At 57.4% G+C, this 112,743-nt stretch carries 113 protein-coding genes, 2 tRNA genes and 1 pseudogene (2 of these 116 running past the window's edge); 59 read left to right on the top strand and 57 right to left on the bottom strand.

Annotation, left to right across the window (positions count from 1 at the left end):
• The 8 genes from HII27_RS02595 to flgB form a co-directional block, all read right to left on the bottom strand.
• Positions 1-318 carry the 5' portion of a flagellar basal body P-ring protein FlgI gene (locus HII27_RS02595; RefSeq protein WP_185666422.1) on the bottom strand. Its footprint begins 780 nt before the window's first position, so only the first 318 of its 1,098 coding nucleotides appear in the window; it begins with the start codon at positions 316-318; its stop codon lies beyond the left edge, outside the window.
• A gap of 11 nt (positions 319-329) precedes the next feature.
• Positions 330-1,028, bottom strand: a complete 699-nt coding sequence (gene flgH / locus HII27_RS02600; protein WP_185666423.1) for a flagellar basal body L-ring protein FlgH — start codon at positions 1,026-1,028, stop codon at positions 330-332.
• Between the two features lie 125 nt (positions 1,029-1,153).
• Positions 1,154-1,936, bottom strand: coding sequence for a flagellar basal-body rod protein FlgG (gene flgG / locus HII27_RS02605; protein ID WP_185666424.1), 783 nt, complete (start codon positions 1,934-1,936; stop codon positions 1,154-1,156).
• A gap of 8 nt (positions 1,937-1,944) precedes the next feature.
• The gene (locus HII27_RS02610) at positions 1,945-2,700 is read right to left on the bottom strand and encodes a flagellar basal body rod protein FlgF (protein WP_185666425.1); all 756 of its coding nucleotides are present in this window, start codon (positions 2,698-2,700) and stop codon (positions 1,945-1,947) included.
• A 20-nt stretch (positions 2,701-2,720) separates the two neighbouring features.
• The gene (gene flgE / locus HII27_RS02615) at positions 2,721-4,001 is read right to left on the bottom strand and encodes a flagellar hook protein FlgE (protein ID WP_185666426.1); all 1,281 of its coding nucleotides are present in this window, start codon (positions 3,999-4,001) and stop codon (positions 2,721-2,723) included.
• 27 nt (positions 4,002-4,028) lie between these two features.
• Positions 4,029-4,727 (bottom strand): flagellar hook assembly protein FlgD, encoded by a 699-nt coding sequence (gene flgD, locus HII27_RS02620; protein WP_185666427.1) that lies wholly within the window; start codon positions 4,725-4,727, stop codon positions 4,029-4,031.
• A gap of 12 nt (positions 4,728-4,739) precedes the next feature.
• Positions 4,740-5,144: a flagellar basal body rod protein FlgC gene (flgC, locus tag HII27_RS02625; protein WP_163448115.1), complete on the bottom strand. Its 405-nt coding sequence runs from the start codon at positions 5,142-5,144 to the stop codon at positions 4,740-4,742.
• A gap of 3 nt (positions 5,145-5,147) precedes the next feature.
• On the bottom strand, positions 5,148-5,561 hold the full coding sequence (flgB, locus tag HII27_RS02630; protein WP_185666428.1) for a flagellar basal body rod protein FlgB: 414 nt from the start codon (positions 5,559-5,561) through the stop codon (positions 5,148-5,150).
• Positions 5,562-5,717: 156 nt separating this feature from the next.
• On the opposite strand from flgB, the gene flgA reads away from it, so the two are divergent.
• The 3 genes from flgA to flgN all read left to right on the top strand — a co-directional run bounded on the left by flgA (position 5,718) and on the right by flgN (position 7,198).
• On the top strand, positions 5,718-6,377 hold the full coding sequence (gene flgA / locus HII27_RS02635; protein WP_185666429.1) for a flagellar basal body P-ring formation chaperone FlgA: 660 nt from the start codon (positions 5,718-5,720) through the stop codon (positions 6,375-6,377).
• Between the two features lie 95 nt (positions 6,378-6,472).
• Positions 6,473-6,766, top strand: a complete 294-nt coding sequence (gene flgM / locus HII27_RS02640) for a flagellar biosynthesis anti-sigma factor FlgM (protein ID WP_035896484.1) — start codon at positions 6,473-6,475, stop codon at positions 6,764-6,766.
• A 3-nt stretch (positions 6,767-6,769) separates the two neighbouring features.
• Positions 6,770-7,198 carry a flagella biosynthesis chaperone FlgN gene (gene flgN, locus HII27_RS02645; protein WP_185666430.1) on the top strand — a complete coding sequence of 143 codons (429 nt, stop codon included), beginning with the start codon at positions 6,770-6,772 and terminating at the stop codon, positions 7,196-7,198.
• Positions 7,199-7,242: 44 nt separating this feature from the next.
• Here flgN and murJ read toward each other — a convergent pair whose 3' ends face one another.
• The 4 genes from murJ to rimJ all read right to left on the bottom strand — a co-directional run bounded on the left by murJ (position 7,243) and on the right by rimJ (position 11,096).
• Positions 7,243-8,778 (bottom strand): murein biosynthesis integral membrane protein MurJ, encoded by a 1,536-nt coding sequence (gene murJ / locus HII27_RS02650; protein WP_185666431.1) that lies wholly within the window; start codon positions 8,776-8,778, stop codon positions 7,243-7,245.
• A gap of 143 nt (positions 8,779-8,921) precedes the next feature.
• Positions 8,922-9,836: a Gfo/Idh/MocA family protein gene (locus HII27_RS02655; RefSeq protein WP_185666741.1), complete on the bottom strand. Its 915-nt coding sequence runs from the start codon at positions 9,834-9,836 to the stop codon at positions 8,922-8,924.
• A gap of 14 nt (positions 9,837-9,850) precedes the next feature.
• Positions 9,851-10,501 carry a YceH family protein gene (locus HII27_RS02660; RefSeq protein WP_185666432.1) on the bottom strand — a complete coding sequence of 217 codons (651 nt, stop codon included), beginning with the start codon at positions 10,499-10,501 and terminating at the stop codon, positions 9,851-9,853.
• Positions 10,502-10,511: 10 nt separating this feature from the next.
• Positions 10,512-11,096, bottom strand: coding sequence for a ribosomal protein S5-alanine N-acetyltransferase (gene rimJ, locus HII27_RS02665; RefSeq protein ID WP_035896479.1), 585 nt, complete (start codon positions 11,094-11,096; stop codon positions 10,512-10,514).
• Positions 11,097-11,448: 352 nt separating this feature from the next.
• Between rimJ and tatA the strand changes: the two genes are divergently transcribed.
• From tatA to HII27_RS02700, 7 genes are all read left to right on the top strand, one after another.
• A complete protein-coding gene (tatA, locus tag HII27_RS02670) occupies positions 11,449-11,676 on the top strand; it encodes a Sec-independent protein translocase subunit TatA (RefSeq protein WP_185666742.1) in 228 nt (75 codons plus the stop codon).
• 185 nt (positions 11,677-11,861) lie between these two features.
• Positions 11,862-12,422 (top strand): lipoprotein, encoded by a 561-nt coding sequence (locus HII27_RS02675; RefSeq protein ID WP_035896888.1) that lies wholly within the window; start codon positions 11,862-11,864, stop codon positions 12,420-12,422.
• 157 nt (positions 12,423-12,579) lie between these two features.
• Complete coding sequence (gene pyrC, locus HII27_RS02680; RefSeq protein WP_185666433.1) at positions 12,580-13,626, top strand: dihydroorotase; 1,047 nt, start codon at positions 12,580-12,582, stop codon at positions 13,624-13,626.
• A 71-nt stretch (positions 13,627-13,697) separates the two neighbouring features.
• Complete coding sequence (dinI, locus tag HII27_RS02685; protein ID WP_035896890.1) at positions 13,698-13,943, top strand: DNA damage-inducible protein I; 246 nt, start codon at positions 13,698-13,700, stop codon at positions 13,941-13,943.
• 281 nt (positions 13,944-14,224) lie between these two features.
• Positions 14,225-14,479: a biofilm formation regulator BssS gene (gene bssS, locus HII27_RS02690; RefSeq protein WP_035896892.1), complete on the top strand. Its 255-nt coding sequence runs from the start codon at positions 14,225-14,227 to the stop codon at positions 14,477-14,479.
• Between the two features lie 137 nt (positions 14,480-14,616).
• A complete protein-coding gene (solA, locus tag HII27_RS02695; RefSeq protein ID WP_185666434.1) occupies positions 14,617-15,735 on the top strand; it encodes an N-methyl-L-tryptophan oxidase in 1,119 nt (372 codons plus the stop codon).
• Positions 15,736-15,790: 55 nt separating this feature from the next.
• On the top strand, positions 15,791-15,904 hold the full coding sequence (locus HII27_RS02700; RefSeq protein ID WP_185666435.1) for a DUF2770 family protein: 114 nt from the start codon (positions 15,791-15,793) through the stop codon (positions 15,902-15,904).
• Here HII27_RS02700 and trhO read toward each other — a convergent pair.
• Positions 15,901-16,962: an oxygen-dependent tRNA uridine(34) hydroxylase TrhO gene (gene trhO, locus HII27_RS02705; RefSeq protein ID WP_185666436.1), complete on the bottom strand. Its 1,062-nt coding sequence runs from the start codon at positions 16,960-16,962 to the stop codon at positions 15,901-15,903. The two genes, HII27_RS02700 and trhO, sit on opposite strands and share 4 nt — an antisense overlap.
• 223 nt (positions 16,963-17,185) lie before the next feature.
• On the opposite strand from trhO, the gene HII27_RS02710 reads away from it, so the two are divergent.
• The 3 genes from HII27_RS02710 (at position 17,186) to HII27_RS02720 (ending at position 19,943) form a co-directional block, all read left to right on the top strand.
• Positions 17,186-18,106, top strand: coding sequence for a Kdo(2)-lipid IV(A) acyltransferase (locus HII27_RS02710; protein ID WP_185666437.1), 921 nt, complete (start codon positions 17,186-17,188; stop codon positions 18,104-18,106).
• Between the two features lie 139 nt (positions 18,107-18,245).
• Positions 18,246-19,463 (top strand): multidrug efflux MFS transporter MdtG, encoded by a 1,218-nt coding sequence (mdtG, locus tag HII27_RS02715; RefSeq protein WP_185666438.1) that lies wholly within the window; start codon positions 18,246-18,248, stop codon positions 19,461-19,463.
• A gap of 105 nt (positions 19,464-19,568) precedes the next feature.
• Positions 19,569-19,943, top strand: a complete 375-nt coding sequence (locus HII27_RS02720; RefSeq protein ID WP_185666439.1) for a MysB family protein — start codon at positions 19,569-19,571, stop codon at positions 19,941-19,943.
• Here HII27_RS02720 and HII27_RS02725 read toward each other — a convergent pair whose 3' ends face one another.
• From HII27_RS02725 to mdoG, 3 genes are all read right to left on the bottom strand, one after another.
• On the bottom strand, positions 19,944-20,165 hold the full coding sequence (locus HII27_RS02725) for a YceK/YidQ family lipoprotein (protein WP_191091979.1): 222 nt from the start codon (positions 20,163-20,165) through the stop codon (positions 19,944-19,946).
• 174 nt (positions 20,166-20,339) lie between these two features.
• Positions 20,340-22,868: a glucans biosynthesis glucosyltransferase MdoH gene (mdoH, locus tag HII27_RS02730; protein ID WP_185666440.1), complete on the bottom strand. Its 2,529-nt coding sequence runs from the start codon at positions 22,866-22,868 to the stop codon at positions 20,340-20,342.
• Positions 22,861-24,414: a glucans biosynthesis protein MdoG gene (gene mdoG, locus HII27_RS02735; protein ID WP_185666441.1), complete on the bottom strand. Its 1,554-nt coding sequence runs from the start codon at positions 24,412-24,414 to the stop codon at positions 22,861-22,863. Before mdoG ends, mdoH begins: the two co-directional genes overlap by 8 nt.
• Positions 24,415-24,668: 254 nt before the next feature.
• Between mdoG and mdoC the strand changes: the two genes are divergently transcribed.
• On the top strand, positions 24,669-25,829 hold the full coding sequence (gene mdoC / locus HII27_RS02740; RefSeq protein WP_185666442.1) for a glucans biosynthesis protein MdoC: 1,161 nt from the start codon (positions 24,669-24,671) through the stop codon (positions 25,827-25,829).
• Here the strand turns inward: mdoC and ymdB are convergent.
• The 3 genes from ymdB to HII27_RS02755 all read right to left on the bottom strand — a co-directional run bounded on the left by ymdB (position 25,826) and on the right by HII27_RS02755 (position 27,332).
• Entirely contained in the window at positions 25,826-26,383 is a 558-nt protein-coding gene (gene ymdB, locus HII27_RS02745; RefSeq protein ID WP_185666443.1) for an O-acetyl-ADP-ribose deacetylase, read from the bottom strand. The genes mdoC and ymdB overlap by 4 nt on opposite strands.
• A gap of 71 nt (positions 26,384-26,454) precedes the next feature.
• Positions 26,455-26,766, bottom strand: coding sequence for a hypothetical protein (locus HII27_RS02750; RefSeq protein WP_185666444.1), 312 nt, complete (start codon positions 26,764-26,766; stop codon positions 26,455-26,457).
• A 305-nt stretch (positions 26,767-27,071) separates the two neighbouring features.
• On the bottom strand, positions 27,072-27,332 hold the full coding sequence (locus tag HII27_RS02755; protein WP_185666445.1) for a hypothetical protein: 261 nt from the start codon (positions 27,330-27,332) through the stop codon (positions 27,072-27,074).
• Between HII27_RS02755 and HII27_RS02760 the strand changes: the two genes are divergently transcribed.
• Both HII27_RS02760 and csgD read left to right on the top strand, forming a co-directional pair.
• Positions 27,313-28,386: a hypothetical protein gene (locus HII27_RS02760; protein ID WP_185666446.1), complete on the top strand. Its 1,074-nt coding sequence runs from the start codon at positions 27,313-27,315 to the stop codon at positions 28,384-28,386. The genes HII27_RS02755 and HII27_RS02760 overlap by 20 nt on opposite strands.
• 1,014 nt (positions 28,387-29,400) lie before the next feature.
• Entirely contained in the window at positions 29,401-30,051 is a 651-nt protein-coding gene (gene csgD / locus HII27_RS02765; RefSeq protein WP_370631763.1) for a biofilm master transcriptional regulator CsgD, read from the top strand.
• 73 nt (positions 30,052-30,124) lie between these two features.
• Here the strand turns inward: csgD and HII27_RS02770 are convergent, their stop codons facing one another.
• The 4 genes from HII27_RS02770 to ghrA form a co-directional block, all read right to left on the bottom strand.
• Positions 30,125-30,607, bottom strand: coding sequence for a DUF1097 domain-containing protein (locus HII27_RS02770; RefSeq protein ID WP_185666744.1), 483 nt, complete (start codon positions 30,605-30,607; stop codon positions 30,125-30,127).
• Between the two features lie 96 nt (positions 30,608-30,703).
• On the bottom strand, positions 30,704-31,258 hold the full coding sequence (locus tag HII27_RS02775; protein WP_185666448.1) for a TorD/DmsD family molecular chaperone: 555 nt from the start codon (positions 31,256-31,258) through the stop codon (positions 30,704-30,706).
• A 19-nt stretch (positions 31,259-31,277) separates the two neighbouring features.
• Positions 31,278-32,015 carry a phosphatase gene (locus tag HII27_RS02780; protein WP_185666449.1) on the bottom strand — a complete coding sequence of 246 codons (738 nt, stop codon included), beginning with the start codon at positions 32,013-32,015 and terminating at the stop codon, positions 31,278-31,280.
• Positions 32,016-32,081: 66 nt separating this feature from the next.
• Positions 32,082-33,020 carry a glyoxylate/hydroxypyruvate reductase GhrA gene (gene ghrA / locus HII27_RS02785; RefSeq protein WP_185666450.1) on the bottom strand — a complete coding sequence of 313 codons (939 nt, stop codon included), beginning with the start codon at positions 33,018-33,020 and terminating at the stop codon, positions 32,082-32,084.
• Between the two features lie 259 nt (positions 33,021-33,279).
• Between ghrA and HII27_RS02790 the strand changes: the two genes are divergently transcribed.
• Positions 33,280-33,367, top strand: a tRNA-Ser gene (locus HII27_RS02790).
• A 134-nt stretch (positions 33,368-33,501) separates the two neighbouring features.
• On the opposite strand, the gene HII27_RS02795 is transcribed toward HII27_RS02790, so the two are convergent.
• From HII27_RS02795 to HII27_RS02805, 3 genes are all read right to left on the bottom strand, one after another.
• Complete coding sequence (locus HII27_RS02795; protein ID WP_185666451.1) at positions 33,502-34,929, bottom strand: glycosyltransferase family 39 protein; 1,428 nt, start codon at positions 34,927-34,929, stop codon at positions 33,502-33,504.
• Between the two features lie 236 nt (positions 34,930-35,165).
• The gene (locus tag HII27_RS02800; protein WP_223883133.1) at positions 35,166-35,999 is read right to left on the bottom strand and encodes an arylamine N-acetyltransferase family protein; all 834 of its coding nucleotides are present in this window, start codon (positions 35,997-35,999) and stop codon (positions 35,166-35,168) included.
• An 87-nt stretch (positions 36,000-36,086) separates the two neighbouring features.
• Positions 36,087-36,998, bottom strand: coding sequence for a LysR family transcriptional regulator (locus HII27_RS02805; RefSeq protein WP_185666452.1), 912 nt, complete (start codon positions 36,996-36,998; stop codon positions 36,087-36,089).
• A 108-nt stretch (positions 36,999-37,106) separates the two neighbouring features.
• Here HII27_RS02805 and HII27_RS02810 point away from each other — a divergent pair, with 108 nt between their 5' ends.
• The 3 genes from HII27_RS02810 (at position 37,107) to HII27_RS02820 (ending at position 38,897) form a co-directional block, all read left to right on the top strand.
• Positions 37,107-37,967, top strand: coding sequence for a pirin family protein (locus HII27_RS02810; RefSeq protein ID WP_185666453.1), 861 nt, complete (start codon positions 37,107-37,109; stop codon positions 37,965-37,967).
• A gap of 19 nt (positions 37,968-37,986) precedes the next feature.
• On the top strand, positions 37,987-38,664 hold the full coding sequence (locus HII27_RS02815; RefSeq protein WP_185666454.1) for an isochorismatase family protein: 678 nt from the start codon (positions 37,987-37,989) through the stop codon (positions 38,662-38,664).
• 145 nt (positions 38,665-38,809) lie between these two features.
• Positions 38,810-38,897: transfer RNA gene (locus HII27_RS02820), tRNA-Ser, on the top strand.
• Positions 38,898-39,059: 162 nt separating this feature from the next.
• Here the strand turns inward: HII27_RS02820 and HII27_RS02825 are convergent.
• The 9 genes from HII27_RS02825 to putP all read right to left on the bottom strand — a co-directional run bounded on the left by HII27_RS02825 (position 39,060) and on the right by putP (position 49,651).
• Entirely contained in the window at positions 39,060-40,055 is a 996-nt protein-coding gene (locus tag HII27_RS02825) for a methionine ABC transporter ATP-binding protein (RefSeq protein WP_185666455.1), read from the bottom strand.
• Between the two features lie 11 nt (positions 40,056-40,066).
• Positions 40,067-40,840 (bottom strand): MetQ/NlpA family ABC transporter substrate-binding protein, encoded by a 774-nt coding sequence (locus HII27_RS02830; protein ID WP_185666746.1) that lies wholly within the window; start codon positions 40,838-40,840, stop codon positions 40,067-40,069.
• A 21-nt stretch (positions 40,841-40,861) separates the two neighbouring features.
• Entirely contained in the window at positions 40,862-41,527 is a 666-nt protein-coding gene (locus tag HII27_RS02835; protein ID WP_185666456.1) for a methionine ABC transporter permease, read from the bottom strand.
• A gap of 9 nt (positions 41,528-41,536) precedes the next feature.
• On the bottom strand, positions 41,537-42,760 hold the full coding sequence (locus tag HII27_RS02840) for an SfnB family sulfur acquisition oxidoreductase (protein WP_185666457.1): 1,224 nt from the start codon (positions 42,758-42,760) through the stop codon (positions 41,537-41,539).
• Positions 42,761-43,045: 285 nt separating this feature from the next.
• Positions 43,046-43,837, bottom strand: coding sequence for a phosphate starvation-inducible protein PhoH (phoH, locus tag HII27_RS02845; protein ID WP_185666458.1), 792 nt, complete (start codon positions 43,835-43,837; stop codon positions 43,046-43,048).
• Between the two features lie 738 nt (positions 43,838-44,575).
• Positions 44,576-45,850 (bottom strand): iron uptake transporter deferrochelatase/peroxidase subunit, encoded by a 1,275-nt coding sequence (gene efeB / locus HII27_RS02850; RefSeq protein WP_185666459.1) that lies wholly within the window; start codon positions 45,848-45,850, stop codon positions 44,576-44,578.
• 5 nt (positions 45,851-45,855) lie between these two features.
• A complete protein-coding gene (gene efeO, locus HII27_RS02855; RefSeq protein WP_185666460.1) occupies positions 45,856-46,983 on the bottom strand; it encodes an iron uptake system protein EfeO in 1,128 nt (375 codons plus the stop codon).
• A gap of 49 nt (positions 46,984-47,032) precedes the next feature.
• Positions 47,033-47,866 carry an iron uptake transporter permease EfeU gene (efeU, locus tag HII27_RS02860; RefSeq protein ID WP_185666461.1) on the bottom strand — a complete coding sequence of 278 codons (834 nt, stop codon included), beginning with the start codon at positions 47,864-47,866 and terminating at the stop codon, positions 47,033-47,035.
• A gap of 264 nt (positions 47,867-48,130) precedes the next feature.
• The gene (gene putP / locus HII27_RS02865) at positions 48,131-49,651 is read right to left on the bottom strand and encodes a sodium/proline symporter PutP (RefSeq protein ID WP_185666462.1); all 1,521 of its coding nucleotides are present in this window, start codon (positions 49,649-49,651) and stop codon (positions 48,131-48,133) included.
• Between the two features lie 409 nt (positions 49,652-50,060).
• On the opposite strand from putP, the gene putA reads away from it, so the two are divergent.
• On the top strand, positions 50,061-54,023 hold the full coding sequence (gene putA, locus HII27_RS02870) for a trifunctional transcriptional regulator/proline dehydrogenase/L-glutamate gamma-semialdehyde dehydrogenase (protein WP_185666463.1): 3,963 nt from the start codon (positions 50,061-50,063) through the stop codon (positions 54,021-54,023).
• A gap of 93 nt (positions 54,024-54,116) precedes the next feature.
• On the opposite strand, the gene HII27_RS02875 is transcribed toward putA, so the two are convergent.
• The gene (locus HII27_RS02875) at positions 54,117-55,466 is read right to left on the bottom strand and encodes an MATE family efflux transporter (RefSeq protein WP_223883135.1); all 1,350 of its coding nucleotides are present in this window, start codon (positions 55,464-55,466) and stop codon (positions 54,117-54,119) included.
• Between the two features lie 180 nt (positions 55,467-55,646).
• Here HII27_RS02875 and HII27_RS02880 point away from each other — a divergent pair, with 180 nt between their 5' ends.
• Positions 55,647-56,042 carry a lysozyme inhibitor LprI family protein gene (locus tag HII27_RS02880; protein ID WP_185666464.1) on the top strand — a complete coding sequence of 132 codons (396 nt, stop codon included), beginning with the start codon at positions 55,647-55,649 and terminating at the stop codon, positions 56,040-56,042.
• Here HII27_RS02880 and rutR read toward each other — a convergent pair.
• Entirely contained in the window at positions 56,039-56,677 is a 639-nt protein-coding gene (gene rutR, locus HII27_RS02885; RefSeq protein WP_185666465.1) for an HTH-type transcriptional regulator RutR, read from the bottom strand. The genes HII27_RS02880 and rutR overlap by 4 nt on opposite strands.
• Positions 56,678-56,790: 113 nt before the next feature.
• Entirely contained in the window at positions 56,791-56,967 is a 177-nt protein-coding gene (locus HII27_RS02890; protein ID WP_185666466.1) for a con-10 family general stress protein, read from the bottom strand.
• 369 nt (positions 56,968-57,336) lie between these two features.
• Between HII27_RS02890 and wrbA the strand changes: the two genes are divergently transcribed.
• Positions 57,337-57,942 carry an NAD(P)H:quinone oxidoreductase gene (gene wrbA, locus HII27_RS02895; protein ID WP_035896674.1) on the top strand — a complete coding sequence of 202 codons (606 nt, stop codon included), beginning with the start codon at positions 57,337-57,339 and terminating at the stop codon, positions 57,940-57,942.
• A 20-nt stretch (positions 57,943-57,962) separates the two neighbouring features.
• Positions 57,963-58,190 carry a YccJ family protein gene (locus tag HII27_RS02900; protein WP_185666467.1) on the top strand — a complete coding sequence of 76 codons (228 nt, stop codon included), beginning with the start codon at positions 57,963-57,965 and terminating at the stop codon, positions 58,188-58,190.
• A gap of 95 nt (positions 58,191-58,285) precedes the next feature.
• Here the strand turns inward: HII27_RS02900 and HII27_RS02905 are convergent, their stop codons facing one another.
• Genes HII27_RS02905 through HII27_RS02920 form a run of 4 tightly spaced genes read right to left on the bottom strand, consistent with a single transcriptional unit; the run spans position 58,286 to position 61,391 of the window.
• On the bottom strand, positions 58,286-58,969 hold the full coding sequence (locus tag HII27_RS02905) for an amino acid ABC transporter permease (RefSeq protein WP_185666468.1): 684 nt from the start codon (positions 58,967-58,969) through the stop codon (positions 58,286-58,288).
• The gene (locus tag HII27_RS02910; protein ID WP_185666469.1) at positions 58,959-59,744 is read right to left on the bottom strand and encodes an amino acid ABC transporter permease; all 786 of its coding nucleotides are present in this window, start codon (positions 59,742-59,744) and stop codon (positions 58,959-58,961) included. The genes HII27_RS02905 and HII27_RS02910 overlap by 11 nt, the downstream gene beginning before the upstream one ends.
• On the bottom strand, positions 59,744-60,562 hold the full coding sequence (locus HII27_RS02915; protein ID WP_185666470.1) for an amino acid ABC transporter ATP-binding protein: 819 nt from the start codon (positions 60,560-60,562) through the stop codon (positions 59,744-59,746). The genes HII27_RS02910 and HII27_RS02915 overlap by 1 nt, the downstream gene beginning before the upstream one ends.
• A gap of 1 nt (position 60,563) precedes the next feature.
• On the bottom strand, positions 60,564-61,391 hold the full coding sequence (locus tag HII27_RS02920) for an ABC transporter substrate-binding protein (RefSeq protein ID WP_223883136.1): 828 nt from the start codon (positions 61,389-61,391) through the stop codon (positions 60,564-60,566).
• A 425-nt stretch (positions 61,392-61,816) separates the two neighbouring features.
• Between HII27_RS02920 and HII27_RS02925 the strand changes: the two genes are divergently transcribed.
• Positions 61,817-62,227 (top strand): Spy/CpxP family protein refolding chaperone, encoded by a 411-nt coding sequence (locus HII27_RS02925; RefSeq protein WP_185666471.1) that lies wholly within the window; start codon positions 61,817-61,819, stop codon positions 62,225-62,227.
• A 5-nt stretch (positions 62,228-62,232) separates the two neighbouring features.
• Positions 62,233-62,484 (top strand): late histone H1, encoded by a 252-nt coding sequence (locus HII27_RS02930; RefSeq protein WP_185666472.1) that lies wholly within the window; start codon positions 62,233-62,235, stop codon positions 62,482-62,484.
• Positions 62,485-62,567: 83 nt separating this feature from the next.
• Here the strand turns inward: HII27_RS02930 and HII27_RS02935 are convergent, their stop codons facing one another.
• Together HII27_RS02935 and HII27_RS02940 are read right to left on the bottom strand one after the other, a co-directional pair.
• Positions 62,568-62,909 carry a HigA family addiction module antitoxin gene (locus HII27_RS02935; protein ID WP_185666473.1) on the bottom strand — a complete coding sequence of 114 codons (342 nt, stop codon included), beginning with the start codon at positions 62,907-62,909 and terminating at the stop codon, positions 62,568-62,570.
• A gap of 66 nt (positions 62,910-62,975) precedes the next feature.
• Positions 62,976-63,281, bottom strand: a complete 306-nt coding sequence (locus tag HII27_RS02940; RefSeq protein ID WP_185666474.1) for a type II toxin-antitoxin system RelE/ParE family toxin — start codon at positions 63,279-63,281, stop codon at positions 62,976-62,978.
• Positions 63,282-63,547: 266 nt separating this feature from the next.
• On the opposite strand from HII27_RS02940, the gene HII27_RS02945 reads away from it, so the two are divergent.
• From HII27_RS02945 to HII27_RS02955, 3 genes are read left to right on the top strand one after another with little or no spacing between them, the layout of a single operon-like run.
• Positions 63,548-64,126 (top strand): TetR/AcrR family transcriptional regulator, encoded by a 579-nt coding sequence (locus HII27_RS02945; RefSeq protein ID WP_185666475.1) that lies wholly within the window; start codon positions 63,548-63,550, stop codon positions 64,124-64,126.
• Between the two features lie 21 nt (positions 64,127-64,147).
• Positions 64,148-64,948: a winged helix-turn-helix domain-containing protein gene (locus tag HII27_RS02950; RefSeq protein WP_185666476.1), complete on the top strand. Its 801-nt coding sequence runs from the start codon at positions 64,148-64,150 to the stop codon at positions 64,946-64,948.
• Entirely contained in the window at positions 64,948-65,466 is a 519-nt protein-coding gene (locus HII27_RS02955) for a FidL-like protein (RefSeq protein WP_185666477.1), read from the top strand. Before HII27_RS02950 ends, HII27_RS02955 begins: the two co-directional genes overlap by 1 nt.
• On the opposite strand, the gene HII27_RS02960 is transcribed toward HII27_RS02955, so the two are convergent.
• Positions 65,463-65,891, bottom strand: a complete 429-nt coding sequence (locus HII27_RS02960; protein WP_185666478.1) for a FosA family fosfomycin resistance glutathione transferase — start codon at positions 65,889-65,891, stop codon at positions 65,463-65,465. The two genes, HII27_RS02955 and HII27_RS02960, sit on opposite strands and share 4 nt — an antisense overlap.
• 464 nt (positions 65,892-66,355) lie before the next feature.
• Between HII27_RS02960 and HII27_RS02965 the strand changes: the two genes are divergently transcribed.
• The 13 genes from HII27_RS02965 to HII27_RS03025 are packed head-to-tail and all read left to right on the top strand — an operon-like array spanning position 66,356 to position 77,286.
• Positions 66,356-66,634, top strand: coding sequence for a BMC domain-containing protein (locus HII27_RS02965; RefSeq protein WP_001540796.1), 279 nt, complete (start codon positions 66,356-66,358; stop codon positions 66,632-66,634).
• A 16-nt stretch (positions 66,635-66,650) separates the two neighbouring features.
• Positions 66,651-66,935: a BMC domain-containing protein gene (locus HII27_RS02970; RefSeq protein WP_115074640.1), complete on the top strand. Its 285-nt coding sequence runs from the start codon at positions 66,651-66,653 to the stop codon at positions 66,933-66,935.
• 14 nt (positions 66,936-66,949) lie between these two features.
• Positions 66,950-67,228, top strand: coding sequence for a BMC domain-containing protein (locus HII27_RS02975; protein WP_015585230.1), 279 nt, complete (start codon positions 66,950-66,952; stop codon positions 67,226-67,228).
• A 53-nt stretch (positions 67,229-67,281) separates the two neighbouring features.
• The gene (locus tag HII27_RS02980) at positions 67,282-68,880 is read left to right on the top strand and encodes an acetaldehyde dehydrogenase (acetylating) (RefSeq protein ID WP_185666479.1); all 1,599 of its coding nucleotides are present in this window, start codon (positions 67,282-67,284) and stop codon (positions 68,878-68,880) included.
• A 26-nt stretch (positions 68,881-68,906) separates the two neighbouring features.
• Complete coding sequence (locus HII27_RS02985) at positions 68,907-69,164, top strand: EutN/CcmL family microcompartment protein (RefSeq protein WP_185666480.1); 258 nt, start codon at positions 68,907-68,909, stop codon at positions 69,162-69,164.
• A gap of 15 nt (positions 69,165-69,179) precedes the next feature.
• On the top strand, positions 69,180-70,337 hold the full coding sequence (locus HII27_RS02990) for a 1-propanol dehydrogenase PduQ (RefSeq protein ID WP_185666481.1): 1,158 nt from the start codon (positions 69,180-69,182) through the stop codon (positions 70,335-70,337).
• A gap of 22 nt (positions 70,338-70,359) precedes the next feature.
• Positions 70,360-73,746, top strand: a complete 3,387-nt coding sequence (gene cutC, locus HII27_RS02995) for a choline trimethylamine-lyase (RefSeq protein ID WP_185666482.1) — start codon at positions 70,360-70,362, stop codon at positions 73,744-73,746.
• 54 nt (positions 73,747-73,800) lie between these two features.
• Positions 73,801-74,748: a choline TMA-lyase-activating enzyme gene (gene cutD / locus HII27_RS03000; RefSeq protein ID WP_185666749.1), complete on the top strand. Its 948-nt coding sequence runs from the start codon at positions 73,801-73,803 to the stop codon at positions 74,746-74,748.
• Positions 74,749-74,759: 11 nt separating this feature from the next.
• Positions 74,760-75,200 carry a BMC domain-containing protein gene (locus HII27_RS03005; RefSeq protein ID WP_185666483.1) on the top strand — a complete coding sequence of 147 codons (441 nt, stop codon included), beginning with the start codon at positions 74,760-74,762 and terminating at the stop codon, positions 75,198-75,200.
• Positions 75,197-75,817, top strand: coding sequence for a phosphate propanoyltransferase (locus tag HII27_RS03010; RefSeq protein WP_185666484.1), 621 nt, complete (start codon positions 75,197-75,199; stop codon positions 75,815-75,817). Before HII27_RS03005 ends, HII27_RS03010 begins: the two co-directional genes overlap by 4 nt.
• 11 nt (positions 75,818-75,828) lie before the next feature.
• Positions 75,829-76,491 carry a hypothetical protein gene (locus HII27_RS03015; protein WP_185666485.1) on the top strand — a complete coding sequence of 221 codons (663 nt, stop codon included), beginning with the start codon at positions 75,829-75,831 and terminating at the stop codon, positions 76,489-76,491.
• A gap of 34 nt (positions 76,492-76,525) precedes the next feature.
• Positions 76,526-76,939: a DMT family transporter gene (locus HII27_RS03020; RefSeq protein WP_185666486.1), complete on the top strand. Its 414-nt coding sequence runs from the start codon at positions 76,526-76,528 to the stop codon at positions 76,937-76,939.
• A 17-nt stretch (positions 76,940-76,956) separates the two neighbouring features.
• Entirely contained in the window at positions 76,957-77,286 is a 330-nt protein-coding gene (locus HII27_RS03025) for a DMT family transporter (protein WP_185666487.1), read from the top strand.
• Positions 77,287-77,380: 94 nt separating this feature from the next.
• Here HII27_RS03025 and HII27_RS03030 read toward each other — a convergent pair whose 3' ends face one another.
• The 4 genes from HII27_RS03030 to speFL all read right to left on the bottom strand — a co-directional run bounded on the left by HII27_RS03030 (position 77,381) and on the right by speFL (position 81,716).
• Positions 77,381-77,710, bottom strand: coding sequence for a hypothetical protein (locus tag HII27_RS03030; RefSeq protein WP_185666488.1), 330 nt, complete (start codon positions 77,708-77,710; stop codon positions 77,381-77,383).
• Between the two features lie 13 nt (positions 77,711-77,723).
• On the bottom strand, positions 77,724-79,037 hold the full coding sequence (potE, locus tag HII27_RS03035; protein WP_185666489.1) for a putrescine-ornithine antiporter: 1,314 nt from the start codon (positions 79,035-79,037) through the stop codon (positions 77,724-77,726).
• A gap of 115 nt (positions 79,038-79,152) precedes the next feature.
• Positions 79,153-81,321: an ornithine decarboxylase SpeF gene (gene speF, locus HII27_RS03040; protein ID WP_185666750.1), complete on the bottom strand. Its 2,169-nt coding sequence runs from the start codon at positions 81,319-81,321 to the stop codon at positions 79,153-79,155.
• A 290-nt stretch (positions 81,322-81,611) separates the two neighbouring features.
• Entirely contained in the window at positions 81,612-81,716 is a 105-nt protein-coding gene (gene speFL, locus HII27_RS03045) for a leader peptide SpeFL (RefSeq protein WP_185666490.1), read from the bottom strand.
• Between the two features lie 543 nt (positions 81,717-82,259).
• Between speFL and HII27_RS03050 the strand changes: the two genes are divergently transcribed.
• Entirely contained in the window at positions 82,260-83,855 is a 1,596-nt protein-coding gene (locus HII27_RS03050) for an EAL domain-containing protein (protein WP_185666491.1), read from the top strand.
• A 13-nt stretch (positions 83,856-83,868) separates the two neighbouring features.
• Here the strand turns inward: HII27_RS03050 and HII27_RS03055 are convergent, their stop codons facing one another.
• Positions 83,869-85,227, bottom strand: coding sequence for an LLM class flavin-dependent oxidoreductase (locus HII27_RS03055; RefSeq protein WP_185666492.1), 1,359 nt, complete (start codon positions 85,225-85,227; stop codon positions 83,869-83,871).
• A 234-nt stretch (positions 85,228-85,461) separates the two neighbouring features.
• On the opposite strand from HII27_RS03055, the gene HII27_RS03060 reads away from it, so the two are divergent.
• From HII27_RS03060 to HII27_RS03115, 12 genes are read left to right on the top strand one after another with little or no spacing between them, the layout of a single operon-like run.
• Positions 85,462-87,084: an ABC transporter substrate-binding protein gene (locus tag HII27_RS03060; RefSeq protein ID WP_185666493.1), complete on the top strand. Its 1,623-nt coding sequence runs from the start codon at positions 85,462-85,464 to the stop codon at positions 87,082-87,084.
• Positions 87,081-88,034, top strand: coding sequence for an ABC transporter permease (locus HII27_RS03065; RefSeq protein WP_185666494.1), 954 nt, complete (start codon positions 87,081-87,083; stop codon positions 88,032-88,034). The genes HII27_RS03060 and HII27_RS03065 overlap by 4 nt, the downstream gene beginning before the upstream one ends.
• Before the next feature lie 2 nt (positions 88,035-88,036).
• A complete protein-coding gene (locus HII27_RS03070; RefSeq protein WP_185666495.1) occupies positions 88,037-88,873 on the top strand; it encodes an ABC transporter permease in 837 nt (278 codons plus the stop codon).
• A 12-nt stretch (positions 88,874-88,885) separates the two neighbouring features.
• Positions 88,886-90,526 carry a dipeptide ABC transporter ATP-binding protein gene (locus tag HII27_RS03075; RefSeq protein WP_185666496.1) on the top strand — a complete coding sequence of 547 codons (1,641 nt, stop codon included), beginning with the start codon at positions 88,886-88,888 and terminating at the stop codon, positions 90,524-90,526.
• A gap of 22 nt (positions 90,527-90,548) precedes the next feature.
• Entirely contained in the window at positions 90,549-91,955 is a 1,407-nt protein-coding gene (locus tag HII27_RS03080; RefSeq protein WP_185666497.1) for an LLM class flavin-dependent oxidoreductase, read from the top strand.
• Positions 91,952-93,094 carry an LLM class flavin-dependent oxidoreductase gene (locus HII27_RS03085; RefSeq protein ID WP_185666498.1) on the top strand — a complete coding sequence of 381 codons (1,143 nt, stop codon included), beginning with the start codon at positions 91,952-91,954 and terminating at the stop codon, positions 93,092-93,094. The genes HII27_RS03080 and HII27_RS03085 overlap by 4 nt, the downstream gene beginning before the upstream one ends.
• A gap of 43 nt (positions 93,095-93,137) precedes the next feature.
• Positions 93,138-94,358, top strand: coding sequence for an acyl-CoA dehydrogenase family protein (locus HII27_RS03090; protein ID WP_185666499.1), 1,221 nt, complete (start codon positions 93,138-93,140; stop codon positions 94,356-94,358).
• A gap of 10 nt (positions 94,359-94,368) precedes the next feature.
• A complete protein-coding gene (locus HII27_RS03095; RefSeq protein ID WP_185666500.1) occupies positions 94,369-95,577 on the top strand; it encodes a GNAT family N-acetyltransferase in 1,209 nt (402 codons plus the stop codon).
• An 18-nt stretch (positions 95,578-95,595) separates the two neighbouring features.
• Positions 95,596-97,350 (top strand): ABC transporter substrate-binding protein, encoded by a 1,755-nt coding sequence (locus HII27_RS03100; protein WP_223883137.1) that lies wholly within the window; start codon positions 95,596-95,598, stop codon positions 97,348-97,350.
• A gap of 10 nt (positions 97,351-97,360) precedes the next feature.
• Positions 97,361-99,001, top strand: a complete 1,641-nt coding sequence (locus tag HII27_RS03105) for a dipeptide ABC transporter ATP-binding protein (protein ID WP_185666501.1) — start codon at positions 97,361-97,363, stop codon at positions 98,999-99,001.
• Complete coding sequence (locus HII27_RS03110; protein WP_185666502.1) at positions 98,979-99,914, top strand: ABC transporter permease; 936 nt, start codon at positions 98,979-98,981, stop codon at positions 99,912-99,914. The genes HII27_RS03105 and HII27_RS03110 overlap by 23 nt, the downstream gene beginning before the upstream one ends.
• Positions 99,911-100,906: an ABC transporter permease gene (locus HII27_RS03115; protein ID WP_185666503.1), complete on the top strand. Its 996-nt coding sequence runs from the start codon at positions 99,911-99,913 to the stop codon at positions 100,904-100,906. The genes HII27_RS03110 and HII27_RS03115 overlap by 4 nt, the downstream gene beginning before the upstream one ends.
• Before the next feature lie 18 nt (positions 100,907-100,924).
• On the opposite strand, the gene HII27_RS03120 is transcribed toward HII27_RS03115, so the two are convergent.
• On the bottom strand, positions 100,925-101,536 hold the full coding sequence (locus HII27_RS03120; RefSeq protein WP_185666504.1) for a class I SAM-dependent DNA methyltransferase: 612 nt from the start codon (positions 101,534-101,536) through the stop codon (positions 100,925-100,927).
• A 158-nt stretch (positions 101,537-101,694) separates the two neighbouring features.
• On the opposite strand from HII27_RS03120, the gene HII27_RS03125 reads away from it, so the two are divergent.
• Complete coding sequence (locus HII27_RS03125) at positions 101,695-102,510, top strand: SDR family NAD(P)-dependent oxidoreductase (protein ID WP_185666505.1); 816 nt, start codon at positions 101,695-101,697, stop codon at positions 102,508-102,510.
• 3 nt (positions 102,511-102,513) lie between these two features.
• Here HII27_RS03125 and HII27_RS03130 read toward each other — a convergent pair whose 3' ends face one another.
• The 4 genes from HII27_RS03130 to HII27_RS03145 form a co-directional block, all read right to left on the bottom strand.
• A complete protein-coding gene (locus HII27_RS03130) occupies positions 102,514-103,413 on the bottom strand; it encodes a helix-turn-helix domain-containing protein (RefSeq protein ID WP_185666506.1) in 900 nt (299 codons plus the stop codon).
• 106 nt (positions 103,414-103,519) lie between these two features.
• Positions 103,520-103,852, bottom strand: a complete 333-nt coding sequence (locus HII27_RS03135) for an NIPSNAP family protein (RefSeq protein ID WP_185666507.1) — start codon at positions 103,850-103,852, stop codon at positions 103,520-103,522.
• Positions 103,849-104,967 carry an NADH:flavin oxidoreductase/NADH oxidase gene (locus HII27_RS03140; protein ID WP_185666508.1) on the bottom strand — a complete coding sequence of 373 codons (1,119 nt, stop codon included), beginning with the start codon at positions 104,965-104,967 and terminating at the stop codon, positions 103,849-103,851. The genes HII27_RS03135 and HII27_RS03140 overlap by 4 nt, the downstream gene beginning before the upstream one ends.
• Before the next feature lie 14 nt (positions 104,968-104,981).
• Positions 104,982-106,718, bottom strand: a complete 1,737-nt coding sequence (locus HII27_RS03145) for an FAD-dependent oxidoreductase (RefSeq protein ID WP_185666509.1) — start codon at positions 106,716-106,718, stop codon at positions 104,982-104,984.
• 310 nt (positions 106,719-107,028) lie between these two features.
• On the opposite strand from HII27_RS03145, the gene HII27_RS03150 reads away from it, so the two are divergent.
• A complete protein-coding gene (locus HII27_RS03150; protein ID WP_185666510.1) occupies positions 107,029-107,946 on the top strand; it encodes a helix-turn-helix domain-containing protein in 918 nt (305 codons plus the stop codon).
• Here HII27_RS03150 and HII27_RS27075 read toward each other — a convergent pair.
• A complete protein-coding gene (locus tag HII27_RS27075; protein ID WP_317983833.1) occupies positions 107,943-109,700 on the bottom strand; it encodes a cytochrome P450 in 1,758 nt (585 codons plus the stop codon). The two genes, HII27_RS03150 and HII27_RS27075, sit on opposite strands and share 4 nt — an antisense overlap.
• 6 nt (positions 109,701-109,706) lie before the next feature.
• Positions 109,707-110,717 (bottom strand): annotated as a pseudogene (gene benC / locus HII27_RS27080) (benzoate 1,2-dioxygenase electron transfer component BenC); the annotation flags it as partial.
• Between the two features lie 486 nt (positions 110,718-111,203).
• Between benC and HII27_RS03160 the strand changes: the two are divergent.
• Complete coding sequence (locus HII27_RS03160) at positions 111,204-112,205, top strand: FecCD family ABC transporter permease (protein ID WP_370631761.1); 1,002 nt, start codon at positions 111,204-111,206, stop codon at positions 112,203-112,205.
• Positions 112,205-112,743: the 5' portion of an ABC transporter ATP-binding protein gene (locus HII27_RS03165; RefSeq protein ID WP_185666513.1), read on the top strand. The gene runs 232 nt beyond the window's last position; the window shows 539 of its 771 coding nt (coding positions 1-539); it begins with the start codon at positions 112,205-112,207; its stop codon lies beyond the right edge, outside the window. Before HII27_RS03160 ends, HII27_RS03165 begins: the two co-directional genes overlap by 1 nt.

Here is a 112,743-nt window from a genome sequence, read left to right on the forward strand (position 1 = left end):
CACCACGTCGATGTTCTGCCCCTGACGGCCGAATGCCGGAAGCTGCGCGGTGACCATCACCGCCGCCACGTTTTTCAGCTGCATATTGGTGCCCGCTGGCACGGTGATACCCAACTGAGAGAGCATGTTGTTCAAGCTCTGGGTGGTAAACGGCGTTTGCGTCGTCTGGTCACCCGTGCCATCAAGCCCTACCACCAGGCCATAGCCAATCAGCGAGTTTTCCCTCACCCCCTGCACGCTGGTAAGGTCGCGGATGCGTTCGGCATGCGCGAGGCTGGTCATCAGCACCAGCGTCAGGGTTAGCAGAGTTTTAAACATGGTTCACCTCGTTACATCGGCGATAAGTTAAGGAAGAAACGCTGCAGCCAGCCCATATTCTGCGCTTCGTTGATATAGCCGTTGCCGACATATTCGATGCGCGCATCCGCCACTTGAGTGGACGGTACGGTGTTACTGCCGCTGATGGTGCGCGGGTTAACTACCCCGGAGAAGCGGATAAATTCGGTGCCCTGGTTGATGGCAATCTGTTTTTCGCCCACCACATGCAGGTTACCGTTGACCAGCACCTGATCGACGGTCACCGTCAGCGTGCCGCTAAAGGTGTTGCTGGCGTTCGCGCCGCCCTTGCCGTTAAAGGTGTTGCCACCGGAGGCGTCCACATCGGCGCGCGCATTGCCAAACAGGCCCTGCAGGTAGCGCGGTACGGTGTCGAAGCCGAAATTCGTTTTGCCATCGCGGCTGGCGTTCGCCGACGAGCTTTTGCTCGCGCTTACGTTTTCCTGCAGCACGATAGTCAGCGTATCGCCGATATTGCGCGGACGGCGGTCTTCAAACAGCGGTTGATAGCCGTAGTTAATCGGCTGCGCGGTCTGGAAAATAGAACCATTCACCACCGGAACCGGGCCGGGAATGGGCTGAGCGGTCGTCGCCCCTTCCACCAGCGGCTTGGACGGCACGAGGGCGCACCCTGCCACGCTGAGTGCGACAACGGTTAAAAGCGGATAACGAAACGCTGCTGATTTTTGCATTGCTTTCTTCTTCTGAATCTCAATGTTATCCCGGGAGATCCCGGAGTCGCTTCGCTCGTCCGGGCTACACGCACTGTCGTAGTCCGGACGAGCGAAGCGACTCCGGGGAAATACCCGGCTACGCCTTACAGCTGCGTCAGTTTTTGCAGCATCTGGTCGGTCGTCGATACCGCTTTACTGTTGATTTCGTACGCGCGCTGCACCTGAATCATGTTGACCAACTCTTCCGCCACGTTGACGTTAGAGGTTTCGACATAGCCCTGATACAGCAGACCCGCACCGTTCAGACCCGGCGTGGTGTCGTTTGGCGCCCCGGAGGCCTGGGTTTCGATGTACAGGTTTTCACCAATACTCTCGAGCCCGGTGTCGTTCATAAAGGTCGACAGGTTCAGCTGCCCCACCTGCACCGGGTTCGTCTGCCCCTGCTGGGTCACGCTGACGATACCGTCACGACCGATGGTGATGCTGATGGCGTTCGCCGGAATGGTGATCGCCGGTTGTACCTGATAGCCGCTGGCGGTCACCAACTGACCGTTCTGGTCAACCTGGAACGAGCCGTCACGGGTATAGGCCGAGGAGCCGTCTGGCAGCAGGATCTGGAAGAACCCGTCGCCTTTGATCGCCACGTCTTTACTATTGTTGGTTTGCGACAAATTCCCCTGGCTGTGCAGACGTTCGGTCGCCACGGGACGAACCCCGGTACCGATCTGCAGGCCTGACGGCAGCGTCGTTTGTTCGGATGACTGTGCACCCGGCTGGCGAACGGTTTGATAGAGCAAGTCTTCAAATACCGCGCGCTGGCGCTTAAAACCATTGGTACTGACGTTCGCTAGGTTGTTGGCGATAACGTCCATATTGGTTTGCTGCGCGTCGAGACCGGTTTTCGCGATCCATAATGAACTGATCATAGTTTTCCTTAGCTCATTGACAGCAACTGGTTAGCTTTCTGCGTGTTTTCATCCACGCTGCTGATAACCTTCATCTGCATTTCAAAGCGGCGCGAGCTGGCTATCATGTCCGCCATTGCCGCCACGGGTTTTACGTTGCTGCCTTCCAGCACGCCGGACTGCAGGCGCAGCGTTGGGTCAGCCTGTAAGGTTGGCCCACGCGTCGCCACCGCCGACGGCGTGAGGTGGAACAGTCCATCATCGCCGCGCGCCACTTCCGTTGCCGTGGCTTTGACGACCTTCAGCTTACCGACCGGGGAAACCGTGTTTGGCGGATCCCCCGGCGTCAGTGCGGAAATGGTGCCGTCCGAAGCGATAGTCACCTGCGAACCTTCCGGCACGCTCAGCGGCCCGGTCTCACCGATCACCGGGTTGCCCTGAATCGTGAGCTGCCCGGTGGAGCTGACCTGGATATTGCCGTTACGGGTATAGCCTTCGCTCCCGTCCGCCGACTGCACTGCCAGCCAGCCGTCCTGCTGAATCGCCACGTCCAGCGGACGCGCGGTATAGTCCAGCTGGCCTGGGGTCATATCCGCGCCCGGCGTGGTGGCAGCCACCAGAGTACGCGTCTCAACGGACGGCCCCACGACCGGCACCGCACGCATGGCGGTGAGCTGGGCACGAAAGCCCGGCGTTGATGTATTGGCAAGGTTGCTCGCCGTGACCGCCTGCTGCTGCATGGTCTGGCTGGCCGCGCCCATTGCCGTATATATCGCGTGATCCATGAGGTCACCCTATTAGACGATTAACGCAGGTTAACCAGCGTGTTGAGGATCTGATCCTGGGTTTTGATGGTCTGGGCGTTAGACTGATAGTTACGCTGCGCCACGATCATATTCACCAGCTCTTTACTCAGGTCGACGTTGGAAGCTTCCAGCGCGCCGTTGGTCAGCGAGCCAAAGTTACCGGTACCCGCCGTACCCAGCAGTGCGACGCCAGAAGACTGGGTCGCAGACCAGACGTTATCGCCTTCAGATTGCAGCCCACCGGTGTTGGAGAAGTTAGCGAGCACAATCTGCCCCAGCAGTTGGCTTTGACGGTTGGAGTAGTTACCCACCACCGAGCCATCATCGTTGACCTGATAGCTCACCAGGCTGCCCGGCGCATAGCCGTTCTGCGTGGTGGCAACAACGTCGCTGGAGCCAGTGTTTTGCTGCATGGAGTTGAGGAAGCTGAGGTTGAAGGTTCCCGCTACTGAGCCATTCAGTGGGTCTATTTGAATAGCGATTTCTGGGGTAGGATTGCTCCCCGTTGTCACCAGAGACCAACCACTCGGATCCGTTGCATCCTCTTTGTAGTTCGTCACCGTATCCAGCGTCCCGTTAGTGGTGAACGCCATCTGCGCCGCCTTCACCGGTTTGGCGGTACTAACGCTGGTATCCTGCGTCCAGACATCCCACTTACCCTGATCGCTGGTCTTCACGTAGTACACGTTCAAATCGTGCGAGTTACCCAGGCTGTCATAAACGGTGACAGTACCCTTTTTGTTATAGGTGTCCGGATTGCTTGGGTCGAACGTTACGGTTGAAGGAATCGCCGCATCCGTCGAGTTCAGGTTCATCTGCATGGTGCCGGTGGTCGACGCTTTTGCCGACATCAGCGTGTTCGGAATCGACAGCGCCACCGGGTTTGCCCCCTGCTGGATGGTCGGCGGCGTGCCGCTTGCCGGGTAGCCCGTCAGGTTCAGCCCCTGCGAGTTCACCAGGTTGCGGTTCTCGTCGAGTGAGAACTGACCGTTACGGCTGTAGTACACCGCGCCGTTGGTATCGACCAGACGGAAGAAGCCGTTCTGGCTAATCGCCACGTCAAGCGCGCGGCCGGTACTGGTGGTGGTGCCGTCGGTAAAGTCCTGGGTGATCCCCGCCACTTTAACGCCCAGCCCGACTTTGGAACCCGCGAACATATCGGCAAACGAGGCCGACCCGGATTTAAACCCGTAGGTGGCGGAGTTGGCGATGTTGTTGCCGATAACATCGAGGTTGGTGGCAGCCGCGTTTAAACCGCTGACCGCTTGTGAAAAGGCCATAACGTCTCTCCTGAAATTGTTAAAGGCTTAGATAATCTGGCGAACCTGGTCCATCGTGGTGGTGCCGTAGGTTCCCAAATCCAGTTTGTTGCCGTCTTTGCCCAAGGTAACGCCCTGTACCAGCGCAAACTGCAGCGGTTGAACTACCAACTGCGTGGTGCCCTGACTGGCTGCAAAGCTGATGTTGTAAGCACCGTCCGGTGCCGCCGTGCCATCGTCCAGCTTGCCGTCCCAGGTAAAGGTATGAACGCCCGCGGTCTGCGCGCCCATATTCAATGTCCGGATCACTTTGCCGTTACCATCGGTGATGGTCGCGGTGACCTTATCGGCCGCCTGCGTCAGCTCAATGCCGAATGGCGTGGTGTCCACGCTCTCGTTTTCGCTGCCCGCACTTTTCCCCGCCAGAATGGTGCTGCCGGGGATCATCACGCCGTGGCCGACCAGCGAACTGGCCTGCAACGACTGGCTGCTGTCAATCTGTCCGGAGATGGAACCGAGCGTGGTATTGAGTTTCTCAATACCACTCAGGGTGCTGATCTGCGCCAGCTGTGAGGTTAATTCGTTGTTTTGCAGCGGGTTGGTCGGATCCTGGTTTTTCAGCTGAGCCACCAGCAGCGTCAGAAAGCTGCTCTGCAGGTCAGATGAACTGTTGGTCCCGGTGCTGCTCAGCGCCGAAGAGGCGGAGCTGCTGCTGGAGGTATCATTAATATTGGATACGACAGACATCGGTTATCTCCCTTATTGTCCAAGCGTCAACGTTTTCAGCATCATGCTTTTGACGGTGTTCAGTACTTCGACGTTGGCCTGATAGCTGCGCGATGCCGACATGGTGTTTACCATCTCGCCAACCACGTCCACGTTAGGCATGCGAACGTACCCTTTGGCATCCGCCAGCGGGTTACCCGGCTGATAGACCAGCTTGTCAGGCTCCTGACTTTCCACCACGTCGGCCACTTTTACGCCGCCGGTCGCCGCGCCCATCGGCGCATCCACCTGAAACACCACCTGCTTGGCGCGATAAGGCTGACCATCCGGCCCGGCGACGCTGTCGGCGTTGGCGAGGTTACTGGCCGCGACGTTGAGACGTTTGGACTGCGCGGTCAGCGCCGACCCGGCGACGTCGAAGATATTGAGTAATGCCATGGATTAGTTCCCCTGCAGGACACTCATCATGCCCTTGATTTGTCCGCCCAGAACCGTAAGGCCGGTCTGGTACTGGAGGCTGTTATCGGCGAACTGCGTGCGTTCCCGGTCCATATCGACGGTGTTGCCATCCATCGCAGGCTGGTCGGGAATGCGGTACAGCAGATCGGTCTCTGGCGTAGAGAGCGTCTGGGCGGGAATATGACGTTCGGAGGTCAGCGTCAGCGATACGCCGCTGCTTTCCGGCCGCCCGCGCGCCATCACTTTTTTGAGTTCACTGGCAAAATCAATATCGCGCGCCTGAAACCCGGGGGTATCCGCATTCGCGATATTGGCCGCCAGAATTTCCTGACGTTCGGCGCGCAGGTTGAGCGCTTCTTGCTGAAAACGTAAGGCGGCGTCGAGTTTGTCGAGCATGTCTCCTCCGCTAATGACAAAGTTTCAGCCGACAGCTTAAATCTCCTTACGCGCGCGTCATCGCCGGAATAAACGCAATATGCGTCGCTATTTATTGCGTTGATGTCGCGACAAGATGGGTAAAATGCATGCATTCTTTACTCACTGGAGCGTTCCATGCGTCAGCTCATTGCCCCTCTCACCGCTGCGGCACTGGTCTTTAGCCCATTGGCTCTGGCAGCCGATCTCCAGGCACAGCTCACCGATTTTTTCACCCAGCGTCTGACCGGTTTTAGCAATGAGGTCAGCGTGAAGCTGCGCAACACGCAAAACCTTCAGCTCGCCTGCGACGCACCTGCGCTCAGTACGCCGGGCAATTCGCGACTGTGGGGAAATCTGACGGTGGTGGCACAGTGCGGGAACGCTAAACAGTATTTACAGGTCAACGTGCAGGCCATTGGCGACTATGTGGTTGCCGCCGCGCCTATCGTGCGCGGTACACCCATTGCGGCGCAGAACGTCACGTTAAAGCGCGGGAGACTCGATCAGCTGCCGCCGCGGACCATGCTCAACCTTTCACAGGCGCAGGATGCCGTGAGCCTGCGCGACGTCGCCATCGGCCAGCCGCTGCAGCTGTCGATGGTGCGCCAGTCGTGGCGCGTCAAGGCCGGACAGAAGGTGATGGTAATTGCCCAGGGTGAAGGTTTTAGTATCAATGGTGAAGGTCAGGCATTGAACAACGCCGCCGTCACGCAGAACGCACGGGTGCGCATGCCGTCAGGTCAGGTTGTGAGCGGTCAGGTCGATACTGATGGGAATATTCTGATTAATCTATAAACGTTATAAAGAATATGTGTCGCTTGCCGATAGATAATTAACATTTAAGAGAGTCGGCGCCTGCGCCATACAAGAGCCTCAATGAGGAAAGAACCATGAGCATCGATCGTACATCTTCTCTGAAAGCGGTGACCAGCGTCCAGCAACGCGAAACCCCTGAGACCAGCGCCCCGAAAGTGCGTGCGGAAAAAACGGCGACGGCGACCAGCGCCAGCGTCACGTTAAGTAACGCCCAGACGGCGTTAACCCGCTCCTCTGCCGGCGATATTAATATGGCGCGCGTTGAAGAGTTGAAAACGGCTATTCGCAACGGCGAGTTAAAAATGGACACCGGCAAAATCGCCGACGCGCTGATCCAGGACACACAAGATTATCTGCAGAGTAAATAAGAGATGAGCGGTTTGTCAGCCATACTGGACCAAATGACCAGCATCCTGAACTCGCTGAAAGCGGTGATGGATGCTGAACAACTGCAGCTCTCCGCAGGCAGCGTTAACGGCCTGCAGCTTGCCAGCATCACCGAAGAGAAAAGCTCTCTGCTGGCAACGTTAGACTATCTGGAGAAGCAGCGTCGCGTCGAACAGGACGCCCAGCGTGAAACGCGCGAAGCGTATAGCGACCGCTGGCAGGTGATTACCGAGACCACGCAGCAACTGCATCGTCTTAATCAGCATAACGGCTGGCTGCTGGAAGGACAGATCCTTCGTAACCAGCAGGCGATTGATGTACTTAAGCCTTTCCAGGAAACCGGACTTTACGGCAAGGATGGTCAGGCAGCGGGTGCCCCGGTGGCGCGCAGCGCGAAGAGATATTCCGTCTGAATTGCGGCGGGGCCACAGAATGTGCCCCGCGCAGTGCCTTTCTATTACGCCGTACGGCGTGCAAACTCTTTAATTTTAAAGCCCAGAATCGCCAGGGTAGCGAAATAGGCGACGATTCCGGCAACCACGACGCCAACCAGGCGCAACAGACGGTAAGGCATCGTGCCCTGTGACCATTCAGGCATGACGTGCATCAAGCCAACCAGAGCTGCCGACATCACCAGCACCGAAATGACCAGACGGACTAAGAATCCTGCCCAGCCCGGCTGTGGGGTAAAGATTTTTTGTTTGCGTAGCTGCCAGTAGAGCAGCGCCGCGTTCAGACAGGCCGCCAGACCAATCGACAGCGATAGCCCCGCATGCTTCAACGGGCCGATAAATGCCAGGTTCATTACCTGAGTCATAATCAGCGTAACGATAGCAATTTTAACCGGCGTTTTGATGTCCTGACGGGAATAAAAGCCCGGCGCCAGAACTTTAACGATGATTAGTCCCATCAAGCCCACGGAGTAGGCCACCAGTGCACGCTGAGTCATGGCGGCATCAAAGGCGGTAAATTTACCGTACTGGAACAGCGCCACGGTCAGCGGCTTCGCCAGAATGCCCAACGCTACGGCGCTCGGCAGCGCCAGCAGGAAGCACAGGCGCAGACCCCAGTCCATCAGACGGCAGTACTCATCATGGTTGCCGCTGGCAAAGCTTTTCGACAACGACGGCAGCAGGATAGTCCCCAGCGCCACGCCCAGCACGCCGGACGGAAACTCCATCAGACGGTCGGCATAGTACATCCACGAGACGGAGCCTGAGGCAAGGAAGGAGGCGAAAATGGTATTGATGATAAGCGAAATCTGGCTTACAGAGACGCCCAGGATAGCCGGCCCCATCTGTTTCACCACGCGTACCGCACCGGCATCTTTAAAGTTGATGCGCGGCAGCACCAGCATGCCGATTTTTTTCAGGTGCGGCAGCTGATAGGCCAGTTGCAGCACGCCGCCGACGGTCACCGCCCATGCCAGCGCCAGAACCGGCGGGTGGAAGTGCGGCGCGGCGAACAATGCAAAGCCAATCATACTGACGTTGAGGAACGTCGGCGCAAACGCCGGCACCGAGAAGCGGTTCCAGGTGTTGAGAATGGCCCCGACCAGCGAGGCCAGCGAAATCAGCAGAATATAAGGGAAGGTAATGCGCAGCAGTTGGGTAGTCAGCGCAAATTTATCCGCCGTGTCAGCAAAGCCCGGTGCGGTGATAGTGATCACCCACGGTGCCGCCAGCATCCCCACCACGGTCACCAGCGCGAGCGCGAGCGTCAGCAGGCCCGAGACATAAGAGACAAATACCCGAGTCGCGTCTTCGCCCTGCTTGCTTTTGTATTCGGCCAGAATCGGTACGAACGCCTGCGAGAACGCGCCTTCGGCAAAGATACGGCGCAGCAGGTTTGGCAGCTTAAAGGCCACAAAAAAGGCATCGGTCGCCATTCCGGCGCCAAACACCCTCGCTACGATCGCGTCACGCGCAAATCCCAGTACGCGCGAAAACATAGTCATCGAGCTGACGGCAGCCAGCGATTTTAATAGATTCATTAACTTGTGATTCCACAACCCGGATCAAAGCGCCCGATGGATGAGCGCTAAAAAAGTGGCGTTAGTCTACCGGGTTCGGGATGAATTGCTACTGCCAGATGTTACAGCAGGTTAGTGGCCTACAGCGCTAACCCGGAATAAACCTACTCGCGGATCGCCTCACGCCACAACCCTTCCACCATTCGCTGCGCCGCTATCGCCTGTTCCCCTGCCGTTTCAGGAACCGTCTGATTCTGAACGCACTGAATAAAATGATGCGCACAGCCGGTAAACCCGCGCTGCTCAAGCGTGGTCTGCCAGCCCGGAATCGGCCGGGTTACAATGCCGGACCCGCGCTCTTCACGCCACTCGCGCATATCCGACACCTCAAACAGCCCGCCGTCGGCCACCGCCTGCACCCACTCGCGTTGGCTGCCCGCCCGGCGGTGCATGCTGGTGGTGATTTGCAGCCCCGGCTGGCTGAAATGGTGCTCGGCATAAAACATATGCCCTTCGTCAGTGGTTTGCAGTACTCCATCGCGCAGCGTCGCCTTACCGTCCGCCAGCCACAGCGCGGTATCGACCACGTGCAGATAATCATCGAGCAGCGTAAAGCGCAGGTCATGCGGGCCAACGCTGTCGGCACGGTGTTTATCCATCCGTAACGACGACATCTCTCCGGCACGCTTTTTGAGCTCGCGGTAAAGCGGCGCAAAGCGGCGGTTGAAGCCGACCATTAACGTCAGGTTTTTCCGTGCTGCCAGCGCCACCAGCCGCTCCGCATCGTCAAGCTTATCGGCCAGCGGTTTATCCACGCAGACGTGGACGCCAGCATTCAGCAACTCACTCACCACCGCGTAGTGTGAGGCCGTCGAGCTGTGCACGAAGACCGCATCGCACTGGGCGGCTAATGCAGTCAATGAGTCGGCATAAGGCAGGCGATAGGTTTCGCACACTTTCAGCGCTTTCTCTTTACCCGGTGACCACGCAGCCTGCAGCGTCCAGTCCGTGGCGGCGCTTAATACCGGCAGCCAGGCTTTCTGCGCAATACCGCCAAGCCCCACCACACCAATGCGAATCTTCGCCATAAGACTTACTCCCCGAGGTGCGCCAGCAGTGAATCCAGACGCTGTTTAAGTTCGGCAACTTCCCCTTCGAGCATCTCGACGCGGGCCAGCAGGCTATCGTCCGCCGCTGGCGCATCGCTCTGGGCGGCTACCGCCTGAAGATCAACCTCACCGCTGAACAGATGCATATAGCGGCTTTCCCGCTTACCCGGTTCTCGCGGCAGACGCACCACAAACGGGCCATCTTCGCGATTCGCCAGACGTTCCAGCGTATTCTCGACTTCTGCCATATCAGTAAATTCATGCATGCGCTGCGCGCGACCGCGCAGTTCGCCCGGCGTCTGGGCACCGCGCAGCAAGAGCGTGGTCACCAGCGCCACTTCCGCCGTCGACAGCTTCAGATCGCCAAATTCAGAGTTGCAGAAGCGCTGTTCGTACTTGGTGACACGATTACCAAAACCGCTCACCGTACGCAGATAGTGACGTTTTACCAGCGTATCCAGCTGATCCTGCACTTCCGCTTCGCTGAGCGTCATCACCGGCTCGCGGTTAGTTTTTTGATTACAGGCCGTGACCACGCCGTTTATCGAGAGCGGATATTGCTCCGGCGTCGTGACCTGCTTTTCCAGCAAACAGCCAATGACGCGGGCTTCCAGCGGGCTCAGTTGATATTTCATTCGGGTCTCCTTATCGACCAGCAGTCCATTGTGGGGTGGTCAACGCCGTCAGCACGTGATCGCGCCATTCGCCGTCAATCAGTAGATAGTCTTTCGCGTAGCCTTCTTTTTCAAAGCCCAGTCGCGCCAGCAGGTCGCCGCTGCGCTTATTATGCGGCATGTAGTTGGCCATAATGCGGTGAATATGTTGAGTGCGTTGCATATAGCGAATCGCGCTGGTCAGCGCTTCATACATCATCCCCTGCCCCTGCCATTTCTGGCCGATGGAGTAGCCGAGATAACAGGCATGAAACGAGCCACGCACCACGTTGGAAAAGTTCGCCACGCCGATAATCTCTTTCTCTTCCGGGTCAAGCAGCGCGAAATAGAACGCCGTTCCCTGCTTATGAAACTCATTAATCATCGACAAACGCGCCTGCCAGCCGGAAGGATAGCAATGACTGTCGTCACGAATCGGTTCCCAGGGCTTTAAAAATTGCCGATTCTCGGCGTAATAGTCGGCCAGACGCCAGGCGTCCCGGTCGTGAATCAGACGCACCACCAACCGGTCGGTGGTCAACCGAACTTTCGGCACATTACTGCGATAGCCAAACATCTCACTACTCCTGTACCCAACGTATACCCTGGTCGTCTCACTCTACCTGCCCACGGCGGTCAATGAAAACAACAATCTGTCATGATGCATTGTGATAAAAAAGCCCTATCGCTGGCAATACATGAAAAAGTGAGATAGTCCGGCAAAATGAAGATGTTACCGCGCCTCTCTCTTTATCACGAGTCGTGACATTACGCGCCCTCATGCATAAAGACGAACGGTGCGAAATCAATGCCATTAAGAGACAAATAAATTAATCTTGGGTTTGCGAAAATTCGCATCCCAAATACTCAGGCGACCGGTTCATTACGCCGACGGTTATTCTCTCGATTTTTTCTATTAAGGTGTCATGATGGGCGAAATTAGCGTCACCAAACTGTTAGTCATTGTCGTTCTGGTTGTGCTGTTATTCGGTACCAAAAAACTTGCCTCTTTGGGCTCTGATTTTGGTGCGGCGCTGAAAGGGTTCAAAAAAGCGATGAACGATGACAATCATGCTGAAAATGATGCCGATTTTCTCAGTGAGAAAACCACGCAGGGCAATGCTGAGGACACTGACGCCAAACAAAAACGGGCCTGATATTGCACCGTATACAGGCCGTTGAATGGAACTACAGGTAAACGTTCCGTCGTAAAAGCCGCCCATGGCGTGGCCCACAGCGCCTTCGCCACGGCACTTTCAGCATTTTCCGCTGTCAGAGTTCTACTAACAGGGTATGCTGCTTTATGTCAGGATGCACCGAACGCTTTACCTTGAGGAACCTCATGAAAAAATTGTTTGTTATTGCCGCACTGATCGTTAGCGGCCTGGTGGTTGGCTGTAATCAACTCACGCAATATTCCGTTAGCGAGCAGGAGATTAACCAGGCGTTACAGAAGCGGAATAATTTCTCGAAAGATATTGGCGTACCCGGCGTAGCCGATGCCCATATCGTCCTGAGCAACCTCTCCAGCGCAATTGGTCGTGAAGAGCCGAACAAAGTGACGCTGAGCGGCGATGCCAAACTGGATATGAACTCCCTCTTTGGCAGCCAGAAAGCGAATATCGCCCTGACGCTGAAAGCGCTGCCGGTGTTCAACAAAGAACAAGGCGCCATATACCTTCAGGAGATGGAGATCCAGGATGCGAAAGTCACGCCGGAGAAGATGCAGACGGTGGTACAGACGCTGATCCCTTACCTCAACCAGTCGCTGCGCACGTACTTTAATAAGCAACCGGCCTACGTGCTGAAAGAAGATGCCAGCCAGGGTGAAGCATTGGCGAAGAAATTTGCCAAGGGTATTGAGGTGAAACCGGGCGAAATCATTATCCCGTTCACGGACTAATTTCCCGGCACGCCCCCTTTTAAACCCTCTCCCCTCAAGGAGAGGGTTTTCTTCTTTCGCAAACAAATTTCACAGAAAAGGATGCAAAGGAAAACGTTTCCGCTTATCCTTAGTGCCCGGCAAAAAATGACTGATTTCCCACCAGCCGGAGCCTCAAATGACCGCATTACCGCAAGTTCTGAAAATTCGCCGCCCAGACGACTGGCATATCCATCTTCGCGATGGCGAGATGCTAAAAACGGTTGTCCCGTATACCAGTGAACTGTATGGCCGCGCAATTATCATGCCGAACCTGGTTCCGCCAATTACCACCGTAGATGCGGCTATCGCCTACCGCCAGCGCATTCTTGACGCTGTTCCAGCCGGGCATAACTTCACGCCGCTGATGACCTGCTACTTAACCGACACCCTCGATCCGAACGAACTGGAGCGCGGTTTTAACGAAGGCGTATTCACCGCAGCCAAACTGTACCCGGCGAATGCCACTACCAACTCCAGCCACGGCGTCACCAGCACCGATGCGATTATGCCGGTGCTTGAACGCATGGAAAAACTGGGAATGCCGCTGCTGGTGCACGGTGAAGTCACCCACGCGGAAATTGATATTTTTGACCGCGAAGCACGCTTTATCGACACCGTAATGGAACCACTGCGCCAGCGCCTGCCGGGCCTGAAGGTCGTCTTCGAGCACATCACTACCAAAGATGCGGCCGAGTACGTGCGCGACGGCAACGAACTGATTGCCGCCACCATTACCCCTCAGCACCTGATGTTCAACCGTAACCATATGCTGGTAGGCGGCGTACGCCCTCATCTTTACTGCCTGCCAATTCTTAAGCGCAATATCCACCAGCAGGCGCTGCGTGAACTGGTTGCCAGCGGCTTTACTCGCGCCTTCCTCGGCACCGATTCTGCGCCGCACGCCCGCCATCGCAAAGAGGCTAGCTGCGGCTGTGCCGGCTGTTTCAACGCCCCAACGGCGCTGGGAAGCTACGCTACCGTGTTTGAAGAGATGAACGCGCTGCAGCACTTTGAAGCCTTCTGCTCTTTGAACGGCCCGCGCTTCTACGGCCTACCGGTAAACGAGGATTTTGTCGAACTGGTGCGCGAAGAAAGTCAGGTTGCCGAAACCATCGCGCTCAGCGACGATACGCTGGTGCCGTTCCTGGCTGGTGAAACGCTGCGCTGGACGGTGAAAAAATAATTTCGCGCCCCCTGTTGTAAAAGCCGCAAGGTGACTGTATAAATATACAGTATATTACACAGGGGGCAATTATGCGTATTGAAGTTACCGTTGCAAAAACCACTGCACTGCCTGCAGGTGCGCTAGACGCGCTGGCAGGCGAACTTTCCCGCCGTATTAACGACCAATTCCCGGACAGCGGAGGCACCGTCAGCGTGCGCTACGCGGCCAACAACAACCTCTCCGTCATCGGCGGCATTAAAGAAGATAAAGACCGCATCAGCGAGATCCTCCAGGAAACCTGGGAGAGCGCGGACGACTGGTTCATCACCGATTAAGATTTGCTCCCTCATTGTGTTTTTGCCGGGTCGCCCCGGCTTTTTTTCGTTCTTTTCTGCTTGTTATTTTCTCATTTATCCCCATCTTTTAGATTAACCGCAAAAACAATGAACAATATGGTTGTTTATTGCGCGAACGACCGGTCTATTCAGGAATTTATGTTGCTTTTGATTTCAATTCTCGAGTATTTATTGAATTGTTGTATACTGATAAAGCTTCACAAAAAATTGCATTGAACCTCGAGAGTTGTTGCCTTTTAACACATGAAGAAGGGGTTATGATGGAAAAGAATAATGAAGTCATCCAGACCCATCCCCTCGTTGGATGGGACATCAGCACCGTTGATAGCTACGATGCCATGATGTTGCGCCTGCACTACCAAGACCCCAATCAATCGAGCAATAAAGAAGCTGAAGTTGGCCAGACCCTGTGGCTAACCACCGATGTCGCACGTCAGTTTATTTCCATACTGGAAGCCGGGATTGCCAAGATTGAGTCTGGCGATTACCAGGTCAATGAGTATCGCAGGCATTAACGCTGATACTTTCGTCGTATTAACGACCAACAGGCACCTACGGGTGCCTTAATTATTTTCACCCTTGTATAACAACTGTCGGTTAATTACTCTACCAGTCTCTGGCTTCGCGCTTTATCATCGTGTCGGGAATCACTATGGAATACGATCTTATTATTATTGGTAGCGGCTCCGTCGGCGCTGCGGCAGGTTATTACGCCCGTAAAGCGGGTTTAAATGTATTGATGACCGATGCCCATATGCCACCGCACCAGCAAGGAAGTCATCACGGCGATACCCGTCTGATGCGCCATGCCTATGGTGAAGGTGAGAAATACGTCCCGCTGGTTCTTCGCGCCCAGGCGCTATGGGACGAGCTAGCCGCAACCAGCGGCGAAGCACTGTTTGAACAAAGCGGCGTCGTTAACCTTGGCCCCGCTGACTCCACCTTTCTGAACACCGTCGCCCAGAGTGCTGAACAGTTCTCTCTGGCAGTTGAACATCTTGATGCCGCGGCGGTCATGTCCCGTTGGCCCGAAATTCGCGTCCCCGCAGACTACCGTGCCATCTTTGAGCCAGGCTCAGGGGTACTGAAAAGCGAACTGGCGGTGAAAACGCTGATTGCCATGGCAAAAGAAGCCGGCTGCGCGCAGCTTTTCAACTGCCCGGTTACCGCTATTCATAGCGATACGAACGGCGTAACCATTGAGACCTCCGAGGGAAGCTGGCGCGGCAAAAAACTGTTGCTGACGGCGGGAACCTGGGTCAAACAGCTTTACCCTGACCTGCCTATCCAGCCAGTGCGCAAAGTATTTGCCTGGTTCCAGGCAGATGGCCGCTACAGCCGCAAAAACAACTTCCCGGCGTTTACCGGCGAGCTGCCGAACGGCGACCAGTTCTACGGTTTCCCGGCGGTGGAGAACGAGCTGAAAATCGGTAAACACAACGGCGGCCAGGTCATCAACATCCCGGAAGAGCGTAAAGCGTTTGGCAGCGTCGCCACCGACGGTTCCGAAGCGTTCAGCTTCCTGCGGCAGATCCTGCCGGGCATTGGCGGCTGCCTGTACGGCGCGGCCTGTACCTATGACAACACGCCGGATGAAGATTTTATTATCGACACCCTGCCCGGCCAGCCCGATGTGCTGTTTATCGGTGGCCTGAGCGGCCACGGCTTTAAGTTCGCCACCGTTCTGGGGGAAATTGCCGCGCAGTTCGCGCAGCAGAAAACGCCGGAGTACGATTTATCGCCGTTTTCGCTGTCCCGCTTTAACGGCTAACGAAAGCCTTAAAAAAACGGCCCCGAATCATCGGGGCCGTTATATCGAGAATACTATGCGTCGCCTGTTCTACTTTCTGCTCAACAACGTCCGCGAACATCTGATGCTGTATCTGATGCTCTGGCTGCTGTTAGCGCTGCTCGACATCGCCTGGCTCTACTTCAATTAATCGTTCTGGGTCTGCGGATCCGGGATGCCTAAACGGGTATTCAGGCGACCGCGCGATTTATTAAAGATTTTATTGCCGTTTTCGCGCCCGGCACGACGCAGACGTTGCTCTTCTTCAGGAAGTTTGTGCTCTTCCTGGCAGCTTTCGCTACAGCAGCCTTCGTATTTTTCTGCACAGGTCGAGCACTGAATAAACAGCAGGTGGCAGCCATCGTTCAGACAGTTGGTGTGGCTGTCGCACGGTGTACCGCACTGATGGCAGTGGGCAATGATATCGTCGGAAATTCGTTCGCCCATGCGTTCGTCAAAGACGAAGTTCTTACCCACAAAGCGTACCGGTAAACCCTGTTCACGAGCGCGACGAGCGTACTCAATGATGCCGCCTTCGATATGCCAGACCTGATTAAAGCCGTTGTGCTTCATCCAGGCACTGGCTTTTTCACAGCGAATGCCGCCGGTGCAGTACATGACAATTTTCTTGTCTTTATGCTCCTGCATCATCTCAACCGCTTTCGGCAACTGCTCGCGGAAAGTGTCGGCCGGGATCTCCATCGCCTGTTCAAAATGTCCTACTTCGTACTCGTAGTGGTTACGCATATCGATAAACAGCGCGTCGGGGTCATCGAGCATGGCGTTCACTTCCGCCGCTTTCAGGTACTCACCCACGTTGCTGGCATCAAACGTCGGATCGTCGATCCCATCGGCCACGATACGCTCACGAACCTTCATGCGCAGCACCCAGAACGATTTCCCGTCATCATCAAGCGCAATGTTCAGACGCAGATCTTTCAGCGCCGGGTCAAAGCGGTTCAGGCAGTCACGCAGTGCTTCAACCTGGCTCTCTGGTACGCTAATCTGCGCGTTGATCCCCTCGCGGGCCAGGTAAACGCGACCAAAGACATTGAGCGCCGAGAGCGCGACGTACAGCGCATCACGCGTCGCTTTTGGGTCAACAATAGTGAAGTACTTATAGAATGAGATGGTGGTGCGTGGCTCAGTTTCTGCCAGCATCTTCGCTTTCAGCGTCTCATTCGAAATGCGGTTATGTAACACTGGCATGGTGTTCTTATCCTGCAAAATAGAATGGATGGGAATAATCGGGGCGCATGATATAGCAATCATCGTTAATTTACATCCCCACATTTTGCGCTACATTCTCTTCACCATTACTAATGCTCTGCAAAATAGTTGTATGAATAGACAACAGTCGTGACGCGGTCGTTTTGGCTGACGGAAAAATAGTGCGACAATAGAGCCAGTTGCTCGTAATAACAGGAAAGACATGACCCAGTTACCTAAATTCACCACAGCGTTGCTGCACCCCCGCTACTGGCCGTCCTGGCTGGGTGTTGGCGTGCTCTGGTTAGTTGTTCAACTGCCGTATCCGGTTATTTATCGCCTCGGGAACGCTATCGGCCGTCTGGCCCTGCTGTTGATGAAGCGCCGAGCGCAAATTGCATACCGCAATCTTGAGCTCTGCTTCCCGGAAAAGAGCGAAGCTGAACGTCATCAGATGGTGGTTAAGAATTTTGAGTCGGTAGGGATGGGCGTGATGGAGACCGGGATCGCCTGGTTCTGGCCGACTAAGCGCATCAACCGCTGGATGGATGCCAGCGGCCTTGAGCATATCCGCGCCGTGCAGGATTCCGGCCGCGGCGTTTTGCTGATCGGTATTCACTTCCTGACGCTGGAAATGGGCGCCCGTATGTTCGGCATTCATAACCCTGGGATTGGCGTCTATCGGCCCAACGATAATCCGGTCATCGACTGGCTGCAAACCTGGGGCCGCATGCGGTCAAACAAAGATATGATTGACCGTAAAGACCTGAAAGGCATGGTCCGCGCGCTGAAGAACGGCGAAATTATCTGGTATGCGCCGGACCACGACTACGGCCCGCGCGCCAGCGTCTTTGCACCGCTGTTCGCCGTGAAGGATGCCGCCACGACATCCGGCACCTGGATGCTGGCAAAAATGTCAAAAGCGTGCGTGGTTCCCTTTGTGCCGCGCCGTAAACCGAACGGCAAAGGCTACGAACTGATTATTCTCGAACCGGAATGCGACCCGCCGCTGGAGAATGCCGAAGTCACCGCCGCATGGATGAACACCATCGTCGAAAAATGCATCATGATGGCCCCAGAGCAATACATGTGGCTGCATCGGCGCTTTAAAACGCGCCCGGAAGGAGCACCTTCCCTGTACTAACGTTATACGCGCAGCTCCGGCTGCGCGTTTTTGTTTTAGCTTTAAAAGCGGACCACATTGCAGTGATATGAACACAGGAGCATAATTAGCAGGCTTATAAATACACTCTCTTTTGGCGACATTTCGCCTGCGGAACCCTATGCAACCCTCAGATGCCCCCATTAACTGGAAGCGTAACCTCGCTGTCGTTTGGCTCGGCTGTTTTTTAACCGGCGCAGCATTCAGCCTGGTCATGCCTTTCCTGCCGCTTTACGTTGAAGCGCTCGGCGTGACCGGCCACAGCTCGCTGAATATGTGGTCTGGCCTGGTCTTCAGTATCACCTTCCTGTTCTCTGCCATCGCGTCACCGCTATGGGGCGGCCTGGCCGACCGCAAAGGGCGTAAAATCATGCTGCTGCGCTCGGCGCTGGGTATGGCTATCGTCATGTTGTTAATGGGGCTGGCGCAGAATATCTGGCAGTTTCTGATTCTGCGCGCACTGCTGGGGCTTCTGGGGGGATTTATTCCTAACGCCAACGCGCTGATTGCCACCCAAATTCCGCGTCACAAGAGCGGTTGGGCGCTGGGCACGCTGTCGACTGGTGCCGTGAGCGGCGCGCTGCTGGGGCCGCTGGCCGGCGGTTTTCTTGCCGATAACTACGGCCTGCGTCCGGTGTTCTTTATGACCGCCGCGGTGCTGTTTGTCTGCTTCGTGATGACGCTGTTCTTCATCCGCGAGCAGTTCACGCCGGTATCGAAAAAAGAGATGCTGCACGTCAAAGAGGTGTTTGGCTCGCTGAAAAACCGCGAACTGGTGCTGAGCCTGTTCGTCACCACGCTGATTATCCAGGTCGCCACCGGCTCTATCGCCCCGATTCTGACACTTTACGTACGTGACCTTGCAGGGAATATCAGCAATATTGCCTTTGTCAGCGGCATGATAGCCTCGGTGCCCGGCGTGGCGGCGCTAATTTGCGCGCCGCGTTTAGGTAAGCTCGGCGACCGTATTGGCCCGGAAAAGATTCTTATCGTGGCGCTGGTGGTCTCCGTGCTGCTGCTGATCCCGATGTCGTTTGTGCAGAACCCGCTGCAGCTCGGTATCCTGCGCTTCCTGCTGGGTGCGGCTGACGGCGCGCTGCTACCTGCGGTGCAAACGCTGCTGGTCTATAACTCCAGCAACCAGATTGCCGGGCGAATTTTCAGCTATAACCAGTCGTTCCGCGATATTGGTAACGTCACCGGGCCGCTGATTGGTGCCGCCGTGTCGGCAAACTACGGCTTCCGCGCGGTCTTCTGCGTAACCGCCGCCGTCGTGCTGTTCAACGCCATTTATACCGGTTTTAGCCTGCGTCGCAGCCCCGTCCCTTCCCGTTCTTAAACACATCATCCGGCGGTTTGCGTTAAATCAAATCGCCGGACGTGTACAACTCAAAAGTTAAGCTATTATTTCCCTGAATACCTCACCACATTGCAGGGAGTTGAGATGACTTTATACGCCACGCTCGAAGAAGCTATTGATGCGGCACGTGAAACGTTCCTCGCCGATAACCCCGGACTTGAGGAAGATGAAGCGGACGTAGAGCAGTTCAATATGCAAAAGTACATACTACAGGATGGTGACATCATGTGGCAGGCCGAGTTCTTCGCCGAAGAAGATGAAGAAGGCGAGTGTGTGCCGATGCTCAGCGGTGAGGCGGCACAAAGCGTGTTTGACGGTGATTTTGACGAGATTGAGTTACGTCAGGAATGGCTGGAAGAAAATACGCTGCACGAATGGGATGAAGGCGAGTATCAGCTTGAGCCCTCGCAGGATACCGAAGAGGGCCAGACTGCCGCCGATGAGTGGGACGAGCGTTAATTATTCGTAAGGACCATGGCTTGCGTCAATCGGCAGCAGCAGCGTGTCGAAGACCAGCGAGAACGGCAGGTCGAGAATGGTGACGTAGCGCCAGGCAGAGTCGCGTAGATCCCACTTCACACCCGAATAGTACTGATTCCCGTGGCCCTGGCCCGGGATCGTCCGGCTGATAATGCTGCCGCATCCGGTAAGCATTATCGCCATGGCGGCGACCAGTATCATTCTTATCACGTCGTTTACCTCATTAAACAGACAAAAAAATACCGGCTTGATGGCCGGTATTTCCTTACGGCAAATATTGGTGCTGGAATTTCCCCGGAGTCGGTGCTTCGCACCTCGTCCGGGCTACAGGTTACGTAGCCCGACCAAGCGAAGCGCCGCCGGGGAAGCACTCCACTATTTGGTTTTCAGCGCCAGCGGATTTAGCTGCAGCTTATCGTATTCAGCCACCCACGAAGAATATTTCTCCGGTGCGGCCCAAACACGGTAATGCAAACGAGACAGCGTGACCGGGTCGCTCAACAGCACCAGACGACGATCGCGGTTAAGTTTGTCCGGCGTTTCGTTCAGCGCCTGCTCGACGTGACGATCGCGGGCAATCTCCAGCACGTGGCTCGCACGGTGACGCGCGGTAGCCATTGCCGTTGCCAGAGCATTCAACGATGGGTTAAATACCGCATGCATAAAGCCATCGTCCAGCACGCGAGCGCGGTTCTGCTCCAGATACGTTTCGGTATCGGCCAGCACCTTCGGCGTGTTGTACTCTTCCGGGATCAGGAACAGCTTCCAGCGCTTGGTGCGCAGGCCGTTAGTTGAGCGGCTGGAGACCACCGAAACGAACGGTGACAGGATCAGCGAGAAGACGATCGGCGCCAGCCAGAACAGGAAGCGCAGATCCAGCCATGCCATACCGACCGCCCACACCAGACCCAACAGCAGCTGAGAACCATGGCGCATAAAGGCTTCGCTCCACGGCGTGGAGTCATCGTCACGCTGCGGCGAGTTCCATACCACTTCCCAGCCCAGGAACGCACTGACCACGAAAACGGTGTGGAACAGCATGCGAACCGGTGCCAGCAGTACGGAGAACAGTACTTCCAGCAGCAGGGAGAGCGTTACGCGAACAAAACCGCCGTACTCTTTCGACCCTTTGCACCACACCAGAATGATGCTCAGCAGTTTCGGCAGGAACAGCAGCACCATCGTCGAGGCGAACAACGCAATCGCGAGCTCAGGTCGCCACTGTGGCCAGACCGGGAACAGCTGACGCGGCTGCAGGAAGTACTGCGGCTCGGTCAATGCGTGTACCACCTGCAGTGCGGTCGACAGAGCCAGGAACATAAACCACAGCGGCGCGGAGAGGTAGGACATGACGCCGGTCAGGAACACGGCACGGTGAACAGGGTGCATCCCTTTCACCAGGAACAGGCGGAAGTTCATCAGGTTACCCTGACACCAGCGACGGTCACGCTTAAGTTCATCCAGCAGGTTCGGCGGCAGCTCTTCATAAGAGCCCGGCAGGTCGTAGGCAATCCAGACGCCCCACCCTGCACGACGCATCAGCGCCGCTTCCACGAAGTCGTGCGACAGGATCGAACCGGCAAAGTTACCTTCGCCCGGCAGCGGCGCCAGCGCACAGTGCTCAATAAACGGCTTCACGCGGATAATAGCGTTGTGACCCCAGTAGTGGGATTCACCCAACTGCCAGAAGTGCAGCCCCGCGGTAAACAGCGGCCCGTAAACGCGTGTGGCAAACTGCTGGCAGCGTGCGTACAGCGTGTCCATCCCGGAAGCGCGTGGGGAAGACTGGATGATACCCGCATTCGGGTTCGCTTCCATCAGTCGCACCAGGTTGGTCAGGCAGTCGCCGGACATCACGGAGTCGGCATCCAGTACGACCATGTAGCTGTACTGATTACCCCAACGACGGCAGAAGTCATCGATGTTACCGCTTTTACGCTTCATACGACGACGACGACGACGGTAGAAGATCTGCCCTTCGCCCTGTACCTCGGCAATCAGTTCCATCCAGGCTTTTTGCTCTGCTACGCAGATATCCGGGTTGTAGCTGTCGCTCAAGATGTAGACGTCAAAGTGCTTCTGTTGGCCGGTGGCTTTCACCGATTCCCAGGTGGCACGCAGACCGGCGAATACGCGAGACACGTCTTCGTTACAGATAGGCATAATGAGCGCCGTCCGGTGCTCCGGGTTCAGCGGCTCATCGCCGACCGTCGAGGCCGAAATGCTGTATTTGTCGCGGCCAATCAGCAGTTGCAGGAAGCCCATTAAGGCCGTCCAGAAACCGGCGGAGACCCAACAGAAGAGCACGGCAAACAGAATCAGGATCCCGGTTTGCAGCAGGTACGGCAGCAGCTGCATAAAGGAGACCCACAGGTTCTGCCCGACCATATCCGCCGGGTTGATCAGCGCCCAGCCCTGATACGGCAGAATGGTCTTCATGTACCAGGTCGCCACGACGGTCTGCGCAATCGTCAGAATCAGCAGGGTATAGCGGCGAAGCGAGCCCACCATACGCCATTTCTGTTCGCGCTCCTGCTCTTCTTTCGTCAGACGAGACAGATAGCGCGGCGTGACGTCACGGCCACGCAGACGATCCCAGAAGCGACCTACCGGGTTGGTACGCCACGGATCCGGGAACATTGAGGAGCGCGTCGCCTTCGGCATGGCCTGCAGCTGGGTGCGCCCTTCATCGTCTTTGATGAGCTGATCGCCGCCCAGAGAATCTGGCCAGCTCTCTTCAAGACGCGCCTTGACCGAGGCCAGCGGCGTGTCATCATCACGGGCAAATGCCTGGTGCTCATCGTCCAGCGCTTCGTGCACGGCACGAAGGGAACTGTTCGGGAGCGCCGCTTTTTCTGCATCCGTAAGCGACAATGCGTCGATATACTTCGTTGTGTTATTCATTTGCAGGCAGCTGATAGCTCCAGGTTTCACTCAGCGTCTGGTCAGCGTTGACCAGCGCAGCGCGCATTTCAGTGGTTTTCTTCGGATCTTTCACCTTCACGCGCAGCATCAGACGCCAGCCTTTCGTTACCGGGTTGTAACGTACGCTGTTTTCGACGATTTCACCGTTGTCGCCAATGCTGGTTTGCGCCGTAACTGGCGTATCCTGCGGCATCTTGCGCATATCTGCGCCGGTAAAATCAACCACGAAGGCCAGCGTGCCGTCCGGCTGACGAATCAGGTTGGACTGCTTCACATCACCGGTAGAGCGGCGAGTCTGCATCACGTACGCGTTATCGGTCGGGTGCAGTTTCTCTTCGTCACGGGTAAAGGTGATGGTGTACTTGTAGTTCATCTCTTTACCAGCTTCCGGCAGCTTGTCCGGCGTCCAGTAAGCGACGATGTTATCGTTGGTTTCGTCGTTGGTCGGGATTTCAACCAGCTCAACGGTCCCTTTACCCCAGTCACCTTTCGGCGTGATCCACGCGCTTGGGCGCAGATCGTAGCGGTCGTCCAGATCCTCAAAGTGAGAGAACTGGCGGCCACGCTGCAGCAGACCAAAGCCCTGCGGGTTTTCGGTCGCGAAGCTGCTGACGGCAAGGTGCTTAGGATTGTTAAGCGGACGCCAGATCCACTCGTCATTACCGGCGTGGATAGACAGACCGTTGGAGTCATGCAGCTCCGGACGATAGTTGGTCGCCGCAGAAGGCTGGTTAGGCCCGAACAGGAACATACTGGTCAACGGCGCCACGCCGAGCTTGCCGACCTTATCGCGCAGGTAAATTTTGGTCTGCACGTCAACGACGGTGTCGCGGCCAGGCATAATAATGAAGCGATAGGCTCCGGTCGCACGTGGAGAATCCAGCAGCGCATAGATAGTCAAACGTTTGTCAGTGGCTTTTGGACGCTCAATCCAGTATTCACGGAAGCGAGGGAACTCTTCACCGGACGGCAATGCGGTATCGATAGCCAGACCACGGGCGGACAGACCATAAACCTGACCCTGCCCCAGAACACGGAAATAGCTGGCACCCAGCATGCTGACGATTTCGTCGTTTTTATCTTTGCTGTTAATTGGGTACAGCACTTTAAAACCAGCGAAACCCAGATCCTTCACGGTGTCTTTGTCATGCTGAACGTCACCGAACGTGAAGTAATCCGGGCTGTACTTAATTTTACGCACGGAAGTCGCCGTAACTTCGTTAATGGTCACCGGCGTGTCGAAGTACATACCCTGATGGTAGAACTCGAGTTTGAATGGGGTCTTTATCTTATTCCAGTACGCCTTATCGTGGTTAAACTGGATTTGCTGGTAGTCCGCATATTTCATATCGCGGAAGACGGAAGGCAGGTTGCTTTTTGGTGCTTCATAGCTCTTATCAGCCAGCGATTTTGCCTGCTTTGCAACGTCATCAATAGTGAATGCCCATGCAGATGAAGTACACAGGGACAACATTACGGCTGCGCCTAACCAGCGCAGTTTCATCATCTGTGGTTTATGTTTCATATAACTAAGCACTTCCCCCTTTGTGTGCTTAAATCGATCCGATCCATTTTACTGGAAATTCAAGCAATCCGACAACATAATCCCCGTATTCTTCAGCGCAGTGGCTTATGGAGTAAACAACTGTTAACCGCTGCTTGCACTTTGAGTGCTTATCCTGGAGACAGGTAACCAGAGTTAGTGTAGGGTTGCCAACGAATGTAAACTTTATCGTCTTATCCGGTAAGGCGATTAGTCTGAGAATCGTACCTAACCCTATGAATAACAAACCCGCACAGCGTGAATATTTCCTCGACTCCATTCGAGCCTGGCTGATGCTCCTGGGGATACCCTTTCACATCTCCCTACTCTACTCCAGCCACACCTGGCATATGAACAGCGCTACCCCCTCCTGGTGGTTGACGTTATTCAATGATTTTGTTCATGCTTTTCGCATGCAGGTGTTCTTTGTTATCTCCGGCTACTTTTCCTATATGCTGTATTTGCGTTATCCGATCAAAAAATGGTGGAAAGTGCGCGTGGAGCGCGTCGGTATTCCGATGCTTACCGCCATCCCTCTTCTGACGTTACCGCAATTTCTAATGCTGCAGTACGTTAAGGGTAAGACGGAAAGCTGGCATACGCTCTCTTTCTACGACAAATATAATACGTTGGCGTGGGAACTGGTGTCGCATCTATGGTTCCTATTAGTTCTGGTGGTGCTGACATCCCTCGGCATTCTGGCGTTCCGCCTGATGCGCCGACGGCAGATTCGCCGGCGTGAAGACCTGTTTGATCATATGTCGATGGCGAAGCTGACTCTGATGTTTTTAGCATTGGGGATCGTTTATGCCGCCATTCGCCGGACTATCTTCCTGCTTTACCCGCCGGTACTCAGCGACGGGCTATTCAACTTTGTGGTCATGCAGACGCTGTTTTATGTGCCTTTCTTTATTCTTGGCGCACTGGCCTTTATTCATCCGAAGCTGAAAACGCTGTTTACTACCCCATCCCCATGGTGCATCGTCGCGGCGCTATTCGGGTTTATTGCCTACCGCCTGAACCAGCACTTTGGCTCAGGTGATGCATGGATGTATGAAACGGAATACGTGATTACGATGGTGCTGGGGGTATGGATGGTCAACGTGGTGTTCTCGTTCGGGCATCGTATGCTGAACTTCCAGTCCGCCCGCGTGACCTATTTCGTCAATGCTTCTTTATTTATCTACCTGGTGCACCACCCACTGACGCTGTTCTTTGGTGCCTGGATCATGCCGACCATTAGCTCAAATACGTTGGGCTTCCTGACCGGCCTGATTTTCGTGGTGGGTTGCGCGTTAATTCTCTACGAGATCCACCTGCGTATCCCCTTGCTGCGTTTCCTCTTTTCCGGGAAGTCGCAGCAAAAGGCAACGAAAGCACAGGTGGCCAGTCATTAAGTGTTGGCGTCATTAGCCAGGCCTGGGATCCGGGTCTGGCTGAGTAAGTGCTGATACAAATGTGTTGTTGCTGCATCAAAACAGACAAAATAGACAATTTCCGGCAGGCTGCGACGGGTCAGAAATGCCGCCACCGTACTGACGGCAATGTCAGCCGCCGCGTCTGCTGGATATCCGTAGGCTCCCGTTGAGATAGCCGGGAAAGCGATAGTGCGATAACCGTTATCCAGCGCCAGCTGAAGGCTATTGCGGTAAGCCTCTTGTAACAATGAGGCTTCGTGTTCTCCCCCACCCTGCCAGACCGGCCCTACGGTATGAATCACTGCTTTTGCCTTCAGATTTCCCGCGTGGGTGATCACCGCATGCCCTGGTGGACAGGTTCCCTGCTGCTGACGGACAACCGCACAGGCTTCCTGCAACGTTGGACCCGCCGCACGATGGATTGCACCATCTACGCCACCACCGCCCATTAATGAGGGATTGGCGGCATTGACGATAACATCCACCTCGAGGTGGGTAATATCTCCTTGCTGCACCTGAATTCGTACGGTCATGCTAACTATCCTCTGACTAAGACGAAAATATTGTCTACCATAGACAACGCTGACCGCAACTTCGTTTCAGGCTATTGATACTCTACTGTCAATATTGCCAGATTTTTTTCAGGGTTCACCCAACGTAAGCTGGCGGTTGTTTTCGCATTGGTCACTTTACGTCCTTGAAATAAATCTTTGACATTTATTGTCTCTACGCGCGGCGTTCCCTCTTCAAAACAGCTTACGCTGACCTGCCGAGCATTGGCCTGATAATCACAAGGTGACTCGACAATTTGTCCAGTGAAATGGATGATGCCGTCAGACGCAGCATGTGATTGAACGCTGCACAACAGAGTCAGCAGCGGAAGAGATAGGCTGAAATAGTGACCGAATGTTTGCATGACAACGCCCCTCATTCAAGATCGTCCGTGAATCAATACTTCCTGATCTGAAATCCGCGCCGAATACACATTTTGTAAACATTACACTAACATTAGTGTCCTTACTCGTTGATTTCAAGCATCTTTTATATAGATATTTTGTATGTTTAGAAATAATACTATCAGCTATCCAACACTCTTAGAGTGGAAAAGAAACATAAAAAAGGCCGCAACGGATAACGTTGCGGCCCCATAAATATTTCGTTAACGGTAATTACAACCGTATGGACCCGGTTGGTTACAAGGCGTTACTGTCGAACTCAGGCTCACAAAGCTATCCGATGAACCTGTCGTTGCGCCAGGACTTCCGCTTGTCTGACCGCCTCCATTGCCGCCGCCATTGCCACCGCCGTTGCCGCCTCCGTTGCCACCGCCGTTACCGCCTCCGTTGCCACCGCCATTACCGCCTCCGTTGCCACCGCCATTACCGCCTCCATTGCCACCGCCATTACCGCCTCCATTGCCACCGCCATTACCGCCTCCGTTGCCACCGCCGTGACCGCCTCCATGCCCGTGACCGTGGCCACCACCGTGTCCGCCACCTTCACCGCCGCCGTTACCGCCGCCCATGCCACCACCGTGACCGCCGCCCATGCCACCACCGTGGCCGCCGCCGTGGCCGCCGCCGTTACCGCCGCCCATGCCACCACCGTGACCGCCGCCGTTACCGCCGCCCATGCCACCACCGTGACCGCCGCCGTTACCGCCGCCCATGCCACCACCGTGACCGCCGCCGTTGTCGCCGCCCATGCCACCACCGTGGCCACCGCCGTTACCGCCGCCTATGCCACCACCGTGACCGCCGCCGATGCCGCCGCCCATGCCACCACCGTGACCGCCGCCAATACCGCCACCGACACCGCCGCCTATGCCACCACCGTGACCGCCGCCAATACCGCCACCGACACCGCCGCCTATGCCACCACCGTGACCGCCGCCGTTGCCGCCGCCAATACCACCACCGACACCGCCGCCAATGCCGCCACCGTGACCGCCTCCATTGCCGCCGCCAATACCACCACCGACACCGCCGCCAATGCCGCCACCGTGACCGCCTCCATTGCCACCGCCGTTACCGCCTCCATTGCCGCCTCCATTGCCACCGCCGTTGCCGCCTCCATTGCCGCCTCCGTTACCGCCGCCGTTGCCGCCTCCGTTACCGCCTCCGTTACCGCCTCCATCACCGCCGCCGTTGCCGCCTCCATTGCCGCCTCCGTTGCCACCGCCGTTACCGCCTCCGTTGCCGCCTCCGTTGCCGCCGCCGTTGCCACCGCCGTTACCGCCTCCGTTGCCGCCTCCGTTGCCACCGCCGTTACCGCCTCCGTTGCCGCCGCCGTTGCCACCGCCGTTGCCACCGCCGTTACCGCCTCCGTTGCCACTTCCGCCGCCGTGACCGCCGCCGTTATCGCCGCCGCCACCGTTGCCATTCGCGTTCCCGTTACCATTATTCCCGCTTCCGTTGCCACCACCTCCATTGCCATTTCCATTGCCGTTGTTACCGTTGCCGTTACCGCTCTGACCGCTATTACCACCGCCGTTACCATTCGCCGCTACGGCATATATTGTGGTTGCCGGGTATAAAACGGTGAGCGCCACTATTATGGCGATTTGCTTCATTTTCATGATAAGCCCTTTCACGCGTTATTAGTTGCTGTGTGCTATTGCCGTAATAACCGATCGCTCGCTAATCAATAAATTCAGGTCGGTATTCATCACGACACCCGTTCACAAATTACAAATTTTCCAGGCGATAGAAATCGACATTCAAGAAGCTGAATGATCAATTATTCAAGAGGTTACAAACATAATAAAAAGCAAATGACACGTGGGCGAATAAAACAAACAGCCATCCACAGCAATCAATAAGATTGTGTCTACTAATAAATGTCAGTGTCAGAACCATGAGTAATTATCACAATTACTTGCGGCTTCGTTATTCTGCATTTAGTCGGGATGTGTCGTTCTATAAAATATCGTGAAGATATACCGCCTCACCATATCAATGGTATCGTCATAGAAATATGTAAAGTTCTTACATCGATTTAATGCTGGTCTCGATGCTATATGGATGAGTATGCATATTTGATAAGCATGAGGATCTCATAATAAAGTTTGATTTAATTTTCACAGTATCAACCTTTAGTATTAACAGCTCACTATCACCTGCATTCGGATAACTTAACCAGAAAACAAAGCGTTAAAAAATCGTGGGCACAACGAAAGTGTTAAAAACGACAAATATCATGCAAATTCATCATACAAAATGGATAAGAGAAGGCTGATAGACAATTTCAATAAGACATAAAAACCTTAGATAACATAAAATTAAAAACAAAAAGAGAGATTATGTATGATCATTAAGATATGATGTTAAAAGCTTAAGAAACATGCTTTATTTACATTTTGCAATTTATTTTTACATCTTGTTTCACGATTATTTCTTGCTTTAGAATTGGTAGCGTCTAAATTTTAAATTAAGCAGACATGTCTTTTAATTATTAATTCTTAACATTTGTCAAAACAGCAGCCACATTTCAGTAATGCTTAACAAGATACCTTTATAATTTTGCCTGCTGTAAAAAAATTAGGGGTCTCATCATGCAAAAAGAGCTCACGTTAACGAACCAGACTCTTTCACTCATCACCAGGCCGTCACTTCAGTCCTGTGCCCTTTCTCAGAGCCTGAAAAAGACGTTAAGGATGAATAGTAAAATCATTAATATTCACATGGTTAGCCTGGATAATTTATCGGATGGTATCGTGCTTTTTGACATGATCGAAATCGATAAAAAGCTGGTCAAGGCCTGGCAGGAAGAACTCTGTAAAATTAATAGCGGTATAAAGCTCTTACTTTTCAATACCCCTGAAGATTATGCTTATCAGGAGATTGAAAGCTGGCCGCATATTAACGGCATCTTTTATGCGCATGATGAAGAACACTTTCTGGTCAAAGGGTTACAGAAAGTGATGGAGGGAGAATGCTACTTTTCACGTAAGCTCGCGAGCTACCTGATTATGCATTCCGGTAATTATCGTTACGATAATCAGGAGAGTACGATCCTGACATTCCGGGAGAAAGAGATCCTGAACAAACTGCGCATTGGCGCTTCTAACATCGAAATTGCGCAGTCGCTATTTATTAGCGAAAGCACGGTGAAAACACATCTATATCATCTATTTAAAAAGATCTCGGTCAAGAACCGTACCCAGGCCGTATCCTGGGCGAACGATAATTTTAAGAACTAATGCACTACCACAGCAATAAAAAAGCGGCGACAGGATTTTCCCCTGCCGCCGCTTTTCACATGTAATAGGTCTACTACAGCGCCGATTCGTTCGACGGTTCCGCTTTCGCTTTACGATTCGCCAGCCACAGCCCGCTGTTTTTCATCGCATAGCCGAAGATCAACCCCACTGCCAGCGACGAAACGACCAGACGCCAGTTCCCCTGCCCCGCAAAAGTGGCACAGGCACCAATAAAAGTACCCGGGACAAACGAGAGCAGCAGCTGCTTCGCCTGGATACACATCAGGAACGCGACAATACCCGTCACGACGTAACCCAAAATTTCCAGATGGGGAGCCAGCGCGCTGCCATAGATAATAACCAGTGCCCAGATGACACCGCTCATTGTCGTACAGGCAGAAATAGCCAACGCTTTCAGCCCATCATGCGGGCAGGCGAAATAAGCCGTACAGCCTAAGAATCCGGCCCAGCTTAGTAAACCCAGAGACACGGCAACCCATCCCCAAAGACCGGAGAGAATGCCTGTTGTGATTGCAATAGCGAAGATAACGTTCATGGCGAGCATCTTAGCAGATGCCTGGCTTTTTGATGAGATCATGAGCACAGATTGCTCATGATCTTTATTTCAGTTGCATAGAATATGTGATTTAAATCACTCTTCTTCACTTTCCTGCAGTTCGTCCCACATCGCAGCAATGGCTTCACGCGTTAGCGGTGCCATCGTACGCCAGAACGCAGTGGTGGCGTGGGCTTCAACCTTGCCAAGGAAACTTTCAAACCACGGCAGAATAAACTCACCGAACAAGGTTTCCAGTGCTTCGGTATCGTCATCTTCCGCTTTGTCTTCCAGCCAGGAAGCTGCCAGCAGCAACGTACCGATCTGGTCAGCTGGGCTGTCCCCTAACGGCATTCCCCATTCGGTCAGAAAAGTGCGAACTTCCGCCTCCGTCGCCCCTTCTACCCACGCGCTACGGCACGGTGAAACGCTGCAGTCATCACCCACGAACAGCGCATTATAGTCAGCGGCAATCTGCTGGATATCACAGCTTTTTTGCAGACGAGCCAGCAGTTCATTCTGCTCCAGTGGCCAGTCCGCGGCCAGTTTACCGTCGCGAATCACGGTAAACAGCGGCACCAGCAGTGGGTCCTGCGGTTGACGATAGTACAGCGAGCCAAGCACGCGGCAGATGATTGAAAACTCGTTCATTGGTTAATCCATTCAGTCATTAAAATTCAGCAAATTCAGGAATCGGCGGCATACCGCGCGATTCAAGGAAATTCAGGAAACGTCGTGGGGTGACGTTAAGGATCCTATCCTGCGGGAACTCCACGGCGTCAAGGATCTTCTGGCATTCGGTAAATTCACCCAGCGTAAAGGCGGTGTGTGAATCAGAGCCCAGCGCCAGCCAGCCCCCCGCATCGCGCACGGCTGCAGCAATAGCGCGGCAGCTGCTCTCACTGCCGATGCGCGAACTCACAAAGGAAGAGTTATTAATTTCCAGCGCCACATGATACTTCGCTGCTGCTGCTGCGATAGCCGGAATATCAACCGGGAATTTCGGGTTACCCGGGTGACTAATCATATGAACGTGGCCGCTGGCCATTGCCGCAATCATCGCCTCGGTATGCGTCGCCTTATCCTGCGGCGCAAAAACCGGCTCATGAAAACCGGCAATGATAAAATCGAGCGATGTCAGCATCGGCCCAGAGCAGTCAATCTCGCCCGCGGTGTTTTTGATATTCGACTCGATACCGCGCAGGATCCCGACCCCATCAACAATACGCGGCCAGATGCGCATGTTCACGAAGTGCCAGTAGTGCGGGGCATCGGCCATATCCGGGCCGTGATCGGTGATGGCGAAGAGTTTAATTCCCTTGCGCTTCGCCTCGGCGATATAGTCGTGCAGCGTACTGTAGGCATGCGTGCTGGCAACGGTGTGCATATGTAGGTCAACAGGATACATCACATTCTCCTTTCTCGTGGTAAGCCAAGGATAGCAGGAAACCCTCATGTTTATTAGCCAGGGACATCAATAGCCGCGCACGCGATCGACCTGCCCGCTTGGCTGTTCACCGCGCTCAAGCTGCGTGATAGTCCGGGCAATATAGGCAATCGCCTCTTTAGGGCGAGTCACGGCGGCAACATGAGGCGTCATCGTTACGCGCGGATGCTGCCAGAGCGGGCTTTCCTGCGGCAGCGGCTCACGGCTAAAGACGTCCAGCATTGCCGCCTTCAGCTTGCCACTGTCGAGTGCTGCCAGCAGATCGTCTTCCACAACGTGAACGCCGCGCGCCAGGTTCAGCACATAGCTATTATCCGGGAGTTGGGACAGATTCTGACGGTTAATAATCCCCACCGTTTCCGCAGTGTTAGGCAGCAGATTAATCAGCACCCGCGTCCCTTGTAAAAAGGCATTCAGCTCGGCTTCCCCGGCAAAGCTCGTCACCTGCGGCCATTCCTTACGGCTACGGCTCCAGCAGCGAACCGGGAAGCCCCACGCCAGTAGGCTCTCAGCGACTTTTGAACCCAGCACGCCCGCGCCCATAATACCGATGGCAAATTCGTCGTGGGTGTAATCCGGCAGTGGCTGCCAGCTGGACTGACGCTGCAGCGCCTGATAGTCATCAAAGCGACGGAACCAGTGTAGTACCTGGCTGACCGCGTACTCCTGCATTTGAATGCCCATACCGGTGTCTTCCAGGCGGAAGAGCGGGATAGATTCCGGCAGCATTTCCGGATGCGCCTTGAGCTTGCTGAGGATCGAGTCAACGCCAGCCCCCAGAGCGAACACGGCTTTAAGACTGCGGCCTTGCAGCATTTCCACCGGCGGATGCCACACCAGCGCGTAGTCGGCAGGTGCATCATCGCCACGCTGCCAGCCGCGAATGCGGGCATTCGGCAGCAATTTGCTTAGCTCGGCAATCCAATAAGGGGTATCAAACGTGGGGTGATAAAAGATGATCTCCATAATGACTCCTGCTCAGTGCACCGTTACCGGGATGGATCGGCGCTGTTTTTGATTATTTTTGTGGTTTAACAGAATAACAAATTTCTTTTGCCTGTCCCGGAAAATGCGGAGGCGATCGCAAAAAATACGATTTATGTCTGTTTAAGAAGCATGTTGGTTGAAGTTTGTGTAAACGCACGATTTTTTTAAAAAGTTTATTGACGGTGAGGAGCCTTTTCCCTACATTAGCGCTCGTCCCAGCAACACGGGACAACAATATGGTGAGGTGTCCGAGTGGCTGAAGGAGCACGCCTGGAAAGTGTGTATACGGCAACGTATCCGGGGTTCGAATCCCCGCCTCACCGCCATATTTGAGAAAGAGCTCGTACGAAAGTACGGGCTTTTTTTTCGCCTATTGCACAGGGCCAGCATCAATACCGCCGACCCCGAGCTACATTCAAACCGTAGCCCGGCCAAGCGCAGCGCCGCCGGGAATCGCTCATCACCCCACCGGACGCACAAAGCCAATACAAACGGTCTGAACGTCATGAGACGGGTCCGTCTGAAAATCGATCGGTATCTTCATATCAATTTGCATATGCGGCCACGCCTGTAGAGCCGTACCAAAATGTTCCGTGGAACATGAGCCCCCTACGCGGCCAATCAGCGCAACACCATCATGCAACAACTGCGCGCGACGAATATCCGCACTGTAGATATTTGGCTGCGTGATGTTGTTCCATTTGGTGATGATTTTAGGCCGGGAAGGAACGTAAAACGTTAACCATTCTGCCAGACGCTCCCCACCGACATACTTCAGCGGAGTACCGTAGCGTTGAAACCAGAGGCGGTTTACCGTATCGCTGAACGGGATAACACCGCTCATCTTTTGCCCTGCATTAGCCACGTTGGCGTACATCACACCACAGTAACCCGCAAGGACCAGCAGTGCAGCACTGAATAAAGTTACAAACGCGGCGCGTGGAACGATGACGGACGTTCGGTTGACGCAGCTGATCATTAGCGCCGGTGCCAGAATGAAAAAAGGCTGCAGCCATTCAGTTAATCTGCCGCTGTTGAAGAAGAAAAACCAACAGCAAAGCGCTGTCAGCGGAATCAGGTAGACTCCCAGCACCACCCGACCTTCCCATGACGCTGGCCAGCGTAAGCGCACGCCACAAAAATAGAGAATAGCGACAGAAATCAGCAGGGGGTAAAAAATGGATATTAAGCAGGTAAAAAGCCCCGGATTAATCCCTGGGTGCATTTCTGAATTTACCCAATGTAGCGCAGCAAAGTTATGCGCCTGTAGCCACAGGATATTAGGGGTAATTAACAGTACGCCTAATGCTAACGCACAATACCAGACAATATGCCGATAACAGCGACGAATATCCGCCACAACAAGCGTTGAGAGAAAAACAGACCCGACCAGAATCAACGTAGAATATTTTGACATGGTTGCCAGTCCGGCCAATAGAGCAAAGGCAAGCCACCAATACGGGCTTCGGCTAATAGCCTGTAGATAGCAATACATCATCCACGGCCATAGCATCACCAACAGATAATTATCGTTGTAGCTGATGATATCAAAGTTAATTAACCCTGATAAATTAAGGGTTAACAATGCCACCCAGGCCAGCTTTTTGCTGCCAGTAAGCCTGTGTGCAAATACCCAACTGCCGACCATCCCTATTGCAATGGCAAGAAAATGCGCAGCATACCAGTAAATATGCGCGGGTAAATGGAGTGCAGACTGCATGACCAGGCCGACCAGCCACGGATTTTTTGGCGAGCCCCATTCGGCGTTTTGCGCCCAATTTAGTGCCTCTACGGCATCATAGGGCACCGCGGGATCGAGTGATACCGTGACGATAGTCCACAGTACGGCATACAGCGATACCCAGAGTATAACCCATCGTAAGTTCATTATTTTTACCGGACAAATATTCAACCTCTCGAGCTTAGAGTTATCCCTCATAAAAAGTATAAACAGAGATTCAATGAGATGCTTATTTATGACCCACTGAAATAGTAAAAATAACAACGTTATCCGGATGACACATTTTAAAATATATCATCAAAATAATTAGTCACAATTTGTTAGATGTAATAGTACAAACAGAACACCGTAGAATATCTCTTTTAATCATTGCCGCGTCCTGGTTACTGCGGCACCTCATCCGCCGGTACCTGTGCCGCAATCTCTTCCGCAATACCAAACCGTTCCACCAGCAGTGCCTTTTGCTGACGGTGCGACAACGTCTCGAACGTCTCCTTCCCTCTGGCTTCTCTGAAAACCTTTTCACCTTTTACTATCCCGGTAATCGAATCATGACCCGCCAGACGAATCAGCAGCGCGCCGTCAAAGCGGCTGCTGTGGCGACTGCGTTCATGTCGCTGCGGGTATTCCGTTTCGGCAGCATCCATCTCCAGCAGTTGGCAATCTATGCGTGAACGCCCCAGCGGTTTCCAGTTCACACACCAGAATCCCTCATCACGGTGCACCCGCGTGCCCCATACCGGATGCGTGGAGTGCCAGGCCTGCAACGGTAACGGCTGGCCGTGAAGCATCGTGGTGTCGACAATAAAAAGAGTGTTATCCAGAGGAACAAACAACGTGCCGTGCCCAGGGGAGTCTGCACTTACCGGGCGCGGTGAGCGCATCGTGGACAGGCCAAACTGTACGGGGAATCCCACGGCTTTCAGCAACGCATATAGCGCGCCGTGGCTCGCCCAGCAGGTGCCACCGGTGCCAAAGCGCAGCCAGTGTGAAAAGAAATCCTCCGGCGTAAAGCCCGGTAAGGCGCCCTGAATGCCCTGCGATACCAGGATTCGTTTACGAATATTGTCGAACGGTACGGAACGGCACCACGCCTGGTAAATCTGCCCCAACCCAGACTCACTAACCGCCGGATAAGCGCGAAAACCCATTTTTTCAAGCGCCTGTTCGGCAAGCGCTGGCGGGATATCAATAGGAACATTATGTGAATTCATCATTTACCTGCGGCGTGTTTCAGACCGTCGAAAAAGAGCAACGGAGCATCAATATCACAACCCGCACGCGATTGTAAATGAAATGTAAATTCACTCTTCGATCATCAGCGCATACTCCTCGCTGAGGAAATCCACCAGCGCGCGCACCGCAGGCAGCAGCCCTCGCCGTGAAGGGAAGACCGCGTGAATCACCTCCCGCTTCGGTTCCCAATCATCGAGCACGCGCACCAGCGATCCATTGGCCAGCTGTTCTCTCGCCATCAGGATCGGCAGCTGCACCACCCCGACACCCGCCACCGCCGCCTCACGCAGCGCCAGCATATCGCTGGTCGTCAGCCGTGGTGTAAAGTGCACCTCGGCCTTTGCGCCATCCGGGCCATGTAGCGACCAGCGATGCACATGCTTGCCTGCCGACATGCTTAACCCCGGCCAGCGACTGAGTTCGTCCGGCACCTGCGGCTTACCCATCTTCGCCACCAGCGACGGGCTGGCGACGAGACAGTGACCGCGGTCCGCGAGTACGCGCATCACCAGGTCGCTGTCATCAAAAGGACGCGGCCTGACGCGAATCGCCACATCAATCCCCTCCGCCACCAGATCCACCCGTCGGTTTGTCGCTTCAAGCTGAATCTGCACGCCCGGATAACGCACCATAAAGCGCGCCAGCATCGGCCCAACGTGCACATGCAACAGCGTGACCGGGCAGGTCAGCTTCACGCAGCCTCTCGGCTCTGCCTGGAGCACAGCAATCGCCTCCTGCGCTGCCTCTGCCTCAATCAACATCGCTTTACAGTGTTGATAAAACGTCTGCCCAACTTCCGTCACCGTGAACTGCCGGGTGGTGCGCTGGATCAGCCGCACCCCAAGCTGCTCTTCCAGTTGCGCAATGCGTCGGCTGAGCTTTGACTTTGGCATATCCAGCGCGCGCCCCGCCGCAGCGAAGCCGCCGTTGTCCACCACGTGAACAAACCACGCGAAATCATTGAGATCCTGCATCACCACCTCATTGTTCTATTTTTGCAACAGTGTAGGTCATTTCCGCTATCTACCGAGTCATTACATCTGAATATAAGCTAATCCACATCAAAGCTCATTACGCAGGAGAAACAAATGAAACAGATTACGGGCGTTTATACCGCGCCACGTCCGCACTGGGTGGGTGATGGCTTCCCGGTTCGTTCGTTATTTTCCTATCAGTCTCACGGTGAAAGCCTGAGTCCTTTCCTGCTGCTCGACTATGCCGGGCCATACAGCTTCCCGGCAGACGGTGCGAAGCGCGGGGTGGGAGAACATCCACACCATGGGTTCGAGACGGTCACGATCGTCTACGCCGGGGAAGTAGAGCATCGGGATTCCACCGGTAAAGGCGGCGTGATTGGCCCGGGTGACGTGCAGTGGATGACCGCAGGCTCCGGCATTCTGCATCAGGAATTTCACTCGGCGGAGTTTGCCCGTCGCGGCGGCGAACTGAAGATGATCCAGCTGTGGGTCAATCTGCCAGCGAAGGACAAGATGACCGCACCGGGCTACCAGAGTATTGAAGCGGCCGCGATTCCAACGGTAGAGCTGCCGGATAACAGCTGGTCGCTGCGGGTGATTGCCGGTCACTACCAGGAGGCAGTTGGCCCGGCCAACACCTTCTCACCGCTGAACGTCTGGGATATGCAGCTTCAGGAAGGTAAAGAGGTCTCTTTCGAGCAGCTTGACGGCTGGAGCACTGCCCTGGTGGTGCTGGAAGGTAGCGTCACGGTGAACGGCGAAACTCCCGCTCAGGAAGCGCAGCTAGTCGTACTCAGCCAGGAAGGTAAGCGCGTTCATCTGCACGCCGGCAGCGACGCCAAATTGCTGGTGCTGGCAGGCGCGCCGCTCAACGAACCGATTGTGGGCTATGGCCCCTTCGTGATGAACAGTAAAACCGAGATCGACGAAGCCATTCGCGATTTTAACTCCGGCCGCTTTGGTCAAATCTGATAATACAGAGGTGAATAACATGTCTACTCCAGCAAATTTCAACGGCGCGCGTCCAGTGATTGATGTTAACGATGCGGTGATGCTGTTAATCGACCATCAGAGCGGCCTGTTCCAGACGGTGGGCGATATGCCGATGCCAGAGCTGCGCGCTCGCGCTGCGGCACTGGCGAAAATGGCGACGCTTGCCGGACTGCCGGTGATCACCACCGCCTCAGTGCCGCAAGGTCCGAACGGTCCGCTGATCCCGGAGATTCACGAAAATGCACCGCATGCGCACTATATTGCGCGTAAAGGCGAGATTAACGCCTGGGATAACCCGGAGTTCGTGGCTGCCGTGAAGGCCACGGGTCGCAAAACGTTAATTATCGCCGGGACGATCACCAGCGTCTGCATGGCCTTCCCAGCTATTGCCGCCGTCGCCGATGGTTATAAAGTGTTTGCGGTCATTGATGCTTCCGGCACCTACAGCAAGATGGCGCAGGAAGTGACGCTGGCCCGCGTGGCGCAGGCAGGCGTAGTGCCAATGGATACCGCGGCGGTCGCCTCTGAACTGCAGCGTACCTGGAACCGCCCGGATGCCGCCGAATGGGCCGAGGTGTATACCAAAATCTTCCCGGCGTATCAGCTGTTGATTGAAAGCTACGCAAAGGCGCAGGACGTCGTGAAAAACAACGAACAGCTTGATTCTCAGCGTTAACCCACCCGCCCCGCCGCTTTTCGGCGGGGCGGTGTTCATTGCTTAACCGAACGATAAATAAATCTGAATTTATGCTTGACCGTTTCAGGTCAACTCCCTATAGTAGCGCCCCGTTGACCACCTACGGTGAGCAGCAAAACAATATGGTGAGGTGTCCGAGTGGCTGAAGGAGCACGCCTGGAAAGTGTGTATACGGCAACGTATCCGGGGTTCGAATCCCCGCCTCACCGCCATCTTTGAGAAAGAGCTCGTACGAAAGTACGGGCTTTTTTTTCGCCTATTGCACAGGGCCAGCACCAATACCGCCTGTTCCCCGGGGTCGGCGTAAACGCCTCGCCGGGGCTACATTCAAATCGTAGCCCGGCCAAGCGCAGCGCCGCCGGGAATCGCTCGGTCTACCTCACCGCCACCCTATCCGCCACCTGCGCCGCCAGCCGCAAAGACTCCGCCGTCAGGGGCGAATCGACGCGAATCCGCAGTTGCCCAACGATCCGCCCCTGAATCGGCTCGCAGCTGCTGTACACCAGTTGCGGGCTGCCACCGAGCGCCCGCGCAATCTGTTGCAAATCCGGCTCCCGCCCGTTAACGCCGTTAAAATGCAGCGTGATCAGTTGCTGTCCTTCGGCTAACAGACAGCGATTCTCCTCGCGCCCGTGATGCAACGTGCCCAGCATCCCGCGCGTCACTTCATGCTGCGGGTCGCCAAACACCTGCCACACCGCCCCTTGCTCAATCACCCTGCCCTTTTCCAGCACCGCGACTCGATCGCAGAGCGTACGGATCACGTCCATCTCGTGAGTAATCAGGATGATCGTCAACCCCAGCCGCTGATTAATCTCTTTGAGCAGGCTAAGTACCGCCAGCGTGTTTTCCGGGTCGAGCGCCGAGGTCGCCTCATCGCACAGCAAAATCTCCGGCTGCGTGACTAGCGCCCTCGCTATCCCAGTGCGCTGCTTTTGCCCACCGGAAAGCTGGCCAGGAAAGCTATTGCGCAGCGACTCCAGCCCCACCAGCCGCAGCATATCGTCAACGCGATGCCGACGTTCGGCGGCAGGGATACCCGCCATACGCAGCGGCAGCTCGACGTTCTCCGCCACCGTTTTGGTGGCGTGCAGATTGAAGTGCTGGAAAATCATCGCCACCCGGCGTCGCAAATCCCGCAACTGCCCGCGTGCGCCTTCACCAATGGGCACACCGCTTATCGTCATCTCCCCTCGGTCAGCGTTCTCCAGGCGGTTAAACAGCCGCAGCAGCGTCGATTTTCCCGCGCCGCTGCGCCCGATAATGCCAAAGATCTCCCCGGCCTGAATCTCCAGGTTGATATCGTCAAGCGCCTGCACACCGTTCGGGTATGCTTTGCTAATCCCGCGCAGGCGGATATGTTGTGTCATGGTCGTCACTCCTAAAATCCGGGCGCAATTTTTCCCTTGTACCGGGTCAGAATAAACTGGCGCACCGCATCGGAATTCAGCGCCTTCGCCAGTTTCTGAATACCGGGATCGTTGATGTTATCCGGGCGAGCGACCAGATATTCGACGTACAGACTTTTCCCCTTTTCCACAATCAGCGCTTTATCGGTATCAATTCCGGCTTCCAGCGCATAGTTGGCAAAGATAAACGCCAGATCAACCTGGCTTACCGCCCGTGCCAGCATCGCCCCTTCCAGCGGACGAATTTTGAAATGGTGCGGGTTGGCGGTGATATCTTTCTCCGTCGACTGAGGATCTTCCGGGCTCTTGAGCGTAATAAGCCCAGCCTCGCTGAGCAGCACCAGCGCCCGGCCAGTATTCACCGGATCGTTAGGGATCGCGATGCGCGCGCCATCCGGCAGGTCCTTAATGCTGGTGTATTTGGTCGAGTACGCGCCAAATGGCTCGATATGCACGCCCACCACCGGCAGCAGATTGGTATGGCGTGTCTTGTTATAATCATCGAGGAACGGACGATACTGGTAGTAGTTCGCATCCAGATTCTTTTCAGCAAGCTGCTGGTTTGGCTGAATAAAATCATTAAAGACTTTAATCTTCAGGTCCACCCCTTCTTTTGCCAGCTGCGGCTTCACAAAATTCAGAATTTCAGCATGCGGCACCGGCGTCGCGCCCACCACCAGGGTTTCATTGGCCGCCGCAGATAAAGAGAACAGCGCCATCAGCCCGGCTATCACGGTTTTTTTCATCATTTCATCCTGTCTATTATCTTATTTACGGCTCATGCGGCGCACCAGGCGGTCGCCGCTCATTTGAAGAATTTGTACCAGCGCAATCAGCAGTACGACCGTCACCGCCATCACGTCAGTCTGAAAACGCTGATAGCCAAAGCGAATCGCCAGGTCGCCTAAACCACCGCCGCCAATCACCCCGGCCATCGAGGTGTAATCGACCAGTACAATGGCGGTTACCGTTACCGCTGCTATCAGTCCACCGCGCGACTCCGGCAGCAGGGTGTGCCAGATAAGCTGCCAGGTGTTGCCCCCCATCGCCCAACTGGCCTCCACCAGCCCGTGGTCTACTTCGCGCAACGAGGTCTCAACAAGGCGAGCAAAGAACGGCGCGCAGCCCGCCACCAGCGGCGGAATAGTGCCCTGCACGCCCAGCGAAGTGCCGGTAATTAACGTCGTCAGCGGGATCATCACAATCAGCAGAATGATGAACGGCAGTGAACGCATTACGTTCACCAGCAGAGAAAGCACCCGATGCAGCAGCGGTGCATACAGCAGCCGGGGCTGCCCCGTCAGATAGAGGATGACGCCCAGCGGCAGCCCAATCAGCACCGTAAATCCCAGTGCACAGGCGAGCATCACCAGCGTATCCAGCCCCGCCTGCGCCACATCGTTCCAGTCAATTCCGGCCAGAAAAGCGAGCATGCTCTCTCCTCAGTTCCAGTCGTGACGCGCCGGGCGCTTGCCGTTCAACACCCAGTTGCCCAGCAGGTGATACTTCCAGCGCACCGGATCATGCAGCGTATGCACGCGTCCGTTACGCCAGTGGCGGTCGTAGTTGTAGCGAGGGTGCGTCGAGCGGGTGCCTCCCAACTCAAACAGCCGCGAGGCGGCCTCAAGCGCGGCTTCGGTGGTGAAAATCTTGGCACGCGCCACGGCAATCGATGCCAGTGCCACCGTCTCCTCCGAGAGGTCATGTTTATAGCGATCCAGCACCTTACCGGCCTGCTCCAGCAGCGCATCGGCGGCGGCCAGGCGACTATCGAGCGCGCCAATCTGGTAGACGGTCAGCGGGTCATCCCCCGCCCGTTCGACACCGGCATCAATCCACGGTCGGGCAAACTGATTCACAAAGCTGACGGTATCGTTCAGCGCCGCGCGGGCGATCCCGGCATCTATGGCCGCGGTGGTCAACTGCGCAAACGGCCCGGCGAGCGTTGGCGTGTCGTAGGATTTCCAGGTCGGTATCAGGTTAAACGGCTCCACGTGAAGGTTTTCAGCCAGCACCGTGCCGCTTGAGGTGGTGCGTTGACCCAGGCACGCCCAGTCGTTTACCACCGTCAGCCCCTTTGTCCCGCGCGGTACAAAGGCCAGCTGCGCGTGTCCGTCATCGTCCAGTGCTAGCACCCCGAGCCAATGGGCGTACAACGAACCGGTGCAGTAGCCTTTACGACCGTTTATCCGCAGGCCATCAGCGGTATGGCAAATCCGCGTCTGGATGTCCTGCACCGTTTTGCCGCCGGTTTCCGACAGCGCGTTGGCAAAGCGATAGCCCTTCAGCGCCAGGTCAAAGAAATAGCGCTGCTGCTCTTCATCCCCCTGCAGGCGAATATCCTCAAGCAGGCAGTAGTGGTTCTGCGGAATTTGCCCCAGCGCAGGGTCAGCGGCGGAGATAATGGCAATCACCGCCGCGAGCGTCGCGGCCGACACCTCTGCACCGCCAAAACGGCGCGGCACGGTGATGCCCCACAGCCCGCTATTGGAATAGGCATTAACCACCTCGGGCGGCACCACGCCGCTGAGGTCGCGCTCAGACGCGCCGGGCTGCAGAAAAGCGGCAATCTCGTGAGCGATGCTAATCGCCTCTTCATCGCGGGTAATAACGTGCGCATGGGGTGCCGCGCGGGTGTAGTCGGGGTTTATTTGCGTCTCTGACATAGCATGGTCTCGGGTGGTGTTATCAGCACGGTAAAAATGCAATATCTGATTGATATTCATGCATATCCCATTAAGGAATGAATGATTGCATCTTTTAACTTTTAGGTTATATGTGTTGATAGCAATGTTTATGCCAGCTTTAACAGCCCCGTATTTCAGGCAGTTATGCTTAACCGCGAGTACCAGAGAGTGGGATTTGCAACACGCCGTTGCTGCTGCTGTTGTATTTGCAACAGGCAAAAATAACAAAGCCCGGTTTCCCGGGCTTTGCAGACGTTACAGCGGTTAGTAGTAGGCTTTCAGCGTGCGCTGGCAGAGCGCCGAGCGTACGCAGTCATCTTTGGTGAAGCGAACAATGCCTATCATCTCATCTTCTTCAAAACGGGCCAGCGCATCGCTGAGCCCGGACTGAACGCCGCGCGGCAGGTCACACTGGGTGATGTCCCCATTCACGATAACCGTGACGTTCTCCCCGAGGCGGGTTAAAAACATCTTCATTTGCGCCGCGGTAACGTTCTGAGCCTCATCAAGAATCACCACCGCATTTTCAAATGTACGTCCGCGCATGTAGGCGAACGGCGCGATCTCTACCTTACCAATTTCCGGGCGCAGGCAATATTGCATAAAGGAGGCGCCCAGTCGTTTCACCAGCACGTCATAGACGGGGCGGAAGTAAGGGGCGAATTTCTCCGAGATGTCTCCGGGCAGGAACCCCAGGTCTTCATCGGCCTGAAGGACGGGACGCGTCACGATAATCTTATTCACATCCTTATGAATGAGCGCCTCCGCAGCTTTCGCTGCGCTGATCCAGGTCTTGCCGCAGCCCGCTTCGCCGGTAGCGAAGATCAGCTGCTTACTCTCGATAGCATGCAGGTAGTGGGCCTGAGCGTCATTGCGGGCGGCAATCGGCGAGGTGTCGCGACTATCGCGCGCCATACCGATTGCTTCCACTCCACCACTCATTTGCACAAGCGAGGTGACCGATTCTTCTTCACGTTGTTTGTGGCTGCGTGAGTCACGTCTCAGCACACGTTTTGCTTCGCGATGAGCTTTGATCACTGCTTTTTGTCTTCCCATGGATAGCACCTTGAGTTGTAGGTTTATACACTTCATCCTTCAAGCCGCCTCGGCGTTGGCTGCGCTCGCTCACCCCAGTCACTTACTTTAGTAAGCTCCTGGGGATTCACTCGCTTGCCGCCTTGATGCAACTTGAATGATTTCGTGTATGCATCACACGCGCTGATATCAGCACGATTATGCGCACGAACGTCTGAGGTTTGGCTTCCTTGTAAGCCATAGCAACTGCCTGTCGAAATGACGAATACGCACGGCTACGCGCACCGCGCAATACGTCGGGAACAACGGGTTGAATTCGAATTGGATGAAAAATTGAAGTGACGAAATCGCTGCCGGAGAGAGGGCCTCCGCGCGGGATGGTGCGGGTTGAGGTTCTGCTTAGTCCAGTCAAGGACGCTACCATTCGCGATCTCCATAGTGAAACGGAAACTACCGCTATATTTATTATTACATCCAAATCAACAAAAGATGCAACATAATTTTTACATAAATATAACAATGGCTTTCAGAGATAGCATCTGACATTTATGTGACAGTTTTATATCAATCAGAGGGGAAATGAAAAAAAAGGACTGATTTTTGGCGATATTCTGAAGTTTAGGGGAAATCCCGGGGTCGCTTGCGCTCGCCCGGGCTACAAATGCGCACTGCCGGATGGCGGCGCAAACACCTTATATGGGCTACAAATGCGTGCCTTACAATGTAGCCCGGCCAAGCGTAGCGCCGCCGGGACTGCACTCAGGCCTGCAACAGCGTGCTACCCAGATAGCTCTTATCCGATGCCACCCCCGGCAGCACAAAGAAATACCCGCCGCCAATCGGCTTCACGTACTCCTCGAGCGCTTCACCGTTCAGGCGTTTCTGCACCGTCAGGAACCCTTTTTCAAGGTCGTGCTGGTAGCAGACAAACAGCAGCCCCATATCCAGCTGGCCGGAGTTGGAAATGCCCAGCGAGTAGCTGTATCCCCGACGCATCATCAGGCTCGACTGGGTCTCTTTGGTCCGCGGGTTAGCCAGACGAATGTGGCTGTCCAGTGCAATCACATCGCCGTTCGGGTCGCGGGTGTAGTCCGGCGCATCGTGCTCGTTCTTCATGCCCAGCGGCGCGCCGCTGTGCTTGTCGCGCCCGAAAATCGTCTGCTGCTCCTTGAGCGGCGTACGATCCCAGGACTCAACGTGGAACTGAATAATGCGCACGGCCTGATACGAACCGCCCTTCGCCCACGCCGGTTCCCCCTGATCGCCGGTCACCCACACCACCTCGTCCATCAGCGGCTTATCGCGGCCGTCCGGGTTAGCCGTGCCGTCTTTAAAACCGAGCAGGTTGATTGGTGTCTCTTTCCCTTCGCTGCGCGCCGCGTGGTCGGAGATAAACCCTTCCCGCTTCCAGCGCACGCTGAGCAAGTCCGGCGTGTGCTTGATAATATCGCGCAGCGCGTGGATCACCGTGTCCTGCGTGTTGGCGCAAATCTGCAGCAGCAGGTCGCCGTGGCACAGGGCCGCATCCAGCGCATCGTTCGGGAAGCGCGTCATCTTCTGTAGTTTCTTCGGCGCTTTATCCGCAAGACCAAAACGGCTGTCGAACAGCGACTGGCCGACCGATACCGTCATGGTCAGGTTATCCGGGGCGATAAACGCACCGAGAATGCCGGAGTCCATCGGCGGCAAACGTGGATTCGGTGTATCCGGTGCCGGGCCACCTTTGGTGAGGAAGGCAATGCGGTCGGTCAGCAGACGGAACAGACGTTCAAGGTCTGCTTTATCCGCCGCCAGCACGTCAAATGCCACCAGCATCATCGCGGCCTGCTGCGGCGTCAGTACGCCTGCCTGGTGCTCGCCGTAAAACGGCTGGATTTCCATCCGGCTATTGGTCGTCGGCGCCTCGCTGGCCTTCGCCGCGTGCGCCACTGGGCAACCGCCGGAAATTGCCAGCGCGCCTCCCAGCGCGCCGATCCCTTTTAATAAACGACGACGTGACGGTTCGTTCAGGTCGTCAGAGTGCTGCTTTGCCATCTTGCTTAGTCCAGACCCAGGATCCCACGAAGCTGCGCCAGATCTTCCGCCAGAGTGGTGATCGGCCCTTTCAGCGCATTGCGGTCCGCATCGGTCAGCTTGTCATAGGTTTCGAAGCCGTCTTTGGTGCGGTATTTGCTAAGAATGGTGTCCACTTTCTTGAAGTTAGCATCAACCTTCGCCAGCAGCGCGCTGTTCTCTTTCTGCAGTTGTGGACGCAGCAGGTCAACAATCTTCTGCGCGCCATCGATGTTAGCCTGGAAGTCCCACAGGTCAGTGTGGCTGTAACGATCTTCTTCGCCGCTGATTTTGCTCGCCGCCACTTCTTCAATCAGACCCGCTGCGCCACCTACCACTTTTGACGGTGGGAAAGCCAGCTCGGAGATACGTTTTTGCAGCTCCAGCACGTCGGTATTCAGTTGGTCGGCATAGTGCTCCATGCCTTTCACGCTGTTGTCGCCAAACAGCGCTTTTTCCAGACGGTGGAAGCCGGTGAATTTCGGATCCGCCGCTTTCTGTTCGTAGTCGTCTTCACGGGCATCGATGCTACCGTCGAGGTCAGAGAACAGCTCGGCAATCGGTTCGATACGCTCGTAGTGCTGACGAGTAGAAGCGTACAGGGATTTCGCTTTAGCGATATCGCCCGCTTTCACCGCATCGGTAAAGGCTTTGGTGCCTTTCACCAGCTCAGCCGTTTCGGCGGTCACATACGCTTTATAGGCAGTAATGGCGTCGTTCAGGCCCAGCAGCGCGTTGGCTTTCGCCGCGTCTTTGGTCGCTTCGCCTTTGACGATCAGCTTGCCTTTCGGGTTGGTCAGCAGGCCGCAGGTCATGTCGTATTCGCCCGGCTGCAGGTTCGCGGTCATCTTCTGAGTGAAGCCCGGCGCGATGTTTTCACGCTCTTCCACCACCATGACCCCTTTCAGGATCTCCCACTCCAGCGCCTTCTGGCTGTGGTTCTGGATGATAAACTGGGTTTTACCGGCGTTCACCGTGATGGACATCGGTTCACACTGTTTGTCGTTTACCGTCACTTTAACCTGCGGAATATCGGCAGCCTGTGCCATAAACGCCGTAGAGAAGAGTGCTGCGATGCCCGTCTGCAACGCGCTGCGGCGGAAGTTCTTGGTCATGGTCCATCCCTTTCGATAAGTAGTAGTCACTAAACAGCCGTTTTCTGCCTTATGGGGCGATACGTGATGTTGATGTAGCAGCGCGCGGCGGCCAGAAGAACAGCGCCAGTGCCGGAATCAGATACAGGAAATAGACCGCCACTTCGCTGACGCTCGGCGCTTCCTGATAACCAAAGATGCCTTCCAGCAGCGTGCCGAAAAGCGAGTGCGTGGTCAGCGTGCCGCTGAGGTCAAAGGCGACGTCCTGGAAAGCGTTCCATAGGCCCGCTTCGTGGAAGGCGCGAATCGCCCCAGCCGCCAGCCCAGCCGCGACCAGCAGAATAAACAGGCTCGTCCAGCGGAAGAACACGCCGAGGTTGAGGCGAATACCTCCCCAGTAAAGCAGGAAGCCCAGCACCACGGCCGTTGCCAGACCCAGTATCGCCCCCAGCGGCGGCCAGATGCCGAGATCCTGCTGGAATGCTGCCAGCAGGAAGAAGACCGACTCCAGCCCTTCACGCGCCACGGCGAAAAAGACCATCATAATCAGCGCCCAGCCGTGGTTATTGCCCTTTTGCAGCGCGTTATCCACCGCCTGCTCGAGCTGCTGTTTGACGTTGCGGGACACCTTACGCATCCAGAACACCATCCACGTCAGAATAACCACCGCCACCACGGCCACCAGTCCTTCAAACAGCTCCTGCTCTTTTTGCGGGAACTCACCGGTAGTTTCGTTGATAAAGATGCCCAAACCTAAGCACAGCGCGGCGGCCAGAATCACGCCAATCCACATGACGCCAATCCAGCGACCGCGCTGCGTGCGCTTCAGATAGCTGGCAATCAGGCTGACAATCAGCGCTGCTTCCAACCCTTCGCGCAGCATAATGAGAAAAGGCACAAACATGTGGACATCCTTAAATGTGTAACGCCGTCAACTTTTGCAAAGACAGGTAAATGTGAGTGATAGTGATTATCATTAAGCCAAAAATAAACACAAGCGAAATGTGAGGGAAATAATGACGAGATGTAAAAAAATAGCGTCGATATAGTTGCGTGAGTTATCAAGCACCGACATAAAAAAGCCCGCAGTATTGCGGGCATTTAGAAGGGTAGCCCGGCCGAGCCAAGCGACGCCGGGATCGTACACCGAGCTACCCTGGAACCGGTGCTACCGCACCTCGTCCGGGCTACTTAAGCGGGACGGCGGCGCAGAGTGATAATGCGCGTCTGCTTTCGCAAAACGCTCCTGCATGCTGGTCGACGGTGCTTTATCCAACAGGCTGAACAGGACGATACCGGCGCTGCCAAAGATAAAGCCAGGGATGATTTCATACAGCCCCAGCCAACCGAACTGCTTCCAGACGATTACGGTAACAGCACCGATAATCATCCCCGCCAGCGCGCCGTTGCGAGTCATACGCGACCACATCACCGAGAACAGCACCACCGGGCCAAACGCGGCGCCGAAGCCTGCCCAGGCATAGCTCACCAGACCCAACACGCGGTTTTCCGGGTTTGCCGCCAGCGCGATAGCCACCAGCGCTACCACCAGCACCATAAAGCGCCCTACCCATACCAGCTCTTTCTGGCTGGCGTTTTTACGCAGGAACGCTTTGTACAAATCTTCGGTAATGGCACTTGAGCAGACCAGCAGCTGGCAGCTCAGGGTTGACATCACCGCCGCCAGAATAGCCGACAGCAGGATCCCGGCAATCCATGGGTTGAACAGAATCTGCGCCAGTTCGATAAACACACGCTCGGCGTTCTGGCTTACCGGCCCGGCCACCGACGGGTTGTTCTGGAAGTAGGCAATGCCGAAGAAGCCCACGGCAACCGCACCGGCCAGACACAGGATCATCCAGGTCATGCTGATACGGCGGGCGTGCACAATGCTGTGGTGGGAATCGGCAGCCATAAAGCGCGCCAGAATATGCGGCTGACCGAAGTAGCCCAGACCCCAGCCCATCAGTGAAATGATGGCGACGAAGTTCAGCCCTTTGAGCATATCGACGTTCTCAATGCTCTTCTGTTTGATAACTTCCAGCGAGTCGCCCATGCCGCCGACCGCGAAGATAACAATCACCGGGGTAAGGATCAGCGCGAAAATCATCAGGCTGGCCTGCACGGTATCGGTCCAGCTTACTGCGAGGAAGCCACCGATAAAGGTGTAGAGGATGGTCGCTGCCGCCCCCGCCCACAGTGCGGTTTCGTAGCTCATGCCGAAGGTGCTTTCGAACAGACGCGCACCGGCAACAATCCCGGAAGCACAGTAGATGGTGAAGAACAGCAGGATAACCAGCGCGGAGATAATACGCAGCACGCGGCTGTTATCTTCAAAGCGCCCGGTAAAGTAGTCCGGCAGCGTTAAGGCGTTATTGTTGGCCTCGGTGTGCACGCGCAAGCGCCCGGCTACCAGCTTCCAGTTAATCCACGCACCGACGGTCAGGCCGATGGCAATCCAACTTTCCGAGATACCGGAGATGAAGATGGCGCCCGGTAGGCCCATCAACAGCCAGCCGCTCATATCAGAGGCGCCGGCTGAAAGCGCAGTCACGAACGGGCCCAAGCTGCGGCCGCCGAGAATATAGTCATCGAAATTTTTGGTGTTGCGCCATGCAAAGAAGCCAATGAGGATCATGCCAAAAATATAAACAACAAAGGTCACCAGCATCGGTGTACTAATAGTCATTAAATTCTCCAGAATTATGCGTCGGCAATATCCCAATTTGCCGTCTTTATCATTGCCGGAACGGGGCAATCATTTGAAGCGACCGTATCCTGACGGAAGCGGAATTTTTTCACAAACGATTTAACACCGCATTTACATCGAATGCATTAGCCCGCTGATAGCATTTTCCTATAGGTTGCACTCCCTCACGCTTTTTACGGTTGCACCGATAATAACTGTTAAGTGGCGCATAAAATCAGCTCGCGATACCTATTTCCAGAGCCGCTTGCCATAAGTTTTACCATTAACAATTAATTCATTTTTAAGCCTGCAACGGCCGTCACATTTAACACGGTTGCACAAAGTTGCAACATGATAGATATTCCTGTTACGCAATTACGATGACAACCGAGCAACAGGAGTAGATGGCATGGGCACCACCACCATGGGGGTTAAGCTGGATGACGCAACGCGTGAGCGCATTAAGAGTGCGGCGACACGGATCGACCGCACCCCTCACTGGCTCATAAAGCAGGCGATTTTTAACTATCTGGAAAAGCTGGAAAACGATGAAGTCCTGCCTGAGCTGCCTGCGCTGCTGTCGGGTGCCGCGAACGAGAGCGATGAATCAGCCCAGCCAGCGGAAGAAATCCACCAACCGTTCCTCGAATTCGCCGAGCAGATCCTGCCGCAATCCGTGACCCGTGCGGCGATCACCGCCGCCTGGCGTCGTAGCGAAACCGACGCCGTGCCGATGCTCATGGAGCAGGCCCGTCTGCCGCAGCCGATTGCCGAACAGGCGCATCAGTTAGCCTGGAAGCTGGCGGAAAAGCTGCGCAACCAGAAAACCGCCAGCGGCCGTGCCGGGATGGTACAGAGCCTGCTGCAGGAGTTTTCCCTCTCTTCTCAGGAAGGCGTGGCGCTGATGTGCCTCGCGGAAGCGCTGCTGCGTATTCCTGATAAAGCCACCCGCGATGCCCTTATCCGCGACAAAATCAGCAACGGTAACTGGCAGTCGCACATTGGCCGCAGCCCGTCACTGTTCGTCAACGCCGCCACCTGGGGGCTGCTGTTTACCGGCAAGCTGGTCTCTACTCACAACGAAACCAGCCTGTCACGCTCGCTGAACCGCATTATCGGTAAGAGCGGTGAGCCGCTGGTGCGTAAAGGCGTGGACATGGCGATGCGTCTGATGGGCGAGCAGTTCGTCACCGGCGAAACCATTGCCGAAGCGCTGGCCAACGCCCGTAAGCTCGAAGAAAAAGGCTTCCGCTACTCCTACGATATGCTCGGCGAAGCCGCGCTGACCGCCGCCGATGCGCAGGCCTATATGGTCTCTTATCAGCAGGCGATTCACGCCATTGGCAAAGCCTCCAATGGGCGCGGCATTTATGAAGGCCCGGGCATCTCCATCAAGCTTTCCGCCCTGCACCCGCGCTACAGCCGCGCGCAGTACGACCGCGTGATGGACGAACTCTATCCGCGCCTGAAATCACTGACCCTGCTGGCGCGCCAGTACGACATCGGCATTAACATCGACGCCGAAGAGGCCGATCGTTTAGAGATCTCCCTCGATCTGCTGGAAAAACTGTGCTTTGAGCCAGAGCTGGCGGGCTGGAACGGCATTGGCTTCGTGATTCAGGCCTATCAGAAGCGCTGCCCGTTTGTCATTGATTACCTGATTGATCTCGCCACCCGCAGCCGTCGCCGCCTGATGATCCGTCTGGTGAAAGGCGCCTACTGGGATAGCGAAATCAAACGCGCGCAGATGGACGGCCTCGAAGGCTATCCGGTCTACACCCGCAAGGTGTACACCGACGTCTCTTATCTCGCCTGCGCGAAAAAACTGCTCGGCGTGCCGAACCTGATCTATCCGCAGTTCGCCACCCACAACGCCCACACCCTGGCGGCGATTTATCAACTGGCGGGCAATAACTACTACCCGGGCCAGTACGAGTTCCAGTGCCTGCACGGCATGGGCGAACCGCTGTACGAGCAGGTGGTGGGTAAAGTGGCGGAAGGCAAGCTGAACCGTCCTTGCCGTATTTATGCCCCGGTAGGTACTCACGAAACGCTGCTGGCCTATCTGGTGCGTCGTCTGCTGGAAAACGGCGCCAACACCTCATTCGTTAACCGCATTGCCGATAGCAGCCTGCCGCTGGACGAGCTGGTTGCCGACCCGGTGCTGGCGGTCGAGAAGATGGCGCTACAGGAAGGCGCGTCCGGTCTGCCGCATCCGAAGATCCCGCTGCCGCGTGATCTCTACGGTAAAGGCCGCGTCAACTCCGCTGGTCTGGATATCGCCAACGAACACCGTCTGGCCTCCCTCTCCTCGTCGCTGCTCAATAGCGCGCTGCATAAGTGGACGGCGAAGCCGATGCTGGAGCATCCGGTTGCCGACGGCGATATGGTGCAGGTGATTAACCCGGCTGAGCCAAAAGACGTGGTGGGCTATGTCCGCGAAGCGACTTCCAGTGAAGTGGAGCAGGCGCTGGACAGCGCGGTGAACAACGCGCCAATCTGGTTTGCCACTCCGCCGCAAGAACGTGCCGCGATTCTGGAACGTGCGGCGGTGCTGATGGAAGATCAGATGCAGCCGCTGATGGGGATTCTGGTGCGTGAAGCCGGGAAAACCTTCAGCAACGCCATTGCCGAAGTGCGTGAAGCTGTTGACTTCCTGCACTACTACGCCGGTCAGGTTCGCGATGATTTTGATAACGAAACCCACCGCCCGCTGGGCCCGGTAGTCTGTATCAGCCCGTGGAACTTCCCGCTGGCTATCTTTATGGGCCAGGTTGCCGCCGCCCTTGCCGCCGGTAACAGCGTGCTGGCCAAACCGGCCGAGCAGACCCCGCTGATTGCCGCACAGGGTATCGCCCTGCTGCTGGAAGCAGGCGTACCGGCAGGCGTGGTGCAGCTGCTGCCAGGCCGTGGTGAAACCGTCGGCGCGCAGTTGACCGGCGATGCCCGCGTGCGCGGCGTGATGTTTACCGGTTCTACCGATGTCGCTACCCTGCTGCAACGCAATATCGCCACCCGTCTCGACGCTCAGGGCCGCCCAACGCCGCTGGTCGCCGAAACCGGCGGTATGAACGCGATGATCGTCGACTCTTCCGCGCTCACCGAGCAGGTGGTGGTTGACGTGGTGGCCTCAGCCTTCGATAGCGCAGGCCAGCGCTGCTCGGCGCTGCGTGTGCTCTGCCTGCAGGACGATATCGCCGACCACACGCTGACCATGCTGCGCGGCGCCATGGCGGAGTGTCGGATGGGCAACCCTGGCCGTCTGACCACCGATATCGGGCCGGTGATTGATGCCGAAGCGAAAGCTGGTATTGAACACCATATCCAGACCCTGCGCGCCAAAGGCCGCACCGTCTTCCAGGCCGCGCGCGAAAACGCCGAAGACAGCCGCGAATGGCAGAGCGGCACCTTTATTCCACCAACGCTGATTGAACTCGACAGCTTCGACGAACTGAAAAAAGAGGTCTTCGGCCCGGTACTGCACGTGGTGCGCTACAGCCGTAATCAGCTGGATTCGCTGGTTGAACAGATTAATGCCTCCGGCTATGGGCTGACCCTCGGCGTGCATACCCGCATTGATGAAACTATCGCTCAGGTGACCGGCAGTGCGAAGGTCGGCAACCTGTACGTCAACCGTAATATGGTCGGCGCGGTCGTGGGCGTACAGCCGTTCGGCGGTGAAGGCCTCTCCGGCACCGGCCCGAAAGCGGGCGGCCCGATGTACTTGTACCGTCTGCTGGCAAGCCGCCCGGAAACGGCGCTGGCGAAAACGCTGGCGCGTCAGGATGCCGGTCAGGTCGTCGATACGCAGTTGAAAACGCTGCTGGAAAAACCGCTCACCGAGCTGCAAAGCTGGATGGCCGGTCGTCCGGAACAGCTGGCGCAGAGCAAGCGGTATAGCGAACTGGCACAGGCCGGTACCCAACGCGTGCTGCCGGGACCAACCGGCGAGCGCAACACCTGGACGCTGGTACCGCGTGAGCGCGTGCTGTGCGTAGCCGATAATGAGTCGGATCTGCTGACGCAGCTCTCGGCGGTAATGGCGGTCGGCAGCGAAGTGCTGTGGCAGGATGCGCCGTTGCAGCGTGAGCTGGTGAAATCGCTGCCGAAAGCGGTGAGCGAGCGTATCCACTTTGCGAAGCCGGAAACGCTGATGAACGCCTTCTTTGATGCGGTGATTTACCACGGTGATTCCGACCAACTGCGCGAACTCTGCGAGCAGGTGGCGGCGCGCGACGGGGCGATTGTTTCGGTGCAGGGCTTTGCTCGCGGGGAAACTAACCTGCTGCTGGAGCGTCTGTATCACGAGCGTTCGCTCAGCGTGAACACCGCCGCAGCGGGCGGCAACGCCAGCCTGATGACGATTGGTTAATTAGGCGGACATCCCGGGGTCGCTCTCGCCCGGGCTACAAATGTGCACGAATGTAGCCCGGGCGAGCGCAAGCGACCCCGGGAAACCCACCGACTAAAAAACAGATTTCGTCGTCCACACCCGGCTGTGCCAGCGCCGGTACATCAGCATCGCCCGCAGCCCTTCATCAATAATGTAGGCTATCCACACCCCCACCAGCCCCCAGCCGATATACACGCCAAGCAGGTAGGAAAACGGCAGGCTGACAATCCACATCACGATAATCCCGCAGATAAACGGAAAGCGAACGTCGCCGGTGGCGTTCAGGCTGCTGATAACGATGATATTGGTCGCGCGCCCCAGCTCGAGCAAAATCGACAGCATAAACAGCTTTTTGGTCAGGGCAATAATCTCCTGATTAGGGGTAAAGAGCTGCATAATCGGCTCGGCAAGCAGGTAGATAACCACGCTGATAGACAAGGCCACCATCAGCCCCAGTCGCCAGCTTTTAATCCCCTGGCGGTACGCCGCGTCTATCTCCCGCGCCCCCACCGCGCGGCCGATAATAATCTGCGAGGCCTGGCCGATGGACATGGCAAACAGCGCAACAAACTGGCTGATCGTTGAGGCGTACACCTTAGTGGTCAGCGCTTCGGTACCGAGAAAGGCGATAATCGCCGTTACCACCAGCTGTGACCCCGCATAGGAGAGATTCTCCCCCGCCGACGGCAGGCCGTAGCGTAGAATAGCCCCCAGCATCTTTCGCGAGCACTGCTTCAACTTCTGCCAGCGGAACACGTAGCCGATGTATTTTTTCAGCATCCACGCCGACATCAGCATGCCAATGATGTTGGCAATACACACCGCAATCCCCACCCCGGTGACGCCAAGGTCGAGAAAGCTCAGCTTGCCGTAGAGGAAGAGATAGTTGAACACCACGTTAATTACGCTGACCGTGATCGGCACCAGCATCGCCTGGCGGACATAGCCGTGGGTGCGCAGAATCGGCAAAATGGACGAATAGAGAGCGATAACCACCGAAATGCCCCCGATAATGCGGATAAATGGCGACCCCACGACCACCAATACCTCACTGAGCCCCAGCATGCGCAGAAACGCATCGCCGAACAGGATAAAGATAAGGCTCATCGCCACGCCAATGAGAAAAGCCACCACCAGCCCGTTAGTGATCACCCGCTCAACGCGCTTAAACCGCTTCGCGCCAATCAGTTGCGCCACCACAATCTGCACACCGACGGTCAAAAAACCGTAAAAGATCACCGAAATTGCCAGTATCTGGTTGGCAACACCGGTGGCGGCAACGGCTTCGTCGGAATAGTGCCCCAGCATAAAAACGCTGACGTACCCGAGCATCAACCGCAGCAGTTGCTCCACAAAAATCGGCCACGCCAGCGTGAAAAGCTTTAACCGAGGCTGAACGTTAGTGCCGGACATCACTGTCATCTCCCTTTCCTCTCCCATGCGAATGCGCGATCATCAACCTTCTACACCAAAGGCGTCCAGTCGATCGTTGCGCCACCTTTCAAATTCGGAAAAACGAACGGTGGTTGGAGGAGATTCGGGGGTAAAATCGTGTTATATCCTGAGCCTAAGCGCCGTATGAATAATCTGGAGAGTCAACCGATGAAACGTCTCTTACCCGCCTTCGCCCTGCTGCTGACCAGCGGTTATGCCCTGGCGGACGAATGTGCCGATGCCACCACGCAGGCGGATTTGAATACCTGTTCCGCCGCGCAGTATCAGGCAGCCGATAAAAAACTCAATCAAACCTGGCAGGATGTGCTGAAGCGCGCGGAGCCCGCGCAGCGAGATTTACTGAAGAAAGCCCAGTCGGCGTGGATTACGCTGCGGGACGCGGACTGCGCGTTTATCAGCTCCAGTAGCCACGGCGGCACCGCGCAACCGATGGTAAACAGCCAGTGCCTGACCGACAAAACCAACGAGCGCGAGGCATTTCTCTCATCGTTGCTACAGTGTGAAGAGGGCGACCTGAGCTGCCCTCTGCCGCCCGCCAGCTAACGGACGCGAATACCGTCGATGATGATCCGCTGGACGTTATCGACGGTCTGCTGAAAGAAGGTTTCATCACGCAGGGTTTTGCCGGTCACTGCTTCCACCTGGGTGGCGAAATCGGCGTAGTGTTGGGTCGTCGCCCAGATCATAAAGATCAGATGATGCGGGTCGATAGGTGCGAGCTTTCCAGCCTGAACCCAGGCGGCAATAATCGCCGATTTATCCGCCACCAGCGCTTTCAGGTCGCCGGTCAACTCATCCATCACCAGCGGTGCCCCCTGCAGCATCTCCAGACAGAACAGCTTAGAGGCCTGCGGGTAGTCGCGTGAGACTTCAAGCTTGAGACGGATATACTCTTTAATCGCCACCAGCGGCGCCAGATCTTCGCGAAATGCCTTTAGCGGCGCCAGCCAGATATCGAGGATCTGCTGCATCACGGCCACATAAAGCGCCTCTTTTGACGGGAAGTAGTAAAGCAGATTGGTTTTCGACACCCCGGCCAGTTCCGCGACCTGTTCAAGGCGCGTACCGTGGATTCCGTATTGTGAAAAGGTATTCAGCGCGGCGGTAAGGATGGCCTGCTTTTTCGCACTCACGGCCTGCGAACGTTTGCCACCTTTCTTTACTGCATCCTGAGCCATGCGCCCTCTCCTTGTTATTTACGGCATCAATGCCTATTTTGCGGGTTACGGCCAGAAAAAGAAACCGCCGGATTATCCGGCGGTTAGGAGAGAGGCAGACATTTCACGCACCGCTAGCTGTTGCGGTGGCTGCCATGGCTGTTTTTCCCGCCTTTTTTGCCCGCTTCCGAGGCGCGTTGGGGATCGTTCTTGAAGTTCCCGCCGCTGTGTTGGCCGCCCTTACGACCTGCTTCTGATGCTCTTTCACGGTCTTCGGCAAAATTGCCGGAACCGCCACGATGGTTTGCCATTACTGACCTCCGGTTGAGAGAACGACATAGTGCATTACGTAATTCAAAGCGCGTTCACCCGCCGTGCTGCACGGGTAGTAATAAGATTAGCCGTCGCAGCGGCAGCGCAGGCGAATTGGTCACATTTTGTCATATCTGCCCGCCGTTTTTGCCAAATGGGCGTCTTACGGGTGCGTAATTGACTCTTATGGTGGAGGAAAGCCGGTCAGATAAAAGTGTGTCAGCGTACGTCAAAGCGCGCAGTGGCGGCAAAAAATCATGCCACAAAGGCACGGATAAATTGCCGAATCGTTGCAGCGAATCCGTCATTAGCGACTATGCTTAAACATGCTTGTTAGAAACCGACGAATTTGACACAGGAGAGTTAAGATGAGTGGAAATGCAAGTGTTCTGGTGCTCTATTATTCTATGTACGGACACATCGAAACGATGGCTAAAGCGGTAGCCGAAGGCGCTAATAAGGTCGACGGCGTTGACGTCACCATCAAGCGCGTACCAGAAACCATGCAAGCAGAAGCCTTTGCCAAAGCAGGCGGCAAAGCGCAGGCGGTTCCCGTCGCCACCCCACAAGAACTGGCTGATTACGACGCCATTATCTTCGGTACCCCTACCCGATTCGGCAATATGGCCGGGCAAATGCGCACCTTCCTTGATCAGACCGGCGGCCTATGGGCGTCCGGCGCGCTGTACGGCAAACTGGCCAGCGTCTTTAGCTCGACCGGCACCGGCGGCGGTCAGGAACAGACCATTACCTCAACCTGGACGACCCTCGCCCACCACGGTATGGTGATTGTGCCGATTGGCTACGCAGCCCAGGAGCTGTTTGATGTTTCTCAGGTTCGCGGCGGTACGCCATACGGCGCGACTACCATCGCTGGCGGAGACGGTTCACGCCAGCCAAGCCAGGAAGAGCTGTCCATCGCTCGTTACCAGGGTGAATACGTGGCAGGCCTGGCCGTCAAAATGAAAGGCTAATGATTTAAGGGAGAAGCGATATGCCGACACAAGAAGGCAAGGCTCATCACATTGGTGAATGGGCCAGTCTGCGCAACACGTCACCCGAAATCGCCGAAGCGATTTTTGAGCTGGCGAAATATGATGAAAAGACGGCAGAAAAAATCTGGGAAGAAGGCAGCGATGCCGTTCTCGAACTGGCCTTCAGTAAAACGGACAAAGACGCGCTCTTCTGGGGCGAGCAAACCATCGAACGTAAAAACGTGTGATGTGCTAAACCCGGCGTCGGCATAAATGCCTCGGCCGGGCTACCACACCCTGTCATTCGTAGCCCGGCCGAGCATCGCGACGCCGGGTTTGTTTTTTATATCGCCACCCGCCGCTGCCAGCGTTTCGCCACCCTTTCCAGCCCAAAGCACAGCAGATAATAGACCACGCCGATAAAGACAAATATCGCCGTCGGGTAGATCTGCACGCGGTTGTTTACCTGTCCCGCTACCGTGGTCAATTCCGGTACGTTGACGATAAACGCCAGCGAGGTGTCTTTCAGCAGGCTGATAAAAATCCCCACCAGCGAAGGCAGCACGTTGCGCAGCGTCTGCGGCAGCAGAATCAACCGCAGGCTCTGCCCGGCGCTAAAGCCCTGGGTCAGCGCCGCTTCATACTGCCCGGTCGGCAGCGCGCGCAGCCCCGCCAGCACCGAGTGCATCACCGAGGCAGCGGTAAACCACGCCAGCGCCAGGGTCACCGTCACCGCGCCCGGTAGGTCGCTCCCGGTCAGCATCGGCAGCAGATACCACAGCCAGAAGATAACGAAGATCAGCGGAATACCGCGTATCACCTCCGCCCAGAGATAGAGCAAACGCCGGGTCATGCCGGAGAATCGCCACGCCGCGCAGGCCAGCAGAATACCGCCCGGCAGCGCCAGCGCGCCTGCGCCTATCGCCATCATCAGCGTTAGCGCTACGCCACCGGGTTCACCGTCGGCCAGCCGCCCCCATAAGAGATAGTCGAGGTTGTCGTAAATTACCGCCAGATTAGCGTTCATTTGCTACCCCTCCCGTGACGCTCGCCGCCGATTTTCGCACGCGCTTAGGCTGCCCTACCGGTTTGGGGCCCAGACGGCTCAACACTAGCCCAAGCGCTACGCCGGTCAGCAGATAGAGCACGGTGCCTACCGCGAAAGCCTCCAGCGCATGCGCGTTATAGCTTTCGATTTGCCGCACCTGGTAGGTCAACTCGGCAAAACCAATGCCGCTCGCCAGCGACGAGAGCTTCATCAGGTTCAGATACTGCCCCACCACCGGCTGCCAGGCGTTAGCCAGCCCCTGCGGCAGCAAAATATGTCGCAGCAGCCCGGCAGTAGAAAACCCCTGCGCCAGCGCCGCTTCACGCTGGCCGTTCGGCACGCTTTGCAGCCCCGCCGCCACTTCCTCAATTAAAAATGCCGAGGTAAAGACGCCAAGACCCCAGGCCGAGCACAGAAACTCCGGCGTCAGCCACCAGACGTTGCCGGGCAGAATCGACCAGTCGTGCGGGTCGTTGACAAAATCCCGCAGCCCCTGCGGCAGGAAGTTCCACGCTGCAAAGTACCAGAACAGCAGCTGCACCAGCAGCGGCGTATTGCGAAACAGCGATACCCAGCAGGCGGTGATACCCTGCCCCACTCGCCCTCCGGCGAGGCGCAGCAATAAGAACAGCGCCGCCAGCGCGCTTGCCAGCACAATTCCGGCAAGCGACACCCATAGCGTGGTGAGAAATCCCGAGATAATCCATTGCAGAGGCTGCCCGCTGAGCACCCCCTGCCAGTCAAAATGCATCATCACCCCGTCCGCTCCTGATGCAGCGGGTCCAGCACCTTCTGCAGAAAACGTCGTGCACGCGGATGCTGTGGATTGGCAAAGAACGCCGCCGGGGGCGCGACCTCCAGCACATCGCCGCCGTCGATAAACACCACCCGGTCAGCAATTTCGCGGGCAAACTGCATTTCGTGGGTCACCACAATCATGGTGATCCCGCTGTGCGCCAGTGACTGCATCACGTGCAACACTTCGCCGATCATTTCCGGGTCCAGCGCCGAGGTCGGTTCGTCAAACAGGATGATTTGTGGCGAGGAGGCCAGCGCCCGAGCAATCGCCACGCGCTGCTGCTGGCCGCCGGATAACTGCGAAGGCATCGCATCGGCCTTTTCTGCAAGCCCGACCTTTTGCAGCAACTCCCGCGCGCGCCGCTGGGCATCGTTGCGCTTCCAGCCATGTACCGACTCCAGCGCTAACATGATATTTTGCGCCGCCGTCAGATGGGCATAAAGATTGAACTGCTGGAAGACGAAGCCGATTCGGCTGCGCAGCTGGCGCAGTGCCCTGCCGCTTAGCTGGCTGGTTGGCTTATCGTCAATCAGGATTTCACCGCCGCTGAGGCTTTCCAGCTGGTTTATCAGGCGAATCAGCGTTGATTTCCCCGAGCCCGAAGGCCCAAGGATCGCCACCACTTCGCCGGGATTAATCGTCAAATCGATGCCGTTCAGCACTCGATGACTGCCATATTCTTTCACCGCCTGGCGGAACGTCACGCTGGCATTCTGCAGATGTGAAAAATCCGCGGACTTCGCCGCGGAACGAGAAAGTAAAGCCGACAACATATTATTTTGCTTCTATGGTGAAGGAACGCGGCTGCGGCGCTTTAGTGGAAGGACCAAACCAGGTGTCGTAGATTTTCGCCGCATCGCCCGATTTCTCCAGCGCCACCAGCTCATCATTCACTGCTTTCAGCAGCGCCGGTTCACCTTTTTTCACGCCTACACCGATCTCTTCTTTACTGAGCAAATCCGGCAGGATTTTGAATTTGGCTTTATCCGGCGCTTCGCCCAGCAGGCCTGCCAGAATGGTGCTGTCCTGGGTAATCGCCTGCACGTTGCCGTTACGCAGCGCGGTCAGTGCCAGCGGAATATCGTCATAGGAGAGCACGCGCGCCTGCGGGAAGCGCTGATGCAACGTCTGCTCGCCGGTTGTGCCTTTCACCGCGCCGATGCGCGCCTTGCTGTAATCGTCGAGCTTATCGCCGCCGGTCGCCGGTACCAGGAACTGCTGGCCGGTAACGAAGTATGGGGTAGAGAAGTCGATAACCTGTGCGCGTTCTGGAGTAATGGTGATGTCAGCAACAATCAGATCCGCCTTGCCGGATTGCAGCAACGGGATACGGTTAGCCGGGTTGGTCGCCACCAGTTCCAGCTTCACGCCCAGCGATTTAGCCAGCGCTTTGGCGAAATCCACGTCGTAGCCCACCAGTTCGTGCGTTTTCGCGTCCACGGAACCAAACGGCGGGTTGGCATCAAAGGTGGCCACTTTAACCACGCCTTTGGCCTTAATATCCGCCAGCTGATCGGCTTGCGCAGTGAAGGTGGTCAGGCCGGCAGCCACCAGGCCAGTGATAAGTGCGAGCTGTGCAACGGTCTGTTTTGTCTTTGCCATAATCTTTCTGGATACCCCTGTTTTTGTATTGTCTTTTTACGCTCCCACACCGCCCTCCGCGGAACAAATAACGATTCGCTATGCTTTATAACCAAATATCATTTGGCGAAAGTAATTGTTATCTAAAGGTAAAATTTGATAAGTAACGCCAGATATCGCAAATGCTTTGCACAATTTCGTCTTTCCATTGGCGTGGTTTTACTGCTGAAATGGTCGAAAATAAAACCGCAACATTAAGAAGGTCTTAATACGTAAACAGTTATGATTTCATAGAGTCATTGTTTCCCATCGTTACCAACAGACACAACAATCCGCGAGCATCAAGGCTGACTGGCAACCTATCATTACCCCGACAAAAATCAGGGGGTTTTTCCTCCGTTGCCTGGCGCTTCGGCGTCAATTTGAATGCTTGATGGATGACTACAATGAAAAAATTTACCCGCACCGCTTTACTGGTTGCCACCCTTGCTGGCGCGACCTTCGCCGCTCAGGCTGCTGATACCACCGCTGCCCCAGCGCCAGCTCAGGACCCTATCGTTCAGCATCTGAAGCTGACCGATGCTCAGGTGTCCAAAATGAAAACCCTGCACCAGCAGCTGGAGAAAAACGTTCAGGCTATCTCCATGAAGGATGTTAAAGACGGCATGATCATCGACATGATCCAGTCCGGCAAATGGGATGAAGCGGGCGTGAACAAACAGCTGGCGGCATTCAGCAAAGTTGATCAGCAGGTTCGCTACTACAAAGTGAAATACTACTTTGACTTAAGCCAGGTGCTGACCGCGGAACAGCGTAAGCAGGTTCAAAACGATCTGGCCCAGGCTGCGGCGGAGTAAGCAACATGAAAAAGATCGCGATGATGTTAGGCGCCTGCGCACTGCTGGCAATGGGTGCGGCGAATGCCGCCAACGGTCAGGCAGTCGCCAACGCAAAAACCGCCTGCCAGAACAATCCATCCCAGTGCGCTCAGGCGAAGAGCACGGCAAAAGCCAACGCGCAGAAAGAAGCGAAAGCGGCTAAAGACGCCTGTGCGAAAAACCAGACGGCCTGCGATAACGCAAAAGCGAAAGCTAAAAGCGCTGCGCAGAAGTAAGTTACTGTAGTAAAAGCAAAAAGGCCGCAGAAAAAAAATCTAGCGGCCTTTATCATTAACAGAAAGTGAGTTTGAACCCTCGTTTACGCCGCGTTTTTATTTGCTTTAGCGCGTGCGGCTAGAAACTCTTCTGCCGTAACAATTTGATTAAGTTCAACCTGCAGACGGGCGTCGTTTTCGGTTTCCCATACATCAACAGCAACCTGTAAATTAATCCAGAATTCAGCTGAGGTATCAAACGCTTTAGCCAGGCGAAACGCCATATCAATAGTCAGCTTACGATTATTGTTCACTAACGCGCTGACCGTGTTGCGGTGTACCTGCAACATTTCCGCTAGTTCGTTGATTTTAAGGTCAAGCGGCTCCAGGTATTCAAACAGGAGGATGTCCCCTACTGTGGTCGGCTTTCTGGTTGCTTGATTCATAATTTACTCCATGATAGTCGGCAGCTTAGCTGCAATAAAAATGGCTCAGCCGATTCATTCCTGGGATTAGTATTCATGTGGGTCTAAGTATAAATCTTGTGCTTTACCATTTACCCACCGGAAAATTAATCGGTACTGCTTGTTAACCCTTATCGAAGAATAACCTTTGAGTTTTCCTTCAAGCTCCTCATAACGGTTACCGGGCGGCGACATTAAGTCTTTATAAGTTACCGCCGCATTAATGATATCTAACTTCCGAGCCAGAGCGGCATGTATGTCTGTCGGGATTTTTTTATGCGATGTTGCATGCTTAAAAAAATCCTCAAGCCAACGGTCTCGAAAACCTCCAATGTTTATAAGCATACCAGGCATTCCATCGCGCCTCCTTGGTTTCCTTAAGCAAAATATTAATGCACCGAAACACTGTGCGCAAGTGCGTAAATTTTCGATACCCCTCCCCAGGAATCGTATGGCAGTGTGAAATGATCCAGGTGATGCGTCATCGATATGTGTAGATAGCGCGGGAACCAACTGATTTCTACCGCAAATTGTGACCTCTCACGCATTACCCACAATCCTTCTACGGACATCCTCCTCGCTTTGATCGCTGTCAAAAATAATCATACCGTCTGGTCGGTATGATTCGGGCCATGAACATGGAAGCCCAACACCGCAAAAAAGATCCGGTCCGTTTATATCAACTGCTGCTGGAGTCGGCAGCGATGATTGCCGGACGAGACGGCATTGCCGCCCTGTCGCTGAACGCTGTCGCCCGGGAAGCTGGCGTCAGTAAAGGCGGGTTAATCCACCACTTTCCCAATAAACAGGCGCTGATTTACGCGCTGTTTACCCGGCTGCTGGCGATTATGGAAGAAGCGATCGTCGCGTTGATGCAACAGGATGGCGTCAGCTATGGTCGCTTTACCCGCGCCTATCTGAACTACCTTGCCGACCTGACGGATACGCACGAAAGCCGCCAGTTGATGGTGCTGTCGCTGGCCATGCCGGATGAACCGGTGCTGCGAAAATGCTGGCGCGACTGGATGCTCGATCACCTTGCGCGCGGCGACGCGCTGGATAATAGCCCCACCGGTACGCTGGTGCGCTATGCAGCAGACGGCATCTGGTTATCGGAACTCACGGAAGGGATCACCATGTGCGCCGAGCACCGACGAACGTTGGTCGAATCTCTTAATAAGATGACGCTTCCCGCGTGAAGCACATAGGCTGAGGCCGCGATGCGCTACAACATCAATGCCCGTTTTATTTATGACGCAACGGATGGCACGATAACGCTGCCGCAAAGCGATGAGCCGGACAGCCAGCTGTCTATCACCGCCAGCGCCCTGCTGTTCTTCTTTTTGCATAACACCGGAATCGTCAGCCGGGAAGAGGTACTCAAGAAGGTCTGGGATGACAATGGGTTAACCTCGTCGAACAGCAACCTGAATCAATATCTGAGCATGCTGCGCAAAACCTTCCGCCACTACGGAATCGACAACATTATCGTCACCGTGTCGCGGGGTTATTTGCAGCTCAACCCGGACGTGGTCATTGAGGCGCTGGACGACACCCCTCCGCCCGCCCCCGCGCCGGAACCGCCGGTCATCGTCGGCGAAACTGCGCCAGAGCCGCCGCTGGAAACCCCTCCCGCTACGATGCATGCGCGCGGCACCTGCTGGTATATCGCTGGTGCCTGCCTGCTGACCATCGCGCTGCTGCTGCTTATTCTAAGCCTGGTGGGGGTGCGAGAGTCACGCCCCATCACCCTGAGTCAAATCACCCATAGCCAGTGCGAACTGCTGGCCAGCGATGAGATGCTGCGATCGGTCAGCGCCGATGCCTATGTGAAAAATTTCGATGAGGTGCGTGAGCGGCTGAAAGTCGAGTGCAAACCCGGCGAGCGCTTCCTCTTCTTCTACGGCGACAGGCTGGAGACCAACGGCCTGGGGCGCGTATTTCTCGCCCACTGCGCGATGCATGAAGATAACCCGTTTAGCTACTGCGACAACTACTTTTACTACTCCTGGAAGCCGTAATGAAACTCGCGCCGCGTACGTTCTTTGCCCTTTCTCTGCTCATCTTTATCGTGGTCGCCGGGTTTAGCGCCTGGCGTCTTCTGCCCGATGAAAACGCCGGGGTGATGAGCTGCTCCACCAAAGGGATCATGCGTTTTGAAAATATGGAAAAAGAGAACGTGAACGGCAACATTCACTTCAACTTTGGCAGCCACGGCAAAGGCTCAATGGTGGTCGAGGGCTATACCGATTCGGCCGCCGGCTGGCTCTATCTGCAGCGCTACGTCAAATTCAGCTACAGCAGCAAACGCATTTCCGCCACCGAACGCCACTACCGTATCAACCAATGGGAGTCGAGCGCCTCGTCCATCGATGAGTCGCCGGACGTGATTTTCGCCTACTTTATGCGCGAGATGTCCGACAGCCACGACGGGCTGTTTCTCAACGCCCAGAAGCTTAACGACAAGGCAATTCTGCTCAGCTCCATCAACTCACCGTTGTGGATCTGTACGTTGAAGTCAGGTAGCGCGCTGAACTAAACCTCACCGTCCTCATAAAAGACCATGCCTTGATAAGGACGCTCACGACAGGCGGCCAGTCGCTGGGCGAGACTGCCAACGTGCAGTTCCAGCTTGTGTCCGTCCGGGTCAAGAAAATAGTACGACGCCCCTTCGCTGCGGTTATCCTTCCACACCACCGTTCCGGCCTGCGCCAGCCGCTCGGCCATCGTTGCAAAATCAGCTTCCGCCACGCCAAAGGCGTAGTGGGTATAATCGCTATCCTCGGGCGACGTGTTGCGGCGCTGGTTATCCAGCGACAGGCAAAGCCACAACCCTCCACACGACAAATAGGCCCCGCCATCCCAGTGGGCGTGCAGGCGCATCCCCAGTAACCGGTGATAAAAAGCGACGCTTGGCGTCAGGTCGCTGACCGCCAGGGTCAGATGGTTAAGTCCCCTCAGCATAATCCCCTCTGAATAATTAACGCTGTTCAGGTGCACTAACGGCAAACTGTGATCCATCGCGCACGCGCTTTTTCCCGCCGCTTACCCCTCGCAAAAAAGCGCATCTTTTGCGTTTAGCCTCGCCGCCAAAATTTGAACCTCACCACAGTTGCCCCTGCGCTATGTTACCCGACTTTTGTATAAATTTAGCAATTTCATAACATTCATGACTGACGCCATGAGCGCTGAAAAAAGCACCTTACTTTCGTCAAAATCCCACCCCGCGCCACAGCATAAAGAGATAAATCAGCGGCCATAAAAGGCTAAATGGCAGAGTTTTTATCTAAATCAGACTCACGACCAGATTTAAATTCCACCATAACCGCTAGTCCCTATAGTGATTCCCGAACGCCGCTGCCGTGGGTTAACGCCGTGACACGGACGGTTTTCCTGAAATCACACAACCTGTTTTGAGGAGTGAAGCAATGGGTGATGCATTAGGGCTTATCGAAACCAAAGGTCTGGTGGCCTGCATTGAAGCCGCGGATGCGATGTGTAAAGCCGCCAACGTTGAACTGATTGGCTACGAAAACGTCGGCTCCGGCCTCGTCACCGCGATGGTGAAAGGCGACGTCGGCGCGGTGAAAGCGGCGGTGGATTCCGGTGTGGAATCGGCGCAGCGCATTGGGGAAGTGGTGACGTCGCTGGTGATTGCGCGTCCACATAACGACATCAACAAAATTGTCATTAAACACAAGGCTTAAGGCCAGGAGAACGCAAATGGGTGATGCATTAGGTCTGATTGAAACCAAAGGTCTGGTGGCCTGTATCGAAGCGGCAGATGCGATGTGTAAAGCCGCCAACGTCGAGCTTATCGGCTACGAAAACGTCGGCTCCGGCCTCGTCACCGCGATGGTGAAAGGCGACGTCGGCGCAGTGAAAGCGGCGGTGGATTCCGGCGTGGAATCGGCGCAGCGCATTGGTGAAGTGGTGACCTCGCTGGTTATCGCGCGTCCACATAACGACATCAACAAGATTGTCTCGCACTACAAAATTAGCGAATAACCGGAGAGAAAATGATGAAAGAAGCGCTTGGTCTGATTGAAACCAAAGGTCTGGTGGCCTGTATCGAAGCGGCAGATGCGATGTGCAAAGCCGCCAACGTCGAGCTTATCGGCTATGAAAACGTCGGCTCCGGCCTCGTCACCGCGATGGTGAAAGGCGACGTCGGCGCGGTTAACGCGGCGGTGGATTCCGGCGTGGAAGCCGCAAAACGCATCGGCGAAGTGGTGACCTCCCGCGTCATCGCCCGCCCGCATAACGACATCGAAAAAATCGCATCGCAGCATAAAGCATGACCTGACCGGGCACGCCCCGTCTGCACTCTTTTCGTCTGATGAAGGATAGACTCATGATTGAACTGGATACCGATTTGCTCTCTCGCCAGAACGCACGAGAACTGGTGCGCAACGCCAAAAAAGCGCAAGCGGTAATGGCCACCTTTTCGCAGCAGCAAATCGACGCCATCGTGAAAAACGTGGCCCAGGAAGCGGCGCACCATGCCGAAGCGCTCGCGAAAATGGCCGCGGAAGAGACCGGCTTCGGCAACTGGCAGGATAAAGTCCTGAAGAACCGTTTTGCCTCGCTGCGCGTTTACGACGCCATCAAAGATATGAAGACCGTCGGCATCATTCATGACGATCAACAGAAAAAAGTGATGGACGTGGGCGTGCCGCTCGGCGTTATCTGCGCGCTGGTTCCCTCAACCAACCCGACCTCAACGGTCATCTACAAAACGCTGATTGCCCTGAAGGCCGGCAACGCCATTATCTTCTCGCCGCATCCGGGCGCACGTCAGTGCAGCTGGAAAGCGATTGAGATTGTCAAACGCGCGGCAGAAGCGGCGGGCGCACCGGCCGGCATCGTTGACGGCGTGAGCGAACTGACGCTGGAAGCCACCTCCGAACTGATGCACAGCAAAGACGTGTCGCTAATCCTGGCGACCGGCGGTGAAGGCATGGTGCGCGCGGTCTACGCTTCCGGTACGCCAACCATCAGCGGCGGCCCGGGTAACGGCCCGGCGTTTATCGAGCGCAGCGCCGATATTCCTCACGCGGTGAAAGATATCATCACCAGCAAAACCTTCGATAACGGCGTGATCTGCGCTTCTGAGCAGTCAATCATCGTCGAAGGCTGTATTTACGATGAAGTACATCGCGAGCTGGAAGCCCAGGGCGCGTACTTTATGAACGAAGGCGAAGCGGCGAAAATGGCGGCCCTGCTGCTGCGTCCGAACGGCACCATCAACCCGAAAGTCGTCGGCAAAACGGCGCTCTATCTGAGCCAGATGGCTGGCTTCTGCGTACCGGCCAGCACCCGCGTGCTGATTGCCGAACAGACCACCGTCTCGTCGAAAAACCCCTATTCGCGTGAAAAGCTGTGCCCGGTACTTGGCCTGTACGTGGAAGAGGACTGGAAAGCCGCCTGCCATCGCGTGGTGGAGTTGCTGACCAACGAAGGCCTTGGCCATACGCTGGTGATCCACACCCGCAACCAGGACGTTATCCGTCAGTTCTGCCTTGAAAAACCGGTTAACCGCATTCTGATCAACACGCCCGCAGCGCTGGGCGGTATCGGCGCGACCACCAACATCACCCCGGCGCTGACCTTAGGCTGCGGCGCGGTGGGCGGCGGCTCCAGCTCCGATAACGTCGGCCCGATGAACCTGCTCAATATCCGCAAAGTGGGCTACGGCGTGCGCTCTATCGACGAACTGCGCGCACCAAGCAGCCGCGTGGAACCGCAGCCGACCATCACCAGCCAGCCGGTTGACCCGCGCCGCAGCATCGTTGACGACGCGCGTTTCACCTCCCCTGCCCCAGCCGCCACCCTCAATACCCACGGCGACAACCGTTTCGCGACGGCAGCCGCCTCAGAGGTAGAAGGTGACATCAGCGAGCAGAACGTGGAGCGCGTGATCCGTCAGGTGCTTGAGCGTTTAGGCAAGTAACGCATTGATATAAGGCGATAAAAACAATGATTCTCGCAAAGGTTACCGGACATGTCGTGGCCACACAAAAGAGCGATGAGCTACGGGGCAGCAACCTGCTGCTGATCACTCAACTGGATGACAACCAGCAGCCGATGAAAGACCGCTCCTGGGTCGCCGTCGATAGCGTCGGCGCGGGGATGCACGACATCGTGTTGGCCGAGGAGTACTTCGCGCTCAACAAAGACCGCTATAAAGCGATGGCGGTGGTAGCCATTGTCGAGAACGTGTTTCGGGACGCTTAAGGAGTGAATAACCCAATGAGTGAATTTTTGCTGAAACCCCGGATCTGCTTCGGCCAGGACGCGCTGTCAGCCCTGCGTGATGTCAGTGCCCACCAGGCGCTGCTGGTCACCGACCAGGCGATGGTCAAGTTTGGCCTCGCCGCTAGGGTGACGGAGATCCTCGGCGAGCGCGGCATTGCGCTGCAAATTTGGGATGACGTGGTGGCTGACCCGGACATCGCCACCGTAGTACGCGGCATGAAGTTGATGGACAGCCGCTATCCGGATCTGGTGGTCGCCCTGGGCGGCGGTTCGGTGATTGACGCCGCCAAAGCGGTTATTTTCGCCCTGGCGCAAACCCGCCCGGACGCCGGTCGCCAGCGCCCTTGCTTCGTGGCCATCCCCACCACCAGCGGTACCGGCTCGGAAGTCACCAGCTTTTCGGTGGTGAAGGCTCACGCCGAGAAGCTGGTGCTGGTCGACCCGTCGCTGCTGCCGGATATCGCCATTCTCGACCCGACGCTGGTGGCGTCGGTGCCGCCGTCCATCACCGCTGATACCGGGATGGACGTGCTGTGCCACGCGCTGGAGGCTTACGTCTCCCGCGCCGCCAGCGACTTTACCGATGCGCTGGCCGAGAAGGTGGTGCAGCAGGTGTTCCGCTACCTGCCAACCTGCTGGCGCAACGGCCAGGATTTGCAGGCGCGGGAGAAAATGCACAACGCCTCCTGTATGGCGGGCATGGCCTTTACCAACGCGTCGCTCGGCATCACCCACAGTCTGGCCCACGCGCTCGGCGGCGTCTTTCGCGTCCCGCACGGTCGCGCCAACGCCCTGCTGATGGCGCAGGTGGTGGCGTGGAACGCTGACTATCAGGGGCAGTGCGATACCGAGGCCGCGCACAAATATGCGCATCTGGCCCGCCTGCTGAGTCTGCCCGCGAGCACCGCCCGCGAAGGCGTCACCAGCCTGCTGGTCGCCATTGAAGCACTGAAAGATGAAATGACCCTGCCCGCCGGTATTCACGGCACCGGCGTGGACGGCGAGGCATTTGAGCGTCGCTTAGCGGAGATGGTCGGTCAGGCGCTGCGCGACAGCTGCACCCCCACCAACCCGCGCACGCCGGACGCGCAGGCATTAACCGAACTTTATCGCCAGGCATGGAGCGGCAGCGCCGTTCAGCGCCACGGATAACAAGAACGAGAGGATCTTACCTATGGCACACTACAGCTTAACGCCGCGCGTCAAAGTGCTGGCTGAACGTTTACTGGCCAACGCCAGCACCCTGTGCACCGAACACGCGACCGTGCTGAACGGGCTGGACGGCGATATCGCTGGCGTTCCCGCCGCCGTCAAACCGGCGCGCCGCTTCTATGAACTGATGCGTCAGCTGCCGCTCACCATCAGCGCCGATGAGCTGATCGTCGGTAACCAGACCCGCAAGCCGCACGGCGCGATTTTCCATGATGAAGCCGCCGCGCGTCGCCCATCGGCGTTCCAGTTCCTCAATCTGAACAGCGACCTCGACTCCCCGGACTACAAGCTGGTGGTCGAGAAAGGCGTGCTGGCGATTAAACACCAGCTGGAAGAGAAAACCCGTACGCTCGGCAGCGCCGTCAGCCGTAGCGGCATGGACGAAGTGAACGGCTGCCGCGCCGCGATTTACGCCTGTGACGCCCTGATGGCGCTGGCACAAAATCTCGCCCACAGCGCCGAGCAGTTGGCCGCCGCTGAAACCAACGCGTATCGCAAAGCCGAGCTGTTAGACAGCGTCGCGATTCTGCACCACGTTCCGGCCCATCCGGCGCGCAGTTTTAAAGAGGCCTGTCAGGCATTCTATTTGTTCCAGCTGGCGCTGCAGCTCGATAACGGCAGCTACGCGGTTAACCCGGAAGGCGCCGACAAAGCCCTGCTGCCGTACTACCAGCACGATATTGCCAACGGCGCGCTGACCGACGCTCAGGCGTATGAAATCGTTGAGTCGCTGTGGTTTAAGCTCGCAGAATTAAGCGAAGTCCGCGCCGCCAGCGCGATTGACGGCTACCCGATGTTCGATGCCCTGCTGCACGGCGCGAGCCTTGAAAACGCGAACATCAACGCCCTGTCTGAGATGTTCCTGAGTGCCCAGCACAACCTCAGCGCACTGCATCTGCCGGTGCGTCTGTTCAGCGGCAAGCAGCCCGTTTCCGCTGCACCGTTCGCCAACTGCAGTGAAACCACCACGGCGGAAGGGCTGACCCCGCGCATGCAGCGCCTGCGCAACCACTACCTGACCGTGCGCCCAAGCGTCTCCATCTACCGCGCGCTGGCCTTTACCGAAGTGGTGAAAGCCAACCCTGGGATGCCGACCATTCTGCTGCGCGCCAAAGCGTTCCGCCACGCCTGTGAAACCGCGCCGATTCTGATTCAGGACGATGAACTGATCGTCGGCCATCCGTGTGGCAAACCGCGCGCCGGGGCCTTCTCGCCGGATATTGCCTGGCGCTGGGTACGCGACGAACTCGACACCATGAGCACCCGTCCGCAGGATCCGTTTGAGATCAGCGAAGAAGATAAAAAGACCATCCGCGAAGAGATCGTGCCGTTCTGGGAAGGCCGTTCCCTCGATGAGATCTGCGAAGCGCAGTACCGCGAGGCGGGCGTCTGGTCCTTCAGCGGCGAAACCTTCGTCAGCGACCTCTCCTACCACCAGATCAACGGCGGCGGCGATACCTGTCCGGGCTACGACGTGCTGCTGTTCACCAAAGGGATGAACGGCATCAAAGCCGATGCCGAGGCGAACCTGGCAACGCTGAGCATGGAAAACCCGGAAGACATCGACCGTATTTACTACTACAAAGCGGCGATTGAAACCTGCGAAGGGGTAGTGAGCTACGCCCACCGTATCGCTGCCCGCGCCCGCGAACTGGCCGCCGTTGAGCAGAATGCCCAGCGTCGCGCTGAACTGCTGACCATCGCCGAAGTGAACCAGAACGTGCCGGCAAACCCGCCGAAAACCCTGCAGGAAGCGCTGCAAAGTATCTGGACCGTCGAATCGTTGTTTGAAATCGAAGAGAACCAGACCGGGCTGTCGCTGGGCCGCGTTGACCAATACTGCTACCCGATGTTCGAAGCCGATATCCGCGAAGGCCGTCTGACTCACGATGCCGCGCTGGAATTGTTGCAGGCATTTATCATCAAATGCGCCGAACTGATGTGGATGTCCAGCGAACTGGGGGCGAAGTACTTCGCGGGCTACCAGCCGTTTATCAACCTGACCGTTGGCGGCCAGAAGCGTTCCGGCGGCGATGCCTGTAACGACCTGACCTATCTGATCATGGACGCCGTGCGCTTTGTGAAGGTTTACCAGCCGTCGCTGGCCTGCCGTATTCATAACCAGTCACCGCAAAAGTACATGGAAAAAATCGTCGACGTGGTGAAAGCGGGTATGGGCTTCCCGGCCTGTCACTTCGATGACTCCCACATCAAGATGATGCTGCGCAAAGGCTTCGACTTCGAAGACGCGCGTGACTACTGCCTGATGGGCTGCGTGGAACCGCAGAAATCCGGCCGCATCTACCAGTGGACCTCCACCGGCTACACCCAATGGCCAATCGCCATTGAGTTCGTCTTAAACCGTGGCCGCATGGTGCTGTTCGATAGCTATCAGGGGCTGGATACCGGTGACCTGCGCGACCTGCACACCTTCGAGGCGTTCGACGCAGCGGTGAAACAGCAGATTGCCCACATCGTGCGCCTGTCGGCGATTGGTACGGTGATCAGCCAACGCGTGCACCGCGACGTAGCGCCGAAGCCGCTGATGTCGCTGCTGGTCGAAGGCTGCATGGAAAAAGGCAAAGACGTGGCCGCCGGTGGCGCGATGGTCAACCACGGTCCGGGGCTGATTTTCTCCGGTCTGGCGACCTACGTCGACTCGATGGCCGCTATCCGCAAGCTGGTGTTCGAAGATAAGAAATACACCCTTGAACAGATGCGCGATGCGATGCTGGCGAACTTTGAAGGCTTTGAAGGGCTGCGCCGCGACTGCCTGAACGCACCGAAGTACGGCAATGACGATAACTACGTTGACCAGTACGCGCTGGACATTACCGAGTGGACCGAGCGCGAGTGCCGCAAGTACAAAATGCTCTACTCCACCCTGAGCCACGGCACGCTCTCTATCTCCAACAACACGCCAATCGGCGAGCTGACCAACGCCACGCCGAACGGGCGTCTGGCTTGGATGCCGCTCTCCGACGGCATCAGCCCAACCCAGGGCGCGGACAAACATGGCCCAACCGCCATCATCAAGTCGGTCAGCAAGATGAACGTGGAAACCATGAACATCGGCATGGTGCACAACTTCAAGTTCCTCAAAGGGCTGCTTGATACCCCGGAAGGCCGCCACGGGCTTATCACCCTGCTGCGTACCGCGTCAATTCTCGGCAACGGCCAGATGCAGTTCAGCTACGTCGATAACGAAGTGCTGAAGAAAGCCCAGCTGGAGCCGGAAAAATACCGCGACCTGATCGTGCGCGTGGCGGGCTACAGCGCCTACTTCGTTGAGCTGTGCAAAGAGGTACAGGACGAGATCATCAGCCGTACGGTGATTGAGAAGTTCTGATGTAACGGAACGTATGAGGACAAGGACGTCCAGAATTTTCAGGAGGCAAGCGTGATGGGCAATACGCAGGAATTAACGGGTCGAATTTTTAATATTCAGAAGTATTCGATCTATGACGGAGACGGCATTCGCACGCTGGTGTTTTTTAAGGGCTGCAACATTCTCTGCCCATGGTGCGCCAACCCGGAAGGGTTAAGCAGCCAGTTTCAGGTGATGTTCTCTCAGGACAAGTGCATTAACTGCGGCGACTGCGTGAACGTCTGCCCGGCGGGCATTCACTACCGCGCGGAAGAAAACGGCGAAATGAAGCATTTCGTCAACCGCAATAAAGACTGTATCGGTTGCCGCAAATGTGAAGAGATTTGCACCCAGAACGCGCTGGATATCATGGGCAAAGATGTCACCGTCAGCGAGCTGATGGAGGTCATCATGCAGGACTACGACTTCTATATCTCCTCCGGCGGCGGCGTGACCATCGGCGGCGGCGAGATGAGCCTGCAGACCGATTTTGCCGTCGCCCTGTTTAGCGAATGCAAAAAAATGATGCTCAACACCGCCGTCGAAACCCAGGGCACCACCCCGCTGGCGAACTACCAGAAGCTGGCGCCGGTCACCGACACTTTCTTATTCGATATCAAGCAGATCGACAGCGATCACCACAAAACGCTGTTCGGCATCGGTAACGAAGGGGTACGCCGCAACCTCGAATGGCTGGTCGATTCCGGCGCGAACGTGATTATCCGCATGCCGCTGGTGCGCGGCTACAACGATTCGTGGGAAGCGATCACCGGGGCTATCGATTACGTACAGAAACTGGCGAAGCGCGGCAACATCCGCCGCATCGATATGCTGCCGTACCACCAGCTGGGACGCAAAAAATACGAACGTCTGGAGATGCCCTACCCGATTCTTCAGGACCCGTCGTACAGCGTGGAAGAGCTGAACCAGCTGGAGGCCTTTTTCGCCGGATTTGATTTTGATATTCGCTTAGTACGTCACTAAAGGAGCCGAGAATGAAAAGTTTAGGCGTCATTGAAACACGAGGATGGGTCGCCGCTATCCAGGCCGTCGACGCCGCCTGTAAAGCCGCAGGCGTCACCTGCATCGGCTATCGCAAGGTGGGGTCGGGGCTGGTGAGCGTCTGCTTTGAAGGAGAGATCAGCGCCATCCACGCCGCTATCGAACGCGGCGTGGAGGTGGTTAAGGCGACGAATCTGCCGGTTAATTCACTGGTCATCGCTCGTCCGGAACGCTGCATTGTGGAAGCGCTGAGCACCCTCAAAGGGCATCCACCGAGGGTGCAGACCGAGCCCGCTGCGCCGACGAAACCGGTCGAGCCCGTTAAACCGGTTATCGAACCGCCGGTGGACGTCGCTGAACCGGAAGCACCCGCCGCACCAGCCCCGGTTGTGGAAGAGAAAAACGCCGCGCATAAGAAAGGGAAAAAGGCATGATTGACACCCTGCTACAGGAAAAAATCAGCGCCCGACTGCACGAGGCTACGCCCGCCATCCCGGTGGGCGTCTCTAACCGCCACGTTCATCTGTCGCAACAGGATGTCGAAGCGCTGTTCGGCAAAGGCTATGCGCTAACGCCGTTTAAGCCGCTGCGCCAGCCGGGGCAGTTTGCCGCCGAGGAGTGCGTCACCGTGGTCGGGCCGAAAGGCTCGCTGGCTCAGGTTCGCGTGCTCGGCCCTACCCGGCCGATCACGCAGCTGGAAGTCTCCCGCGCCGACTGCTTCGCGCTGGGAATCAAAGCCCCGGTGCGGGAATCCGGCCAGCTAGAGAACGCGGGTGATGCGCTGCTGGTGGGGCCAAAAGGCCACGTTGAGCTGCACTCGCAGGTGATCTGCGCCTGGCGGCATATTCATATGTCGCCGCAGGATGCCCGTGCGCTTAACGTTCGCAACGGCCAGAAGGTCAGCGTTCGCAGCCATGGAGAACGACAGCTTACCTTCGATGAAGTGGTGGTGCGCGTGCGTGACGATTTCGCCCTTGAGTTCCATATCGACACCGAAGAGGCCAACGCTGCCGGGCTGAAGAACGGCGCGCCGGTCACGCTGATAGGCTAAAGGAGCGGCTGATGAGCGAGCAACAGATCGACAGTCTGGTGGCGCAGATCCTCCAGCGTTTACAGCCGCCGGTGCTGGTGATGGTCACCGCCGCCGACGGCTACCGTCAGGCTATTCGCCAACGGTTGGCAGGCTGCGGGCAGCGGCTGGTGCTGGCGATGGACGAAACCCTTGAGGATGCCGCAGCGTGGCATCAGCTTGGGGAGGTTCTGCCGCTGTCAGGTGAGCCGCCGATGGGCTATAAGGCGCTGCTGCTGCCGTTTCTCGACTATCCCCAGGCGGCAGATCTGGTCAACGGCACGCTGCATAGCCCGGTGGCGCGTCGGCTGCACGAGGCGCTGCTGGCGGGCATTCCGGTGCTGGCGCTGCGCTACCACTGCTGCCCGCACAGCGAGCTAAACCAGCTGCGCGGCGCGGTCATCGACAGCGCCTATACTGCGCATATCGACGCAACTCTTGCCCGCCTGGCGGCGTGCGGCGTGACGCTATGCACCATGAACGAACTGCTGGAGAAACTGACAACGGGCGTCACCGCACCTGCGCTCGCACCGTTAGCGGCAACCCGTCGTTATCTGACTGTCACAGATATCGTCAATAATCCGTCGCTGGCCGCAAGACCTGACGTCGTGCTGACCGATGCCGCCGTCGACTATGTCAAAACGAAGAAAAAATAACCTTACCTCGATAATAAAACCTGGAGTGTAGAAGATGTCTTCAAAAACAAAATGCTGGCTATGGATGCTGCTGGTTATCGTGTCAGAAACCTCGGCCACCTCAACCCTGAAAATGTTCGGTAGCAGCGAAGGCACCACCAAAATACTGCTGCTCGCCCTGCTGGTGGTGCTCTATTGCACCTGCTACTACTCGCTCTCCCGCGCGGTGAAAGATATCCCCGTGGGCCTGGCCTATGCGACCTGGTCCGGCACCGGCATCCTGGTGGTATCCACGCTGGGCATGGCCTTCTACGGCCAGCACCCGGACACCGCCGCTATTATCGGTATGGTGATCATCGCCAGCGGCATCGTCATCATGAACCTGTTTTCCAAAATGGGCAGTGAGGAGAGCGAAGAGACGCCCGCCAAGCCTGCCGCTTCTACCCTGGACAAAAACGTCGCCAACTAACGCAAAAGGAATTCACTATGTTTAATCTCGGATTTTTATGGCTGGCGCTGTCTATCGGCTCCGAAATCACCGGCACCTCAATGATCAAAAAGACCAACGGCTTCAGCAAGCTGGGGCCATCGGTGCTGGTCGTTTGCGCCTACAGCCTGTGCTACTTCGCGCTGACCCGCGCGATGAGCACCATCCCGGTTGGCGTCGCCTATTCGCTGTGGTGCGGTTTTGGCATCGTCGGCGTGACCATCTTCTCGATGATCCTCTATAAGCAAAAGCCGGATCTGCCCGCTATTCTGGCGATGGTGCTGATCATCTCCGGCGGCGTGATCATGAACGTCTTCTCTCAGATGTAAACGTAAAAACGCCTTCCATTAGGGAAGGCGTTGAATGGTTTTCCCCCTCTCCCCAGAGGGGCGAGGGGCTCGTCCGCACACTTTTTTATGCAAACTACCGGCTAACCGCCTGCAAAGGATGGCTCAATGCATGATTATGCACCGTGGAAATCTCGGCGATAATCACCTGATACCCTGCCAGCCAGCGCTCGCTTTTACCTTTGGCTTCAACGTGGTGGGCGTTGTGAATACTCGCCTCCATCCCCGCTTTATCTGACCAGTAATAGTTGTTGATAAGCCTAAGGCCATCGGCGCTCTGGTAGCTTTCCATCCCCAGATAGCCGCTTGAGGCCAGCGTCGCCTGTTCGATGATATCGTTCAGCGCGTGGAACTCAGCGTCATACTCTTTCTTCGCAAAAATAAAGGTCGCTTGCCACAGAGACATGGTCTTCTCCCGATTACGCCGCGTTGCTCAGTTCAAATTTTGGTGAAATAAAGCCGTACAGGGTCCAGCCGATAAAGGTCACGATGGCACCGTACATCATCGCTTCGTCGCCGGAAGAGTACAGCGCATAGAAGCTATACAACGCGCCGACAAAAGCAATCAGGTTGGCGATACGCGCTTTGCCCGGTTCCACTTTCGCGACTTTCTGGATAATCACCAGCGCCGCCATCGACAGGATGTACGGGATGATGTTGGTGACAACCGCCAGATCCACCAGCACGTTGAACTGTTTGTTCAGCGACGGGCTAATGGTCATCAGCGACAGCACGGTCTGAATCACCACGATAACCAGCATCCCTTTGACCGGCGCGTCAGCTTTGGTCACTTTGGAGAACACTTTCGGGAAGTAGCCGGTGTCAGCAGACGATTTGAACACCTGAGCAATGGTGAACTGCCAGCCGAGCAGTGAACCGCAGCAGGACATCACCATCAGCGCCATGATCACTTTACCCACCGTTGGGTTAAACATCTGGGCAAACGCCAGGCCGAACGGCGCAGTAGAGTTCGCCAGATCCATATTTGGCACGATACCGGCAATCACGTTAGTTGAGATGATGTAGATAACCGCCGCCCCCAGCGTCCCGCCCAGCACGGCGATCGGCACGTTACGTTCCGGGTTTTCCACCACGTCGGTATTGGCACACGCTGACTCAAGCCCCAGGAAGGCCCACAGGGTCATGGCGATAGAGGAACCGATAGCCGAGAAAGTTGGCGTATGGTGCGGGTTCCAGGAAGCAGCATACAGATGCGGGCTGAACCAGTACCAGCCAATAATCGACAGACCGACCACCGGAATAATCACGCCCCAGACGGTCACGCCGCTGATCTGGCCGGTAATTTTCGCCCCGCCAAAGTTAGCGACGGTACAGATCCACAGCACCGCAATGGTGGCCAGACAGATGGCAAATGGCGACAGGTTCACGCCCATCAGTTCAGTACCGTAGCCCACCGCCGAAATCGCGATGGCGACGTTGGCAATCAGCAGCGATACGCCGTAGGTGTAGTTCGCCATAAAGTTGCCGGACTTACCGAACGCATATTCGGCATAGCCGCCCATCCCGCCCGCTTTACGACTGAACATCCCGCATTTGGCGAAGGCATAGGCCAGCGCCATTGAACCCACGGCGGTCACCAGCCAGGAGACAATCGAAATGGTACCGACTTCAGCCAGCTTCGTCGGCAGCATAATAATCCCTGACCCCATCATATTGACGGCGGTTAAAATGGTGAGCTGAACCACCCCCATTTTATTTTTTGACGTACTCATAAGCTGTCCTCTTATTTAATCAGCGTTATCTTTTTTATTAACGCTCAGATTCCCCTGCTCGCCCGGCAATTCACCGAGCGGCAGGGGTAAACATAATTAACGAGATAATCTGGTCTTAACGCTTAATGACGTGCCCATAGGCGCGTTTACAGCCGTCAGCATCTTCCTGGATATACACGCCCTGTAATTCTGGGGCGAAGCCTGGCAGCAGATTGATACCCTCTTCCAGCGCCAGGAAATAACGCTGAACCGGGCCACCCCAAATTTCACCAGGGACCACGCACAGCACGCCCGGTGGATAAGGAAGCGCGCCTTCGGCGGCAATCTGGCCTTCAATATCTTTCAGCGCGACTAATTCCACGTTGCCGCGAACAAATTCCATATTGGCCTGCTGCGGGTTCATGGCGACGCGTGGGAAATAATCCTTACGGAACATCTCTTTTTGCAGCTGTTTAACGTCGTAGCTGACGTACAGATCGTGCATCTCCTGGCATAACTGACGCAGGGTGTAACCGCGATAGCGCGCTTCATGGTTGGCATACAGCGCCGGTAAGACTTCAGACAGGGGCGCATCCTCTTCCAGCAGACGCTCAAAGCGCGCAATCTGCGCCACCAGATGGCGCATCTTCGCCATGTCTTCCGCCGGCGTCAGCAGGAACAGAATCGAGTTGAGGTCGCATTTTTCCGGGACGATGCCGTTTTCACGCAGGAAGTTCGCCAGAATGGTTGCCGGGACGCCAAACGCTTCATACTCGCCGGTCTCCGCGTTAATGCCCGGCGTGGTGAGCATCAGTTTGCACGGGTCAACAAAGTACTGATCCTGCGCGTAGCCCTCAAAGGCGTGCCAGCTCTGGCCCGGAATAAAGTTGAAGAAGCGCAGATCGCCCGCCATCTCTTCGGTGTCGTAATCCTGCCATTTCTTGCCGTCTACCATTGGCGGGACGAACGGACGGATATGCTGGCACAGTTCCATAATCAGCTTGCGCGCTTCGATGCCGAACTTCACGCAGTCCAGCCACAGGCGCTTGCCGCTTTCACCGGCGTGCATTTTGGCGTTCACGTCGAGCGCCGCAAACAGCGGGTAGAACGGGCTGGTAGAGGCATGCATCATAAAGGCGTTGTTCATGCGCTTATGGCTGACGTAGCGCTGCTGGCCCTTGATATGGCTGTCTTTTTTATGGATCTGCGAGGTCTGAGAGAAGCCCGCCTGCTGTTTGTGTACCGACTGGGTCACCAGAATGCCCGGATCGTTTTCGTTCAGATCCAGCAGCAGCGGCGAGCAGTCTTTCATCATCGGAATAAACTGTTCGTAGCCAACCCACGCGGAGTCAAACAGAATGTAGTCGCACAGGTGGCCAATCTTATCCACCACCTGACGGGCGTTATAGATGGTGCCGTCGTAGGTGCCGAGCTGGATAATTGCCAGGCGGAACGGGCGTTGCTGGTTTTTACGTTCCGGCGCCACCTCTTCCACCAGCTTACGCAGGTATTTTTCATCGAAGCAGTGGGCGTCGATACCGCCGATAAAGCCAAACGGGTTACGCGCAGTTTCCAGATACACCGGGGTCGCCCCGGCCTGTAGCAGCGCACCGTGGTGGTTCGATTTGTGGTTATTGCGGTCAAACAGCACCAGGTCGCCCTGTGCCAGCAGCGCGTTCAGCACCACTTTGTTCGAGGAGGACGTCCCGTTCAGCACGAAGTAGGTTTTGTCGGCGTTGAACACTTTCGCTGCGTGCTGCTGCGCTGCACAGGCCGCGCCTTCGTGGATCAGCAGATCCCCTAACGCCACGTCGGCGTTGCATAGGTCAGAGCGGAACAGGGTTTCGCCGAACCAGTCGAAGAACTGGCGGCCTGCCGGGTGACGGCGGTAGAACTGGCCGCCCTGGTGCCCAGGGCAGTCGAAGGCCGCGTAGCCTTTGCCCACGTAATCCACCATGCGGCTGAAGAACGGCGGCAGCATTTCGCTTTCGTAGCGATCGGCGGCGGCGTCGAGCTGTTTGCCGTAGTAGTCGGCGTTATCGTCGCACAGTTCAAAGACCCCGGTGACGCGCGGCAGTACGTCGGCCGGCAGCGTGTCTTCACAGCAGACGGCGACAAACACCGGCAGGCCAAAACCGGTCGCTTCGATGGTTTTCAGAATGCCGTTAGTGGCGTCCGCCACCGACAGCACCACGGCGGAAACGTCGGTGAAGTCGGTGCCGCGCACATCGCAGTTTTCACGGCGGCTGGTGAAGCAGGAAGTAATGGTCGAGCTAACCGCAATCTTGTTATTAAATTGGTTCATCATTTTCTCGGTACATAACAATAAATAAGGGGAGACCCTCCGACATCATTTATTTGTCGGATAATCAGAAATAGGTTTTAATGGGTTGTTTGTTTTATTTAATTACGCGTGACGATTCCTCACCTTGCGGTGAAAAAGAGAAAGCCACAAACCAGAAATAAATAACAGGCACAGCGCGGCGTTATGCTGATGCGCAATACACGATAGATTCCGGTGCTTAAGGGCGTAATAGTGATAAAACAGACATGACGTGGCGGAATAGCGTTCCGACCCACACCATTGAAGGGAGGTTATTTAGAGTTGAAGATATGAAAGTCGAAGCAGCTACGTTGGCTTACCATCATAATATGGGTAATACGTCTGATATGCGGCCAGGAATGGCTATTGTTTTCCATGTTCGTCTACTCATTGGAATTTGCGTTTATTCTGATTAAATCGTATGAGACGTTTCTTGATTTTAATCAACTAAAGTAACAGGCCACACCCGTAACCCTTTTTTCCGGAAAATAAAAACTGAATGAAAAATCTATTTTGCGCGCGGACATAGATTGTCATATTCGTACATATCCGCGTACGCCTTTACCGCCTACCCGGCGGCAGGCCTTTAGAATCAGGCCAATTTGTCATACAAATGTGTTTTTCCAGCACACCTTGCGGCGTGATAGCCCCAATACTGCAGCAAGAGTCGTGTCATCAAAATCGCATTTTGATGCAACAAAATGAATTTATATTCACAACCGCATTTGACGAAAAACGTGATGATTAGCACGATAAGCTTAATAACACCTACTACTGATGGGGTAATTCACCGCGTAACCATACGCATAATTCCTGATAATCGGTATTATCCGCCCTTTGTGCTAGCCTGAACCGCTTCAGCAGCGATATCATTAGCGCGCGAATCTATTACACCTTCTGACCTCAACAAAGGAAAAATAATGACCACGCAACGTCTGGTGAGCCTGATCACAGGCGTGCTGATTATCGCTATTTTCCTGCCCATTGCCCTTAGTCTGTGGCTGGCAAACCGTCAGGCCAACGAACTGTTTAATCAGGAGATGAGCAGCTACACCGAGCGCGTACTGGCGCGTACCCAGCGCGTGAAGCTGCAGGCCAAAACCGCGCTTGAGGAAGTGAACCGTTTTCAGGGCAAGCCCTGCACCTTGGCTCACCTGCGCGAGATCCAGAAAATCTCCTATATCCATCAGTACATTCAGAGCGTGTTCTACCTTGATAAGCATAACGGCGCGTGCGATCTACTGAGCAACACGCTGTCTGAAAAGGTCCCCGGCACCGAATTCACCACGCCTGCGGGCTACACGGTCTTTCTCACCTCACGCCACGACCTGCAGACCGATGCCCCGATGCTGGCGGTAAGCCACGGTAAATATATGGTGATGGTTGACCCTGACTCATTGATTGACGTGCTGCCGAACCCGACCTATCCGATTCACGCCGCGCTTATCAACACCCAAAGCCACCGCATCGTCGCCAGCAACTACCCGCTCGATCCGGACATCTGGGAACACCATCTGCAAGCCTATCAGCCAGTCATGGAGTATGACCAGACGGTGTACCGCCAGCGCGTGCTGCCGGACGTTGGGGCGATCCTGCTGACCTGGTCCTCGGTGAAACCGCTATCGACCAACTGGCATCGCCAACTGATGCTCTGGCTGCCGCTGGGGCTGTTAATTAGCGGGCTGGCCTCTTTCTTAATCCTGCGCATTTTGCGCCGCCTGCAGTCTTCCCATTCCCGCGTACTGGCCGCAATAAAAGCCAAAGAGATCACCGTGCACTATCAGCCGGTGGTGTCGCTCGAGGACGGGCGGCTGATCGGAGCCGAGGCGTTGGCCCGCTGGCAGCAGGCCGATGGTCGCTGGCTGCCGCCGGACCTCTTTATTGCCGTGGCGGAACAAACCGGCGTGATTTGCCAGTTGACCGAGCATATCGTGCGCTGCGTATTTAACGATCTGGGCCACTGGCTTTCGCAGCATCCTGAGGTCACGATGTCGATTAATATCACCGCCGCCGATCTGAGCTCCCCCACCCTGCCCGACCTGCTGCGCCAGCAAATTCAGCAGTGGAACGTGGCACCGACGCAGATTGCGCTGGAGCTGACCGAACGCGACCTGATCGCGCCGCAAACCGCGCGCCCGGTGCTGCAGGCCTACCGGGAAATGGGTCACAAGGTGTACATCGATGATTTTGGCGTCGGCTACTCGAGCCTGAGCTATCTTCAGGAGCTGGAGGTCGATACGCTGAAAATCGACAAAGCCTTTGTTGATGCGCTGGAGCACAAAGTGGTTACCGGCCATATCATTGAAATCGCCAAATCGCTGAACCTGAGCATGATTGCAGAAGGGATTGAGACCGAACATCAGCGCGACTGGCTGCGCGCGCACGGCGTCCCGGCCGGGCAGGGCTGGCTTTACAGCAAAGCGCTACCGAAAAAAGCGTTTATCCAGTGGGCGCTGGAGAGAGGCCCACTGAAAAGCGGAGAGGCGAGTCTTATCCCGCGGCGCCCACATTCTTAAGCGCTCTACATCCCTATTTCTGTTGAGCGGGGTGGTCGCTCGCCGGTTCAGCGGCGCCCTGCGGGAAAAGCCGCTGGCGCAACGTCGGGCCCGTGGGTTTCTCGCTCAACAGGCCGCGCTGTTTCAGCGCCGGTATCACCCAGCGGGCAAAATCCTCGAAGCACCCCGGCGATAGCCACTGTGCCAGATTAATACCGTCGGTATCGCTGTCGTCGAGCCAGGTTTCAAGCTGCGCCGCCACACTTTCACCGCTGCCAACAAACGTTTTTTGCCGCCCCAGTCCCTCTTCAGGTTGAAACACCTCGCGTAGCGTTTTGCGCGGCTGCCCTTCTTCACCGGTCACCATTTTAAGCATGGAGCGATTAGAGTTGGTTTGCTGCCACTCCAGCGGCGCATCCAGCGAATGGCCGGAGAGATCGACCCCAGTGCTGGCACCGTAGTGAATCAACGCTCCCTGCAGATCGTAGTGCGCGCGGCGTCTGGCAAAGTTCACCTGAGCCTCTTCTTCCGTTGCGCCGGTTATCACCGTCACCGCGCTGATAAACTTTATCGCCCCCGGCGCGCGTCCGTGTTCCGCCGCCCGCGCTTTAATCGCCGCAACCTGTTTTTTTACGCCGCTGGCATCCAGTCCGGCGACAAACACCACCTCTGCATGCCGCGCGGCAAAATCAATACCGCTCGGCGATCCCCCGGCCTGAAAAATCACCGGCGTGCGCTGCGGGCTGGGTTCGGAAAGATGGGCATCGGGCACCGTAAACCAGCGCCCCTTGTGGGCCACCGGATGAACGCGCTGCGGGTCGGTATAGACCCCGGCCACCTTATCGCGCTTCAGCGCCGCCCGTTCCCACGAATGTTGCCATAGCTTATAGCTGACGTTGAGAAACTCATCGGCGCGCTCATAGCGTTCGTCATGGTCCATCTGCTTTTCCAGCCCAAGGTTACGCGCAGCGCTTTCCAGCTGCGAGGTCACCACGTTCCAGGCGATGCGCCCCTTCGTCAGGTGGTCGAGGGTGGTAAATTTTCGTGCCAGCAGATAGGGCTGTTCATAGGTGGTGGATACCGTCACGCCAAAGCCCAGTCGTGAGGTGTGCGCCGCCATTGCCGAGACCAGCAGCAGCGGGTCGATAAGCGGCGACTGGATCCCCTGGGCCAGCGACGCCGCCGGACTTCCCTGCCAGCTATCAATCAGCCCCAGCGCATCGGCGATAAACAGACAGTCAAACCCCTGCTCTTCCAGCAGTTTTGCCAGCTCCACCCAATACGCGATATCGGTATAGCGATGGCTGTTGTCCTGCGGGTCGCGCCACATCCCATAGTTAATATGCGAGACCGCCGCCATGGTAAATCCACTGAGAATAATATTCTTACGCATTTTATTTACCGAAATAAAAAAACTGACCATAAATAAAACCCGGTGCATCGACAATGATTAAATCCGGCATATCAAAGCTAAAAAACGCAAATCAAAAAAAGAGAAAACAAAATAAGAAATGCGCATTTATTCTCTTTTTTAACCGATGCTAGTATCGCCCTTCAGTCTTGATACCAACATAAAAAATGACTGACTAAATATAAAAAACACCTGCTTTGCACATCGGACATCGCTATGAAAAAAAACGAAATTATCGCCGGGATATCGCTATCCCGCCGTAAGTTATTACAGCTCACAGCCGTTTCTACCACGTTAGTGATGGGATTAGGCATCCCTGCGTTGTCATTTGCCGATGATGCGGATGAAAAGTCGCGCTATGGCAAGACGTTAATTATTGGCCAGGCACTGGAACCCACTATTTACGATCCCAACCGCCAGTATTCTTATGAAACCTATCGGGTGGATAAACATATTTATGAATCACTGGTCGCGGAAGATTTATCCGTCCCGGCAGCGAAAGGTACACCGCCAATTATTCCCGGTCTGGCCACCCGCTGGGAAATTAATGACGATGCGACGGTCTTTACCTTCCATTTACGCGACGGGGTGAAATTCCACGACGGCACCGCGTTTGACGCCGAAGCGGTACGCTTTAACGTCCGTCGTTTTACCGATCCGCAGTTTGAGTACTTCGACGCCCGTTCGCAGGCCACCATGGCGCAGGTTTATCACGATCTGAAGGCCATTGAGGTCGTTGACCCACTCACCGTGCGCTACACCTTTAACCAACCGTTCCCGGATTTCCTGCGTTTCCTGCCGCAGGGCAACTGGGTGTCCGGCATCTTCAGCCCCGCGGCCCTCCAGAAATGGGGACAGGACGGACTGGCGGATCACCCCACCGGTACCGGGCCTTACCGCTTTGTGCTGCGGGTGCGTAACGATCGTACCGAACTGGTGCGCAATGACGGCTGGTGGGGCAAAAAACCCTATATGGAACGGCTGATTTTCCGCCCTATCCTCGACGGCAGCACCGGCGTGAGCGCCCTGCAATCGGGCCAGGTCGATATTCTCTCCCGCACGCCAACCGACGCCGTCGATCTGCTGTCGCAAAGCGGCTACACGGTGCATGACAGTACCGAAGCCAACCAGCTGTTCCTCGGCTGGAACTTCGCCAATAAGTACACCAGCCAGTTGGCGGTACGTCAGGCAGTGATTAAAGCCATCAACCGTGAGGAACTCGTGAAATCGCTGTTGAACGGCCACGCGGTGGCGAGCTACAGCATTCTCAACCGTTCCAACGAAGCATTCCTGGCATCGCAACAAGACTACGCGTACGACCCGGAAGGGGCCAAAAAGCTGCTGGCCGATGCGGGCTTCAAACCGGGTGAAGTCAGCTTTACCATCATCACCTACGACCAGAATCAGCCGGTTATCGAGTGGATCCAACGCGATCTCAGCAAAGTGGGCATTACCGTGAAGGTGGTCTCACAGGAGTGGATAACCTACAGCTCGCATCTGGCGAATCTGGCGGACGACACCGGGCTGTTCACCATGGAGTGGGGGCTGATTAGCCCGCAATGGCTCAACGTCGCCTGGAAAAACTATGTGGTTTCGCGCGGCAAAGGCGAGAAGGTGATTACTGGCGTCGCGCCGCTGATTGCGCAGGCGAGCGTCACCACCGACAAACCAAAAGCGCTGGCGCTGTGGCACCAGGTCAACCAGCAGTTCCAGCAACAGGCGGCGTTTGTCCCGCTGCTGGAGCTTAACCGCGTGTTTACCACCTCACCGGCCGTACAGGGCTTTAACGTTCCGGCGCAGAACTTCTACGACCTGACCCAAGTGTGGTTGAAACCATGACCCGCCTGCTGTTGCTGCGGCTTGCGCAGACGGTGCCGCTGCTGTTTTTGATCTCGCTGCTGGTGTTTCTGATTGCCAAGCTGGTGCCCGGCGACCCGATCGCCAACGCGCTGGCCGGTCAGCTCTCCACCGAGGCCATCGAGCAGATTCGTCACGTCTACGGGCTGGATAAACCCGCAGCAGTGCAATATCTGCTGTGGGTGAAAAACCTGTTTAGCGGCGACTGGGGGATGTCGCTCACCATGCGCACACCGGTCGCCGACGTGCTCGGCGGGGCATTTGCTAACACGGTTATCCTGACCGTTGCCGCCGTGCTGCTGTGCCTGATCCCCGGCGTGATTATCGGCGTGGTATGCGGGCTATGGCAGGGAACGCGCCGCGACCGTTTGGTGATGCTGGTGGTTCAGCTCGCCCACAACGTGCCTATCTTCTGGCTGGCGGTGTTTTTCATCTGGCTATTTGCCGTCAAGCTGCACTGGTTCCCGGTATCCGGCATGTATGACATGCGCGGAGACCGGGGCATTACCGACCTGTTGCATCACCTGTTTTTACCGGCCCTGTCGACGGCGCTGATTTCGATGCTGATCCTCGCCCGTCAGGTACGCAACAGCGTTATCGGGATTATGCAGGCCGACTATATCCGCACCTACCGGGCGCTCGGCTACTCCACGCCCCGCCTGCTGTGGCGTCACTTGGGTCGCAACCTGCTGGCACCTATCATCAGCATTACCGGCTTACAAATTGGCTACCTGCTCAGCGGCGTGATTTTTATCGAGAAGATCTTCGCCTGGCCGGGGATTGGCACGCAGCTGTATAACGCGGCGGCAGGTCAGGATTACCCCACCATCCAGACCGGCGTGATGCTGATCGCCGCCTGCTTCCTCGCCGTTAACCTGATAAGCGACGTCCTACAGGACTGGCTGGATCCCCGCCACGAAGGAGCCCGTTAATCATGACAATTTCAACGTTCCTGCGTCGGCTCTCCCGACACGGGCTGGCGCTGCTCGGCCTGGGGATTTTTCTGGCCGCCGTGGCGCTGTCGCTCGCTGCGCCGTGGGTTGCGCCCTATGACCCCCTGGCGGCGTTCGACGGGCTGCGCCTTGCGCCGCCGGGCACGCCGGGACACCTGCTGGGTCTTGATAATCAGGGGCACGATATCACCAGCCGCCTGATTTGGGGTGGGCGCACCATTCTCGCCGCTTCGGTGCTACCGATAGTCTTTGCCGCGCTGGTCAGCCTGGCGCTCGGCCTGCTGGCGGGCTTTCGCGCCTCGGCCTTCTCCGAGCTGATTATGCGCACCATGGACATGCTGTTCGCCTTCCCGATGGTGCTGCTGGCGATTGGTCTGTCGGCGGTACTGGGCAGCGGCTATCCCACGCTCATCATCACCCTGATTTGCAGCGTGATCCCCTACCTCACCCGCGTGGTCTATCGCGACACCCGCACTGAGGTGGCGAAAGAGTACGTCGAAGCGCTGCGTGCGCAGGGGGCGAGCAACCGCGACATCCTGTTTCGCGAAATCTTACCCAACGTCGCCACCCCGCTGCTGGTGTACACCACCTCGCTGCTCGGCGGCATGGTGGTGTTCCTCGCCGGGCTGAGTTTCCTGGGGCTTGGCGTCCAGCCGCCGCAGGCTGACTGGGGGCGAATGGTAGGCGAAGGCGCACAGATGATGATCTTCGGCTCGCCCCATATCGCAACCGCGCCTGCCGTCGCGATTGTCCTGCTGTCGCTGGCGTTTAACTGGTTAGGAGATGGCCTGCGCGATCTCCTCGATCCTTATCAGTAAGGAGAGACGACAATGAGCCTATTAACCCTTTCCCACCTGAACGTGCTGTTCCATCAGCAGAACGTGCAGGCGGTCGACGATATTTCACTGACCATTGCGCCCGGCGAAGTGCTGGCGTTGGCGGGCGAGTCCGGCTCTGGCAAGAGCGTGACGGCGGCGGCGATCCTCGGTCTGCTCCCGGCCTCGCAGGTGACGGTCAGCGGCAGCATCACCTTTGATGGCCAGCCGCTGTTGCATCAGTCCACCACGCGGCTAAACCGCCTGCGCGGCCACGAGATAGCGATGGTGTTTCAGAACTCGCTCTCGACCCTCGACCCGTCGTGGCGCATCGGCAAACAGCTTCAGCACAACCTGAAACGCCTGCATCCGGAGCTTGGCCGCACCGCGCTGCGCGAAGCCGCGCTGGCGTGGCTCACGCGGATGAAAATCGGTGAGCCGGAGCAGGTGATGTCGCGCTTCCCGCACCAGCTCTCCGGCGGGATGCGCCAGCGGGTGCTGATCGCGCTGGCGGCGATGTGCCGCCCTCGCCTGCTGATTGCCGACGAACCGACCACGGCGCTGGATGCCACCGTGCAGCGCGAGGTGCTGCAACTGCTCAAAGCGCTGTGCCAACAGCAGCAAATGGCGATGCTGATTATCACCCACGATTTCGGCGTCGTCGCCGAACTCAGCGACCGCGTGGCGGTCATGCGGCAGGGGAAAATCATCGAGAGCAACGCCACGAAGGCGCTGATCGCCGCACCTCAGCACCCTTATACCCAATCGCTGCTGGCGGCGGTGCCTTATCCTAGCGCCGATCCGGTGCTCACCCCGCGCGCTGAAGGTACGCCGCTGCTGCAAGCTTGTAATCTGGGGCGCGATTTCTGGCGCCGGGAAACCGCCGGCTGGTGGCCGAAAAAAGTCGCGACCACGGTGGTGGACGGCGTCAATCTCGACGTCGCGCGCGGTGAGATTGTCGGCATTATCGGCGAATCGGGTTCTGGAAAATCCACGCTGGCGCGCCTTCTGGCGCAGCTGATACCCGCCAACCGGGGCGAGCTACGCCTGGCGGGCAACGTAGTGGACGACAGTCACCCGGCCTCGGTTGCCGCGCTGCGCCGCCAGCTACAGTGCGTTTTTCAGGATAGCCTCGCGTCGTTTAACCCGCGCCTGACGCTGGAAGAGCAGCTGGTGCGTCCGCAGTTTCGCCTGGGAACGGTAGCAGACCGCCCGCAGGCCATCGCGCGGGCGGCGGCGCTATTTGCAGAAGTGGGTCTGGATACCGCGCTGCTGCAGCGCTTCCCCCATCAGCTTTCCGGCGGCCAGCGCCAGCGCGCCAATATCGCCCGAGCGCTGGTGGTTAACCCCAGCATTCTGCTGCTGGATGAACCTACCTCCGCGCTGGACCTCACGGTTCAGGCGCAGGTCATGACCCTCTTAACCCGGATGCACCAGCAGCATGCGCTGACCTGTCTGTTTATCAGCCATAACCTCGCGCTGGTGTCGCAGTTCTGCCAGCGCATCGTGGTCATGGCGCACGGCGTCGTGGTGGACGATTTCGCGCGCCACGAGCTGTACGCCGCCGACCGCCATCCGGTCACCCAGCAGCTGCTGGACGCCAACTATCTGCTGCCATCCGGTAACGCAGATACAGCGTTAAAACGTTTTGCCTGACCCATTTGACTAAGGACGCACTATGACAAGCGCCAAAAAACAGTTGTTATTCAACGGATTTATGATGAACGTCGTCGGCCACGTTTCCGCTGGGCTGTGGCGACATCCGGACGATCGCGCAAGCGAGTACACCACTCTCGACTACTGGCTGCATATCGCCCGACTGCTGGACGACGCCGGATTTGACGCCATGTTTATCGCCGATGCGCTGGGGCAGATTGACGTCTATCAGGGCAAGCCCGACGCGGCGCTGCGTACCGCCGCGCAGTCGCCGGTCAACGATCCTTTGCTGCTGGTTTCAGCGATGGCCGCCGCCACGCGTCAGTTAGGCTTTGGTATAACGCTCTCGACCACCTATGAGCATCCGTATCTGCTGGCTCGCAAATTCACCACCCTTGATCACCTGACCAAAGGCCGGGTGGCGTGGAACATTGTCACCTCGGTGCTGGAATCCGCCGCCCGTAACCTCGGGCTGGAAAAACAGATGGATCATGACGAGCGCTATGAACGCGCGCAGGAGTTTCTTGAGGTCACCTACAAGCTGTGGGAAGGCTCATGGGAAGACGATGCCGTCCGCCGCGACCGCCACGCTGGAGTCTATACCGACCCGAGCAAAGTGCACCCTATCCGCCACCAGGGGCGCTGGTTTACGGTGCCGGATGCGCACCTCTCCGAGCCTAGCCCGCAGCGTACGCCGGTGCTATTCCAGGCGGGCACCTCCGATCGCGGTCGCCTGTTTGCCGCGCAGAATGCCGAAGTGGTGTTTCTCGGCGGCACCACGCCGCAGGCTATCGCCCAGAACATCGATAAAATTCGCACCCTGGCGCATCAACAGGGACGCGCCGCTGACGCCATTCGCTTTATTACCGCCATTAGCGTGGTGGTCGACGACGATGACGACAAGGCACACGCCAAATTCCAGGATTACCTCAGCTACGCCAGCCAGGAAGCCGCGCTGGCGCTGTTCTCCGCCTGGACCGGGGTGGACTGGTCCGGCTGGGCGCTGGATGAACCGCTCAAATATATCGAAACCAACGCCAGCCGCTCGGCGCTGGCCGGGCTGACCCGCATCGATGCCGAACGTCAGTGGACGGTGGGTGACATCAGTCGCTATATCGCCATCGGCGGCATTCACCCAACGCTGGTCGGCAGCCCGCAGACCGTGGCCGACGCACTGGAGGCATTTGCCGATGCATCCGGCGTCGACGGTTTCAACCTCGCCTACGCCATCAGCCCCGGCAGCTTTGAAGACTTTGTCCGCTGGGTGGTGCCTGAGCTACAGGCGCGCGGGCGCATGCGTCGTGCCGACGGTGCGGCGCTCACCCTGCGCGAACGTTTACAGGGCGAGGGGCAGATAAAACTGCGCGACGATCACCCCGGTACCCAATTCCGCCATCTCGATACCCACTACGTGGCGGAGGCGAAATGAGCATTCACCTGCATTGGTATCTGCCAACGAACGGCGACAGCCGGGGGATCGTTGGCGCGGGCGACGACTCGCAGCACATCAGCGGCATCGGCGGTCAGTTCCGCCCGGCGACGCTCGATTATCTGACCGATATCGCCCGCAGCGCTGAACGGCTGGGCTTTGAAGGCGTGCTCACCCCCACCGGTAGCTGGTGTGAAGATGCCTGGCTCTCCACCATGGCCATCAGCCAGCACACCGAACGGCTGAAATTTATCGTCGCGTTCCGCCCCGGCTTTATCTCGCCAACGCTTGCCGCACACCAGGCCGCCAGCTTCCAGCGCCTGACCGAAGGACGGTTGATGATCAATATCGTCACCGGCGGCGACCCGGTCGAGCAGCGCCGCTATGGCGACAGGCTGGATCACGACCAGCGCTACGCCCGTAGCGGCGAGTTTATTGCCGCCTTTAAAGGCGTTAGCCATGCTCGGAATAACGGCCAGCCGTTCGACTTTCACGGCGAACACTATCAGCTGGAACAGGCCACCCTGCTGCCCTCGCCGTGGCCCGTCCCTCCGGTCTTTTTCGGCGGTTCCAGCCCGGCGGCACAACAGGTTGCCGCCGCGCAGGCGGATACCTGGATTAGCTGGGGTGAACCGCCCGAGCAGGTCGCCCCGCAGCTGGACACCGTGCGGGCGCTGGCCCGCGCTCAGGGTCGCACACCGAGCTTCGGCATTCGTTTTCACGTCATCAGCCGGGATACCGAAGAGGAGGCCTGGCGTGAAGCGGCGCGACTGCTGAACGGCATTACGCCGGAGCGCATCCGCAGTGCGCAAACCCTACTGGGACGCACCGAATCCGTCGGTCAAAAGCGGATGAGCGCGCTGCTGGACGATATTTCTGCCGAGCAGGTGAACCCAGAGAACGTTCGCCTGCTGGAGATTGCGCCCAACATCTGGAGCGGCTACGGGCTGGTGCGCGGCGGCGTCGGTACCGCCATTGTCGGCAGCCATCAGCAGGTGGCGGAGAAGATCCAGGCCTTCCACAACATGGGCATTGCGCACTTTATTTTATCCGGTCAGCCGCACCTTGAAGAGGCTTACTGGTTTGCCGAGGGCGCAGGAGCCCTGCTACGCCGCAGCGGATTGCTGGCAACACCGTAATTAACCATAAAAACATCGCAAACAAGCACTCAGGAGAGAAACCATGAGCCACGCTCAGGACATTTATGCAGGACTTGATAACCAGGAATTTGCCCACTGGAAAGCGGTAGCCCAGGAGGTTGCGGATCGCCTGTACGCGACCTTACAGGAACGCGACCGGGCCAATAAGCACCCGTTTGAAGAGATTGACTGGCTGCGCCAGAGCGGCCTGCTGAAGCTGGCCGTGCCGAAATCACTCGGCGGCGGCGGTGCCAATCTGGTGCAGGCGCTGGAAATTGGCCGCATCATTTCCGCCGCCGATGGCTCGCTGGGCCAGCTCATCACCTACCACTACTCCAACGGCGTGTGGAGCTACATTCTCGGCAACCGCGAGCAGTGGGAGTTTATCGCCCGCGGCGTCGCCAACGACGGCTGGTTCCAGTCAAGCATCAGTAACCCGCGCGATCCGCGCCTGAAGCTGGAGTGGGACGGCAGCGACCTGTACGTCACCGGACGCCGTACCTTCGCGACCGGCGCGGCCGTCTCTCAGGTTATGACCATCGCCGTCTGGGTGGAAGACCAACTGGTGCAGTATCAGGTCACCGCCGACCAGCCGGGCATCACTTTTAATGACGACTGGGATAACCTCGGGCAGCGTCTGACCGCCAGCGGCACGCTGGAGTTTAACCGCCTGCGCCTGCAGGAGAAGGACCGCCTGACCGGGCTGGAAGAGAAACCGGAAAGCGCACTGCTGCGCAACGCCCTGCGCAACCAGTTCAGCCAGCTGATTTTCGTTCATTTCTATCTCGGCATTGCCGAAGGGGCGCTGAAGCAGGCCGCCGTCTACTTCCGCGACACCGTGCGCCCGTGGCCTGAATCCGGCGTCGAAAGCGCGCTGGAAGACCCGTACCACCGCCTGAAAGCGGGTGAACTCGCGTCCGAACTGGCCGCCGGGATTGCGCTGGCGGAAAAAACCGCTCAGGCCTTCCAGGATGCCTTCCACGCGGGCGACGACCTGACCGAAGCGCAATGGGGCGAACTGGCCCTGCTGACCGACCAGGCCAAGGTCATTGCCAACAACGTGGCGCTGAAAATCAGCCATGAAATCTATGAACTGACCGGCGGGCGATCCACCAGCAACCAGTACGGGCTGGACGTTTTCTGGCGCAACGTACGCACCCACACCCTGCACGACCCGGTGGCCTACCGCACCCGCGAAGTGGGCGATTATGTGTTAAGCGGCAAGCTGCCGACGCCGCGCGTTTACGCGCCGCCGAAGCGCTAAGGACATGACCATGCCGGAGATTCGGATTATCGACGACCCCGCGAACCTGCTCGCCGCTGCCGCCGTGTTTCGTCAGGCGATGTTTGGCCTGCCGGGTGGCGTTACGCCGGTTAGCGAGTGGGCTGAGCGCTACGTGGTGCCGGGAAGGGTCTACGGCGCCTGGCTCGACGGGCAACTGGTGGGCACCAGCAACAGCTTCCCCGGCGAACTGACTCTGCCGGGAGGCCAGCGCGTGCCTCACGCCGCCGTCACCCACGTCGGCGTGTTACCACACGTTAGCCGACGTGGCGTACTGCGAGCGCTGTTTGCCCGCCAACTGGCGGATCTCCACCAGCAGGGCGTTGCCGTGGCCTCGCTGCGCGCTTCGCAGGGAACCCTCTACCGTCGCTTTGGTTACGGTGTCGCCACGGCGGCGCAGGATCTGCGCATTGATAAGCGAGAACTTCCCGCGCTACCAGCGGCAGACGGCGGCATCCGATTGCTTGTCGCCGCCGACAGCTGGGCGGTATTGCAGGATATCGAGGCACGTTTCCCGCTCGTCCGCGCCGGTTCGCTCAGCCGCTGGCCGCAGTGGTGGGCGTTGCAGCAGCACCGGCTGGCGCACAGCAACCTGAACCACTATGTGGCCGTCGTGCTGCGTCACGGCGAGCCGCAGGGTTTTGTCCGCTATCACGCCAGGGCTGAGGAAAACTGGCTTTACAGCACCGAGCGCACGCTGGTGGTGGACGATCTGCACGCCGCCGACCCGCAGCTGGAGGCGCAGCTACTGGGCTTTTTGCTACAGCTCGATATCGCCCGCTACGTCGAGCTGCCGCATCGCCCGGTGGATGATGCCCTGCCGCTGCTGCTGGACAACCCGCGGGCGGTACAGCAGCACGCCCTGGTTGATGAGAGCTGGCTACGAGTGATTGACCTTGAGCAAACGCTCAATGCCCGGCGCTATGGCGACGGCGACGCGGTCACGCTGGCGATTGACGATCCGTGGCTGCCTGCCAACCACGGCGTCTGGCGGCTGACCCCAGACGGCGTACAGCGCAGCGCCAGCCAACCCGATCTATCGCTCAGTATCGATAGCCTGGCAATGCTGCTGCTCGGCGAGTACACCCCGTGGCAGCTTGCCGCCGCCCGGCGTATCAACCTTCACCATTCTCAGGCTGCAGCACGCTTAGCACGTCTGCTGGCCTGTCATGAACATCCCTGGTCGGGGATCTTCTTCTAATTTTTCTGGAGATTTTTTATGCACAGCATTCGTTGGCCTCTGATGGGCCACACGCTTTCCGTCGCCCTGTTACTGGGCACAGCGGCCCCGGCCTTGGCCGATGAGGCAGCCCCCCAACCCGGCGGCACGCTGAAGATAGCCTCGCTACAGCCGGATCTGGACGCTTTTGATCCGCTGACTGGCTATTCGGTCGACTCCTGGGAGATCCTGCGGGCGGTCACCCGTCAACTGGTCACCTACCCTGGTTCGCCGAAAAGCCTGAAGGATGACACCACGCTGGTGGGCGATCTGGCAAAATCGTGGGACGTTAGCGCCGACGGTAAAACCTACACCTTCCATCTGCGCGACGGCATTCACTACGCCGGGCCGACCACTCGCCCGATTGTGGCTAAAGATTTTGTCTACGCCATCAAACGCTTCTGCGACCCGAACAAACAGGTGGCGGCGGTGAACTACTTTAACCTCGCCTTCTCCGGCTTTGCCGACTACTGCAAAGATTTCAGCAAAGTTGCCCCCGGCGATCTGGCGGCCAGCAAAGCGTATATCGACAGCCACGATATTGCTGGCGTCAGCGCGCCGGATGATAAAACGCTGGTGCTGCGCTCCGACAGCAAGAACTACGATTTCCTCAACATTCTGTCGATGAACTTTGTCACGCCGCTGCCGGAAGAGGTCGCCTCGCGCTATTTCCCGGACTCGCAGGAGTTTCGCAAAAACTTCCCGTCCAGCGGGCCGTATGAGGTTGCAAGCTACGCCAGCGGGCAGAAGCTGGTGCTGAAAAAAGTCGCGAACTATAACCATGCGGAAGACCCGGCGCGTAAAGCCTGGGTAGACGCCATTGAAGTCAGCTTTACCGGCAATAACGAAGATAGCGTGATCCAGCGTATTCAAGCGGGCGACGCCGATTTATCGCTGTACCTCGACGTGCCGCCGCAGGCCGCCGTGCGCCAGTATCTGGTGCAAAAAAGCCCGAACCTGCACGCCGCCAACAGCGGTGCGGCAAACTTTATCGCCATCAACGCCCAGCCGCAGGCTAAAAGCGCCGGGGCCACGGCGCTGCGCAATCTGAAAGTCCGTCAGGCGCTGGCCTATGCGGTGAATAAAGCGCACCTGGTTCAGGCGCAGGGTGGGAAAATTGCCGCTCTGCCGCTGGGGCAAATCATCACCAGCACCCTGCTCGGCCACCAGACCTTTGATCCGTACGCCACGCCGGACAGCAAAGGCGACCCTGAGAAAGCCAAAGCGTTACTTAAGGAAGCGGGGCTTAACGACGGGCTGGCGCTGGATCTGGTCTACCGCGCCAACAATCAGTTCAGCACCCTGGCGGTGATCCTCAAAGAAGATCTGGCCCGCGCCGGTATTCGCCTGAACCTGATCCCGGTGCCGCCGCCGCAGTTTATGGCTTACCTGCAAAGCCCGGAAAACCGTTGGGATCTGGCGCTTGGACAGACCTCTCCTGACTGGCAAGGCCCGGCAACCCGCATGCTGCTCGGCGGCTGGCTGAACTCGGATGCCTCACCGTGCGGGCGCGGCAACGTTTACGCCATCTGCTACAGCAACGACAAGCTGAATCAGCTGGCCAAACAGGCCTATGGCTCCGATAACCCGGGCCCTATCTGGCAGCAGGCCGACCAGCTGGTCTCCGCCGACCTGCCGTGGATCCCGCTGTTTGAGAAGCGCCGTATTGCGGTGACCTCTGACCGGGTGACCCACTGGACGTGGTCGTCGCTGGCCACCCAGGCCGATATCACCAATATTGCGCTGAAGCCGTAACGGAGACGTGATGCCACTACTCAATGTACGCGACTTAACGATTGGCCTTGACTCGCACACCGCGCTGGTCAGGGAAGTCGGTTTTCACGTTGAGCCAGGGGAAACCCTGGCTGTGGTCGGCGAATCAGGCTCAGGGAAGAGCCTGAGCCTGCTGGCGGTGCTGGGGCTGTTACCGTCAGAGATGCGCGTGCAGGGAGAAATTGTCTTTGATGACCTGCCGCTGCACACCTTCACGGCAAACCAGAAACGCCAGCTGCGCGGGGCGCAAATCGGCTACGTATCGCAGGATCCGCTCAGCAATTTGCACCCGCTCAAAAGCGTGGGCCGGCAAGTTGAAGAGGCTATCCTCGCCCACCAGCGGATGCGCCGTCGGGCGCTGCGGGCGCGGGTCGTCGCGCTGCTCGATGAGGTGGGCATTCGCGATGCCGCTCGCCGCTACCATGACCGTCCGGCGGCGTTCTCCGGCGGGCAACGCCAGCGGGTGATGATCGCTATCGCCATTGCGCTCAACCCGAAGCTGATTATCGCCGATGAACCCACCACGGCGCTGGACGCCACCGTGCAGGCGTCAATTCTTCGCCTGCTCAAGCGCCTTCAACAGCAGCACAGCTGCGCGCTGGTCTTTATCAGTCACAACCTGCGGGTGGTGGCGGATATTGCTGACCGCATTGTGGTGATGCAGCAGGGCAGGATTGTTGAGCAAGGTACAACGTCGGCGCTGTTTAGCGCACCGGCGCATGAATACACCCGTTCGCTGCTGCAGGCGGGCTGGCATCCCCGTTCCTCTTCGCCGGTTGGCGGCGGTGAAGAGAAGCCATTGCTTGAAGTTCATCAGGCTTCGCGGCGTTTTGCCAAAGCGTCGCGATGGTGGTCGCGTGCGCCCACCGCTCCGGTGCTGGATGACGTCAGCTTCACGCTGCATGAGGGGGAGATCCTCGGGCTGGTGGGCGAGTCGGGGTCCGGTAAAACCACGCTGGGACGGATTGTGGTCGGGCTCGATCGCGCCGACAGTGGGCACCTTACCTTCGCCGGTCAGCCCTGGCGGACGCCGGGCAGCCATCATCCGGCTCGCCATGCGGTGCAGATGGTATTTCAGGATCCGTACAGCAGCCTTAACCCCCGTCGGCGCATCGACGATACGCTGGCGCAGCCGCTCCAGCTGACCGCCCTGCGCGAACAGGGCCAACCGCTGTCGCCCACGGCGCTGCGAACGGCGGTGGCTGAACTGCTGGAGCAGGTTGAACTACCGGCGTCTCTGGCCTCCCGCTATCCGTCGCAGCTTTCCGGCGGGCAGCGGCAGCGCGTGGTCATCGCCAGAGCGCTGGCCATGAAGCCCCGGCTTATCGTGGCCGACGAAGCGGTATCGGCGCTGGATATCACCACCCAGCACCGCATCATCACGCTGTTTAGCCGTCTGCGCGAGCGCTACGGTCTCTCCATTCTGTTTATCTCCCACGACCTCGACGCCGTGGCGGCGCTCTGCGACCGCGTGCTGGTGCTGCAGTCCGGGAGGATTATCGAACAGGGCCGCACTGAACAGATATTCCAGCAGCCGCAACAGCCGTGGACGCGCCAGTTGCTGGCGGCCATTCCGGGCCGTGCCTGGCTTGAAACGGAGGAGTTACGCTATGACGCAGCCATTGCTCTTTGATTCGCCAGCGCAGTCAGCCCCTGCGCTATGGCGACGGTTGTGGCGCGAGCCCAGCGCCCGCTGGGGGCTGATTATCGTAGCACTGATGGTGCTGGCGGCGCTGGTGGCTCCGCTGGTCGCCGTCTGGCTGGGCCACGGTGAGACCGAGCAGTTTCGCGATAGCGCGCTGTCGGATATGGGGATCCCCATTGGCCCCACCGCCGCCTTTCCGCTGGGCGCGGACGATAATGGCCGAGATGTGCTGGTGCGCACCCTTTATGGCGCCCGCGTGTCGCTGTTTATCGCCGTGCCCGCCACCACGCTCGCCATGATAATTGGCCTGTTTGTCGGGCTGGTGGGCGGCTATCGCGGCGGCAGAACCGATGCGATCTGCCAGCAGTTGATAAATCTGGTGCTCTCCTTCCCGTTTGTGGTGACGGCGTTAAGCCTGCTGGCGCTCAATCAGGGCGGCGAGAGCGGGCCGCGCGTCGACCCGGTGTGGGTGGTTATTTTTGTGATTACCTTCTTCTCCTGGGGCTACTTCGCGAGGCTCAGCCGTGGGCTGGTACTGGATCTGCGCCAGCAGGAGTTTGTCTCTGCCGCCGCGCTGATGGGGGTGTCGCCGTGGCGCATTTTATGGCGCGATATTGTCCCCGGCGTGCTGCCCACGATGGGGATCTACTGGGCGATTCAGCTACCGACCAACATTATCGCCGAAGCGACCCTCTCCTTTTTGGGCGTGGGTATCCCGGCCCCTGCCGCCAGCCTTGGCAACATGATTGCCGACGTGCAGCGTTCGGCCATGTACCAGGTGCAGCCCTGGTTTTTAGCCGCTCCGGCACTGGCGCTGTTCCTGACGGTGCTGGGTTTTAACTGCCTGAGCAGCGGCCTGCGTAACGTCCTCGACCCTCATCTGGAGCGCCGATCGTCATGACCCTCTTTTCACTCATTAAAGCCCTGTTGCGCACCGGCTTGACGCTACTGCTGGTGCTGATTGTGGCCTTTGTGCTGACCCGCATCGCCTACCAGGATCCGGCAGTCATGCTGGCACCGCGCAATGCGACGCCGGAGGCCATTGAAGCCATTGCCCGCGCGCTGCACCTGAACGATCCCTGGTATCAGCAGTTGCGCTACTTCCTGCTACGCGGCCCGGATATTCAGGGGGCGCCAGTGGGGATGCTGCACTGGCCCCCCGCGCTCGGCTATTCGTTCCGCTTTCAGACGCCGGTCACGCAGCTGATTCTGGAAAAAGTGCCCATCACGCTGTCGTTAGCGCTGGGGGCGCTGGTCATCTGGACGGCGGTTTCGCTGCTGACGGGGGTGCTGGCGGCGCGCTACCGGGATCGGTTTATCGACCGGCTGCTGGCGCTCTTCGCTTACCTCGCGCTGTCGCTGCCGACGTTTCTCAGCGGGATGCTGATTATCTTCTTTCTGTTCTATCAGCTCTCGTTGCACAACATTGGCTGGTTTCCGGCGGGAGGATACGTGGCGTTTCACGATGACCCGTGGCAGTGGGCGCGCCATCTGATCCTGCCGTGGCTCACGCTGGCGCTGGCGGAGATCGGCATTTTTCAGCGGGTGCTACGCAGCAGCATGCTTGATGTGCTGCATCGGGACTATATCCGCACCGCGCGGGCAAAAGGCGTGCGCGAGTGGCGCGTCTATTTTGACCATGCGCTAAAACCAGCGCTTAGCCCGGTGCTGATGCTCACCGGGCTGGAGCTGGCGGCCATTATGGGCGGTGCGATTGTCACCGAGAAGATGTTTGGCCTCGACGGCGTCGGGCGACTGGCCATCGATGCAGCGCTGGACGGCGACTTCCCGGTGGTGATCGGCACCACCATTTTCGCCGCCTGCGTGTTTATCGTCTGTAATTTACTGACCGACCTTATCCACGCCACGTTCTTGCGAAGTCATTCTCACTAACACGAAGCGGGGTGAGCCTCAGCGCTCCCCTCGCTTTGCCAGCCACACGGTATGCCCGCCGCACTCGGGGTCTTCTATTTTCATCTCCAGCACCGCAAAACCGTGTTCCGCTAGCAGCGACCGATACTCGTCGGGGGCCAGACTCGCGTGGAACAACGGTTCCCCTTCAAATTCCCCCATGGCGATACCGTGGCCAGTACCGCTGGTGAACATCAAGGCGCTGCCTGGATGGCTATGACGGGCAAAAACGGAAAACATGCGGCGCTGGTCATCCTGGGTGAGGTGGAAAAAGCTGTCCCAGGCAATCAGGCCGTCGAAGGTTTCAGCAAGATTTAGCGTCCGCATATCGTGGTGCAGCCAGCGCTGTTCGGGAAAACGCGCACGGGCGCGGGTTAGCATCGCCGGAGCGCCATCTACCCCGGTCAATGCGCAGCCCTGCTGGATAAAATAGTCGGCAATCGGCTGACCGTTGCCGCAGCCAAGATCGAGCATTTTCCCGGTCATTCCCATCGCCGCCAGCAGCTTATCCAACCAGCGTTGTTCAAATAGCGTTCGTGAGCGTTGTTGGTAAAACGCTTCGGCGTGACGCTGATACAGGTCGAGAATAGTACGCGCGGCGGGATGGTCCATCTTGGGCCTCATGGTGGCGGAATGACGTGCTGAATTCACAGATTAGCCCATCTCATAGGCAAAAGTCCCCGTCTGGTTTTCATTCGTGCATTCCCTTTCTCCACCGCGCCTCCAACAATGGCAGAGCATCTGTACACAACGAAAACGTGGAGAACACCATGATTGAACAGCACGCTTCCCAGGACTGGCTCGACCTCAGCGGCAAGGTTTTTGCCGTCACCGGCGCGGCAAGCGGCATCGGCGAAGCCATTGCCACCGCGCTGGCACAACAGGGCGCCAACGTCGCGCTGCTCGACAGCAACCCGCAGCGTTGCGATGCCGTGCGGCAGAAACTTGAACATCTGCCAGGAAAACGCGTGGCGGTGGCCTGCGACGTTAGCCGCGAAGAGCAGGTTAAAGAAGCCGCGCTGAGCGTGCGTTCGCTGCTCGGCCCGTGCGATGGCTTAGTCAACGCGGCAGGAATTTTGCGCCCGGCAGGGCTGGCGGAGATAAGCCTTGAGCAGTGGCAAGCCCAGCTCAACGTCAACCTGACCGGCTATCTGCTGTGCGCCCGCGAATTCGCCCACGATATGCGGGCGGCAAAGCGCGGCAGCATGGTGCATATTGGTTCCATTTCCGGGCGCATTCCGCAGCCGTGGAGCGGCGCGTATAGCCCTGGTAAAGCCGCCGTAGGTCTGCTGTCACAGCAGATTGCCGTGGAGTGGGGTCAGGACGGAATTCGCAGTAACCTGGTGGCGCCGGGAATGATCGAAACCGCGCTGACGGCTGAGTATTACGCGCAGCCGGGGGTACGTGAAAGCCGCGAGGCGTTTACCGCCAGCCAGCGAATCGGCAAACCGGAAGATATCGCCAACGCGGTGCTGTTCCTGCTGAGTGACAAATCGAGCTATATCAACGGGGCAGAAATTGGCGTCGACGGCGGCCTGCCGACCATGCTGATGGGCAAACTGCCGCGTCCGGGCTTTACCCGCTAAACGCTACATTGCCGGGGCAGGCTCCGCACATTCCTGCGTCGGCTTCTCGCGAAAATCACGCGGCGAGAGGCCGGTGCTGCGACGGAAAAAGCGGGAAAAATAGGTAGCGTCGCTAAAGCCGAGGTAGTCCGAAATCTGGCTGACCGTCATGCTGGTATAAAGCAGGCTGCGCTTGGCCTCCAGCAACAGACGCTGGTGCAGCACGCTGAGCGCGCTGCAGCCGTGAAACTCTCGACAGAGGGTGTTGAGATGCACCCCGGACATGCCAATCTGGCGGGCGTAGTGCGCCAGCGGAAGATGTTCGCGGTAGTGATTTTCCACCAGTTGGTTAAAACGGCGAATGGCGGCGCGCTTACGCTCCACCTTATCACTCACCTCCGCGGGCCCGCTGGTCTGACGGTTGAGCCAGACCATCAGCGCGCTCAGCAGCGAATGCAGCATCATGTCGCGTGCGTCGTTATCGGCCTGATACTCCTGCTGTAAACTCTGAAACAGAGTATGGATGTGCGCCCCCGCATCACCGACCGGTACGCGAACGGCGCGGTTTAGCACCTGCAAGGGGCGACCAAACAGCTGTTCAAATTTCGCCACCAGCGGTGCGGCAAGCGACAGCGAATATCCTTGAGTTCCCGGTGAGAAGCGAAAACCGTGGACGCAGAGCGCGGGCATGACCTGCACGCAGGCGTCGGTGAACGGCTGGCGAACGCCTTCAATTTCGATTTCACCCTGGCCCTGTTGGATATAGAGGATCTGCACCAGATCGGTATGTTGATGGGCGCGGATGCTCCAGTCGTAGAGGCTGCTGCGGCTTTGGATCGATTCGCAGTGCAGGAGGTCCGGCGTCGGCCAGTGCCAGCTTTCGCCGTAGAGTTTGAAAACCGGGATGCTGTTGGCGAGGTTCATGGTGCCTCCGTTGGAGTGGGGAGAGGGTTTCCCCTCACCCTAGCCCTCTCCCCAAAGGGGCAAGGGAACCGATTGGTGCTGTTTGTCGATTTTCTCCCTCTCCCTTTCAGGGAGAGGGCCGGGGTGAGGGTAACGTCGTCGCCCGAATCAACCGCGTCTCCTGCGCCACAATAAACGGCTCAGAAGCTTTAAGATAGGCGGCAAAATCCGGATGCGTATCGCGCAGGCGGCTGCGACGCTCATACTCCGCCAGGCTCTCATAACCCCACAGGTGCACAAACTGGTTCTGCGGCCCGACGAGGCTGGTGTAAAACCCCAGCGGGTTGCCCAGCGTCTCACGCAATATCGGCATCGCCAGCCGGTCAAACACCTCAAGAAACTCGTTCATTTTGCGCAGACGGATAGTGTAGATACGGTGATCGATAATCGGCATGGTCATGATTTAGCCTCCTGAACTTGATGCGTCGGCCAGCCCAGCGGCCCAAAGCGGTCGTAGGGTTTCGGCCACGGCGCGGTTTCACCAAGCGCAATAGCCGCATGAATCGGCCAGTTCGGGTCATCCAGCATCCCGCGGCCAATTGCCACCAGATCCGCCCGTTTCTCCTGTACTATCGCCTCGGCCTGCTGCGCTTCGTAAATCAGCCCGACGGTAATCACCACCGCCTGCGGCAGCGCCTGTTTCACCGCCTCGGCGAACGGCACCATATAGCCAGGCTGGTCGGCATTTGGCGTCTGGTGATAGATGTTATAGCCGCCAGACACGTGCAGATAGTCGTAGCCCAGCGCGTGCAGTTCGCGGGCAAACTGCACCGCTTCATCAAGCGACAGCCCACCGTCAGCAAATTCACCGCCGTTAAAGCGCACGCCCAGCGGGCGGGTTTTCGGCCAGACTTCACGCAGCGCGCGGGCGACCTGTAGCGGGAAACGCATACGGTTTTCCGGGCTGCCGCCGTAGTCATCTTCACGTTGATTGCTGAGCGGCGAGAGGAATTGGTTCAGCAGATAACCGTTGGCCGCGTGCAGTTCGATAAAATCGACCCCGGCGTTCAGCGCCCGCTGGGCGGCGTCAACGAAGCCCTGAGTGATGCGCGCCATTCCCGCGTCGTCTAACACCTGCGGTACACGCCAGCCGGGTTTATACGCGATAGCGGAAGGGGCCACCGTCGGCCAGCCGCCCTCTTCGTCCGTCAGCGAGGCACCCTGGTTACGCCACGGCGCATTGGTGCCCGCCTTGCGGCCCGCGTGGTTGAGCTGCACGCCAATCGGCGTGTTGCTGTAGGTGCGAATGTCGGCCAGCAGCTTTTGCAGCGCCTGCCCCTGTTCGCGATTCCACAACCCGAGACAATGCGGGGTAATGCGCCCGTCCGCCGTGACGCCATTGGCCTCGCAGATCACCATACCCGCGCCGGAAATCGCCAGGCCGCCAATATGCTGGGCGTGCCACGGGGTCGCCACACCGTCCGCCTGTGCGGAGTATTGCGACATCGGCGGGACAACAATGCGGTTCGCCAGCGTCAGCGGGCCGACCTGTAGGGGACTAAAAAGTGTAGACATCGTGTTCTCCTGATTTATGAGGCTTCGCGCTCGGGTAACTGCGCCGTGTCGCCGCGTGCCGCCATGCTGCGGGCGGCGATATAGCCGAAGGTGGCCGCCGGGCCAATGGTGATCCCCGCGCCCGGATAGCTGCCGCCCATCATGCTCGCCATCTCGTTACCGGCGGCGTAAAGGCCCGTAATCGGCAACCCCTGGTTATCCAGCACCCGCGCTTCGCCGTCAGTTTTCAGACCGTGGAAGGTGCCGAGATCGCCCATATAGAGCTTCACGGCGTAGAACGGCCCCTGCTCTATCGGCGCGACGCACGGGTTCGGCTGATGGTTGGCGTCGCCGAGGTAGCGGTTATAGGCTGACTCGCCGCGCCCAAACTGCGGGTCTTTGCCCTGACGCGCGTCGGCGTTGTAGTCGCGCACGGTGTTTGCCAGCGCGTCAGCGGGAATGCCCATTTTCTGCGCCAGCTCGCTGAGGGTTTTCCCTTCCAGCAGATAGCCGCTTTTCAGGTAGACCGAGACGGGGATCGGTGCCGGTTTAGCAAACCCCATGCCGTACTTTCGCAGCGCCTGGCGGTCGCAGATTTGCCAGGCGAAGGTGTCGCTATCGTCACGGCAGGTTTCAATCATCGCGATACCAACGTCGTGGTAGGAGTCGGCCTCGTTGCAAAAGCGCACGCCGTGGCGATTAATCATGATAAAACCAGGCTTGTAGCGGTCGACCAGATGCGGGAAGACGTACGACTGACGACCAATCTGCACCTTTGAGGCCGGGATCCACGCCGCACCGTTGGCGTAGCTGTCGTCAAAGCGGGCGCCGATACGCTCGGCCATGGCAATCCCGTCGCCGGTATCCACGCCGGGCGGCGTCGGCGAAAGCTGAATTCCACCGCGACGCACGTGCGGGTAGAGTTTTTTCAGCCGCTGCTCGTCGCGGGCAAAGCCACCGGAGGCCAGCACCACGCCGCGTCGGGCGTACAGGTTGACCCGCTCACCGTTCATCTCCACCACCGCGCCGCGCACGATGCCGTTTTCAACAATCAAATCCTTCGCCGCCACCCCGGTGTGAATCGGTATGCCGAGATCCAACGCCGAACAGGCCAGACGGGCCACCACCGCATTGCCACCGTTGGCGGTGATCCCGCGCCCGTAGCGCGCCACTTCCAGCAGGTGGCGGCTCAGGCGTTTGACCACGTAGGCGAACGATTTCAGCGAGCGGGTGGCGTTGAAGAAGTGCTTCAGGTCGTTATTTGAGGAGCTGAACATCATCCCCATAAATGTGATGGTGCGCAGCGGTTTGCGCAGGCGCGGCATGGACTTGCCCAGTTCGCGAATATCAAACGCCTCCGGTACCACTGAACGCCCGCGCATCACACCGCCGGGGGCATCGGGATGGTAGTCCGGGTACTGGTAAAGGTTGCAGCGAAAGCGAGTGTGCTCTTCAAAATAGCGCAGCATCTCCGGGCCGTTTTTGAGAAAGGCATCGACCACCTCCGGGCGGAAGCTATCCCCTGCTTCGCCCTGCAGGTAGGTTCGCGCGGCGGCCAGACTGTCTTCAATGCCCTGCTGGCGTGCCAGATGGTTGTCGGGGATCCACAGCACACCGCCGGAAAACGCGGTGGTGCCGCCGAAGACCGTCTCTTTTTCGATAACCTGGACATCCAGCCCATTCAGGCCCGCGGTGACCGCGGCCGACAGCCCGCCGACGCCGCTGCCTATCACCAGCACATCGCACTCGCGGACGGGGAGTTCTACAGCCATAGGGTACCTCGCAGATGAATGATTTTTATTATTTTGCTGATGTTATAAAAACGTTACATATGCATTTTTCACAGCCCACCGGGGAAAAAGAAGGGCACTTTCACACCAAAACCTGCACTTTTCGACAATTGCGAAGAAGTGTGTTCTGGCGCAAATTTTTGCGTTCACTGCTATAGAGAAGCGACGTATTTCCGCCCGACTCACATCACAAGATGAAGATTCAGCACTTGCGCGATTGCGCGTTTTATCACCGAATTAACATTATTCGCCATCAAGGCTCCCTTCATCTCAACAGGACAAAACCGGCATCATGCCTGCTCACGCTAACGCCCGCCGAACGCTACCCAACTACGCCCTTTACGGCGCGCAGGACGATCCCACCGCCGTGGATAGCGTGCATCACGAGCGCATTCCGTCACGGGCCAGCCGCTTTGGGTTTGAGATTGAACCGCACTTTCACGACGCATTAATCCAGACGCTGTATATCACCCACGGCGGCGGCGAGACGTCGATAGACGGTCAGACCTGGCAGCTGGAAGCGCCGTGTCTGGTGGTTATTCCGGCACGTTCCGTTCACGGCTTTCATTTTCGCGATGACATTGACGGCCACGTGATCACCACCGCCCAGTCGGCCATTGAGTCGATCGCCATGACCGCCGCCCCTGAGCTGTTGGCCTTTGTGCGCACGCCTGCGGTGCTGGCCGTTGACCCGGCGAGCCCCCGTGGCGCACCGCTGGAAGCGTTGTTCGATGCCATCGGTCGTGAGGCAGAGCACCCGGAACGCTGGCAGTACACCGCCGGGCTGGCGCTGACCATCGCCCTGTTCGTGCAGATTGCCCGCCTGAGCGAAAAAGCGCGTCTGGCGGGTAACCCCTCACGCGCTGCGCTGGTTGCCCGCATTGAGCGCTTTCGCCTGCTGCTCGACGATCGCTGCCGTACCCGTCAGCCGGTGGCCAGCTACGCCAGTGCCATGGGCATTTCCGCCGGCCAGCTCACGCGGATTTGCCGGGAAGCGTTCGGCATCTCCGCCATTGAGGCCATCGACCGCCGCGCCGTGCATGAAGCCCGGCGGCTGCTGGTCTACTCCAGCTTCAGCGTCAAGCAGATAGCCCGCGAGCTGGGCTTTCGCGACGAGGCCTACTTTGGCCGCTTTTTCCGCAAGCAAACCGGGCTGCGGCCCACTGAATACCGTATTCAGGAGCAGGGCCGCCTGTCGCACGCCGTTTAATCTTCGCGCGCGCGCATCTGTACAAACAGGTGTTCCGGCCCTGAGTTGGTGAGGTTGTTGCCGCGGACATACTGGATGGGACGCGCCGGGTCGAGACCCATCTCCCCCACTTTGCGCGCCACCAGCTTCGCGGCAATCAGCGTTTCGAGCTTGGCCAGCGGCTGGCCGAGGCACTTGTGAATGCCGTTGCCAAAGCCAAGATGCCCGCTGCTGTCGCGGTCGATATTGAAGCTCTCACCGTCGATAAACTTGCGGCTATCACGGTTGGCCGCCGACAGCAGCAGGCGTATCACCGCGCCTTTCGGGATGGTCACGCCCGCTACGGTGGTGGCCTCGGTGGTGATGCGGCTGACCCGCTGGACGGTGCCGCGATAGCGCGCCACTTCTTCCACAAAGCGGTCGGCGTCATCGGGGTTTTCGCGAAGGCGCGCCACCAACTGCGGCTGCTCGGCAAACATGCGGAAGGCGTTCGCCACCAGGATGGTGGTGGTGTCATGCCCGGCAATAAAGACGAAAGCACACAGCTCTTTAGCCTCTTTTTCGCTCAACAGCCCCGCTTTCCACATGCGGGCAATATGGCCGCCAATCGACTGGCTGTTGCTGAGATAGAGCCGCTCCATCGCCTCTTTCAGATAGGCAAAGAAGGCCATTGCGCTCTGCTCGTCGGTGCCGGTACCGGGGGCGTTACGTGCCAGGCGACCAAAGTAGCTGAAGGTTTCGTCCGACCAGAACTTCATTTTCTCTTCGTCTTCGTTCGGCACGTCGATCATCGCCGAAATGGTGGCGATACTCAGTGGAATGGCAAAATCTTCCACCACATCGCCCCCCCCGTTGGCCAGCATCTGGTCGATGAGCACTTCGGCGCGGCGTTCGATTTCAGGGATAAACGGTTCAAGCGACAGCGGCATAAACGATGGCTGCGCCACTTTGCGCAGGCGGGTATGCCCCGGCGCATCGAACAGCGTGAGGAAGGTCAGCGGCGGCGGGCTTACCACTTCTGAAGAGAACAGCTTCGGGTTGCGGATCGCCTGGTAAACATCGTCATAGCGCGACAGGAACCAGACGTCGGTGGTGGCCGACTGACAGCGCAGCACCGGCGCGTGTTCGCGCATCCAGCGATAGTGCTCATACGGGTCGCCCTGCGAACCGTCATCCACCACTTTGAACGGCGCAAGCCCTTCTGGCCACGCCAGTTCGTGGGAGTAAGGCGGCAGCGAGGGCTGAAGATCATGGAACGGGCAGCGCGGCGCTTCTGGCTCCGGCGCGGGCGGCGCAACGGGGAGGCCAATGGCGGCAGGGGCCGTTTTCAGCGCCAGCGCCCGGCTCATGGTGGTACGCGAATGCTGCGCGTGCTGGGCCAGCACGTCGCGGGCGGCGTTAATATCGCCATATTCGAAGGCCGAGACCAGATCCCGGTGCTGCTGCACGATATCGCCGACGATCTCCACGCTGGCAGTCAGCGCGCGGTCGATATAGTCACGCACCGTCAGCTGGGCGTAGAGCGCAATCAGCTGCGCGTTGCGGGTGGCCTCAATCAGGAACTGATGGAAGGCGTGGTTAGCTTCCACGTAGCCCGGCACATCAAGGAAGCGCCGCCCGGAGACGAATGCCGCCGTGGCCTCGGCCAGACGACGGAAGGTGGTCAGCTGCTCTCCGCTGAGCCGTCCCATGGTTAACTGCACCGCGCCAAGCTCCAGCGCCAGACGCAGGTCAAAGGCATCGTCCACATCTGCCGCGGCAATCGGTGCCTCCACGCTCGGTGCCGTCTGCCCTGCGCCCGCAAATTTCTCGTAGTAGAAATTACGCGGCGTCAGCCCTTCGGCGTCCAGATAGCGACGCACGGCATCCACCATTGGCGGTGGGCCGCAGAGGTAAACGTCGGCATCACCGCCGTTCAGCATGCCCGCATCGATATGCTGGGTGACGTAGCCCTTGTGCGGCGCGGCGCTTTCCGGGTCGGCGACGGTACAGCGGTAGCTGAAGTTTGGCAGCTGTCGGGCGTAATCATCGAGGGTCTCAATCGCCACCCGGTCTTCATCGCGGGTGATGCCAAAAATCAGGTGCACCGGCTGGTGCGTAGCGTTGTCATCCACCAGCGCGGCCAGCATCGACAGGAACGGTGCCAACCCGGTGCCACCTGCCAGGAACAGGAGCGGACGCTCCACCGGGCGCAGGTAGAAGCTGCCCATCGGCCCGCGAAACGACATCGCATCGCCCACGCGAGCACGCTCACTCAGCCAGGTCGACATCAGCCCCTGCGGCACGTTACGCACCACGAACGAGACCTCGGTTTCTCGCGGCCCGGAGCTGAATGAGTACGAGCGCGTCTGGTCGCTGCCCGGTACCTGCACGCTGACGTACTGGCCAGGCAAGAAGCTCAACGTCTGGCGGTCGTCGAGCGCAATGGAGAAGGTTAACGTTGTCGGTGACAGCGCGCGGCTGGCGGTGATATGCCCTTGATACGTAGCCACACAGGCGGCGTCTGACGCGGCGGCAATCTCTACCACGCAGTCGCTGGACGGGCGCATCTGGCAGGTCAACACCCTACCCGCGCGGGCTTCTTCGGTGGAGAGTGCGTCGTCCACGTAGTCGCCGTGCTGATAATCACCAGAGGCGCAGGTGGCCTTACAGGTGCCGCAGACGCCGTCGCGGCAGTCGAGCGGAATGCTGATTCTGGCGCGCAGCGCGGCATCAGCAACGGTCTCACCCTTGCGGCACTCCAGGGTCTGCATCGCGCCGTCTTCAAAACGAAGGGTAATCTGATGGGTCATCTCTCTCATCCTCCAGGCTATTGCGGTCGGAAAATCCGATGCCTCATCAAATGCTGGATGACGTTCAGGCACAACGGACAGAGGTGACATTAAGCAGGACAAAACCGGCATGCTGTTGGGTTCGCGGGGGCGGTCACATTTATTGGGTGGGGAGATTGGGCTTGTAAATTACGTGGTTATTGCGGTGCTTTTCCCCTCACCCTAGCCCTCTCCCCAGAGGGGCGAGGGCTAGGGTGAGGGGATTAGTTAAACAAACAATCAATGGAACGCTAATTATTTTCATATTGAATTGATAAGCATTATCAATTCAATATATTGTCGCCAGCTCTCTCCAGGATATTGGATATCCTGCATTTTTCGCCTCGGGACAGGCGGGAGGTTCACTGAATTTACCCTGTTCCATAAGGTTATCCGATGAATTCCAGCCTTGCCTCCAGCGCCGACTCCCCCGCGCTGGCGATTGCCGCCCGCTATCGTCGGGTGGTTATGCAGCGTTACCTGCTTGCCGGTGTCGTGCTGCTCTGTATCCTCTGCTCCCTGCTGCTTGATTTCACCCTCGGCCCCTCGGGCATCTCCGTGTCGACGCTGTGGCAGACGCTGTTCCACGCCGACGCCGCCGATGCAGGCACCCGCGTGATTGTCTGGGAGCTGCGTTTACCGTTCGCGCTGATGGCGATTCTGGTCGGCATGGGCTTAGGGCTTGCCGGGGCGGAGATGCAGACCATCCTCAACAACCCACTGGCCAGCCCGTTTACCCTCGGCGTCTCCTCCGCCGCCTCGTTCGGCGCGGCACTGGCGATTATTCTGGGACTCGGCATTCCGGGCATTCCCGACCAGTGGTTTATCTCGGTGAACGCCTTTGTCTTTGCGCTGATGGCCTGCTTTATTCTCGACGGCATCAGCCGCTGGACGCGGGTTGCCACCTCCGGCGTGGTGCTGTTTGGTATCGCGCTGGTCTTCACCTTTAACGCGCTGATCTCCATTTTGCAGTTCGTCGCCAGCGAGGACACCTTGCAGGGTCTGGTGTTCTGGACGATGGGCAGCCTGGCGCGCGCCTCGTGGGACAAGCTGGCGATTCTGGCGGTGGCGCTGCTGATTATCACCCCGCTGTCATTGAAAAACGCCTGGAAGCTGACCGCGCTGCGCCTTGGCGAAGACCGCGCCGTCAGCTTTGGCATTAACGTGCGTAAACTGCGTCTGGCGACGCTGCTGCGCATCAGCATTATCTCGGCGCTGACCGTGGCCTTCGTCGGCCCCATCGGCTTTATCGGCCTCGTCGCGCCGCACATTTCCCGCATGATGTTTGGCGAAGATCACCGCTTCTACCTGCCCGGCAGCATGCTGATTGGCGCGCTGGTTCTGTCGCTGGCGTCGGTGGTGTCTAAAAATATCGTCACCGGGGTCATTATTCCGGTGGGCATCGTGACCTCGCTGGTCGGCGTGCCTTTCTTCCTGAGCATTATTATTCGCCACCGAGGAACGCTGTAATGGATGGCCTCTCTATTCGCGACCTCCATACCGGGTATGGCAAAAAGAAAATCATCGATGGCCTGACCACGCCGCTGCTGCCGCGCGGCAAGATTACCGCCCTGCTCGGCCCCAACGGTTCCGGTAAATCGACGCTGCTGCGGGCGCTGGCGGATCTCAACCCGGCGCAGGGCGTGCTGTCGCTGAATGGCGAAGACCTGATGACGCTGATGCCCTCCAAACGCGCCCAGAAGGTGGTTTATCTGCCGCAGTCGCTGCCCGCCGGTGTGCATCTGCACGCGCTGGAGTCGGTTATCGTGGCGCGTCGCGCCAGCGGCTACCACGAAGGCAACGCCGAGCAGGAAGCCTACGCCATTCTGGAAAAACTCGGCGTCGCCCATCTGGCGATGCACTACCTCGACCAACTCTCCGGCGGCCAGAAACAGCTGATTGGCCTGGCGCAGTCCCTGATCCGCCAGCCGGATCTGCTGCTGCTCGATGAACCGCTGAGCGCCATCGACCTCAATTTCCAGTTTCATGTGATGGATATCGTCGCCAG

Source organism: Kluyvera sichuanensis (genome assembly GCF_014218705.1).
Lineage (GTDB): Bacteria > Pseudomonadota > Gammaproteobacteria > Enterobacterales > Enterobacteriaceae > Kluyvera > Kluyvera sichuanensis.

Excerpts from the sequence above, each read along its gene's own strand:
- flgN (WP_185666430.1), top strand. The coding sequence starts at position 6,770 with ATGAGCGGTTTGTCAGCCATACTGGACCAAATGACCAGCATCCTGAAC.
- HII27_RS02880 (WP_185666464.1), top strand. The coding sequence starts at position 55,647 with ATGAAACGTCTCTTACCCGCCTTCGCCCTGCTGCTGACCAGCGGTTAT.
- efeO (WP_185666460.1), bottom strand. The coding sequence starts at position 46,983 with ATGACCAAGAACTTCCGCCGCAGCGCGTTGCAGACGGGCATCGCAGCA.
- HII27_RS02935 (WP_185666473.1), bottom strand. The coding sequence starts at position 62,909 with ATGAATCAAGCAACCAGAAAGCCGACCACAGTAGGGGACATCCTCCTG.
- mdtG (WP_185666438.1), top strand. The coding sequence starts at position 18,246 with ATGCAACCCTCAGATGCCCCCATTAACTGGAAGCGTAACCTCGCTGTC.
- HII27_RS02760 (WP_185666446.1), top strand. The coding sequence starts at position 27,313 with ATGCCCGTGACCGTGGCCACCACCGTGTCCGCCACCTTCACCGCCGCC.
- HII27_RS03005 (WP_185666483.1), top strand. The coding sequence starts at position 74,760 with ATGAAAAGTTTAGGCGTCATTGAAACACGAGGATGGGTCGCCGCTATC.
- HII27_RS02910 (WP_185666469.1), bottom strand. The coding sequence starts at position 59,744 with ATGATGCATTTTGACTGGCAGGGGGTGCTCAGCGGGCAGCCTCTGCAA.
- HII27_RS02775 (WP_185666448.1), bottom strand. The coding sequence starts at position 31,258 with ATGAACGAGTTTTCAATCATCTGCCGCGTGCTTGGCTCGCTGTACTAT.
- HII27_RS03060 (WP_185666493.1), top strand. The coding sequence starts at position 85,462 with ATGAAAAAAAACGAAATTATCGCCGGGATATCGCTATCCCGCCGTAAG.
- HII27_RS03130 (WP_185666506.1), bottom strand. The coding sequence starts at position 103,413 with ATGAACCTCGCCAACAGCATCCCGGTTTTCAAACTCTACGGCGAAAGC.
- HII27_RS03055 (WP_185666492.1), bottom strand. The coding sequence starts at position 85,227 with ATGCGTAAGAATATTATTCTCAGTGGATTTACCATGGCGGCGGTCTCG.
- HII27_RS02830 (WP_185666746.1), bottom strand. The coding sequence starts at position 40,840 with ATGAAAAAAACCGTGATAGCCGGGCTGATGGCGCTGTTCTCTTTATCT.
- ymdB (WP_185666443.1), bottom strand. The coding sequence starts at position 26,383 with ATGACCGTACGAATTCAGGTGCAGCAAGGAGATATTACCCACCTCGAG.
- HII27_RS02965 (WP_001540796.1), top strand. The coding sequence starts at position 66,356 with ATGGGTGATGCATTAGGGCTTATCGAAACCAAAGGTCTGGTGGCCTGC.
- HII27_RS03095 (WP_185666500.1), top strand. The coding sequence starts at position 94,369 with ATGCCGGAGATTCGGATTATCGACGACCCCGCGAACCTGCTCGCCGCT.
- HII27_RS02800 (WP_223883133.1), bottom strand. The coding sequence starts at position 35,999 with ATGATGAATTCACATAATGTTCCTATTGATATCCCGCCAGCGCTTGCC.
- HII27_RS03080 (WP_185666497.1), top strand. The coding sequence starts at position 90,549 with ATGACAAGCGCCAAAAAACAGTTGTTATTCAACGGATTTATGATGAAC.
- HII27_RS02875 (WP_223883135.1), bottom strand. The coding sequence starts at position 55,466 with ATGACAGTGATGTCCGGCACTAACGTTCAGCCTCGGTTAAAGCTTTTC.
- HII27_RS03070 (WP_185666495.1), top strand. The coding sequence starts at position 88,037 with ATGACAATTTCAACGTTCCTGCGTCGGCTCTCCCGACACGGGCTGGCG.
- HII27_RS02900 (WP_185666467.1), top strand. The coding sequence starts at position 57,963 with ATGCCGACACAAGAAGGCAAGGCTCATCACATTGGTGAATGGGCCAGT.
- HII27_RS02770 (WP_185666744.1), bottom strand. The coding sequence starts at position 30,607 with ATGAACGTTATCTTCGCTATTGCAATCACAACAGGCATTCTCTCCGGT.
- HII27_RS03030 (WP_185666488.1), bottom strand. The coding sequence starts at position 77,710 with ATGTCTCTGTGGCAAGCGACCTTTATTTTTGCGAAGAAAGAGTATGAC.
- mdoG (WP_185666441.1), bottom strand. The coding sequence starts at position 24,414 with ATGAAACATAAACCACAGATGATGAAACTGCGCTGGTTAGGCGCAGCC.
- flgB (WP_185666428.1), bottom strand. The coding sequence starts at position 5,561 with ATGCTCGACAAACTCGACGCCGCCTTACGTTTTCAGCAAGAAGCGCTC.
- HII27_RS02840 (WP_185666457.1), bottom strand. The coding sequence starts at position 42,760 with ATGTCAGAGACGCAAATAAACCCCGACTACACCCGCGCGGCACCCCAT.
- HII27_RS02815 (WP_185666454.1), top strand. The coding sequence starts at position 37,987 with ATGTCTACTCCAGCAAATTTCAACGGCGCGCGTCCAGTGATTGATGTT.
- HII27_RS02720 (WP_185666439.1), top strand. The coding sequence starts at position 19,569 with ATGACTTTATACGCCACGCTCGAAGAAGCTATTGATGCGGCACGTGAA.
- dinI (WP_035896890.1), top strand. The coding sequence starts at position 13,698 with ATGCGTATTGAAGTTACCGTTGCAAAAACCACTGCACTGCCTGCAGGT.
- HII27_RS03065 (WP_185666494.1), top strand. The coding sequence starts at position 87,081 with ATGACCCGCCTGCTGTTGCTGCGGCTTGCGCAGACGGTGCCGCTGCTG.
- flgG (WP_185666424.1), bottom strand. The coding sequence starts at position 1,936 with ATGATCAGTTCATTATGGATCGCGAAAACCGGTCTCGACGCGCAGCAA.
- HII27_RS03015 (WP_185666485.1), top strand. The coding sequence starts at position 75,829 with ATGAGCGAGCAACAGATCGACAGTCTGGTGGCGCAGATCCTCCAGCGT.
- HII27_RS03010 (WP_185666484.1), top strand. The coding sequence starts at position 75,197 with ATGATTGACACCCTGCTACAGGAAAAAATCAGCGCCCGACTGCACGAG.
- rimJ (WP_035896479.1), bottom strand. The coding sequence starts at position 11,096 with ATGTTTGGCTATCGCAGTAATGTGCCGAAAGTTCGGTTGACCACCGAC.
- HII27_RS02925 (WP_185666471.1), top strand. The coding sequence starts at position 61,817 with ATGAAAAAATTTACCCGCACCGCTTTACTGGTTGCCACCCTTGCTGGC.
- flgE (WP_185666426.1), bottom strand. The coding sequence starts at position 4,001 with ATGGCCTTTTCACAAGCGGTCAGCGGTTTAAACGCGGCTGCCACCAAC.
- speF (WP_185666750.1), bottom strand. The coding sequence starts at position 81,321 with ATGAACCAATTTAATAACAAGATTGCGGTTAGCTCGACCATTACTTCC.
- HII27_RS02930 (WP_185666472.1), top strand. The coding sequence starts at position 62,233 with ATGAAAAAGATCGCGATGATGTTAGGCGCCTGCGCACTGCTGGCAATG.
- HII27_RS02970 (WP_115074640.1), top strand. The coding sequence starts at position 66,651 with ATGGGTGATGCATTAGGTCTGATTGAAACCAAAGGTCTGGTGGCCTGT.
- murJ (WP_185666431.1), bottom strand. The coding sequence starts at position 8,778 with ATGAATCTATTAAAATCGCTGGCTGCCGTCAGCTCGATGACTATGTTT.
- HII27_RS03105 (WP_185666501.1), top strand. The coding sequence starts at position 97,361 with ATGCCACTACTCAATGTACGCGACTTAACGATTGGCCTTGACTCGCAC.
- HII27_RS02940 (WP_185666474.1), bottom strand. The coding sequence starts at position 63,281 with ATGCCTGGTATGCTTATAAACATTGGAGGTTTTCGAGACCGTTGGCTT.
- HII27_RS02675 (WP_035896888.1), top strand. The coding sequence starts at position 11,862 with ATGAAAAAATTGTTTGTTATTGCCGCACTGATCGTTAGCGGCCTGGTG.
- wrbA (WP_035896674.1), top strand. The coding sequence starts at position 57,337 with ATGAGTGGAAATGCAAGTGTTCTGGTGCTCTATTATTCTATGTACGGA.
- HII27_RS03075 (WP_185666496.1), top strand. The coding sequence starts at position 88,886 with ATGAGCCTATTAACCCTTTCCCACCTGAACGTGCTGTTCCATCAGCAG.
- cutC (WP_185666482.1), top strand. The coding sequence starts at position 70,360 with ATGGCACACTACAGCTTAACGCCGCGCGTCAAAGTGCTGGCTGAACGT.
- cutD (WP_185666749.1), top strand. The coding sequence starts at position 73,801 with ATGGGCAATACGCAGGAATTAACGGGTCGAATTTTTAATATTCAGAAG.
- HII27_RS03020 (WP_185666486.1), top strand. The coding sequence starts at position 76,526 with ATGTCTTCAAAAACAAAATGCTGGCTATGGATGCTGCTGGTTATCGTG.
- HII27_RS02825 (WP_185666455.1), bottom strand. The coding sequence starts at position 40,055 with ATGACACAACATATCCGCCTGCGCGGGATTAGCAAAGCATACCCGAAC.
- speFL (WP_185666490.1), bottom strand. The coding sequence starts at position 81,716 with ATGGAAAACAATAGCCATTCCTGGCCGCATATCAGACGTATTACCCAT.
- HII27_RS02915 (WP_185666470.1), bottom strand. The coding sequence starts at position 60,562 with ATGTTGTCGGCTTTACTTTCTCGTTCCGCGGCGAAGTCCGCGGATTTT.
- HII27_RS03135 (WP_185666507.1), bottom strand. The coding sequence starts at position 103,852 with ATGACCATGCCGATTATCGATCACCGTATCTACACTATCCGTCTGCGC.
- HII27_RS03050 (WP_185666491.1), top strand. The coding sequence starts at position 82,260 with ATGACCACGCAACGTCTGGTGAGCCTGATCACAGGCGTGCTGATTATC.
- HII27_RS02660 (WP_185666432.1), bottom strand. The coding sequence starts at position 10,501 with ATGAAATATCAACTGAGCCCGCTGGAAGCCCGCGTCATTGGCTGTTTG.
- HII27_RS02950 (WP_185666476.1), top strand. The coding sequence starts at position 64,148 with ATGCGCTACAACATCAATGCCCGTTTTATTTATGACGCAACGGATGGC.
- HII27_RS02835 (WP_185666456.1), bottom strand. The coding sequence starts at position 41,527 with ATGCTCGCTTTTCTGGCCGGAATTGACTGGAACGATGTGGCGCAGGCG.
- solA (WP_185666434.1), top strand. The coding sequence starts at position 14,617 with ATGGAATACGATCTTATTATTATTGGTAGCGGCTCCGTCGGCGCTGCG.
- HII27_RS02750 (WP_185666444.1), bottom strand. The coding sequence starts at position 26,766 with ATGCAAACATTCGGTCACTATTTCAGCCTATCTCTTCCGCTGCTGACT.
- HII27_RS03025 (WP_185666487.1), top strand. The coding sequence starts at position 76,957 with ATGTTTAATCTCGGATTTTTATGGCTGGCGCTGTCTATCGGCTCCGAA.
- HII27_RS03125 (WP_185666505.1), top strand. The coding sequence starts at position 101,695 with ATGATTGAACAGCACGCTTCCCAGGACTGGCTCGACCTCAGCGGCAAG.
- ghrA (WP_185666450.1), bottom strand. The coding sequence starts at position 33,020 with ATGGAGATCATCTTTTATCACCCCACGTTTGATACCCCTTATTGGATT.
- bssS (WP_035896892.1), top strand. The coding sequence starts at position 14,225 with ATGGAAAAGAATAATGAAGTCATCCAGACCCATCCCCTCGTTGGATGG.
- HII27_RS02780 (WP_185666449.1), bottom strand. The coding sequence starts at position 32,015 with ATGTATCCTGTTGACCTACATATGCACACCGTTGCCAGCACGCATGCC.
- trhO (WP_185666436.1), bottom strand. The coding sequence starts at position 16,962 with ATGCCAGTGTTACATAACCGCATTTCGAATGAGACGCTGAAAGCGAAG.
- HII27_RS03085 (WP_185666498.1), top strand. The coding sequence starts at position 91,952 with ATGAGCATTCACCTGCATTGGTATCTGCCAACGAACGGCGACAGCCGG.
- HII27_RS03140 (WP_185666508.1), bottom strand. The coding sequence starts at position 104,967 with ATGTCTACACTTTTTAGTCCCCTACAGGTCGGCCCGCTGACGCTGGCG.
- HII27_RS02990 (WP_185666481.1), top strand. The coding sequence starts at position 69,180 with ATGAGTGAATTTTTGCTGAAACCCCGGATCTGCTTCGGCCAGGACGCG.
- HII27_RS02960 (WP_185666478.1), bottom strand. The coding sequence starts at position 65,891 with ATGCTGAGGGGACTTAACCATCTGACCCTGGCGGTCAGCGACCTGACG.
- HII27_RS02710 (WP_185666437.1), top strand. The coding sequence starts at position 17,186 with ATGACCCAGTTACCTAAATTCACCACAGCGTTGCTGCACCCCCGCTAC.
- pyrC (WP_185666433.1), top strand. The coding sequence starts at position 12,580 with ATGACCGCATTACCGCAAGTTCTGAAAATTCGCCGCCCAGACGACTGG.
- HII27_RS02905 (WP_185666468.1), bottom strand. The coding sequence starts at position 58,969 with ATGAACGCTAATCTGGCGGTAATTTACGACAACCTCGACTATCTCTTA.
- HII27_RS02955 (WP_185666477.1), top strand. The coding sequence starts at position 64,948 with ATGAAACTCGCGCCGCGTACGTTCTTTGCCCTTTCTCTGCTCATCTTT.
- HII27_RS03150 (WP_185666510.1), top strand. The coding sequence starts at position 107,029 with ATGCCTGCTCACGCTAACGCCCGCCGAACGCTACCCAACTACGCCCTT.
- mdoH (WP_185666440.1), bottom strand. The coding sequence starts at position 22,868 with ATGAATAACACAACGAAGTATATCGACGCATTGTCGCTTACGGATGCA.
- mdoC (WP_185666442.1), top strand. The coding sequence starts at position 24,669 with ATGAATAACAAACCCGCACAGCGTGAATATTTCCTCGACTCCATTCGA.
- putA (WP_185666463.1), top strand. The coding sequence starts at position 50,061 with ATGGGCACCACCACCATGGGGGTTAAGCTGGATGACGCAACGCGTGAG.
- flgD (WP_185666427.1), bottom strand. The coding sequence starts at position 4,727 with ATGTCTGTCGTATCCAATATTAATGATACCTCCAGCAGCAGCTCCGCC.
- potE (WP_185666489.1), bottom strand. The coding sequence starts at position 79,037 with ATGAGTACGTCAAAAAATAAAATGGGGGTGGTTCAGCTCACCATTTTA.
- flgH (WP_185666423.1), bottom strand. The coding sequence starts at position 1,028 with ATGCAAAAATCAGCAGCGTTTCGTTATCCGCTTTTAACCGTTGTCGCA.
- flgC (WP_163448115.1), bottom strand. The coding sequence starts at position 5,144 with ATGGCATTACTCAATATCTTCGACGTCGCCGGGTCGGCGCTGACCGCG.
- flgA (WP_185666429.1), top strand. The coding sequence starts at position 5,718 with ATGCGTCAGCTCATTGCCCCTCTCACCGCTGCGGCACTGGTCTTTAGC.
- putP (WP_185666462.1), bottom strand. The coding sequence starts at position 49,651 with ATGACTATTAGTACACCGATGCTGGTGACCTTTGTTGTTTATATTTTT.
- HII27_RS02810 (WP_185666453.1), top strand. The coding sequence starts at position 37,107 with ATGAAACAGATTACGGGCGTTTATACCGCGCCACGTCCGCACTGGGTG.
- HII27_RS02975 (WP_015585230.1), top strand. The coding sequence starts at position 66,950 with ATGAAAGAAGCGCTTGGTCTGATTGAAACCAAAGGTCTGGTGGCCTGT.
- HII27_RS03110 (WP_185666502.1), top strand. The coding sequence starts at position 98,979 with ATGACGCAGCCATTGCTCTTTGATTCGCCAGCGCAGTCAGCCCCTGCG.
- efeU (WP_185666461.1), bottom strand. The coding sequence starts at position 47,866 with ATGTTTGTGCCTTTTCTCATTATGCTGCGCGAAGGGTTGGAAGCAGCG.
- HII27_RS02985 (WP_185666480.1), top strand. The coding sequence starts at position 68,907 with ATGATTCTCGCAAAGGTTACCGGACATGTCGTGGCCACACAAAAGAGC.
- HII27_RS02725 (WP_191091979.1), bottom strand. The coding sequence starts at position 20,165 with ATGATACTGGTCGCCGCCATGGCGATAATGCTTACCGGATGCGGCAGC.
- efeB (WP_185666459.1), bottom strand. The coding sequence starts at position 45,850 with ATGGCAAAGCAGCACTCTGACGACCTGAACGAACCGTCACGTCGTCGT.
- tatA (WP_185666742.1), top strand. The coding sequence starts at position 11,449 with ATGGGCGAAATTAGCGTCACCAAACTGTTAGTCATTGTCGTTCTGGTT.
- HII27_RS03115 (WP_185666503.1), top strand. The coding sequence starts at position 99,911 with ATGACCCTCTTTTCACTCATTAAAGCCCTGTTGCGCACCGGCTTGACG.
- HII27_RS02700 (WP_185666435.1), top strand. The coding sequence starts at position 15,791 with ATGCGTCGCCTGTTCTACTTTCTGCTCAACAACGTCCGCGAACATCTG.
- HII27_RS03120 (WP_185666504.1), bottom strand. The coding sequence starts at position 101,536 with ATGGACCATCCCGCCGCGCGTACTATTCTCGACCTGTATCAGCGTCAC.
- HII27_RS02980 (WP_185666479.1), top strand. The coding sequence starts at position 67,282 with ATGATTGAACTGGATACCGATTTGCTCTCTCGCCAGAACGCACGAGAA.
- HII27_RS02920 (WP_223883136.1), bottom strand. The coding sequence starts at position 61,391 with ATGGCAAAGACAAAACAGACCGTTGCACAGCTCGCACTTATCACTGGC.
- HII27_RS03090 (WP_185666499.1), top strand. The coding sequence starts at position 93,138 with ATGAGCCACGCTCAGGACATTTATGCAGGACTTGATAACCAGGAATTT.
- HII27_RS02890 (WP_185666466.1), bottom strand. The coding sequence starts at position 56,967 with ATGGCAAACCATCGTGGCGGTTCCGGCAATTTTGCCGAAGACCGTGAA.
- HII27_RS02795 (WP_185666451.1), bottom strand. The coding sequence starts at position 34,929 with ATGAACTTACGATGGGTTATACTCTGGGTATCGCTGTATGCCGTACTG.
- phoH (WP_185666458.1), bottom strand. The coding sequence starts at position 43,837 with ATGGGAAGACAAAAAGCAGTGATCAAAGCTCATCGCGAAGCAAAACGT.
- HII27_RS03145 (WP_185666509.1), bottom strand. The coding sequence starts at position 106,718 with ATGGCTGTAGAACTCCCCGTCCGCGAGTGCGATGTGCTGGTGATAGGC.
- HII27_RS03160 (WP_370631761.1), top strand. The coding sequence starts at position 111,204 with ATGCAGCGTTACCTGCTTGCCGGTGTCGTGCTGCTCTGTATCCTCTGC.
- HII27_RS02945 (WP_185666475.1), top strand. The coding sequence starts at position 63,548 with ATGATTCGGGCCATGAACATGGAAGCCCAACACCGCAAAAAAGATCCG.
- rutR (WP_185666465.1), bottom strand. The coding sequence starts at position 56,677 with ATGGCTCAGGATGCAGTAAAGAAAGGTGGCAAACGTTCGCAGGCCGTG.
- HII27_RS03100 (WP_223883137.1), top strand. The coding sequence starts at position 95,596 with ATGCACAGCATTCGTTGGCCTCTGATGGGCCACACGCTTTCCGTCGCC.
- flgM (WP_035896484.1), top strand. The coding sequence starts at position 6,473 with ATGAGCATCGATCGTACATCTTCTCTGAAAGCGGTGACCAGCGTCCAG.
- HII27_RS02610 (WP_185666425.1), bottom strand. The coding sequence starts at position 2,700 with ATGGATCACGCGATATATACGGCAATGGGCGCGGCCAGCCAGACCATG.